Source organism: Rossellomorea yichunensis (assembly GCF_032337515.1).
GTDB lineage: Bacteria > Bacillota > Bacilli > Bacillales > Bacillaceae_B > Rossellomorea > Rossellomorea yichunensis.
The window spans coordinates 219,397-334,739 of the sequence record NZ_JAVYAD010000001.1 but is presented as its reverse complement, the minus strand read 5'-3'; the positions used below and the strand labels follow the sequence as shown (position 1 = coordinate 334,739).

Genomic DNA, 115,343 nt, shown 5'->3' with positions numbered 1-115,343 from the left:
CACGCTTATATACATCAAGGACGGATTTTAAATGCTCCACATCCCCAATTTTCTCTGTCTCTACCACTTCGAATACAAGATCCTCAGGATTTAAACCTAATTCGTTCACGATTTGAAAGGTATGGCGTAAACAAAATTCAGGATTATAAATCGTAGAAGGAAGGAAATTAATGAAACTTTTAAAACCGGGTTTCACCTGACCTACACGGCATTCAATCGCTGATTTCCTTGCTTTCAGGTCTAACATGGAATGAAAGCCTGTTATGGCGGCAATTTCAAATAATTTTCCCGGATTAATCTTTTTTGATTGTTCAGCTGTCCGTAAAAGAGATTCATAACCCAAGAGACTATAGTCGCTTAAATCAATGATCGGCTGAAGGTGACTGATGAATTCCCCATCCTGAATCATCTCTACCATCTCTCTATGTTTCATTAACAATATGAATTTGCCTACTTCCATGAATGAACCCGGATGGTCGATACAATTAATGCTGCACGTCCATCCACCCTCTTCCAAAAATTTCTCTTCTCTAACAAGCTTTTCATATAGTACATTCAGATTTTCATATGGAAAAACATATGTACCATCTTCTAATTGCGAAGAATATCCCTTCAACGGCAAGGTATGATGATGATCATTATGTAAGAAAAAGTACCCTGCATCATGATACTCCATGGTTACTGCACAATTTGCACACGATATGTTCATTCTCCACTATCTCCCTTTATTATTAAAATTTTACCTATATGTATATACTAAGACTTTTCACCTAAACAATGCTACTAATATACATATATTCTAGGAAAAATTCACTTAATAATGGTAAAAAGTTCAATTATATCCAGATGACATCCTCCATTCCGACTACAAAAAAACACCCCTCCAAGTCCAATCCTTGAGGGGTGTTCACGATCTTTACATCAAACTATATAATCGAATATCCGGATTTTTATCATTGAACCATCTCATGGCAAAATCATTTTCAAACAAGAATACCAGGTTATCATGACGGTCTTTCACCAGCATGCTTCGAGAGCTTGACATTGTTTCCTTAACATCTTCTTCATTTTCAATCCATCTGGCTATTTTTGATCCAATCGGTTCCATTTTCACATCAACATTATACTCATTTTTCATTCTGTGCTCGAATACTTCAAACTGTAGCTGTCCGACTGCACCAAGTATAATATCTTCCGTGCGGGTCTTATAGTATTGGATGGCCCCTTCTTGAACCAGTTGAAGAATCCCTTTTTGAAAATGCTTCTGTTTCATTACGTTCTTAGCTGTAACACGAACAAAAAGTTCAGGTGTAAATTGAGGGAGCTTTTCATATTGGAAGCTCTGCTTTCCTTGAACAAGCGTATCACCTATTTGATACGTACCCGTGTCATAAACCCCGATAATATCCCCACTTACTGCTTCGTTTACAGTGCTTCGATCGTCTGCAAGAAATTGTGTGGATTGAGCAAGCTTAATCGATTTACCTGTGCGGGAAAGATTAACCGTCATCCCTCTTTCGAATTGCCCAGAACAAATGCGGAGAAATGCAATCCGGTCACGGTGAGCTGGATTCATATTGGCTTGAATCTTGAACACGAAACCAGAGAACTCCTCTGCCGTCGGCTCAATTTCTCCTGCGTCGGAATTCCTTGGCTGAGGAGATGGTGCAAATTGTAAATACGTTTCAAGAAACGTTTGAACACCGAAATTCGTTAATGCACTACCGAAGAAAACGGGAGAAAGCTCTCCATTCGCTATTCTCTCACGTGAAAACTGGTTTCCCGCTTCGTTCAGAAGCAACACATCTTCAAGGGTCTGATCATATAGGTTACTTTCCTTCAGTGGGTGTTCTCCCTCGATTTCACCTTCATCGTTTAAAGGAATGAAACGATCTTCATCCTCCACGCGGAATTGCTCAATTCGATTATGGAAGCGATCATAGATACCTAAGAATTCTTTCCCCATTCCTATCGGCCAATTCATCGGATAAGATTGAATTCCAAGTACTTCTTCAAGCTCTTCCAATAATTCCAATGGTTCACGGCCTTGACGATCGAGCTTATTAATGAATGTGAAGATCGGTATGCCTCTCATTCGGCAAACTTTGAAAAGCTTTAAGGTTTGTGCTTCAATCCCTTTGGCTGAATCAATGATCATAACCGCACTATCAACAGCCATCAATGTTCTATAAGTATCTTCAGAAAAGTCCTGGTGACCAGGTGTATCCAGGATATTCACCCGATAATCATCATAGTCGAAAGCCATAACAGAAGAAGTGACTGAAATCCCTCTCTGCTTCTCAATTTCCATCCAATCAGATGTAGCGAACTTTCCTGATTTCTTACCTTTTACAGTCCCAGCTGCCCGAATCGCCCCTCCAAAGAGAAGAAGCTGCTCAGTTAATGTTGTTTTCCCGGCATCCGGGTGGGAAATAATAGCGAAAGTCCGTCTTGACTGAACTTCCTGTATAAAGTCAATTTTCATTCATAAAATCCTTTCTCGTCATTCTCACTTTCTCATCATATTCGTTCTAAAGTGACAATGCAACAAAGAATCAATACCTTAGTAAATCAGGGATGTTTCACACATCATTTCCTATTGGTATGAATTTTGCATTTTCACTATCACGCCCATACAGTATTCATCAAAATGGCTTTAAGGACACTTACATTTCACTTGTCCATTGAACAATCCGGGAACTTAATGTTCCTGCTGTTTCTTTTGAAACCCTTCCCTGTAATGATTCCAGTATTTTAGTTTGTATATTATCTTCATCATAGGTGAAAGAATAAGACCATTGAATATCCGGGACTGCAATCAATATGAACTCATCCTTCTTGTTTTCATAGATATATACTTTTTGTTCCATGCCTTCCAAAAAATTTTTTCTGATCTTCAAAATGTGTATCCCCTTTCATGAAAACGCTTTATTGGCGCATACTAATGACGATGTTGTCCGTACAACTTTAAGAAAATCGTGTAATTGTAGGTTGTCAGACGTCTGAAAGAATTGTAAAATAAAAAACCGAAAGCATCAAGTTACAAACTTAAATTTCGAAGAGGTGAAAGAAGTGCAATATTTATGGGGTATCATGGGTATTATTGTCGTTCTGGGAATTGCTTTTGCATTTTCTACGAACAAAAAGCGTATTAATTTCAGAACCGTCCTTGGAGGACTAGCTATACAGTTATTTTTCGCTTTTATCGTGTTAGAAACTTCTTGGGGTCAGAATTCTCTAAAAGGATTGACTCAAGTTGTAAACGCTATTATCAATTATTCAAATGAAGGGATCACCTTCCTTTTTGGAGGACTTTATACGGAAGAATCCAATATAGCGTTTATTTTTGCGTTTAATGTCCTTCCTGTCGTTATTTTCTTTTCAGCTTTAATTTCAGTCCTTTACTATCTTAAAATCATGCAATTTTTCATCAAAATTTTAGGTGGCGGACTGGCAAAGCTGTTAGGAACAAGAAAGGCGGAGTCGCTTTCTGCAGCAGCGAATATTTTCGTCGGCCAAACTGAGGCTCCGTTAGTAGTAAGACCTTATCTATCCAGAATGACTGAATCGGAACTTTTCGCAGTCATGACGGGTGGACTTGCTTCTGTTGCAGGGTCTGTATTAGTCGGATATTCCTTATTAGGGGTTCCTTTGGAATACTTACTGGCAGCAAGCTTCATGGCTGCTCCTGCAGGACTTGTGTTGGCAAAATTATTTGTACCTGAGACAGATAATACACCAGAACCAAAAGAGCTTGATATGGAAGCGGATTCTGATTCTGCAAATGTCATCGATGCAGCGGCTAAAGGGGCCAGCGTCGGGCTTCAATTAGCTTTAAATATCGGTGCAATGCTACTGGCCTTTATCGCACTTGTCGCGATGATCAACGGATTGCTTGGCTTAGTAGGCGGCTTGTTCGGTATGGACAGCCTTTCACTGGAACTTATCCTTGGTTACGCCTTTGCTCCACTTGCTTTTGCTATTGGAGTACCTTGGAGTGAGGCAGTCATCGCCGGAAACTTCATTGGACAAAAGCTTGTCATCAACGAATTCGTTGCTTATTCCGCGTTTGCTCCTGAAATCGGGAACTTATCGGATAAAGCGGTAGCTATCATCTCCTTCGCACTATGCGGATTTGCGAACCTTTCTTCATTAGGTATTTTACTTGGTGGACTTGGTAACCTTGCCCCTGACCGCAGAGGAGATATCGCCCGCTTAGGATTAAAAGCCGTCATTGCCGGTGCACTCGCTTCGTTACTAAGTGCGGCAATTGCTGGTATGTTCGTATAATATATATGATTATAAAAGAAGCTGTCCACATGTGGACAGCTTCTTTTCATCTATAGACTGCTGATGGAATGTAAAGCTCATCATTTGCAAGGCAGGTCCTTCCCTTTCCCGCTTTCTTAGCTACATAAAGCCTTTGATCGGCAAGTGCGATTAGCTTTTCCGGGTCATTGGCTTCCGTTGTTTCAGCCTGGCCAAAACTCATGGAAATCGCAATAGGCGTTAGAGCCTCCAAGCGGTAATACAAGTCCTTTAAAAACTGGTGGATAACATGGTCATCCATTTGAGGCAGTAAGATGACAAATTCTTCCCCTCCATATCGAAATGCCTGTCCCTTATAGGGCTCCGTGATAGTACGAAATACTTCCCCAACCTTTCGAATCACTTCATCCCCGGTTAAATGCCCGTAATCATCATTCACCTTTTTGAAATCATCGATGTCACCAAGGAGTAAGGTGAAAGATTCATTCGCATCCACTTTCCGTTTAAACTTCTCCTGAAACGATAGTTGATTGAACAAGCCAGATAAATAATCTCTATGTGCGAGATGATGATAGGCTTCTTTTTGCGCATAATGAGCTCGCTCACGGAGCATGATCAGAGCACCGAAAAGGCCAATGATCCAAAGGAAAAACAAATTTAAAAAAAGAGTGAAATAATGTTGGAAATCTGTTAAGTTGACGGTCAAGATTCCCATCAAAAGGTATGCAAGACTAAATACTGCAAGAGAAATGAGGGCCCCTTTGGTTCTCCAATAAATGGTTGCATGCATGACAAACAATATGGAAATTGGATAAAGCGGACTATGTATCCCTTCTGATAAATACATCAGCCAGATCAATGCCAGGAAATCGAATATTATCCCGGCTTTTAAGATGAATTGGAGACTTTTTTTATCATCCCTTGCCCGAATAAGTGCAATTTGAGTCACAAGCATATAGATGACCCCGGATACTAATAAATAGGGAAAGAACGTTTTATTGGTAGTGATATTATCAGAAAAGGGCGGTACGTAAAATATGAGAGTAGCTATCACAACAAATAGCCACCTCAAAGTAGAAAACAACTTCTCAGTTTCGTAATCATTCAAGTACAACGAAAATCTCATAAGCTTCATTCTCTCATCATTTAATATATAGTTTAAATTTACCAAAGTTTATGAAAGCCGTCTATGTACATATAAAAAAACAGACCAACATCATTCATATTGGTCTGTTACTCCGTAGAAAATTATTCAGTTACACCGTACTTTAACTTGCTTTCTTCTATCGCAATATTCTTGTCACTATGAGGATATTTCGTATTTTCGATGATTTGATAATCCTCATGACCTTTACCGGCAAAGATGATGATATCCCCCGGTTCACTTACCTCCACTGCATGCTTAACCGCTTCGGCGCGATCCCCGATTAAAGCGTATTGTTCATGCTGCATTCCTTTTTCAAGATCTTTTAGAATGCTATCGTATTCTTCATATCGCGGGTCGTCTGTTGTTAAAATCACATAGTCTGCTAGTGATGCCTTTTCTGCCATCGTAGGACGTTTTGTCTTATCACGATTTCCTCCTGTACCAACGAGGAAAATGATCTTGTTTTCTTTAAACGGCAGGACGGATTGAATGGCATTTTCGATTGCATCAGGCGTATGTGCATAATCGATGTAAACGGATAGAGGTGCTTCCATTTCAACCTTCTCCATTCTCCCACTTACAGGTGGGAGATCGCGTACAATTTCCACTAGTCTGGATACTTCCATCCCCTTCGCATACAAACATGCCATGGCTGTCAGTACATTGTAAACATTGAACTTCCCTAATAACTTCATTTCTACCTCAAAGCTTCCTTGAGGAGATACAAGTGTAAACTTTGTTAGATCATTAAAATATTCTACATTTTCTGCTTTGAAGTCTGCGTGCCCTTCAAGTCCATAGCTGATCACTTCATGAGGAGTCATATAGCTGTAGCGCTCATACCATTCGTCATCTGCATTTAGAACAGCGTATTTTGGTTCTTGAAGGTCCTGACCTAGTTGAGAAAACAATAATCCTTTGGCATAGCCATAGTGTTCCATCGTTCCGTGATAATCCAAATGATCATGACTTAAGTTGGTGAAAGCCACCACATCAAAGTCGATTCCCCAAAGCCTACCCAACGCGAGTCCGTGTGAGGATACTTCAAGGGTGAAATTCTGAATATCGCGATTTATCGCTTTTTGCAGCATCTGCTGGTTCGTTAAGTTGTCACAGGTTGTGTTTTCACTCGGGAGTAACTCTCCATCTAAATTAAAGCCGATTGTACCGGATAATGCAGAACTCCGGCTGTCATTTTTCAGAATGGAGTGGATCAGGTTACTCACTGTAGTCTTTCCATTGGTTCCCGTTACGCCGAAAACCGTTAACTTCTTGGAAGGGTAATCATAATACTTATTGGATAATTGAGATAAGGCTTTGAATGAGTCTTTAACTACGACTAATGCTGCTTTATTTAAATCGATGTCTAATTGTTTTTCTGCTATGATCAGGGTGGCTCCTTTTTCAACGGCCATATGTGCATAATCATGTCCATCCACTGTGTAGCCTCTTGTACATACAAACATGCTTCCTTCTGTCACTTTTCTGGAATCGACATGAATTTCGTTTATTTCTGAAGGCAATTCACCGTAAATGGTTTTTAATTTAATGCTGTCTAATAGATTATATGTAATCATTTGCTTACCTCTTTTGTATTAATATTGTATCTATTTTATCTTATCATCTTCGCTTTGATAAGAGAAATACCTCCTATAATCAAAACAAACTTTTCTCACACAAATGTCACCATACCCCCATTTACGATGGCTAAAACAAAAAAGTCTTTGATCACACCAATAATAAGGGTGACCAAAGACTTCACTTTACTCCACAACCATCTTTGATTGAACATAGTGCCAAAGTAATTTTTCCGTATTGAGGATCGAGGATTCATGCGTTCGCTCATATGCATGAGAAGCATCGATGCCCGCACCGATCAGTCCATGAACGATGTCAAAGCCTGCACGGATCGCGGCTGATGCATCGGAACCATAGTAAGGGTAAATATCTACCTTATATTCGATCCCGTTTTCTTCAGCTAATGAGACTAAGTGTTTACGCAATTCGTAATGATAGGGTCCACTCGAGTCCTTCGCACAAATAGAAACGGTGTATTCATCCGTTGATTGTCCATCACCGATTGCTCCCATATCCACCGCCAGATATTCAATGGTTTCTTCAGGAATATTGGAATTCCCCCCATATCCTATTTCTTCGTTATTGGATATTAAGAAGTGGGTCGTATAAGGAAGTGTGATTCCTTCTGATTTGATTTGGTGAATTAAGCGTAGAAGCATTCCCACACTTGCCTTATCATCTAAATGGCGGGACTTAATAAACCCGCTTTCTGTAATTTCAGCGCGCGGATCAAAGGAAACAAAGTCACCCACCTCTATGCCAAGTTCCCTTACTTCCTTTGCATTTTGGACTTTTTCATCAATGCGGACTTCTATATTTGTTTCGTCCCTTTTCGCCTCACCCGCATTTTTGTATACATGTACGGATGTTTGATGCATGAGAATGGTTCCACTGTAGGTTCTGCCTGAAGAGGTTTCGATCTGACAATACTCCCCTTCGACTGCATTCCATCTGAATCCACCTATCATGGATAAACGCAAACGTCCATCCCCCTTAATTTCCTTGACCATGGCACCAAGGGCATCCACATGGGCCGTCAGCATACGATGCCTTCCTGTATCTTCGCCAGGCAGCGTAATGATCAGTGCACCTTTTCGGTTTCTTTTCATTTCTACATCTAGGTCTGATAGATAATCCTCAACAAAATTCATTATCTTATTAGTGTTTCCTGAAGGACTTGGAATTTCAACAAGCTCCTTAATTATTTCAAGTGTTTTCTTCGTATCTGGATATGTATTCAATTGACTCCCTCCCTTATCGTATTATACCGTCAATTGGAAGCTTACTACAAATGTTGTTTACCGAATATTCCACCTAATACGCTTAGATTTTTTAATCGCTTCTCTTTCAAACTTCTTTCTTTTCTCTTTTTGAAACGGATGAATATACCCACAGTTCTCACAGCAGTAAAAGCCAATATTTCCCCTAACCTTTTGTCCATGAGGCAAAATCGTAAGTCCATCACCATATTCTTCTCTCAAGAATATTTCACTTTCCGTCAAATCCGGGTGACCACAATATAAACAACCATTACCCCCCATATTTTCCACCGCCCCTTTTTGTACATGCCTATGAAGGGAGCGGGAATACTATGAATGGATTCGTAGGAAGTTTACTGTAGCCCCTAGTCATTAATAAAAAAAACATCAAAGAAACAGGAGTGATATAGTGAACTCTTCAACACTGGACAATTTACCTCAAGGTAAGAAACATCCGAAAGGGTTATATCTCTTATTCTTCACAGAATTATGGGAGCGGTACAGTTACTATGGCATGAGGGCTCTTCTAGTCCTCTATCTAACAACTGCATTTGTAAGCGGGGGATTGGGTGTGGACCCTGCCAAGGCATTATCCATTTATGGAATATATACAGGAAGTGTATATTTCACACCAATATTCGGAGGGTGGATGACAGACCGCTATATCGGATTGAGAAGAGCGATTACCATCGGGGGCATCACAATGGCATGCGGGGATTTTTTAATCTTCCTTACTCACTCCCAAACTGGGCTATATGCAGGATTGACCCTCCTGGTGATCGGAAATGGATTCTTCAAACCGAATATCTCAACCCTGGTTGGTGAGCTCTATCCACGACATGATAAACGAAAGGATGCAGCCTTTACGATCTTTTATATGGGAATTAATCTGGGAGCATTATTCGCACCGCTTATTGCAGGGTTCCTCGCAGAGGATTTATTTCTGAAAACACTTGCGGATGGAACGATGCACTATGGATTTAAATGGGCTTTCCTTGCATCCTCCATCGGAATGGTTACTGGACAAATCATCTTTAGCACATTAAATAATAAGTATCTCGGAAACGTTGGATTAAAGCCCAATAAAGCATTGGCAGAAGAAGCGAACGAGAACCAGAATGTTCCTCTGACGAAGAAAGAAAAGCAGCGTACGAGAGCCATTCTAATCCTAGCCTGCTTTGTCGTTTTCTTCTGGGCTGGCTTTGAACAGGCAGGAAGCTCGTTCACTCTGTACACGAAAAACTTCATCGATCGAGAAGTGTTCGGCTACACAATACCTGTCGCCTGGTTCCAATCTGTTAACCCCTTGTTCATTGTAATTCTGGCACCTATTCTATCAAGTGTCTGGTTAAAGCTTTCAAGATCAAATAGAGGGGACCTGAACATGACGACAAAAATGGGAATCGGAATGATTCTCCTCGGACTCGGATTTATGATCCTCATTCCCGCAGTCATGCAAACGGGTTCGGATGAACAGAATATCACCATAAAGGCAAACTTACTGTTTATCGTCTTTACTTACCTTCTCCACACTCTGGGAGAACTCTTCTTATCGCCTGTCGGTTTGTCTCTGGTCAGTAAAGTAGCACCTGTTAAAATCGCATCCTTGCTGATGGGTGTTTGGATGGCTGCCATAGGGGTGGCAAGTCTTCTTGCCGGACAGTTAGCCTCCCTGACAGCCACACTGGGATATTTAGAAATCTTCGCTGTCATCGGTGCCACCGCCATTATCCTTGGCTTCGTCTTACTTGCCATTTCGAAAAAGCTTGTATTAATGATGAGGGAAGAAAACCAAACGTAATAGAAATAGGAAAACCGCTGCTGGGCACTAAGCCAAGCGGTTTTCCTATTTCACCTTCTTCTCAGCTGCACTCCCGTTCAATAATCCACCAATCAATAATATCGTGGAGGAAATGTAAAACCATACAACTAACGTAATGACGCTGCCCAGCTGACCATAAAACTGAGAATAGTCATTCAATTTAACATAGGTACCATATAACCAGGAAACCCCTTGCCAGCCAAAGGTCGCGAATAGTGCACCGGGAATGACATGTAGGAAAGAAATTCGTTTACTTGGAACAACCATATACAGAAACAGGAAGAGTATGAACATAAAAATCGAACTTAAACCCCATTTTCCAATAACCCATGCTTGACTCCATTCTCCGTTAATCTTCCCTTCAGCGAACCTTGCATGACGGATATATTCCTCAACCACTGGTACAATAAGAGAAAATGAAATAAGGAACATAAAACCGACTGTCAATAATAGATCATACAATAACGCAACCAGAAAGGGTTTCTTCCTCTCGATTTTATACGCTTTATTCAATGATCTCACCATTGACTGTACAGCCATGGAAGAAAGCCAGAAGGTAAAGAAGATGGAAATGGACAACACATCCCCCCGTTGGTCATACAAAATACGATCTATATTATTTTGAATGATGGCGTACGACTTATCAGGTGCAAAAGGCTTAATCAGAAGCAACACATTGGTTTCCGAAATGGGCAGATAACTAATCAACGAAAAAACAAAAATTAAAAACGGAAAGATCGATAACAATAAATAATACGCCAACTGTGCAGAATGATCGAAGAATCGTTCCTTAAAAAACCGAACTGTCACATTCTTTGAATGATGTAAGATATTCATGGTTTTAAACTCCTAAATAGGAAAAGATATTCTTATTTTCCCCTTTCATGCACAATTCAATCATTTTTGAACAGCTTTGCATTATCATATTCCCTTTCTTACCCTCATTCTACACTCCTTTTTCTCCACTCATCCTTTAATAAACCAAAAAGCAGGGAGTCTCTCCACCCATTTTTCATTTTCAAAGCATGACGGATTCTTCCTTCTAACGTCATACCGATTTTTGTTAACACTTTCTGAGAGGGAATATTTTGAGGGTCACATGTCGCTGAGATTTTATGCAAATTCAACTCTGAAAACCCCCTCTCCACTAATGCATTTCCTATGAGAGTTCCTATTCCCTTCCCCCAGTAATCAGGATGTAAAACATATCCAATTTCTCCAGACTGGTGAACGAAGCTTTTGATTATAATTTCTCCTGCACCAATCACACGACCGGTTTCCTCATCGACCAAGGCTTGAACATACCTTGTTTGTGGAATCACCTTTTCAGCTTTCAGCACATCTTCCACATATGCTAATGTTTCCACTTCCGAATTCGGGCCCCATGCCTGATACCGAGAAACAATTTCTTGGGACGCATAAGTATGAACGTCCTTCCAATCTTCTTTCTTTAACCTGCGTAAAAATAAATGAGAAGAAAGATTAATCTTTTCCATGTCATTCACCCCACATGCACTATAAATTGTTCTAATATTAACATAATTTCCCGCGTCAGCAATAAATTCATTCTGAAAGACTGCCATTATTGGACAAATAGACAAGATAATTCAAAAACAACATGCAATATTCACGAAACTAATAAAGGATTTCTCCCTCCCATTCAAGAATCAATAATAGAAAGAAAATTTCTTGCATCACTGTATGAAGCAGACGAAAGGAAAGGGAGAATTGAAATGGGAAATAACAAGGAAAAAATGGGGAATGAAGATGTATACACCGACTTTATTAATAAAATGACCTATGGTGAATATCTTGGCCTGGATACACTACTCCATAGTCAGAAACGTTTATCCGGTCATCATGATGAAATGTTATTCATTATCATTCATCAAGTAAGCGAGTTATGGATGAAATTGATTCTGCATGAAATCAAATCCAGTATCACTTCCATCCAAAAAGGTGAGCTTTCTCCTGCATTTAAAATGTTGGCACGTGTTTCAAAGATTCAATCACAAATCATTCATGCCTGGGATGTACTCTCCACACTTACACCATCAGAATACGTTCAATTCAGGGACAGCCTGGGACAAGCCTCAGGATTTCAATCCTACCAATATAGAATGATCGAATTTGCCCTTGGCTACAAAACGAAACATGTATTGGAGATTTACAAGAAGGATCCAGAGTTATTAGTCCAGCTTGAAGAGGCACACGAAGCCCCTTCCCTATATGATGTTTCTATCCTTGCCCTAGCAAATGCAGGGTTACCCATTCATGAAGATGTACTTAATCGGGATTATAAGAAGCCTTACACGGAAGATCAGTCTGTTTTGGATGCATGGACAGAAGTCTATAAGCATCCCGATCAGTATTGGGATTTATACGAATTAGCGGAAAAATTGATCGATATTGAGGATTGGCTTCAGCAATGGCGCTTCAGACATATGAAAACCGTGGAACGGATCATCGGTCATAAAATGGGGACGGGAGGATCAAGCGGCGTTGGCTATTTAAAAAAGGTTCTGGATCATCGGTTCTTTCCTGAATTGTGGAATGTCCGTACGAACCTGTAAACCCTTTGCATTATGTATTTTTTTGTGAGGCTCATATAGTAAAAGTGAAATTCACACATTTTTCTGCCTATTTTTAATTCCTTCATTTATAAGGGTTGCCTTTTAAATGGTTACCTGATATTATGTAAGAGAATTATTTTTGTTCGGAATGGAAGGATAGACAAAGTTTTTAAAGCTTTTCGCCTTGAAGTTACATGAGCAAGAATAGTAATACAATTGTGTGGAGAACACACGAGGAGGTAACATTATGTTAGAAGGTACAGTTAAATGGTTTAACGCAGAAAAAGGTTTCGGATTCATCGAGCGCGAAGGTGGAGACGACGTGTTCGTACACTTCTCAGCTATTCAAGGCGAAGGATTCAAAACTTTAGAAGAAGGTCAAAAAGTTTCTTTCGAAATCGTTCAAGGAAACCGTGGCGACCAAGCTGCTAACGTTACTAAAGCATAATCCATGCTAATTCGAAAGACTCTACTCTGTAGGGTCTTTTTTCTTTGCCATCACATTAAAAAGTGGATACAATAACCTTACCATGCTTGTTAGGAGGTTTATTTGAATGGCTAGACACTCTTTTCATATATCTACTGATTGGCCGGGGTTGCGAAATGATACAGGTACTTTAAGCTCGGAAAATTTTCATACGAAAATATCCATTCCAACTGAAATGGATGGGCCTGGAATAGGAACAAACCCTGATGAAATGCTTCTTGGAGCAGCAGCTACGTGTTACATCATCACCCTGGCAGCGATGCTTGAACGAAGTCATATTGAGAAAACGGATTTATCGATGACATCTGAAGGGATTGTGGAGGTTGAAAAAGGGATCATTACATATAAAGAAATCATTCACCGCCCTGTGCTGACATTGGGTCCCTCCACTACTGAAAAAGACATAACCCTTACGAAGAAATTGTTGGTGAAAGCAGAGCAGTCTTGCATGATCACCCGTGCCATCAAAGGGAATGTGACGGTAAAGGTAGACCCGGAAATACATATGTAAAAAAGGCATAAGCAAAGGGCATCCACTAAAGATGCCCGATTTTTTTAGGATTCAGCGTGAACAAGCTTCACTAACATATGGGCAAGCATATGCTGCTCTTCCTTGTTGCCCGCTTTCCATAATTCATGTAATAACTTTTCTTCCCTATTCTTCGGTTCCTCATGAGCCGCAAGATAATCCCCAACCTTCTGGGCTGCCTTTGCCTGCTGCTCTTCATTCATCCCTAACTTATCAGCCAAGGAAACTTTATTACCTAAGTATTGTTTGAAATGATCAAAGTTAGATAATATATCCTCTTTTTTGTCCTGGGACATATTATCTAACGTTTTGTCCACCTTGGACTCCATTTTTTCTTCTGTAGAATGATTTGCCATGTAAAACCTCTCCTCTCATTCAATCTAGTATGTATATTCCCACCACTGGGAGAGTTAAACATATAATTTCATATTATTGGTAATGGGATCTCAAACTCTCTGCTTCTTGTTTAAGTACTTTCTACAGAGTGTAAACAATAGAGTGAACACTGAATAATGAGGAGGACTAATCATGAATACACAATTTGATAAATTATTTATTAATGGAGAATGGGTAAAAGGAAGCAGTGAGAATATGATTCCTAATAAAAACCCATTCAATAATATAGAACTTGGTTCCATTAAAGCTGCCAGTAAAGAGGATCTCGACTCTGCTTATAAATCAGCACAACAAGCTCAAGAAAGCTGGGCGAAGGAACTTCCTCAAGTAAAAAGAGAAGTGATGGAAAAAGCCGTTCGAGTTGTTGAAAACAATCAGGAATTGATCATTGATTGGCTCATTAAAGAGTCTGGCAGCACTTACATGAAAGCGGCAGGCGAAGTGAAGGTCTCCATTAATAGTATGAAGGAAGCGGCAACCTACCCTTACAGGATGGAAGGGAGAATCCTTCCTTCTCAAGTGCCCGGCAAAGAAAACCGTGTCTATAGAGAACCGCTTGGAGTTGTGGGAGTAATCAGTCCCTGGAACTTCCCCTTCCATTTAGCTGTACGATCAATTGCAACGGCTATAGCTACCGGAAACGGTGTCGTTGTTAAACCAGCTACACACACTCCCGTGACAGGAGGTCTATTATTTGCAAGTATCTTTGAAGAAGCCGGACTGCCGAAGGGATTGTTAAATGTAGTCGTCGGAAAGGGATCAGAAATTGGTGATGATATCGTTGCTCACCCGATTCCCAGGTTGATTTCCTTTACCGGTTCGACTGAAGTGGGACGTGGAATAGGGGCACTCGCAGGAAAGAACCTGAAGAAGACTGCTCTTGAGTTAGGCGGAAACAACGTCTTTATCGTACTTGATGATGCAGATCTAGATCAGGCAGTTGAAGCAGCCCTTTTCGGAAAATTTTATCATCAAGGACAAATTTGCATGTCCATTAATCGAATCATGGTTCATAAAGGGATGTACGATAAATTTGTGGAAGCTTTTGTATCTCGTGTAAAAGAACTAAATACAGGAGACCCTTCAGATAAAACGACCCATATCGGACCCTTAATTGATGAAAATCAAGTAGATCGCATTCTGAAGGATATTGAAGACAGCAAGGAACAAGGCGCGGAAGTTGTATTAGGAGGCAAAGCTGATAAAAATTTATTGCACCCTACCGTAATGACTCATGTCACCAACTCAATGCCAATTGCAAAAAATGAAATCTTCGGACCTGTAGCAGCCATCATCCCGTTTGAAGATGACGATGAGGCGATCCGCTTGGCCAATGAACATCCATACGGCCTAAGTGGAGCTGTACACTCTTCCTCCATAGAGAGAGCGACTAATTTGGCCCACCAAGTAAAGACCGGGATGATTCATATTAATGATGAACCTGTGAATGATGAGCCGCATATGCCATTCGGAGGTGAAAAGGATTCTGGCCTTGGCCGCTTCAATGGCGAATGGGCTCTTGAAGAATTCACAACGGTTAAATGGGTCGCCGTTCAACATAAGAGAAGAGATTATGGTCCTTTTATTGAGAAGAAATAAGTCAAAAAGCGAGTCATGATGACTCGCTTTTCTTATGGGTTGATTTTAATGCAGTTGTATAAATTCTGAAAATAAAAACCGCTTTTAAAGAAAAATGCAGCAGCGTAAAATATTACGACGAACTTGCTTATTACGACTAAAGAGATCTGATCTCTGACCAAAAGGACCACAGCCCTCATTTTTACAGCTCATCAAACCCATTAGCATCCGATGTCTTCGTATATTGCCTTGATTTCTGTTCAAAGAAATCGGTCTTTCCTCTATCCACTTCCTGATAGGCGATGATCCATTTTAATGGGTTGGTCCTAAATCCTTCGAATGGTTCTTCAAACCCCAGCTGTTTGGCTCTTTTATTCGCCATGAATTTAATATAATCTTCAAGGTCGCTCATTAACAACCCTTCAACTTGAGATCCGATGATGTCCCTTCCCCACTCTATTTCAAGGATAGCTGCCTGTTTGAAAGCAGCTTGTCCAAAGTCACGGAGCTCATCCGTTTGATAAGCCGGATTCTCATTAAGGACTTCTTTATATATTTTTTCAAACAAGCCGACATGCAGCTGTTCATCCCGATTGATATAATTAATCATCGTCGATGTCGCCACCATCTTTTGATTTCTGGCCAGATTGTAGAAGAAGGCAAAACCGGAGTAAAAGAACAACCCTTCCAGAATGACATCATAGATGATTGACTTTAAAAGATTCTCAATGGTGGGGGATTCTACAAATCCTTTATATCCATTCGTTATAAATTCGTTCCGTTTCTTCAAGATAGGATCGTTCTTCCAGAAATCAAACACTTCATCCTGCTTCTTTTTTGACACGATACTGGATAATACGTAACTGTACGAGTGGTTATGGACGACCTCCTGCTGTGCCAAAATGATCATCAATGCATTGAGGCTGGAATCCGTCAGGTAGTCAGCCACTTTACCGGCGTAATCTGTCTGCACACTATCAAGGAGAGCCAGTAAGCCGATAATTTTCAAAAAGGACTCCTGCTCACTTGATGAAAGAGTAGGAAACTGCTTGATATCCTTTGCCATATTGATCTCAAAAGGCGTCCAGAAATTCCCCAGCATTCTCTTATACTTTGGATATGCCCAAGAGAACCTGACATCATCCCAGTTTAATATATTCGAACTTTGTCCATTTACAATTCCAGTAGATTTATTTGGTGCCTCAGAATCTATTAAGATTCGCTGCTTTAATCCATTCATGTTATCATCTTCCTCCCAGTCAGCTATGGCAGCTTTCACATTCATCGAAATTTGAAACTGATGTCGATCTCACATAGTAAGTCGTTTTCAATCCTGACTTCCATGCATCTAAATGAAGAGACAGCAACTCTATCGCCTTGATATCATTCCGCACATACAAGTTAAAAGATATTCCTTGATCTATATGTCGCTGTCTTTTCTCATTCTGTTTAATACTCCAGTGTTGATCTACGTTATAAGCCGTTTTGTAATACCAGGTCGTCTTTGGTGATAAATCAGGTGCTGTAACAGGAATCTTATAGTCTTTCTTTTCTTCCGAGTACTCTAATCTGAATAAAGGATCAATACTTGCTGTAGAACCGGCTATGATCGAAGTGGATGAATTGGGCGCAACGGCCATTAAATATCCGTTTCTGATTCCTCCTGAAGAGACATCATCCCTGAGTGAATCCCATCTCGGTCCGGAATATCCTTTCTTTGAAAAATACTCTCCAGTCGACCAGTCTGAGCCGCTGTAATATGGATAGGAGCCCTTTTCTTCCGCTAATTCATGACTGGCTTTGATCGTGTAATAAGCAACATCCTCGTACAGTGAATCACAATAATCAACTGCTTCATCGCTCTCCCATTTCAAACCTTTCAATGCAAGGAGATGATGCCATCCAAAGGTTCCTAATCCAACCCCTCTATAGCGCATGTTTGTCAGTTGGGCTTGCAGGACTGGAAGTTTATTAATATCAATGACATTATCAAGCAATCTCACTCCTATGGACACGACCCTTTCAAGCTCATCATCCATGATCGTTTTGGCTAAAGAAACAGATGCCAGATTACAGACGACATAATCCCCGGGAGATTTATAGGTAATGATTTTCCCGTCCTTTATGACCTCTTCTTCCATGACCGTCGCACTCATATTCTGGGAGATTTCCGTACATAAATTACTACAGTAAATCATTCCCTTATGCCCATTGGCATTTAGCCGATTGACAGTATCGCGGTAAAACATGTAGGGCGTTCCCGTTTCGAGCTGGGAAATCATGATCCTCTTGAAAATTTCAATCGCCGGAACCTCTTCCCTGGAAAGGCCGGGACATTCTACACACTCCCAATACTTATCTCTGAACGAACCTTCTCCTTCACGCTCATCAAAGAAATCTTCCAGGGAATATCCCATGACCATCCTCACTTCATGAGGATCAAATAGATACCAATCCCCTCTCTTTTCCACTTGTTCCATGAATAAATCCGGTAAGCTGACTCCAGTGAAAAGATCATGAGTTCGCTGCCTTTCATCACCATTATTTAAGCGTGTATCAAGAAAAGGAAAAATATCCTTATGCCATACATCCAAATAAACAGCTATCGCTCCTTGACGTTGACCTAATTGATCAACGGATACTGCTGTGTTATTTAATTGCTTCATCCATGGAATAACACCTGAACTTACTCCCTTGAAGCCTTTGATATTACTTCCCCTGCTCCGGACCTTCCCCAGATAAATACCGAGACCGCCACCGTTTTTACTTAGTGTGGAAACATCTGTATTACTGTCATAAATACTTCTTAAATCATCGGCTACCGTATCAATAAAGCAGCTGGATAACTGACCATGGCTTTTGCCGGCGTTAGCAAACGTAGGAGTTGCTACCGTCATATACAAATTAGACAGGGCCCAATAAGCTTCTTCAATAAGCGACAGTCGCTTATCACGGGGTTCGTTCATAAAGAGTGTCATGGCGATGATCAGAAATCGTTCCTGAGGTAATTCAAGGATTTCACCATCATGGGATTTAGTTAAATACCGCTCTGATAATGTGACGATCCCTATGTACGTAAACAGATGGTCTTTAGATGAATCCATGATCCTCCCCAAATAGTCAATTTCATCTTTGCTATATGATTCCAATAGTGCTGGCTTATATAGTTTCCTTTCCGTCAATTCTTGTATTAATTCATAAAGGGAACTGTACAACAGGCTTTCTTCCACTCCCCTTGAATAAGCGATCGTACGATAGAGTTTCATTAAATATAATTCTGCTGCCACATACGTCCAATCAGGTTCATGGGCAGAGATACGTTCAACTGCAGTGAGGATCATGAAATGATAAAGCTTTTCTTTGCTCAATTCAGATTGACCCTCTGTATACTTAAAAGTCTTTTCATCGAATTCTTTAAAATGAAGTTGTGGAAAGCGACTGTGGAGATTTGTAAGAACCGCTTTTGCTTCCATTGTGATCCATTGATCTTTTGATACGATTGACATCATCATTCCTCCCAAATTTATACAGTGTGGGAAGGATTCAAAAAAAGCCCATCCTATTAATCGGATGGGCTTTATGTACGAAAGATATATGAATAGACTAAAGGGCCTATTCCAATCCTCGCTTTATCCTCCCAATTCCCGAAGAAGATAACACGTGATAAACAAGGCAGGTCTCCTGACTCGTGCTTCGCCCTACTCTAAGGCCTTCCCATCGTATATGACAGTGGCAGTTCCTTATTTCGTCAGCACTTACAGTTGCGGGGACAGCTCCGGAGTCACACCGGATTCCCTTTTAAGTCCATTCAGACACCCTATTCACAGGTTATAATCAATATATAGTTTAAATAATTTAACAGAACACAAAATGTTGTGTTCTGTATCATCATAAACGATTAAAAACGAATTTACAAGTGAAACTATTCACTTTGTTTAGAAGGTGAAATCTTCTAATAGTATCACTCTATTCCCCTCTTAAAGTCAAGAGATGTAACATGTTGAACGAAAGGAAGGAAAACCCTTCCTTTGAAATATGCTTATAATTATTATTTTTCATGAAAAGACAAGAAGAATATTGAATACTGCCTTCAAAAGGACACTAGTCAGCCGACACCTCCCTAAATGTTAGTTGAAGAAAATGGAGCCACTCTCTATAATTCAAATAGAAGGTTGTTTGACAGTATTCTTTGGTCCCCAATATTTTTTATAGGCTGTTTAAATGGAGGAAAAGATCTCGATTTAAACAGCCTCTTTTTTTAGAAACCAGTTGAAAGTCTTTTTACATTATCATTTCTGTACGGCAGTTGATAGTCGAATGTAACCGTATACATAATAGTGAAAAAGGGACCATATTGGTAATTCACTGTATTTCAACCTCATTACAATCTATACTTTTTGGTTTAAATACTTTCTTTTTACGGGCTTTTCCTTTAAAATGCGCATTAAGTGATTTTTTTGAAATCACACCTTACTTCTGAAAGGAGTCTATTATGAAAAAAATATTTACGACTTTACTATTAGCTTTATTAACGATTGGACTAGCCGCTTGCGGTTCGAACGAGGAGAGCCAAAAACAAGCTGACGATAAAGCGAAAACAGAAGAAAAAAGCGATGGACAGGCTCAGGAAGAGCAAGCGAAGCAAATGGAAGAAATGCAGAAGAAAATGGATGAGCAAAAGATTGAAAAAGACAAGATCGTTGCCATTGTAAACGACGAAAAAATTAAAGGTGAAGATTTCAATAACGTATTGACTCAATCACAAATGCAATATCAACAAATGGGTCAAGACCCAACAAGTAAAGATGCAGCAAAGAAAATCAAGGAACAAACAATTGATAGCCTGGTTGGACAAACACTTCTTATGCAGCAAGCTGATGAAAAAGGATATAAGGCATCAGAAGATGAAATCAATAAACAACTGGAAGAAGTTAAAAAGCAGTACGGCGATGACAAGAAGTTTGAAGACGCAATGAAAAAAGCCGGATTCACGATGGATGAGTTAAGAACTCAAATCGCTGAAAACATCAAATACACAAACTACGTTGAGAAAGAAATCAAAGTAGAACAAGTCTCTGAAGATGAAATGAAGAAATTTTACGATCAGTACGCAAGTCAGCAAGGTCAGGGCGAATCAAAAGAAGCACCAAAATTTGAAGAAGTTAAACCTCAAATCAAGACTCAGTTAGAACAACAGAAAAAACAAGAAAAACTTGTGCAACATGTAGAAGATTTAAAGAAAAATGCTAAAGTTGATATTAAAATCTAAAGCTCCATCAAAGAAAGCCACCTGCAGATAGGTGGCTTTCTTATGTTCTATTCCCCAGATGTTTTTCTCTGCTCACAAAGGGTATGGTATAACAACGAATTATTAAGGGAGGATGATGGAAAATGACGAAGAGGACCAATGACAACCCTGAACAAATCAATAAAGATCATGACGGCATTCTCGATCAGCATGAAAGTGAACAAAATGTGGATCCAATTCCCCTCGATGACTTAAAAAAAGAGCAGCGGGACGAGAAAAATAAGCATCATACGAAAGATGACTCATCAAGCAAAGAATAATAAGGTAATCGAAAGCCCTGTGGGATTCCCACAGGGCTTTCGTTCTTCTTATTTAGATAACCAATCTGTATGGAATGTTCCTTCTTTATCCACACGCTGATACGTATGAGCACCAAAGTAATCACGTTGGGCTTGAAGGAGGTTGGCAGGAAGTGACTCTGAGCGATAGCTGTCATAATACGCTAAAGCACTCGCAAGACCTGGTACAGGGATACCTAACTTAATGGCTGTAGCCACCACTTCTCTCGCTTCCTCCTGATAGTTTTCAACGATTTCCTTGAAATATGGATCCAGTAGTAAATTCGTCAATCCCGGTTCACGATCATAGGCTTTCTTGATTTCTTCCAGGAAGCCTGCACGGATGATGCACCCACCTCTGAAGATCATGGAAATTTCGCCGGGCTTCAGGTTCCAGTTATATTCATCGGAAGCAGATTGGAGCTGGGCGAAACCCTGTGCATATGAGCAAATTTTGCTTAAATATAACGCCTTGCGAATCATTTCGATAAACTCTTCTTTGTTACCGGAGAACTCCTTATTTCTTGGTCCTCTTAAGATTTTACTTGCCTTCACTCTTTCTTCCTTCATGGCAGAGATGAAACGGGCAAATACAGATTCAGTTATGATCGATAATGGTACACCTAACTCCAGTGCAGAAATACTCGTCCATTTCCCTGTTCCTTTCTGCCCTGCTGTATCCAGGATTACGTCAACAAGGGGTTTTCCTGTTTCTTCATCCACCTTTGTGAAAATATCCGCCGTGATTTCAATCAGGTAGCTGTCTAGCTCCCCGGCGTTCCATTCTTTAAATATCTCATGTAGCTCTGTTGCGCTTAAACCCAATACATTTTTCATAAGATAATACGCTTCACAGATAAGCTGCATATCACTGTACTCAATTCCATTATGGACCATTTTCACATAATGGCCAGATCCGTCCGGACCGATATATGTACTGCATGCATCGCCTTTTACCTTTGCCGCAATTGCTGTCAGGAAAGGCTCGACTAAATCGTATGCTTCCTTCTGACCGCTCGGCATGATAGCAGGACCGTATAAAGCGCCTTCTTCTCCACCTGAGACACCTGCACCGATGAAGTTGATTCCTTTTTCACCAAGTTCCTTATTACGGCGAACCGTATCTTCAAAGTATGTGTTTCCTCCATCAATTAGAATATCTCCCTGATCTAAATGAGGAAGCAATGATTCAATCGCTTTATCGGTAATATTACCGGCTGGAACCATTATCAATATTTTTCGTGGTGTTTCTAATGACTGGACAAACTCTTTTACATCGTGAGTACCGACCATTTTTTTATCTGGATGCTCTTCAAGTACTTCTCTTACCTTCTCATCAGACACATCATAAATGGAAACGGAATAGCCTCTGCTTTCGAAATTCAAAGCCAGACTCTTCCCCATCACTCCGACACCAGCTACTCCTATTTGTTGTTTATTCATATATTTATCATTCCTTTCACTTCGGGTAATAATATTTTCACCGTATATATTATAATACGAAATAATTTTCCGTGGTGGAATTTTATGAAATAATATTTTTTTATTTCATGAAGTAGGTTAAAATTATTTTCATGAAGATTTCGCTTAGAGGAGGTTTCCCCTGCATGAAAGAGGATAAAGTACAGCATTGTTTACCTCGTATCCGTTCCTATTACTCTCAATTCAGTGAAAAAGAAAAGATGATTGCAGATTTTATTATTGCTAATCCAGAAAAAATTATCCACTCCACTATCAGTGGTGTAGCAGAAGAACTGAACGTTGCAGATGCTACAGTCTTCCGTTTCTGTAAACGCCTGGGCTTTAAAGGCTACCAGGCAATGAAGATTTCCCTTGCATCCGACCTGGTGACACCTATAAAAGATATTCATGAAACAATCAATGAAGAGGACTCTGAAGGTGTTATTGCCCAAAAAGTGTTCAGGTCCAATATCAGGACATTAGAGGATTCTTTAAGCATGCTGAACGAGGAAATGTTTACGAAAGCTATTCGAGGGATGATAAGTGCCAGAAGAATAGAATTTTATGGTACGGGTGGATCGGGGTTTGTTGCCATGGATGCGCATCATAAGTTCCTCAGAACAGGCATGACCACTACTGCGTACAACGATTCCCATATGCAGCTGATCTCCGCTTCACAATTGACCGATGCTGATGTAATCGTCTTTATCTCTCATTCAGGATCGAACAAAGATTTATTGGAAGTATTGGACGTAGCGAAGAAAAATCGGGTAACGACCATCGCCATTACTCACTTTGCCAAATCACCTTTAAGCATCGGGGTCGACATTCCTCTATTTACAGTTTCTCAAGAAACCGAATATCGATCTGAAGCACTTGCTTCAAGAATCAGTCAGCTTAGTATTGTCGATGCCCTCTACGTTAACACCATGATGAAGAGAAAAGATCTATCCAAATCTTCCCTGCAAAAAATGCGTGACGCGATTTCCATTAAGAAAATATAATTGTAAAAAGGGACGGACCTTTTCAGGAGATCCGTCCCCAATCATTATTTCGGATACTTCAGTGCATTCTTTTCCAACTTCTCATATACTTCCTTTTCTAAGTCGATATCCATTTTATCAGCCAGCTGGACTAAATAAATCAGGACATCAGCCATTTCTTCTTTAATATTTTGACGTGTCGCTTCCACTGCTTCCCGGCTTGTTTTCCATTGGAAATTTTCCAGGAGTTCATTTGCCTCTAATGAAATGGAAATGGCAAGATCCTTTTCATTATGATTGGCATCCCAATTTCGTTCATCCCTGAACTCAATGACTTTTTCATACATTTGTTTCATCTACTCTCTCCCATTTCCCTTTGATCATTTACCGCTTCTTTACTATATCATGGGTGGAAAAAGGAATGTACGGTGATATTATGATTCCAGTCTTTCAAGGCGGAAATATCTCACCAAGTGTGTGTCTTTCCCTTTCTTACCAAGGATAAAGATGATTCACAGGTTAAGAATAAGAATGTACTGACTACTTACAAATGGGAGGAACAACGTTGACTAATAAAAATGATAATCGTGAACGAAAAAACAAATACCCAAACAATAAAAAAAGCGATACTGAATTCTCGAAAGAACTCAATATCCGCAGTGAAGTGACGAAGAAGGATTTAGGAAAATAAATTTTAGAGAATGTGAAGGCTGCTTTTTATAGCGGCCGATTTAATTGAGACATAATGGAAAGACAACCATTAATTTTTCAATATATCACCGGTTACTTAAATATCTCCATAAAAAAACAGACTCACGAATGAGTCTGTTTTTGGAGTTGTAAAGTTAGATTATGCTTTACGTACGTTAGCTGCTTGTGGTCCACGAGCACCTTGTTCAACGTCGAAAGATACTTCTTGACCTTCGTCAAGAGATTTGAAACCTTCACCTTGGATCGCTGAGAAGTGTACGAATACGTCGTCTCCACCTTCTACTTCGATGAATCCGAAACCTTTTTCTGCGTTAAACCATTTTACTTTACCATTTTCCATGTTTGTTGCCTCCTAAAGTGCTTTACACACAATGTATTACTATTCTTGCGATATCAGGTGAAAAATCAAATCTTGTTCTTCCCTCGTATACCGGACAAAAATAATTCTTCTATAGAATAACAGTAATGAAACAAATAAGCAAGTTCTTCAACGAGAAGTTTTGAAAGTCAGACCTCTGACATAACCTTCCCCCATCAAATGGTCTTTGGATATGACTAACCATTACTACGTTCATGCACGTTAAAGCGCTACCATTATATTTATCAAGATTTATCATTAATGGGACTCTAAAATGAAGGGTAAACTATGGTATAATGAGAGAATATGAAAGGGAGTGCCCAATGAAATCCACAAAAAATCGGTTTAGTAATGGCGCAATGGTTACGATAAAGGAAACTGGCGAAACAGTGACAATATTGAAATGGCAATACGTAAAAAATATGAAACGATACTCATACATCGTAAAGGAACATCCTGGCACGTTTTATTTTGAGGAAGAATTAGAAGTCAACTAAAAGAAGTGATCATATCTTAATATGATTTTGGCAAGGACTCTTACATGATCTCCAACAGAGTCCTTTTTACTTTGAAGGACAAGTCGGCGCAGGCCGTGTAACTTTGAGAATCCGTTATAAAGATTGATTTACATATTAAAGAAGAAGAAAGCCTGCATCTTTTAAATAAGATGCAGGCTTTCTTTATGTATGACCTGTGAGGGATTCGAACCCACGACCCCTTCCCTGTCAAGGAAGTGCTCTCCCACTGAGCTAACAAGTCGCGATGGAAGGTATATATTAAATTATAGTCATGATAAGAAAAATGTCAATCATTTTTTGTTCTATTCATTTATATTCTGGGAATTCATGTATAAAGGAACATTCGTTCGCATATACTGTGAGTACACTTCCTGGAGAGGAGCCCACAAATGAATACGGTATTACAGCGCTCATTCATGGACCAACGCCCCATTGAAATTATCTATATGACTCCTGAATCCATTTGTACGAAAAGAAAAATCATCGTTAAAAAAATTGATGGGGATTTTATTCTGGCCTATTGCTTACTACGAAAAGATTTCCGCAAATTCAGACTACATGATATTTTGGCCGCTTATCCTCTTCTTCCTTATAAGAAACGAACCATATCCTAATTGGAAACTAAAATACGTGAGGCTGACCTGGTAAAGGGTCAGCCTCACGTATTTTTTTTATGCTGTTGCTTTCTTTGGTGTTTTGTCTTCTCTTTTAATGAAGAATTGTAACGCAAGCATAACAGCAAATAATACTAAACCAATGATGTCTGTGCTTCCCTCCGGATAGATCAGCATTAAACCGGCTGCTACACAAAGGAAACGTTCAATCACATACACTCTTCTGTACCAATACCCAATCATTCCTGCCCCTATGGCCATCATTCCGGTTATTGCCGTAAAGACAACCCATAATAATCTCGGAATGGTTGTATCAATCATCAGCAACTCAGGTGACAGGACGAACATATACGGAATAATAAAGGCTGCAATCGCTAATTTAGCAGAATTGACCCCGGTCCGTATTGGCTCTCCCCCTGACACCCCGGCGGCGGCAAATGCTGCAAGGGCCACCGGCGGCGTGATATCTGCAATGATACCAAAATAAAAGACAAATAAGTGAGCCGCTAACTCAGGTGCACCTAACAAGATGATCGCCGGTGCAGCGATTGTGGACGTGATTACGTAGTTGGCCGTTGTCGGTGATCCCATACCTAGTACAATCGATGCAATCATCGTAAATACCAGAGTCAGGATTAGTTTACCTTCTGATGAATTTGTTAGATCAGCAGCAAGATCAACTAACCCATTCGCAAGTGTCAGCCCTAACCCCGTTTTTGTCACTACGCCGACAATCATCCCTGCAGCCGCAGTTGCTACCGCTACAGAAAGCGCAGTACGTGCACCGTCTACGAGTGCGTCAACTGCATCTTTAAAGCCAATCCTTGTCTCTTTTCGAATCGCGCTAATCACGACCGTAGCAACAATTGACCAAAGTGCTGCACGCATAACACTCATACCGCTCACTAATAAAATAATGACTGTAAGAATCGGCATTAATAAGTAGATTTTCTTTAAAACTTCTTTACGATTAGGCATCTCTTCGTCCGAAAGACCGCGAAGACCGATTCGCTTCGCTTCAAAATGAGTCATAATCCAAATTCCTGTAAAATACAAAAGAGCAGGAATGGTGGCAGCCTTTGCGATATCCCAGTATGAGATGCCTCCAATGAATTCAACCATTAAGAATGCTGCAGCTCCCATGATTGGCGGCATTAACTGACCACCCGTTGAGGCCGCTGCCTCTACTCCACCTGCAAACTCTTTACGATAGCCAAGCTTTTTCATCATTGGAATGGTAAAGGAACCAGATGTTACAACGTTTGCAACGGAGCTCCCGCTGATTGTTCCTTGCAGGGCACTCGAGAAGATTGCAACCTTAGCAGGACCACCAGTGCGTTTACCGGCAATGGCAACAGCTAAATCATTAAAATATTGCCCTACGCCTGTTTTAACGAGGAAGGCCCCGAATAATAAGAATAGGAAGATGAAGGTTGCTGAAACATATAGTGGCGTGCCAAGGATCCCTTCACTGGTAAAGAACATCGTCTTCACGATATCGTCCCAATCATATCCCCTGTGCGCAAGGAATCCAGGCATCAATCGACCATAATACATATAGAGAATGAAAGCAGATGCGATAATCGTGATGGGGAAACCGACTGCACGACGGGTTGCCTCCAATACTAAGATCATCGCAGCAAAACCAACATAAAAATCAAGTGATGTCATAATGCCGACCCTGCTGACAATGTCATCTTGCATAATCGGCCAGTATGCACCAATTCCTACAGATATGACAGAGAGAACGACGTCATACCATGCCACTTTATCTTTTCGCAGATTCTTTTTCCTGGCAGGAAAAAGAAGAAAGACAAGTGACAAAGCAAACCCTAAATGAATCGATAATAATAATTGTCTAGGGATGAATTGAAAGATCGATGCGACTAATTGAAATAATGAAAATGCTAATAGACCATAGAAGATCACCCATTTAAACATTCCATGGTGCAGCTTTCTCGTTGATGATTCAGGATCATATTTTTCTAATAATTCTTGTTGTTGTTCAGAGGTTAATGATTCAAATTCTTTATCTTTTCCCAACAACGGTCACTCCTTTCCACTGATCATATAGTGTTTGTTTCTTTAAATGCATTCGAACGACAGACCCTTTATCGAAATAACCAGCTAAAGGATAGACTTTATCACCCAATATGAGTCGATGATTGGCAACCACTTGTCCGATTCGAATATCAATGTATGGAAACACTTTATTCATATTTGAAATTAAGTACTTTCCTTCTTCTGTCCTCTCGAAGGTTTCATTACCTTCTGCATTTGCAGGCATACCAATTGCAGTATCCTCATAAAGCAATTTTGTCTGTTGAATTTGGTTTGTAGATTGGCGGTAAAACTCTTCTACTTCTGAGAGATGAATAGAATGAGTGTAACGAACCGAAAATGTATGATTTTCAGGAAGTCTGAAAAGGACAGGATCACCTTCAGTACTCCTCGGCTCGATTACCAGGTATGTTTGAAAGGGAATAAAGATGATGAATAACAGAACAAGAATAATGAGAATTGTTCCTATGAATGAAATTTTCTTCATAACAAAGTCCCCACCATTCCATTTATTGCTGCTGTACATAACATTTTTTTTGCCTATACCAAAACAAAAGAATAGACCGTTTTACGCGGCCTATCCCTTCGTCCATCTGCTGGTGTGGATCTATTCCATTGAAACGCCTTTTTCATCAAAGTATTTCTTCGCACCAGGATGTAATTCAATTCCCATACCTTTTAGTCCATCTTCAGCCTTGATTAACTCACCTTTAGCATGAGTGATTGCATCTGTATTTTCAAAGATGGCTTTTGTAACATCATAGATTACATCTTCGGAAATATCAGCATTTGTTACTAGCATTGCACGAACCGCAACGGTTGTAACTGCCTCATCGACTTTACTATACGTCCCTGAAGGAATTTCATCCTCAGAGTAGTATGGATATTTCTCGATCAGTTCACTGATTTTACCGGATTCAACCGGAACGATTGTGATATCTTCCGTTGCTGCCAATCCTTCAACCGCTCCGGTTGGAGTACCTGAAGTAATGAAAGCCGCATCGATTGTTCCATCCTGGATACCAGTAGTTGAATCGTCAAATGATAGATTACGTGCTTCTAAATCTTCTAGCGCAATTCCGTGAACCTCCAGGATTTGCTTCGCGTTCAGTAAAGTTCCAGAGCCGGCTTCACCGACAGAAACAACTTTCCCTTTCAGATCTTCAACGGACTTGATACCAGAATCCTTTGTTGTAACGATTTGAATCGTTTCAGGATATAGTGTGGCAATTCCTCTTGCGTTTTCTACTTTATTATCGCTGAACATTTCAGTTCCTTCAGATGCATAAGATGCGATATCGGTTTGTGTAAAAGCGATTTCAGTTTTACCATCTTTAATGGCCGCCATATTTTCAGCCGATGCCCCTGAAGTAGAAGCAGAGGATTTGATTCCTGTTTCGTCTTCAATGATCTTAGCGAATGTTCCGCCTAACGGGTAATATGTACCCCCTGTTCCACCTGTAGCAATCCCAATGAAGTCAACCTCTTTGTTACCTTCACCCTCAGATGATCCTCCACCTGATCCGCCGCCACATGCAGCAAGAATGACAGATAGAACTAGAAGTAGTGCAGTGCTTAGATAAAAACTGCGTTTTTTCATATTCTAATTCCCCCTATTAAATTTCTACTTTACCGAAATAATTGTAACACAGTCTGTAACAATCTTGTCAAATCAAATACATAAAATTTTAACAATTTTTATAAAAAAACCATTCTAGATCCATTACACACTGATTTAAATCTGTTGTACGGCTTGTTCTTGTCATGTCAATTATTTTACAAATGTATACAAAATGTATAAAGCGGTTACATTACCCCAATCATTTTTTCTTCCCCGACGCATGTTTGTCCACAGTAAAAAGACTGAAGAGGAATTATTCATCTTCAGTCCACCTGTTATATATCAGATAATGAGCTATCCAATCAATTCCTCATCCTCAAATTTCATCTTATCTTCCTCTAAAATATTTTCTTCACGGTCCCGTAGGCTATGTGCAATTCTCGAAGAAGCATTTGCCGCAATACTTGCGACGATATCATCTAAAAAGGTGTGAACACCCTTCCCGTTCTTCGTATCCAGGTCACGGATGATACCGATTTTATTTTTATCCAAATGACCAAAAGTGGTAACAGCGATGCTTCCATATCCTAATGCTGCACCTAAAGCAATGGTCTCATCTACTCCAAACAACCCTTCATCTGTTTCTACAATCGATTGAAGTGGTTCGGAAAGCTTCTTCTCTTCAGCAAGTTGATCCAGTTCTACCCCTACAAGAATCGCATGCTGAATCTCTCTTTTTAACAACACTTTCTTCACACTTTCGATACAATCTTCCATATTTAACTCATGATTATATGGATACTGCATTTCATAGACGATTTCAGCAATATCTTCTATAGATACGCATCTATCTTTCAGCCTCTGTAATGCAGCTTTCGTTACATCCCTTGAATGTACAGATTTATTCATTGAGATACCCCTTTCTGGACTGTCCAAAAACTTACATGAATTATATCATTCTTTTGAATTTTCGTATTGCAATCCGCTTTAGGGAATTATCGAGAAGAATATGATACAATCTTTCTGTAAACGTTCACACTGATTATAGGAGGCTATCGTCATGACAACCGCAAGAGGAACTGTAACCGAATTAAACCTCTTTAGTAAAGAACTGAAAAAAGAGATTAAGATGCTTGTATACCTGCCAGCTACTTTTTCTCCCCTCTATAAATATTCTCTACTGATCACCCAGGATGGTAAGGACTACTTCCAGCTAGGAAGAATACCTCGACTGGCTGATGAACTTCTCGAAAATAGGGAAATAGAAAACATGATTATCGTGGGAGTTCCATATAAAGATGTTGAGGACCGGAGAAGAAAATACCATCCACATGGTGAAGAAAATGATGCTTACATTCGCTTTTTAGCACACGAGTTGGTCCCATATCTGGACGAGCATTACCCAACTTATCATATGGGAATGGGACGTGCCCTGGTTGGTGATTCATTAGGAGCCACAGTCTCATTGATGACTGCATTAAAATACCCAAATACATTTGGCAAGGTTCTTCTGCAGTCACCTTTCGTGAACGAGAAAGTGTTGGAAGCCGTAGAAAACTTCTCACAACCTCATTTGTTAAGCATTTACCATATCATCGGTAAACAGGAAACAGAGGTAAAAACGACGGACGGCAAAGTAAAAGACTTCTTAAAGCCAAACCGTAAGCTTCACGAGACATTCGATCAAAAAAGATTCTCTTCCTTTTACGATGAGTTCGACGGAGATCATACATGGAAACATTGGCAACCCGATTTGAGACGTGCTTTGAAGATGATGTTTAACTAAACCCCGAATAGGCAAGGGACCGCCCTTGCCTCTCCTTAAATGAATGCAGGGAGCTATCGAATCACTTTGATAAATGGAGATCCTATCCGTTCGCCCTATATTAAATTTTTGAAAAATTTGCTATACTATACATAATACAAAGATAGTTAAATAGAGGAGGATTGAAGAAAATGAATTATGGTATAGTCATTTTCCCATCGAAAAAGCTGCAAGATATCGCAAACTCTTATAGGAAACGTTATGATCCTCATTATGCATTGGTTCCACCACATTTGACTTTAAAGAATGTATTTAGTGCAGATGATGATCAAATCAAGGATATCGCTAATAAATTAAATGTTATTTCAAAGAAATACGATCCCTTCAATTTAAAAGTGTACAAAGTAAGTTCTTTTCAGCCTGTGAACAATGTAATCTATTTCAAGGTGAACTCCACTCCTGAACTGCAAGGGTTACACGATGACATGCATAGTCAAAACTTCATGGGTGACGAGCCGGAATTCGCTTTCGTTCCTCACATAACTGTCGCACAAAAGCTTTCAAATGATGAACACTCCGATATTTTCGGATCATTGCGTATGCTTGGAATCGATCATGAAGAAACCATCGACCGATTTCACTTGTTGTATCAATTAGAAAACGGCTCTTGGACAGTTTACGAAACCTTCCGTTTAGGAAAGGAAGAGTAAGAGTTGAAAGTCGAAGTTGCAAAAACAGAAGATCAGATCCAAGAGGTATTCAACATAAGAAAGACAGTGTTTGTGGAAGAACAAAAGGTTCCACTTCAAGAAGAAATCGATGAATTCGAAAATGATTCCACTCATTTTGTCCTTTACGACCAAAAACATGCTGTAGGTGCAGGCCGTTTCCGTATTCTTGATGGACTTGGGAAAGTTGAAAGAATATGCGTTTTAGAATCCGTCAGGGGAAAAGGAGCTGGGCGTGAAATCATGCTTGCCATTGAAAAATATGCGAAGCAAGAGAACTTATCCCAATTAAAGTTAAATGCACAGACATATGCAATCCCTTTTTATGAAGGCTTAGGCTACAAAGTTACATCTGATGAATTTCTGGACGCAGGAATCCCTCATAAAACAATGAAGAAGGATATTTAAAAGGAACAAGTAATTAAGCAGAACTGCTTAATTACTTGTTCCTTTTTTGTTTCCTGCAAATCATATTAAGAAGTATATTACAATATCAACTCGTCGATAATGGGAAAGTGTATGGGAAGGGGGATCCTCATGGGAATCACGTCAATTGCCATCGAGTTAATCGTAGGATATTTTGCCTTATTGATTCTTACAAAAATACTCGGTAAAACTCAAATCACTCAAATATCTGCCTTTGATTTCATTTCAGCATTAATTCTTGGTGAACTTGTAGGGAACTCCCTTTATGATGGAAAGATCACTGTACTTCCAATCCTTGCTGCCATTTTTATTTGGGGGAGTTTGATCTTTTTCACAGAGTATTTCACCCAGAAATCCCGAAGGTTTCGACATATGTTGGAAGGTACACCTGCCTTAGTCATCAATAAAGGGAAGATCAACTTCGATGAGCTGAAGAAAAATCATTTAGATCTGAATCAACTGCAGCATCTACTTCGTGCAAAAGATATTTTCTCAGTAAGGGAATGTGAATTTGCCCTTTTGGAGTCTGACGGTACGCTGAGTGTGATTAGAAAACCGCTTTATGAAATCGTACAGCGTCAAGACCTTAATATACCTGCAAAAAATGCTTCCCTTCCACTTTCTTTAATTCTGGATGGAGAAATCGTTTACGATAATTTAAAGCTTGCCGAACAAAGGGAGGATTGGCTTTTAAGCGAAATAAAAAAACAAGGCTTCCTCTCCTCAAAGGACGTTATGTATGCTGAATGGGAAGAAGGAGAAAGCCTGTTAGTACAAGGTTATTAGTGGGGCTTAATGATGAATTCATTGTTACTGATCGTGAACGATAAGAGTTTTTTTCGTTCAAGACTTGTAAGATAAGCTGTTACCGAAGTTCTGAACAAAAGCCATTGCCCTACATTTGATACAGTTATTTTGTGTAGATTCAAATACTCTTTCATGATCTTTTCAAAAGCAAAGCCTTCTTTACTTTCATTTACTAATGTCAGAAGAGAATTCATACGTTCTTCATGAAGATCGATATTCTCCTGAACTGTTTTCACAAAGTTTTCTTCATAATCCCCGTGTCCCGGAATCGCTCCTTTGCATGGTATGTGAAGGAGTTTTTCTAATGAATCCAGTGTTTGATCCGCATCGATGATAAACGGGATGACATGCTTTTCCAACGTATCCCTGCCAAAATAACTGTCCGCCGCATATAAAACATCATCAACAAGCAGACCTACCTGACCATATGAATGACCCGGTAAGTCAATTACTTCAAAAGTGAAAGGACCAATACTATTCTCACCAATCTTCAACACATCATCAATGACCACTGATTGTCCTTCAAGAAACTTATTTCTCATATCATTTATGGGATTAGCTCCATTAAATAGATATATCGGTTCCAGGATCGAATTCTCAATGATCGCTTTTTCAAGTTTTGGAGCAAACAATGAAGTCCCTTGTTTTTTCTTCAGGAAGTGAGCTCCTCCAAAATGATCTGCGTGGGCGTGGGTGATGACACAAAAATCCAAGGGCAGCCCTTCATTGGATAAGATTTTGATCACTTTCTTCATGGAAGAATCATCCAAACCACTGTCAATAAGAAGGCCCTTTCCTTCTTTAATGCAGTATCCAATGGTAACGCTCCCTGTAAATGCATAGCAATGCTCGGAAAGGTTTTGTAATTTCAAGTCATTACCTCCAAATATGTAAGGGACCCGATATCCGCAGTTAATTAAAAGATCCCATAAAGAATGCTCCTTTTGGGATCATCAACCTAAAAAAGCCCCTAAAACTTCTTTATACATATTCGTTAAAGTGCTTTCCTTTTCCTGTTAACCGCGCTAATAATGTTGTTGGGACGGATGGTTTAGAGAGTGCTTCATATGAAGTTTTGCGTTGATTTGATTGAAGTACATGATAGGACGATTCTGCTTCTTCAGTATTTGCTTGATTATTATTTTTCATGGGCTTTACAGCTTGCACGGGGAAAAAGGTAAACGGATGTTTTTCAACTTTTATTTCTCGTTCCTGATACTGTTTATACTGATGGTGAGGAATTGGAGCAATGTATCCCATTTTCTTTACCTCCTTGGTATTAGTTACCCATATGGGGTTGATCCTTAAACTTTATTTAGGCTTTATAGATTCTAAGGGCTGTATCTATTTTGTTGATATATGTACCATTTCTGGATGAAAGTCTAATCACTTTTCCACCCTAAAAAAATAGGAGAATTAACATAAAGTACGTGTTGTAACACACCTTTATGTCCATTCTCCTTTATTTTTTATAACTTTTATTTCTTCCCCTTGTTTAACATATTAGAGATGGTTCCAAAGTCTAATTGCTTTCCATCGTTCACAATCGACTGTACAATCTTATTTTCCATTTCCTTGTTTACTGGTTTATTGGCAATTTTAGATACTCGTTTTATGACGCTTCTAACGGTTGCTTCATCTTTGAAGTTTGCATTTTGTAATGAGTTCGCAAGCTCTAACACTTCGTTCATGTTTACGCCTGTCTTCTTCTCTAAATTCTTAAAAAAGTTATTATTCATTTCCATCACGCCTCCTTTTAACTATAAGCATCATATGTTAAAAACCCAGGAGCGTGATTATGAATTGATTTTTCTGAAGGTTTTACATGTTATTCTGTAATTTAGATTCACTATTAAAAAAATAGCTCTCTTTCGTTAATCTTGTTGCTATCTACACAGAGAAAGTAAGGCAGATGAGCAGCCTCATTGGGGTCTCACCCAATGGCATTGCATATCTTGCAAAAAAAGTAAACTTGAATTAGTGGTAGTGTGAAAACGTGACCGTTCCTTTCCGCGGGGAGGAAGTCGAGCCTCTATTTCCCGCAGGAGTCAATTGCCTTCCGCTACAATCCACTCTGTGCTTCTAATTTTGTCTTCCTAATAACGGATAGACAAATACAAAAAAAGCTCCTATAGTGATTATGTTAGCGTTTGTTCAAAAAACAAACTACCTACAAAGGAGCACAAATTTAACCTTATTATGATAGGTCAAAAATTAGTTAATTAGTAAATGTTTATCGTTATTACCTACCGTGGATTTAGCTTGTTTTATGACACTTTTTAACTCTGTCACAAAAAATCTATGAAAGATGGTGAGGGGAACTGCGCAGACTCCTGCGGAAGTACGGTCGTGCCGAGACCCCGTTCGGCTAAGCTGAGGAGGCTCGGCCGAACGCTAGCTGTAAGCGAAGCAGTTCCCCTCACCATCCAGCACTCTCTGATTGACAGAGCCCGGGCAGACCATATGTAAAATCAACAATCATTGTGAAAAGAGCCTAAAAACAAAAAGACAAAATCTCTCTAATGAGGATTCTGCCTTTTGTACCCCTTTCTAACAGAAGCTTGCTCCAACGATAATCAAGAGAATGAAAAGCACAACGATCAATACAAATGTTGAGCCATAACCGCCGCCGCCATATCCACAGCCACCGTATCCATATCCATACATATAATTTCACCTCTCTTTTACCTTTAGTCTCTTATAACATATGTATAGAGAGATCATTACGTATGGGCTTTTGGAGAATTTATTGTGTGTTTGTCCAATTGTACAGGTCGAATGTCAGGTTTCCTTCACGGTCAAGTTGGGCAAGAAAAATGGATTCAACTTGCAATTGTCTTTTGGCCAGTTCTTTTTGTAACCAGGGCAGGGGAAATCCTACTTCTCGCAGAGCCTCTTCATCTATTTCCCCATCTGAAATGACTGCTTGTGGAGGAGTGGACATTTGTGAGATCTTAAATACATCTTCTCGAACAAGCGGCCTTTTTTCTCTTTTGAGCAGAACACTTAGATCTCCGTTGGTATCCAATGACGCGAATTCCACATCTGCAGCTCTGAAAACGTCTTTCTTTCTCAATTGCTCAAGCAGTTCATCGACGGAATACTGTTCCTTCTTTAAAGCCTTCTCATCAATATTTCCATCCTTTATGAAAACTGTCGGCTTTCCCTCGGCGAATCGTCTAAATCGAACGCTCTTAAGAGAAAGAAAGGAGAAAATGAGTGGAAAGGAAAACCATAAAAAGATGCTCATCAGTCCTTCACTTAAAGGGAGGCCCAGATCCATGGAAAGTGTCCCTGCAATGCTCCCAACCGTGATCCCTGTAATGTATTCAAAAAATGACAATTTAGATAACTGCTTCTTCCCAAGTAACTTGGTTATTGCAAATAAGGAAAGTAAGATAAATATACTGCGTAACGCCACCTCTAAGTATTCAGGCATCGTTCTTCACCTCTATCATCCTTTTGGTTTGAAAAGGAGTGCCCCAATAAAACCGAATATGATCGCCGACGAGATCCCTGAGCTTGTGACTTCAAACATCCCGGTAAGGACTCCCACTATCCCATGTTCCTGTGATTCCTGCATGGCACCATTGACCAGGGCGTTACCGAAACTTGTGATGGGAATGGTCGCTCCTGCACCGGCAAAATCAATGAGAGGCTCGTACAATCCAAACCCTGAAAAGACCGCCCCTGCCACAACCAGTAAGCTTAGTGTATGGGCTGGAGTTAATTTAGCAACATCAAACAGTAATTGACCAATCACACAAATGATCCCGCCTATTGTAAAAGCCCAAAAAAACATCGCTAACACTTCGTTTCCTCCTTTCATTTACATATATTCGATGGATACCGCATGAGCAATACAAGGAATTGTTTCTCCTTGCTGAAATGTCAATGGTGATAACAAGGCTCCCGTCGCCACAACCAAGATGCGTTTATATGTTCCTTTTTTCATTTCATTTAATAGGTGACCGTACAGGACTGTAGCAGAACAGCCTGGGCCGCTCGCTCCGGATTGAACAGGCTGATTTTCACCATAAATCAATAATCCGCAATCTTTAAACTGATGATCCGAGAAGTTGTACCCCTTTTCTTTCAGCATTTCAACAGCTGTATGCCTGCCGATCTTAGCCAGATCACCTGTGATGATCAAATCGTAGTAAGAAGGATCTCTCCCCAGATCTTGAAAATGACCTGCAATCGTATCAGCAGCAGCTGGTGCCATGGCTCCTCCCATGTTAAAAGGATCTTTCAACCCCATATCCATCACCTTGCCGATGGTTGCAGCGGTTACTCTCGGTGTAGGGGTTGTAACAGACTTTCCTTCACCAATTACTGCAAAACCTGCACCTGTTACAGTCCACTGAGCTGTTGGAGGCTTTTGCCCCCCGTATTCAGTCGGGTACCGGAATTGTCTCTCAGTTGCGGAATTATGGCTTGATGCCCCCGTCACCACATGCTGAGCTCCATGATAGTTAACCAAGAATGCAGATAATGCCAAACCCTCCATCGACGTTGAGCATGCTCCGAATAATCCGAAGTATGGGATTCCATTGGTCCTGGCGGCAAAGCTTGATGGGGTGATTTGATTAATCAGATCACCCGTTAAGAAAAACTGTACATCGCTTTTTTGAAGTGACTGTTTTTCCAACGCAATCTGAACCGCATCTTCAATGAGAGTTCGATTGGCTTTTTCATATGTGGCCTGTCCCATCCAAAGGTCATCGTAAAACTGATCAAAGTCGGAAGCTAAGTTCCCTTTTTTTTCAAATGGACCGCCAACGACACCGGTAGACAAGATGGCCGGATGTGTAGGAAATACCCATGACCTTGAACCCTGAAGCATTAAATCACCCCCAATTGAATTAAGATTGTCTTGATTAATGCCACGACAAAGGCTGAAAACACTCCGAATACAATAACCGAACCAGCAAGCTTGAATATATTACCGCCTACCCCCAAGACATACCCTTCCGTTTTATGTTCGATGGCTGCTGATATAACTGAGTTTCCGAACCCGGTCACAGGGACAGCACTCCCCGCTCCTGCGAATTGACCGATATGATCATACACGCCAAAGCCCGTGAGAAGCATTGATATAAATACCATAGTGGCAACAGTAGGATTTCCTGCCGTCTGCTCAGTGAAATTAAAGAAATAAATAAATACATACGTAATGGCCTGACCGATCAAGCAGAAGAATCCCCCCACAAAGAAAGCCTTTAGTACATTTTTAAGTAGTGGCCTCTTTGTTTCATATTGTTTTTCCAACTGTTCGTATTTTTTCTGTTCGGGCGTTTTTGGTGGTTTCCCCACAAAACATTCCTCCTACGTCTTTTCCTTTTGAAGCTTCACAATATCCTGGAACTTCTTTTCCGCATCTTTCTTTGAAATCGAACCCCTCTTTAGCTTTTCCTTTAAACGGATGGTTTCAAGAAATATCTTGTAATCACTGGACAATATAAAGTCTTCATCCGGATATTTATCTTCTAAATAATGATCCATCTTCTTTTCGATCTTCTTCATATGAAACCTTTGCAGATGCTTCACTTTATATACCACCAGCGTTTCTTCTTTTCCTTGTATGACCGCTACATCATAAAGCTCTTTCATTTTGGAGATTTCCCGTTTAATGGCATGACCATAACTGTCTGTTTCTGGGTTATCCACTAATTCAATGGGTGGTGGATCGGTTTTCTTCATTAGCGCAATCTTGCTGTCGTTTCCATCTTCCTTATTCGTGCACCCTATCAAGACGAGTAAAGTTAGTGGAACGATGATCCGTTTTTTGTTCATGACATATCCCTCTTTTATTTGTACTCATGCTTTATTTTTTTCATAAAGTCAGATTTTATGAAAAAAAAAAGACTGCCCATTTTGAGCAGCCTATCCTTTCTTCACTTTTGATCCACAACCGCACCCTTTTTTCTTGATGGGAGAATTTGTTGGTTTCTTGGTATTTACAGAAGAATACTTCATAATGATCGCCCTCCTTTACCATTCCCCTTACGACCATTATATGTGCGATAGTGCAAGCTTGTTTCCACTAATTACCTATTGAGCTACTCTCTTATCCAACTTTGTACAGCCGCCTCTAATATGGAAGCAACCCCAGCAACTGCCAATACTGTGATAAGCGGGATGAAAAATTGTGGAAAAAAAAGATTTCCTGCATATAGGAAAACAGCTACCCAAATACCTGTACACCAATAACATGATAATAGCTCCCCTATAAACCCTTTAATTCCACCTTTTTTCGGTAAAAGGAAGATTTCTTCCACCCCATCTTCTGACATTTCAGGTACTTCATCAAAAAAAGGAGACCTTAAAAATTCCGTTATTTTATCAAACACGATGAGGTGAGTCATTCTAAACACAGCAATTCCCAATATTAATATGTCAAGTATATCCATATTCCCACTCCTTATATAAACTATATCCCGCCCAATTTAGTCAAAAGGGGCATTTGTCCGTTACCCAATTTCCTCTTCTACAATATGTTATTAGTGTAGTGAAAATTATTTAAGGAGGAAAATTCTTATGGGTTGCGGTAATTACAGAAAAGATGACATTGCAGGTGCAAGAGACCGCGGTTGTGTATGCCTTGCTGTTCGAGCTATTAAAGATGTTCAAGATGCAGCAGATCAAGACTGTTTTGATTGTAAAAATGATTGTTTTCTTGAGCCATTAGGATCTTTGGTAAGTCCAGTTGGAAATGCACCAAATACTCGTGTTTTCAAACTTTATAATAAAAAAGGAGACCTATTCAAGGTTCACCCTAAACATTATTGCTGGAAAACACCTTACTTCCGTGTGAAGAATGTATTTGACGACTGCTGTGCTACACTTCAAGTACTGAAGAAAGTTCATGTTACAGGCGAAGACGTAGAATCAGAAGACGAATTAATGGGGTTAAACAATAACTTCATTTACGAATTGACTGGAGATTGTATCACAGTTGATCTGGATTGCTTCTGCGCTATTCAATGTATCGATGATGTAAGAGTAGAAGGAGTTTGTGACTAATCAGCAACGAGTATAAAAAGCCAGTCGGAAATTCCGGCTGGCTTCTTTTATTTTAATCCAATGATTTTGATCGCCTTTATAGAATTTCTTTTTAAAGTGACTTCTTCACCTTGAAACGTTTTTATATCTATGGATGCGCTATCGGCACTGGTTAATACGCCACGATACACCACTTCTTCTGTTTGAAAGGCACATGGAAATGGGGCTCTCCCCATTATACTCTTCTGCATATATTCAATTTTCCCATCCATATCCAGATCTTTAAAAGGAGTAAGTGGTTTAAAGTAACCGTCATGTGAATGTACGAGACCTGATTCACCTTGATTTGCTTCTTCACTATTAGTAGTCTCTTTTATAATGGGCCGAACCTCTTTAGGTTCCCTTTTCACAATCGTATGGTACTCAGGCTGTTTTAACCTCCCTAATGGAGCAGCTTCAATCAACTCAGCGCTGTTCCTTTTCATTTCGATTGACTGCGTGTTTCTTTCTTCTCTTTCTGGTTGAACGATACTTGGCGAACCTCTATAGACTTCCTGCATGCTGCTTTTCACATCATTTAATCTGGGTTGATGTATATATAATAGTGGCTTTTTCTGTCTATTCAAACCTATCCCTCCTTACATTCTACATTTATATGTATGCAGGAACCGCCTATGAGTTTCTTATTAGCATAGATAAATACTATCTCTACATAACAAAAGAACCCTGGCTGCAGAAAGGTTTCTGCAGCCAGGGTTCCGTATGTCTATATTTCAACCTAATACATGATAACCGGAGTCTACATGCAGGTTCTCACCTGTAATCCCTCTTGAATAATCACTAAAAAGGAATACAGCTGTATCACCGACTTCTTCTTGTGTTGTATTGCGGCGGAGCGGAGCACGCTCTTCGATTTCTTTCAGTATGCTGTTGAAGTCACCTACACCTTTAGCAGACAGGGTGCGGATCGGTCCTGCAGAGATCGCGTTCACACGAATGCCGTGCTTTCCAAGATCGCTGGCAAGATATTTCACACTCGCTTCAAGAGATGCTTTTGCTACACCCATAACGTTGTAGTTTTGCATCACTCTCTCACCACCAAGGTATGTCATGGAAACGATGCTTCCACCTTCAGTCATAAGATCCTTCGCTACTTTAGCAACTGCTGTCAAGGAGTATGAGCTGATATTGTGAGCCAGAAGGAACCCGTCTCTTGTTGTGTTCATGTAATCACCAGCAAGCTCCTCTTTATTGGCAAAAGCGATACAGTGGGCAAGTCCGTGAATCACTCCGACTTCTTCCTTAATCGTTGCAAAGCATTTTTCGATGTCTTCATCACTTGTTACATCACAAGGCAACACTAATGAATCTTCCCCACCTTCCAAAGTCCCGGCAAGATCGCTAACCCCTTTTTCAAAACGCTCGCCTGCATATGTAAAGATCAAACGTGCACCTGATTGATGTAAGGAACGGGCAATCCCCCACGCTATACTGCGTTTATTCGCAACTCCCATAACGACATATGTTTTACCTTTTAATGAAAGAGTCATTTTAATCCTCCTATTTTATACATGTTATTAGTACCTGATACTAATTCTACAGTAATACACAATAAAAGAAAAGAAGAATTCCTACAGGATTCGCCTTTTTACTTCTTCGATTTGAACTAAATGCCTTTGTTCATGTTTACCGAGAAGCTCTAACACTTGCCATATGGGCATATCTCCAAATCGATGATGGTTCATGGATCGACTTTTCAAACCTTTTTCTGTGTATGATTCCAGGAAGCGTATAGTGAATGACCGGGATTCATCTAATGCTAGAATTAAATTTTCCTTTTTTTGAAACTCAGAAGTTGGTTCGATTGGTGCCTTCAGTTTTCTAGATGGATCATCGAATACGGATAAATCAGCTCGATTTTCACATGTTCCTGATTGATTTTCCGCTGACTCGAGAGCCAATGTTAAAAATCTTTTTTCAGCTCCTGCCAGGTGAAGAACAATTTGGGCTATGCTCCATTCCTCTGGCGAAGGCTTTTCATTCAGCTTCTCAACTGGTACCTCCATGAAGCTTCCTTTCAGCCTATCTCTGATTTCAATTACCTTTGTTTCCCACATTTTCATGCCTCCCTTTAGTATCTCTCTCTTATTAGATATTAGTGGTAAGAGTGTAAACTCCTCTAAAAAATAGTCTCTTTTCGCAAAGATTGTTGTTTTCTACCATAGAATCTGCCAGGGCTCTGTCAACCAGTGTGTGCTGGATGGTGAGGGGAACCGCTTCGCTTGCAGCTAGCGTACTGCCGAGCCTCCTCAGCTTAGCCGAACGGGGTCTCGGCACGCCAAAATCCGCCGGAGTCTACGCAATTCCCCTCACCATCTTTAACAGAATTTTCATGACAGAGCTTCAAGGTGTGCAAGAAAACAATGCAACAAGAAGAAATATTTCTTCTTCCTTAAAAGGAAAATCAATCTCTACTTACCTTAAATGAGATTGTTTGCTAAAATTCTTGTTGTTATTATTTCCCATTAAGGATACATGCTCAGAAAGTTGATCCTCGCTGCAGGATGCTCGACTCCTGCGGGAATAGCTGGACAGTACGAAAAGCGGAGGGGCTTTGCCCAGGGGCGACAAGCATAAGACGAGTCTGCCGGAAAGGCGCTCTTTGCCTTTTTGGCAGACTCGTCTTATGACCTCGAGCCCCTAAGCCCCATAGCTGGACAGGTGAGACCCCGGAGGCGCAGCCGAGGAGGCTCACCGCCAGCCCCGCGGAAAGCGAGCATCCTGGAGCGGAAATCAACTATTACTTTCCCCTCTACAATAGCAACAAACTATACGAAAAGAGCCAAAAAAACTTCCCAAGAATAATTTCTTGGGAAGTTGATTAGTTCTTAGCAATACTCACAGAATTCAAGTTCGCGTTTTAGTTCATCTACATATTCTTTTGAACCGGTTACGATCAAGCGGTCGTTCATGTGGAGTTCTGTATCTCCGTGAGGAACAATGGAATCTTTCCCTCTAAAGATCCGAACGAAGATAACATCTCCTGTAAACGGAAATTTACGAAGGGTCATGCCTTCAAACTGACTGTTCAGCATACGAATCTCATATAGCGATGTCTCTTGGTTCGTAAGGATATTCATGACAGACGGTGACTCAATGAGCGCACGCAGTAACGCTTTCGTTGACAGGAATACGGAATATACTTCAATGTCCTGTTCTCTAAGTGTCTCATGTAAGTCAGGACTCTCAACCCTTACAATGACACGATTCACACCATATTCTTTAGCGGTAACGGCAAGTGTTGCATTGATTTCTTCATCACCGGTTGAAATCACAATGATGTCAGAATCAAAGATGTTGTTCTCTTCGAGCGTGTCTAACTCGTAATTGTCAATTTCATTGATGGTAAACAGAGAATCAGCAATATTACGATCAGACTTATCTTGTTTTGTATGATACAAGACTGGTTCATAAAGGGATGAATGAAGTTCCCTTGAAACCGGCATCGTAAGTTGATTCGCTCCCAGGAATGTAATCTTGAGCTTTTTCTCCTTTGCGCTTTCCCTTGGGAAAAGCTTTTTGAAGAATATTGGCGTGATGATACACGTGATCACCGCTACTAATATGAGCGTACCACTCATCTGCGCTGTGATGATTTCCATTCTCTCAGCGATTTTCGCAGCTGCAATGACAAGTGATAACGTTGATGTAAGTAAAAATGCTGATGCAATCGTTGTTTTCGTATCATACCAATACTTTAATAAGTAAACCGGGATGATTTTCGAAACTAGGAAAGCAAGCAGAAGTAATGGAATCAACAGAAGCATCTTTTTATCGCTAAGCAGTGATCCCAGATCCAATTCAACTCCTACCATCACGAAGAAGATCGGGATTAAAAATCCATAACCAAAGGAATCCAGCTTATGAACCATTTCCTGATTTGGTGCCAATAATGATACCAGTACACCTGCAAGGAATGCACCTAGAATGTTTTCAGCCCCAACGGTTTCAGATACAGCTACAAGAAGAATGATCAATGTAAAGACTGCTCGTGTCCCGATTTGAACGGTACCTGTCGACAAGCTCTTGATGAAGGAATTGTTCTTTAATCTCTTTGCCAGGAAGTATAAGAGTACTCCAACACCGAACAGGATAAGGAGAAGCCACATATTTCCATGACCTTCACCGTAAAGTGACACGAATACAGCCAGTAAAATCATCGTCACAAGATCTGCAATAACCGCCACAAGCAGGATGATCTGCCCGATTGCGCTTTTCATGATATGTGCTTCCTTAAGTGTAGGAACCACGACACCAAGTGAAATGGTGGAAATAATAAGGGTCATTAAGAATGCATTATCAATGAGCCCGAATAAGACGAACAGATAAGACAGGCCAAGTGAAACAAAAAATATCCCGATAAAAATAAAAGTCGCTACCTTCAGACGGTTCGGTTCTTCTTTTCCATTAGGTAGCAGTTCTTTTTTCTTCTTTCCTCCTGAAAATGCAGTGAAATCAATTTCCAGTCCACTCAAGAACATAAGGAAAATAAATCCAAGTGTAGACAGTGTTTCCAACCACATATCCTGGTGAACGATATCAAATCCGCTCTTACCTATTATTAATCCCATAATGATTTCCGCGATGACTACAGGGATGAAATTTAATTTGAATTTATGCAGCAATATGGGAGTTAAAAAAGCTACAAGAATGACAATAACCAATGATGTAACGGACGCATGCTGTTCCATCTATACCTCCCCCTCTCTCTTCTCTCTATATTAAATAATTCATAAACAATGTCGCTAAACCAAAATAAATTAAAATACTGATAATATCATTTATCGTCGTAATAAAAGGACCGGAAGCGACAGCTGGATCCACTTTTAGTTTGTGCATAAGTAATGGTACTAATGTACCCGCGAGCGTTGCAACAAATAATGACACCAACACGGATATCCCAACGAGCACCCCCAGGAAGAATTCACCTTTCCATACATAGACCACGATGCTGACGACTATCCCGCATGTAGTACCAGTTATAAGTCCGGTTCCCGCTTCACGGATGACAAGGGACATCTTGTTTTCCTTTTCCAGGTCACCGGTTGCAATCCCCCTAACAGCAACAGCAAGGGCCTGAGTTCCAGTATTACCTGCCATTCCGGCGATCAAGGGGATAAACACGGCAAGAATCGCAACTTTATCTAACGTGTCTTCAAATCTCCCGATAAGGCTTGCGGTGAACATTCCTAGAAACAGTAATGCAATCAGCCATGGCAGACGCTTCTTCGCTGCATTAAATGGACTTCGGTCGATGGAATCCAAATCGGCGATACCAGCCAACTTTGAATAGTCATCAGATGCTTCTTCTTCCATAACGTCCATAATGTCATCGACGGTAATGATCCCCAGTAAGTGATGTTGGAAATCAACAACAGGCAAAGCAAGAAAGTCATAATCTTTCATTTGTCTAGCGACTGCCTCCTGATCTTCGCTGACGCCTACAGACATGACACGATCACTCATAATTTCGCCTATCATCACATCATCATGGCTGATGATGAGATCTCTTAGGGAGATTACCCCCACAAGCTTTTTATCATCATCCACTACATAAATGTAGTAAATCGTTTCAGCATTAGGGGCTTCGTTTTTTAATATATACATGGCCGATCGGACGGTCTGATTCTTGGAAATGGCTACAAATTCAGTAGTCATGATACTACCGGCTGTATACTCTTCATAATGCAATAATTCTTTTATTTCTTTAGCTGATTCATCATCCATGATCGTTAAATAACTAACTACCTGGTCCTTATCCAGCTCATTTAAGACATCCACCGCGTCATCGGCATACATATTCGATAGCATTTCAGCGGCATAAGTTGGATTCATCTCAGCTAATATATCCTGATAATCCTCTTCATCTATATCCAGACTTTCAAAAAGCTCCGCCATCTCTTCCGGAGACAGGTAATGATACAGGCGGCTTCGCAGGGCTTCATCTATTTTCGAAAAGAACTTTGCTTGGTCATAAGAGTGTAAATGGACGAATTCTGAGCGAAATAAATCCAGATCTTCTTCTTGAAGGGCTCTAATGAGAAGGTCTTCATCATACATTTCTTTTTCTTGTCTATCTCTATCTTTTGATTGATCCTGGGTTACTTCAGACATCATATACACCCTCCTTCTTAACTTGAATTGTATATAGTCGTAATAATACTAGCAAATCTTATGACGAATGTCTCTTATGAAATGATAACCATCTCTAATATGGTTTTGGTTATGTACGGAAGGTATATTAAAATATGAATAAACATCCGCTCGATATGAAAGACTGAATCATTAATATGGCATAAAATAACCGAAAAGAAAAGAAAAATGCCACAGGAAAGTAGGTATCCTATGAAAATAGATATAATCGGAGACATTCACGGCTGTTATGAAGAGTTCAAAGAATTAACAAAAAAGTTAGGCTACGATTGGACATCCGGTCTCCCCGTCAATCCACATGGAAGACTGCTCGGCTTTGTAGGGGATTTAACTGACCGTGGTCACCACTCGCTTCAGACCATTTCAACGGTCTTTAATCTGTTTGAAAAGGGATGTCTTTACTATGTCCCTGGGAACCATTGTAATAAACTCTATCGCTACTTCCTGGGGAATAATGTGAAGATCCTGCACGGGCTTGAAACGACAGTAGCGGAATTGAGTGCCATTCCCCGGATTGAAAGAGACCGATATCGGGATATGTTTATCACTTTGTATGAACAGTCTCCTTTATATCACGTGTTGGATGACGGAAAGCTAATCATTGCCCATGCAGGTATTAAAGAAGAGCTGATCGGAAAGCAGAGTAATCGGGTGAAAACTTTTGTTCTGTACGGTGACATCACAGGTGAGAAGAATGAAGACGGTACGCCGGTCAGAAAAGATTGGGCTTCGGATTATAAAGGTGACGCGTGGATCGTGTATGGCCACACCCCGGTAAAAGAGGCCCGAATCATTAATAAGACTGCGAATATTGATACAGGAGCTGTGTTTGGCGGGAAGTTGACAGCTTTGCGATACCCTGAGATCGAAGTGGTGAGTGTGGGGTCGAGCATGCCTTTTGTGGAGGAGAAGTTTCGGGAGTTTGAATAAGGTGTGATAGTGCTTGTTCCCGCTCCACAAAAAAATAGAGATTCTTTTCAGGTCAACCGAAAAGAATCTCTTTATCTCATTGTCTTTCAAGCAAAATCTGCATATCACGAGGCATCGCAGCCTCCACGTGCACCCATTCTTTTTTAACAGGATGAAAAAAAGACAGATTCTCACAATGCAGTGCCTGCCTTCCAATCAACGCCACACTGCCCCCATACAAATCATCCCCTGCCAGTGGGTGCCCGATAAATGACATGTGAACCCTGATTTGGTGTGTTCGCCCTGTTTCCAATCTCAATTCAATATGAGCGAAATCCTGGAACTGCTTTTTAACTCTATAGTGTGTCAAGGCATACCGGCCATCCTGCCGCACTTCTCTTTCGATGATACTATCCGGTTTCCGGCCGATAGGCTCTTCTATTGTACCGGTCTCCGAGTCCAGCCGGCCTTCTGCAAAAGCTTCATACGTTCTCTTAATTTCCCTCCCCTTCTGCTGTAGGCTGAATAAATGATGAACGTGGCGGTGTTTTGCTACTAGAACAAGTCCCGATGTATCCTTATCTAATCGAGTAACGATATGAACCGTTGAACAAATACCCACCCTCTCATAATAACCGGCAATGGCATTGGCAAGACTTCCAGTCGGTTCATACTTTGTCGGAATGGATTTCATACCCCATGGCTTATCCACTACGAGAACATCCCCATCCTCATATATGATTGACAATGGAATCTCTTCAGCAACTAATGACTGACTCCCTTTTTCTTCAGGGAACTTCAACTCAAGAATATCCCCTTCTACAAGGTGATATCGGACATTTTCTTCTTTTCCATTAACGGTAATAGTCCCTCCATTAAACTTCACAGCAGTCAGTGTACGCTTTGAAACCTGCTGATCGATTAGAAACTCTCTCATCAGTTTCCCGTCAAAGGAAGAAGGGATAACCCATTTCATTATATAGAATTTCATTGTACACTTCCCAGCCTTAAGTCATTCATCCGCAACAAAGGAATCATGCACCCGCTTCCAGAACGGAAACGGACGAAAGCGGGCAAAACGGATTTTCTCATCAGCGACACGATATTGAATGCTCTTCACATCTTTATGAAGAAGAGAAAGATGGTCGATAGTGACCAGGAAATCCGGTCCATTCACCGGCTTTAGCATGCATGTATGATGTGCAGGTAAAATCAAAGGTGATCCGATGGTACGAAATACACGATTATTGATGGAAGCCATCTCCGCAAATTGAATAGCTGGAAGAGACGGATGAATGATTGCCCCGCCAAGTGCTTTATTGTAAGCCGTACTACCTGATGGAGTCGATAAGCAGAGTCCATCTCCTCTAAATCGTTCAAAGTGCTGGCCTCTGATTTCCACGTCCATAACCAGGGTTCCTTCAACGCTTTTGACCGTCGATTCATTCAACGCTAAGTAACGGGTTTCTTTCCCTCCGTGCTGATAGCGGATGATCGTTTCTAATAATGGGTATTCGATAATTTGATAAGGTGTCTTCGCGATGGCGATCACAAGCTTCTCGATCTCTTCCGGCACCCAATCGGCATAAAAGCCGAGATGTCCTGTATGTACACCAACAAACGCTGTCTTATCTAAGCGGGATCTGTAGCGATGAAATGCATAAAGCAGCGTCCCATCTCCTCCAACCGATATGACGATATCCGGTTGGTCATCATCATAGGTTAAATTAAAATCTTGGAGATAAGTCCTCATTTTGTGCATTAATGTATTGGACTTCGAATCACCTTTTGATGTAATCGCGAACTTCATTCGTGTACCCCCTTCAAGTCACTGCTTATTTGGTTTAGAGCTTTTCCCCCGTTGATCCTTTTCCTTTTTATTAGTAAATATGACTTGGGCTTCCTGAATTTCTTCACGGATCAAGCTCATTTCTTCATCCAGTCTGAATGCTGCTTCAGCAGCGCTTTGAATGCGAAGACGAACTTGCTCGGGAATCTGTCCACTGTACTTATAATTCAAAGAATGCTCGATCGTAGCCCAAAAATTCATCGAAAGTGTCCGGATTTGGATTTCTACCAGAATGTTTTTTTCTCCGTAAATCGTTTGAACCGGATAATCAATGACAATATGATAGGAACGATACCCGCTTTGTTTTTTATGGGTCACGTAATCTCTTTCTTCTATAATAGTAAAGTCATTCCGTCCACGAAGCTTTTCCACTACTACATGAATATCCTCCACGAATTGACACATCATCCTAAGACCGGCGATATCTTGCATTTCTGTTTCAATATTCGATAGCTTGATCCCTTTTTGATTTGCTTTATCAAGAATACTCGCGATCGGCTTCACTCTTCCAGTCACAAATTCAATGGGAGAATGTGTGTTATGAAGTTCATATTCTCCCCTCATCCCTTTAAGCTTAATCTTCAATTCATCAACCGCTTGTTTGTAGGGAGCTAAAAATTGTTCCCAGTGATTCATTCTCCTCACCTCTTTACGTCACGTGACTACTTATCAAGAAAAACTCTCTCTACCTTTTTAACCATTTCGTCACCATAGTTCCCATTTCCTTCTATATTGGACACAAGATAATCGAGCTCTTCAGTGAATTGATCTAACTCCAAAGAATAATCATGGCTTTTCGCAATGACTGCACTCTTTTCTTGAAGTGCTATTTTCAATTCATCCCAGATCGACTCTTCCAGGTATAAGTAAACATATTCCTCTTCATTTTCTGCTAAGTATACAAATGCATAGCGATCGGAGTCTGCAATAATTTGACCAGCTGCCGTTGTCCCTTGCAGGAGCTCTGCTTGGTCGGTATGTAAGTATAATGTACCGTTTTCATATGTGGTGTGTTTAAATTGAACTATTTTCCTCATGCTTTTCTTCATCCTTCCATTAAACAATCAGTATCATTTTAACATAAGACAACCATTTCATCTAAACATTGAAGTTCTCTTTTATTAAAGAGATAATAGAAGAAGTATGCAAGGAAAGGATGCTTGTTATGGCTCAGGAAATTGAAATAGAATTCAAAAATTTAGTAACAGAAGATGAATTTACGCGATTAATCTCACATTTTCATATAAAAGATGAGGATTTCTCATCTCAAGACAATCACTATATTGATACTTCGGACTATCAATTAAAGAGTATACAATCAGCCTTAAGAATCCGGGAGAGGAACGGGACTTATACGCTGACCTTAAAAACCCCTTTAGAAGAGGATCTACTAGAAACGAACCAAAGGTTAACAAAGGAAGAGTCTGAATCACTTTTACATCAAGGGGCATTTCCTGAAGGAGAAGTCAAAGATGTTCTGGATTCCCTTCAAATCCCCACTGGGTCCCTTCATTATTTCGGCACGCTGACGACAAACCGGGCTGAAATCGACTATATAGAAGGGCTCCTGGTCTTCGATAAGAGTTCATATTTACAAATGGTAGATTATGAGCTCGAATATGAAGTGAAAGAGCGTAAATCAGGTGAAGCTATATTCCTGAACTTACTGGAGGAACTAAACATCCCACTTCGGGAAACGGATAATAAAATCAAACGTTTTTACCTGGAAAAATTAAAAAAGGATTGACGATTACCGATATAGTATATGAATAAAGTCTTTCAGAAGAGGAGTTATACTCATGAATGTTCAACAGTTGAGAACGATGATGGAGTTGCAAGCTCTAAACAGCTTGGGTTCAGTATCTTCTGTTCAGCAAAACACTGACGTGTCCAGCGATCTATTTCAACAACTATTAAATCAGGCACTTCACACTAACCAGAACCATTTAAATATGAACCAAACATTAGGGGCAGTTAAAGAGGCATTGGAAACCAAAACACCATTCTCTCTTTCACCACCTCCTCCTGGACTTTCCGCTTTGAACAAACCGAACCTGAATGCTCCCGGGGAGATTGATGAAATCATCTCCAGAGCGGCGGACCACTATGGTATTCCCACAAAACTGATTCAAGCGGTCATTCATATTGAGTCCAACTTCAACCCTAATGCAGTCAGCCATGCGGGTGCATCCGGGTTAATGCAGCTCATGCCCAGTACTGCAAGGGGGCTTGGCGTAAACAACATCTTTGATCCGGAAGAAAACGTATTCGCCGGAACCAAATACTTAAAGCAGATGCTCGATAAGTACAATGGGGACGTTAAACTGGCTCTCGCAGCCTATAACGCAGGTCCCGGAAATGTTGATAAATACAACGGGATCCCACCGTTTAAAGAAACCACTGCTTATGTAAAAAAAGTGACCGACCGCTATTTTGCATGATAAGCAGGCTGACCACTTTTTTCTGGTCAGCCTTTTTTATGTATTTTCCTATTAAAACTCACGACAAAAGCTACAGTCTGATAGACCTACCTCCTCTTAAACCTATCTTCACCATCCCCCATAAGGTTCCTGAAATCGGGATAGACATCAGAAAAAAGGCAACACTAATTTAGGAATAATAAGTTGATGTAAGGCGATTTGTTTGAGATATAAATAAATGCTTGCTAGAATAAACATACAATCTAAGTAAAAAGGAGTCATTCTTATGGTCGAGAAACCACAAATGCCTTATAATCTTATCGGCGAAAAGAAACTCTCCATGCTCGTTGAAGCTTTTTATAATAAAGTAGCGAATCATCCCGAGTTAGCACCAATATTCCCTGATGATTTAACCGAAACAGCTCGCAAACAAAAACAATTTCTAACTCAGTATTTAGGTGGTCCTGCGCTTTACACAGAGGAGCATGGTCACCCCATGCTGCGCGCAAGGCATCTGCCATTTCCCATCACTGAGGAACGGGCAAAGGCTTGGTTAAGCTGTATGCATGAGGCAATGGATGAAGTCAATCTAGAGGGTCCAGTAAGAGATGACTTTTTTCACAGACTCGTATTAACCGCCCATCATATGGTGAATACAGAAACTTCAAAGGGTAATAGCATTGACTAGAACAAATAGCTGGCATCACCTTAAAGGGTGTGGACATGATAAGAAACCTCTGGAAATATATATGTTTGTTGACCCTCTTTGCCCGGAATGCTGGGCTCTTGAACCAATCTTAAAGAAATTGCACATTGAATACGGACAATACTTTCGTATACGTTACATTTTGAGCGGCCAGCTTGCATCTTTAAACATAGCGACCAAACGTAAGAAGGAAGATTTAGCACAGCAATGGGATAAAACAGCCAGCCGTTCGGGAATGTCGTGCGACGGAAGCTTATGGATAGATAATCCAATTGATTCACCTTATCTTGCTTCTTTCGCCATTAAAGCTGCCGAGCTTCAAGGAAAACATTCGGGTATCCGGTTTCTAAGATTTTTACAGGAAAGATTATTCTTACAGAAACAGGACATTTCCAATATCGAGGTACTCATGGAATGTGCTCAAGCAGCCAAGCTTGATTTGAGCGAATTTATGAACGACATCAATTCATCATCTGCGTCCAAAGCATTTCAGTGTGATGTAAAGATCACATCTGAGATGGAAGTAGAAGAAATTCCTACATTGGTCTTCTTTAATGAAAATATTGAAGACGAAGGCTTAAAGATCACGGGATTGTATTCCTACGAGGTGTATGTTCATATTATTGAAGAAATGCTTGGAGAGAAACCTGATAAGCAACCATTGCCTCCGCTGGAAGTATTCATGAAATATTATCGTGTAGTGGCATCGAAGGAAATAGCCGTTGTCTATGATTTATCCATTGAAGAAGTAGAAAAGCAAATGAAGAAATGGACACTTCAGCAAAAAGTAAAGAGGCTTCCTGCAAAACACGGAACTTTTTGGAAATATCTAAGTCATTAATTATTCCGATATATTAAAATAAGCCAATAAACAAGAAAAGCCGATGTTGTTTCCAACATCGGTTTTTCAATACGAACAAAGGGGATGGGAGAAATTTTTCACGGTCAAACAAAGGGGTATATGTTTGCTTGTGATCAACTTCACACTGATAATATATCACGCATCCACTTGTATTGGCAAGTTGTTTGTATGGTATTTCACAATATTGTCAAAAACCATTCATGTTCCCCTCCCCTCCTTCATATACATGTGTATAAGACAATTTATCACCGGAGGGAAATGATATGGCACTAAAAATAAAATACGGAATCCTCCTGCTGTTAATCATGATCAGCTTCTTCATAAACATCCTCGGACTCATGCGCCTTGTTCCGGTCTATATTACATCCCCGATCCTCTTTCTCTCACTCCTGCTCTTCTTCCACTCCCTAGGAAACCGCAACCGCTTCAAAGGATTCAAATCAATGAAATGAGGGAGGGACCTTCTTTCGAAAACTCCCCCCAAATAAAAACCCCCTTAGAATATATTCATCTCTAAGGGGAGTTTATTTTTTAACCAGTAGGCACCTGATCTCTAATTACTGTAATTTTTCAAGCAGTTCTTCCATTTCATTCAACTTTTCTTCAAAGACTTTGCATGCATCTTCCACCGGCTTGGAGGTTGTCACATCCACTCCTGCTTTTTTCAAAACTTCAATCGGATAATCAGAGCTCCCCGCTTTCAGGAAATCGATGTAGCGTTCTACGGCCGGTTCTCCTTCTTCAAGGATTTGCTGACTGAGAGCGGTCGCAGCCGAGAAGCCGGTTGCATATTGATAAACATAGTAATTGTAGTAGAAGTGAGGAATTCGAGCCCATTCCAATCCAATCTCTTCATCTATCGAGATGTCTTCTCCGAAATACTTCTTATTCAATTCATAATACTCTTTAGTCAAGAATTCAGAAGTCAGGGCGTCTCCTTCTTGAGCTTTTTTATGAATGAGGTGTTCAAATTCTGCAAACATGGTTTGACGGAAAACGGTTCCTCTGAATCCTTCCAGGTAATGATTTAATAGGTACAGACGTTTTTTCTCGTCATCAATAGTATTTAATAGATAATCATTCAAGAGAGCTTCATTACATGTAGAAGCCACCTCGGCAACAAAGATGGAGTAATGTCCGTACGTGTACGGCTGAGCACTGCGTGTATAATAGCTGTGAACACTATGTCCGAATTCATGAGCCAGTGTAAATAGATTGTTCACATTATCCTGCCAGTTCATGAGGATATAAGGGTTGGTGCCGTATGCTCCTGAAGAGTATGCACCACTTCTTTTTCCTTTATTCTCGACAACATCCACCCAACGGTTATCAAAGCCTTCTTTAAGGACATTGGCATATTCTTCCCCTAAAGGCTTTAAGCCATCCAGGATCATGTTCTGTGCTTCATCATAGCTGATGTCCATCTTGACTTCCTTCACTAACGGTGTATATAAGTCATACATATGAACTTCATCCAAGCCTAATACTTTCTTACGAAGCTTTACATATCGCTGCAGCAAATGAAGGTTCTTATTGACTGTATCAACCAGGTTATCATACACCTGTTCAGGAATATTGTTATTTGATAATGCCGCATGTCTTGCAGAATCATAATGTCTTACGTTTGCGACGAAGTTATCTTTCTTCACTGCTCCACTTAATGTAGAGGCAAACGTATTTTCAAATTTGCCGTATGTTTCATACACTTTTTTAAACGCTTCTTCCCGTACTCGTCGATCACTGCTCTCCAGGAAACGAATGAAACGGCCATGTGTGATGTCCACTTCTTCCCCGTTTTCATCTTTAATGCTCGGAAACTCCAAGTCTGCATTGTTCAGCATACCAAACGTGTTACTAGCCGCACTGAACACTTCGGAAGCTTGAGCAAGTAATGCTTCTTCCTCCGCTGATAGAACATGTGGACGCTGGAGATTAATTTCTTCTAAAGCATGCTTGTATTTCTTCAACTCTTCCTTTTCGTCAAGAAATCCTTGAAGCTTACTTTCCTCAATCGAGAGAACTTCAGGTACTAAGTAGGCAAATTTACTCCCTAACTGTGTATAAAGACTTTTGGCACGGTCATCGAGTCCTTGATAGTATGAATTGGTTGTGTCCTGGTCATAGCGCATATGAGAATATGTATAAACCCTACCCATACGTTCCATAATTTCATCCTGGAAGGCAAATGCTTTATAAAGCTGATCTGCACTCTCTCCTAAAGTTCCTTTAAACTCGTCTGCCTTACCCGTTAACTCTTTAATTGCTTTGTACTCTTTTTCCCAGGCTTCATCACTTTCAAAAATATCTTCCAATCTCCACGTTAACTTCTCCTCTACCTCTTTCCTGCCAGGCAGACTTTTCGTAGCTGTATCTTTAGACATATACATCCTCCATTCTTAAATCTACAGAAAATTCCTTATAGTTACATTCTCTCTTATCTAAGATTTTCCTGCAACAAAACAATCTTTGTTAGACCTTTTTTAATATATGCTTCCATTTAGGAAAAAAATCATGCTGATGCTTTTCGAAGCCCGAAAAGTTGTCAGGACAATTCCACGGCCGAGAGAGCTGATATTGCCCACCGTCCATCCTTCTGACTACCTGCATATCATTCAAGAGAGACAAATAGCTCTTTACTATTTCCTTTAGCAGCTGGTCCCCACATACAAAAGGAAGCGTACGGAATTCTAAATATCCTCTATCCATCCTTCTTTTTAGAACCTCAACTACTTTTTCCTCTGAAAAAAATGTATCTTTCTTCATACAATCCTTCCACAAATAGTATTGCCACTCGATCGCATGATTCTTAAAATAGATTCCATGAGGAAACACTGGCATTCCAACAAATAAAGGTAAATATAAAAATGTATCCCCTTCTCTATACACTTCCCGTAAAAATAAATCGTCTTTCGCTTTATTGTAATGAAGTTTGTTATAGATCCACTTCATTCGGAATTGATTCCAGTTTTTTAATAAATATGGGTGATTGACTGTAGGATGTGGGATGGACAAAGGAAGAGTGAATTGCTCGATAGGGATCCTGACAGGCGCTGCACTAATAAAAGCTGAGACTGAAACAGGTATGAGATGAGTAAATATTGTAAAGCTTCTATCTTCAGGAGAAAAATGGAGAAGAAAATGGTGCAAATGGGGTGAATACCGGATAAATGATTGCTGAAATGACGGTAATTGCAGTAATCCCTTTTGTTTTTCTGTCACTGGTTGGGTAAGCATCCAGAATGGAGTGATGTTTTGACTTTGATATCCACGAGTTCTGGAAAGGATGTCGGGGATGGGAATGGAAGAGCATTGAATCTCAATGGCAATTTTTTTCGTATCCGTTTTTACATATACATCAGCGATTTGCTGAATCTCTTTTACATAATATTCAACCTTTACCTCCGTAAAATGCTCTCTTAACCTTTCATATAGCAGTTGTTTAGTAAGCAAATGTCGGGGTGACTCATGCTGCTTTCCAAGCTCACAAAGGAACTGGGACTGATGAGCAAAATGTGGGACGTTTTGATTTCCGATGCGAAGGTTCAATTCGGATGAACAATGAGGACAGAGAAATATATTACGCTTACGTCGCAGATTCTTTAATTCCTCTCTTGTGTAATGAATGGTTGAAAATACTTTTTCTCCTAATAAAGCTGTTAACATAGAACACCTCCTTCAATAATTATTCGCCAATATTCGTGAAAATCCTTCAAAAAAAAAACCTCCAAGCAAAAAATCACTTGAAGGCTTATTCTTATAATAGAGGTGACATTAAGCGTGAAGTGGATTCCAATAACCGGTAGCCAAGATGTCTCTTTTGAAACTCTTCCAGCTGCAGTTCCTCTGCATCCTCTAAATCATGTAAATATTCCTTCACTAGAGAGTCGGTACTTTCTGTTTTATATAAGAATGCATTAACTTCAAAGTTTAAATGAAAACTTCTCATATCCATATTAGATGTCCCGATCGATGCCATTTCTTCATCGACTATGACGATCTTACTATGCATAAAGCCCTTTTGATATTCAAAGATTCGGGCTCCTGCTTCGAGAAGATCGGGGAAATAAGATCGTGAAGCGTGAAATACAATTCGTTTATCAGGCTTATGGGGAACCAAAAGCCTTACATCCACACCACTCAATGCAGCAATTTTAAGTGCTGAAAAAATATCTTCATCCGGTATGAAATATGGTGATGCAACCCAAACGCTTTTTCTTGCAGAAGTGATCATCGAGAAGAATATATTCTTCAATACGCTCAACTCATTATCAGGTCCTCCTGCAATCATTTGAACTCCACCATCGTTTGCATTTTCCAATGGATCAGGGCTTAAATACCCTGGAGTCAAGAAATCGTCATTCGTCATATAATACCAATCTTGAAGAAAAATGAGCTGCAAGGTTCGAACCGCTTCCCCCCTTACAAATAAGTGGGTATCCCTCCAGAAACCAAAATGTGGATTTTTCCCTAAGTATTCATCGCCAATATTAAGTCCCCCAACAAATCCAATACTTCCATCAATGACGATGATCTTGCGATGATTTCGGAAGTTAAACTTATTATTGAGAACAGGGATTTTGACTGGACCAAACGGAACCACTTCAATCCCTGCGTCTTTTAATTCAGCAATATAATCCTTAGATAATTGCCATGCCCCAACCGCGTCATAAAGAAAGCGAATTTTCACACCATTATTGGCTCGTTCAATAAGGATATCTTTAATCTGATTGCCAATATCATCATGACGGACAATATAATATTCCATATGAATGTGATGCTTGGCAGTTTTTAACCACCTCAGGATTTCCCCGAATGTCTCGTTACCATTGGTTAAAAGCTTCGTTTCACTGGAAAAGGAAATGGCACTGTTTCCTATTCGCTGAGCAAGCTGAAAGTGTTTTTCCTGAAACAAACCGAACATTTCAGCGTTCATTTCCTTAGGGCCAGGCTCAAATTTATTGTAGGTTTCCTTGTCCAATATGTACTTCTTCTTATACATTTTCTCTTTCCGGTAGTTTCGGCCAAACAATAAATAGAAGATAAAGCCAAGGAATGGAAAAGCACCTAAAACAACTAACCATGTTAATGTTTGAGTGGGATGGCGATTCTCAAAGAAGATAAGAAATCCTATCACAATGACAGAGAATGTAAAAACCAGACTAATATATTTGACCATTCCTGAAAGGTACTGATCAAAATAAAAAATATAACTTAACACGAGGACAGCAATAAATAAGAGGACTCTCACTGTATTTTTCATACCTCTAACACCTTCCACTGGCTTAATGAGCTAAATAAAAAAATACCGATTTCTAAATGAAACCGGTATGATCCTTAAGAAAAGTGTTCACTTAATGTCCCAAACACATGTTCATTAATGACTACTTTTCCATACTCTTCTAGGCGATGAACGGTCATTCGTGACTCATCCGCATATTCAAGTAGTATACTTAACATATTGTCGATATCTTCTTCCGAGAAGTGCTCTTCTGAAAATTTAACGTAAATAAAATATCTATTTTCGAATGCAAGCAGCTTTGTTTCCAAATGATCTAAAGGCATTTCTTTCATCCGATGGGATAAAGAAATCGCATCTTCGAAATCATTGAACTTCAAAGTGAAATCCAGTGCCACTTCTGCTTCCCCATCTTGATCCTGCTTGATTTGGAAATGCTGATCCAGAAGCTCCTCTATCCGTTCATCTACAGGAAGTTCCTTGAGCTTATCCTCTGGGATAGGCAACTCAAATCGCTGACCATCCTTTGAAACCTGAGCTCTTGTAACCAGTACTTCAAGCCCTTTATCTAACGCTTGAACTTGAATCCATAGCGGTCCTTCAATTCCGAAATCTTCTTCTTGATGAACTTCATCCATCATTTCCCAGAAGAGTTCTTCACTTCGTTCACGATTATACCAGATCTCCTCGCGGTCAAAGCCGCGATCTTCTATATCCCCGTAGGATATATAGAACTTGACCGTATTTTCATTAATGCGTTCGATTTCCATTTAACACCTCTCCCTTCTTGCATGATGTTGGTGAAGGGACTACACCCTCTGAGCAATTTTGCTCGATTGCTGGTGAAGATAGAAGATACATTTAGGTTAGTTTGTACCTTGTACTTCTATTTTATGATATAAACACTGAAAATGGAATAAAAATAACACCCATTTTTTTCTTCACAAATCCCACTATTTAACGTGTTTTTGACATTTTAGCGAATATTTGCAGAAAATTCAAGTGTTAATACTTATACTAATATAAAAAGGGTTGACCCGAAAGGATACGCAACGTTCCTTAAAGGGTCAGCCCCTTTTTCCTTATATATTCTCAAACATTGATAATATGATGAGAATGTAAGAATACTTTAGTTTACCATTCTTTGAGCTTCGAGAAGCTGGAACGTACGAACCTTTCTAGGTAAGAAACGTCTGATTTCATCTTCATTGTATCCTACCTGAAGACGTTTCTCATCCAAGATGATTGGACGTCTTAAAAGACCAGGATTTTTCTGAATAAGCTCGAACAGTTCTTGAAGTGGTAAAGTTTCTAAATCTACATTAAGCTTTTGGAATGTCTTAGAACGCGTTGAAATGATTTCATCCGTTCCATCCTCAGTCATACGCAGGATTTCCTTTATTTCATCAATGCTTAATGGCTCAGAAAATACGTTACGCTCTGTATATGGAATCTCATGCTCTTCTAACCAAGCTTTTGCCTTACGACAAGATGTACAACTAGGTGAAGTGAATAATGTAACCACGAATCATTCACACTCCCTTAAGGATTTTTTTATAATATAGAGTATTTCATTTTAAACATAGACTGTTAATTAAAATAAGTTTAAATAAGAAATCTCTATTATGTATTATACATGAATTACTGTCCCTTGAACATAGTTTTAACCAATTTGTCAAATTTCCTATACATAGGTTTAACATACGCTATATGATCTCTTTCTACTATGGCTTTACCCGGTTCAAAAAGAGCTTAAACATGATATAGAACATTTTCATTTTTTCATTTAGAAAACCTTATTGCGAATGGACAATAAGGTTGTTTTGGTTTAGAGGTTTTTCAGTACATCGCCATCACGGTCTTTGTCTTTTTTCAAGACTTCTTCAACCGGCTGGTAAGACGCACCATAAAACTTCTTATCATTATAAGTGTGGATTAATTCATATGTTTTCTTCATTGAATTGAAGATCAGATCTTCTGATTCGTTATTTGGAGCCCAATAAAGGATTTCCATCTCATTGATTTCATTTGTAGCGAGAGACCGACGTGCATATCCGATACTGACAGCATGTTCGAATCCTTCACGCTTGTAGAACTTTAAGCGCTTTTCAGTGTCAGTGTCATCATAATCAACCGGCTCTACTTCTAGAATAATCGCTTTGTTCTTTTCTTTTAACTTCTCGAGCAGTTTATGACCTAATCCTTGTCCGCGAGCATCCTTTGAGACAAAAAGATAATCGATAAAGATAAAATCATCAAGTTCGGCATACATAAGTACGTGGTACTGCCCCTCATCTTTATGATAGATGTCGCTTCTTTCTTTGAGTAATGACTCAAGATGTTCTTTTGATTTCATTTCCTCTACCGGGAAATACTGATTTAACTTTTCATACCAATGCATGGATCTACTCCTTTAAAAGAATTTTGGGTGACATTGACTAACGGGATACAATTATTTTTCTCAGAAAAAAAATGTTTATGTTAGATGTTAGTCTCATCCGTGGGATAATAAATACGGAATCACAGGTTTGATATACCTATGAAGAGGGTAATGTGGTTGAAAGCGGTTAATCTTACCAATACTTTAATGATAACAATCTTTGAGTTTTTTTTCAAATCGAAAAGCGCCATTAAGAAAAGACCGGCCTGGAACTTCCCAGGTCGGTCTTCTCGATCAAGGTGTATAATCCACACCTTCTGTATACGTATTACCAGCATCCCATAAAAGGAATTCTTTAATCCCTTGATCATTCAATGCCTTAATCTGCGCTTCCACTTCTGCTTTTCCGTACGCTTTATAGTTTCCACTTCCTAACCAGGAAGCAGTGAAATCCTGCAGCCATGGCCTTGAAATAGGCGGGTTTTCTAATTCTGCTAACTTAGAATTTTCAAGCTTAGCATATTCAGATACCAATTCATAAGGTTGTAAATCGGGCTTTGCAATTCCAAAGTATGGAGTCCAGTGACTTGGATAAATCATGGAAGAAATCACATCGACGTTTTCAGATATCTTTGAGAAGTTCTGTCCAATCCCAGGTGCCTCTGGAAGCGTTGCTGTATACCCGAAAATGTCCACAGAAACCTTAACTCCATATGGCTCAAGTTTTCCATGTGCGTACTCTACAAAGTCTGTAACGGCCTGCACACGCTTTTGTACATTATTTGAGTCTTGCTCCGCATATTCACCACCGTTATATTGTAGTTCATCATCGCGTTTTTCAAAGCCTTCAGGGAATCGAACATAATCAAACTGGATTTCCTGGAATCCCATTTTGGCGGCTTCGATTGCAATTCCAACATTATAATCCCACACTTCTTTCAGGAATGGGTTCACAAAGGATTCACCTCTGCCATTTTTCCATACCTGATTTCCATCTTTAAAGGAAAGCTCGGGTTTCTCATTCGCTAAAACTGTATCTTTGAATACCACAATTCTTGCGATCGGGTAAATCTGTTTTTCTTCAAGTGTCTTTAAGATCGCTTGAGGATCTTTGATATAAGGCTGACCTACTTTAGCGTATGGAGAAGATTCTTCGGGTTCGTATGTAACATATCCGTGATCATCTTTAATATCAATAACCATGGCATTGAGATCCGTATCGTCCATTAGTTTCGTTAAGCTGTCAAATCTCGCTCCACCAGCAGAGTGACCCGTCACATAAACCCCTCTGACTGCATCAGGGTATTCAAATTCAAAGCCGGAATCATATGCAAATCTTGGGGCGGGACTTGCAATTTCTTTCTTACTTAAAGAAAGACTCCTCTTCTCGTGGGCACCCATCCTTTCTCCTTCAGCACTCGCTTGGAACGGCAATACGCACATTGTGACTAAACATAAGGATGTCGCTACCTTACTCCATTTCAAAATAAACCTCTCCTCTATTAAATAAGCTATCTAGTAAAATATGTAACACCTCATCCTATTCTAACAAGGAAATAACTTGAAAGAAAAGGGGTATTACTCCTAATCTGTCGAAATTTCCAAGGAAATTAAATATCTTCATTATATAGTATGATTTTCTTGTTAAAAAAGAATATAACAAGCTTTATGAGGATCCTTCAATAAAAAAAGCTCCCCTCATTAAAGGGAGCTTTTGTAAGATGTTTAGCTTTTGTACTGAGCTTTATACTGTGCAAACTCTTTCTCTGAGCAAAACACGAAATGGCCAGGTGCCACTTCACGCATTTCAAGATTATCATCCTCTGTATAATTGTGAACAGAAGGATTATATTCTTTTCTTCGGCGTGTGCGCTCATACTCTGGATCCGGTAACGGAATCGCTGATAATAGAGATTGCGTATACGGATGTAGCGGGTTCTTGTAAAGGGCATCACTTGGTGCCAACTCGACTAACTTACCAAAATACATCACCCCGATGCGATCACTGATGTATTTTACCATGGAAAGATCATGGGCGATGAATAAGTACGTTAACCCTTTCTCTTTCTGAAGCTCTTGCATAAGATTCACTACTTGAGCCTGAATCGAAACATCAAGAGCCGAAATTGGCTCATCGGCAATGATGAAGTCCGGATCTACTGCCAAGGCACGGGCAATCCCGATACGCTGTCTTTGACCACCGGAGAATTCATGTGGATAACGTCCGGCATGTTCTTTATTCAAACCAACCGTTTCAAGCAAATCATGAACTCTCTTTAGACGTTCTTCTTTGGAAGAAGCAAGTCCATGAATGTCGATACCTTCAGCAATAATATCCGCAACCTTCATACGAGGATTCAAACTTGCGTATGGATCCTGGAAGATCATTTGCATCTTACGGTTGAATTTCTTTAATTGTGAACGTGACTTTTTACCATGAACGTCCTCACCATTAAAGAGAACCTGGCCATCTGTAGCATCATACAAACGAATGATTGTCCGACCAGTCGTTGATTTACCGCAACCTGATTCACCAACCAGACCAAGAGTTTCCCCTTTATAAATATCAAAGCTGATATCATCGACAGCTTTCACCATATTCGGTTTTCCCGGGTTAAAGTACTGCTTTAAATTCTTAATTTCCAATAATTTTTCTGCCATTATGAACGAACCCCCTCAACAAGTACCGGCTCTTTATAATTAGAAGGCATTTGTCTATGTCTTAATTTAACTATTTCAGGCGGCTCTACTCTTGGAGCACTAGGATGCAATAACCAGGACTTTACATAATGAGTATCGGAAACCTGATAATATGGCGGCTCTTGTTCAAAATCCACTTTCAATGCATACTCACTGCGAAGTGCAAATGCATCTCCTTTAGGTGGATTCAATAAATCCGGTGGAGTCCCAGGTATGGCAACCAGTTCCTGTTCACCTTCAGTATCTGTAGTCGGCATGGAACCGATCAATCCCCACGTATAAGGATGGCGTGGATCGTAGAAAATTTCATCCACTGTACCTGTTTCAACAATTTGTCCTCCATACATAACGGCTACACGATCAGCTACGTTCGCAACAACTCCAAGATCGTGAGTGATGAAAATGATGGAAGTTTCTATCTTCGTTTGTAAATCTTTCATCAGTTCAAGAATCTGAGCCTGGATGGTAACATCCAATGCCGTCGTCGGCTCATCGGCAATCAGAATCTTCGGATTACAAGCAAGAGCGATAGCGATAACCACACGCTGTCGCTGACCACCCGAGAATTGATGAGGATATTGTTTAAAGCGAGTTTCCGGGCTAGGCAGACCAACAAGTTTAAGTAACTCAACGGCACGTTTTTTCGCATCATTTTTGCTCATATTCTGATGCTTTACCAGTGGTTCCATGATTTGTTTACCAATTGTCATTGTAGGGTTCAGGGACGTCATCGGATCCTGGAAAATCATAGAGATATCTTTCCCACGGATTTTCTGCATGTCCTTTTCCGGCAATTTCGCTAAATCTTTACCTTCAAATAACATTTCTCCACCTTTGATGAAGCCTGGCGGGTTCGGGATCAATCTCATGATCGCTTTCGTCGTTACTGATTTACCGGAACCGGATTCACCTACGATGGCTAGTGTTTCACCTTTATCTAAATGGAAATCTACACCTCGGACAGCCTGAACTTCTCCTCCATGCGTATTGAAGGAGACGTGTAGATCTTTCACTTCTAAAATTTTTGACATATTCATAATCTCCCTTCCATTACTTACGCATTTTCGGATCTAGTGCATCACGCAAACCATCGGCCATTAAGTTGAAACTTAGAATGACTAATGAAATGACGGCTGATGGAACCAGCATCATATGTGGAAATGATTGAATCGATCTGTACCCATCATTAACCAATGACCCAAGGGAAGCTCTTGGAGGAGCGATCCCCAATCCGATAAAGCTTAAGAATGCCTCTGTGTAAATCGCAGCAGGAACTGTAAACATTGTAGTGATGATAACAGGTCCCATTACATTTGGAAGCAAGTGTTTAAAGATTAAACGATTGCTGCTTGCTCCTAAAGTACGGGAAGCAAGTACAAATTCCTGATTCTTCAATTGTAATACTTGTCCACGCACTATACGTGCCATTCCGGTCCATCCGGTTATTACCATAGCCATAGTAATCGAGAAGATACCTGGCTCAAAGATCAGGATAAAGAGAATAACCACAATTAAATTTGGAATCCCAACTAGAATTTCAATGATACGTTGCATAATATCGTCGACTCTTCCACCATAATAAGCAGAAATTCCGCCATAAGAGATACCGATTATGAAATCGATGATGGCTGCTAGAATACCAATGTAAAGGGATACACGAGTACCATTCCAAGTTCGAGTCCATAGGTCACGACCTAAGTCATCGGTACCGAACCAGTAACTTTCCTCAATCTTTCTCGCTTCATAAACATCGAAACCATCAGCATCTTTTCCATCAAATGGAAGCCAACTAATTCCTGAAAGCGCTTCAATTTTAGGGGGTAGCTTTGCATGACGAATATTTTGATCGCTAAATTTGTAGTCATTCATACCAGGTCCAAAAATAGCGAAGAATACGATGATGGCAGTTATTATTATTCCTACAATAGCACCTTTATTCTTACGCAAACGAATCCATGAATCCTGCCAAAAATTCAAACTTGGTCTCGATATTTTTTCCGACTCGTCTCCACTAGCCTTTTGAGGTTGGAAGAGTTCTGGACTTAGTTGCTCTAATTTCTTTTTATTTGCTTCCATTATTTCTTCCCTCCAGCTAAACGAATACGCGGATCAATGATACCGTATAGAATATCTACCAAGAAAATAACGCCAATGAATAAAGCACTGAAGAACAGGGTAATACCCATAATAACCGTGTAATCATTTGTGTTAATAGAAAGTACGAATTGTTCCCCAAGACCCGGAACAGCAAAAATCCGTTCGACAACTAAAGAACCAGTCATTACTGCTACTGTCATTGGTCCCAAAATAGTTACAATAGGTATCATAGCGTTTCTTACGGCATGCTTTACAATTGTTCCAGTCTTGGAAATACCTTTGGCCTTTGCTAGTAAAATATAATCAGAGTTTAATATTTCAAGCATTTCTGTACGCATAAAACGAGCAATCGTTGCTACAACGCCAACTGTAAGTGCTAGTGTAGGTAGAATCGTGTGCTTATATTCTCCCCATAATGCTACTGGAAGCCATTCAAGCTTTACACCTACATAATACTGTAACAGGGCCGCGAACACGAAAGAAGGTATGGATATTCCTAATACAGCCACAAATGTGGAACCATAATCTAACCACGTGTTATGTTTAATTGCAGCGATAATACCCACAAGTAGCCCTAAAAATGTACCTAATACCATAGCTTGGAATCCAAGAAGTGCGGAAGGACCAATACGATCTCCAACTATTTGCGTTACAGGACGATTATCGTATTGGAAGGACAACCCTAAATCACCTTTGGCTAGACCCACCATATAGTTCACATATTGTTCTGGCAGTGGGTCATTCAGACCGTATTTATCCAGGATAATTTGTTGTTGTTCCGGAGTCAGTCTCTCTGTATTTTGTAGTGGAGATCCAGGCAGGAGCTTCATCAGAAAGAAAGTGGCGGTTGCAATGATAAGCAAAGTGATGATCATATAGACGATACGTTGAATTGTATATCTGACCATTCTTTAGCCCCCCTTTTTTTAGTCTATTTTCTACATTATTAATTATATCGATTTTCGACAAATTTTCAATGTTTTTTAACTTTTTTGATAATTTCCGACATTCACTGGAAAAGGAGAGCATATGCACATGCATATACTCTCCCTTTGAAGGTTGTTCACTGAGTTTAAGTTCTACTCAATTGAAGCCCATTTGTAAGAATTATCAGCACCAAATGAATGACGTAAGATATTTTTCACATATGGACGCTCTAGATAAGAAACACCAGATTGGTACATAGGGCTGATCGCTTGATCTTCGAAAAGAATCTTTTCTGCGTCAACCATTGCTTGCCAACGTGCATCTAAATCATCAAGAAGCTCACCTTTAGCTTGTTCGATTAACTTGTCATACTCTGGATTAGAATAACCCATTTGGTTATGAGCACCATCAGTTACGAACATATCAACAAATGTCATTGGATCTGGATAGTCAGGACCCCATCCAGCGAATGAGAAGTCGTATTGACCTTTTGATTCTAACTCAAGCTTTTGCTTGAATGGTTGCGCTTTGATAGAAACTGTCAAACCTTCTAGATTTTGTTCTAGTTGCTCTTTTAAGAACTCACCAATTTTCTTAGAGTTGTCAGAGTCATAGTTTAATAATTCTAATTCAATAGAATCTTTTCCTAACTCTTCTTTCGCCTTAGCCCAGTGTTCTTTAGCTTTTTCAGGATCGAATCCACCAAAGTCACCAACTGTTTCACGATATTCAGCACCATCTGGACCAGATACGAAGTCTTTTGGTACTAAATAGTACGCAGGGATAGATCCGTTGTTAAGAAGTACGTCTACCATACCTTGCTTGTCATATGCAGCGTCAATTGCTTTACGCGCATTTACATTTGCCATTATTTCATTTCCTTGATTTAAACGAAGGAAGAATACTGAAGTTTCAGCTCTTGTTTTAAAGTTTTCATCTGATTTGTATTTGTCAACAAATTCAGCAGAAAGACCAGCAACATCAGCTTTGTTTGTTTCATAAAGGTTTACACCTGTAGCAGTATCTTTAACGATGTTAAAGTTAACTTCTTTTAGCTTAACAGTTTCTGCATCCCAGTAACCGTCGTTCTTAGTTAATTTGAAGCTTTGCTCATGCTTCCACTCAGAAAGAGTGAATGGACCATTGTAAATTGCAGTGTCGGCTTCAAGACCGAATTTATCGCCTTGTTCTTCCACGAACTTTTGGTTTTGAGGATAGAAAGTTGCGAAAGAAAGTAAAGCTTTGAAGTATGGAACAGCTGTTTCAAGCTGAACTTCTAATGTTTTTTCATCAACCGCTTTAACACCTAATTCTTCAACTGGAACTTCGCCAGCATTAACTTTAGCAGCGTTTTTGATATCGTACATGATGTACGCATACTCTGCACCAGTGTCAGGGTTTAAAGCTTTTTGCCAAGCGTAAACGAAGTCGTTCGCAGTAACTGCATCTCCGTTTGACCATTTCGCATCACGGATTTTGAACGTGTACGTTTTACCATCTTCACTTACTTGTGGCTCTTCTGCAGCCATACCAAGTACAGGCTCATCTTTTTCACCTAAGCGGTAAAGACCTTCGAATACGTTGTTCATTACGTTGAATGAAACAGCGTCAGTTGCTAGAGTAGAGTCCATTGATGGGATCTCAGAACTCTCAATTAAATTAAGTACCTGTTCTTTCTTTTCAGCAGACTCGCCGCCTTCGCCAGATGCTCCTTCATTGCCCTCAGTTTTCTTGTCGCCGCCACATGCAGCTAAGAAAGTACTTAGAGCCAGAAGAAGAACTAGCAAGAATGAAAACTTTTTCTTCATCTTGAAATTGACCTCCTCGTAAATCTCATATTTATTTATCTTCTAATTTTCAGAAGATTTGTTACTTATTATACATGATAGAGAAATTATTGCAATATGAATTTAACAGTTTTTTTGCAAAATTATCAGATTAGTAGGTATATAGGCGCCAAAACGTTGGTGTTAAAGGGTTTTAGTTGAACATTTTAGAGAGTTTGTCCCATTACAATTGTTACAAATGTAAATTTCTCAGCATTGAAAGTAATGGTGTTATTGGGGTCCGTTTTCAATTATAAGGTTTATATCTGTTATAAATATTAATATACAAGACTAAATATAAAAAATAGAATACATACTTTATTCTATTCGTATTTTAATAATATTGCTGCAGTTTCAAGCGTGTACACTTTACGCGGATTTATGTACTCCCTGCCCATACAACTCATGATTGTTTGAATATATATGAATGATTGAATTCCCTTAAGGGCTTCATGTATACTTTTGATAAAAACATTTTAAGGAGAACTATGAAACGAATAAATTTTTTCTACATACTTACACTGCTGTTTTTCATTATCGCCATCGTCACTGCTATATTTCAGGGGAAAAATCCGCTTCTCTCTACTATAGATAGCTTGTTTATTATCGGAATAACGTATGTTGCCGCAGGCTCCCTCTTGTATATATTTGAAAAGGGATTTTTCAACGGCATCGTGTATGCCCTTAAGAGATTCCGAAACAGCACAAAACTAGGGAAGTACATTTCCCAGTTTGACGATCTGGACGAGACTAAGGGAGCCCATGAAGAATACGGAGTCAAGCGATCTTTTTCCATTACAAGGTCAGTACTGATAGTCGGCTCCATCACCCTGCTTCTTTCTATCGCCTTATCCTATCTGCTGTACACTTGAATTACCCTTTGATTTTTCATATAATAAAAATATATAAATGAGAGTAAAAAGCGTAGATGAAGAGTAGTACTTTTCTTTATGATTTATAGAGAGCTTGTGGATGGTGAAAACAAGTATTCATGGGAAAGGGAATGGACTTCTGAGCTTTATTTGTGAATGAAGTAGCATATAACGGATTTACCTCACGTTAAAGGGGTTCCATGCTCGTCATGGACTAAGCTGACTCATCTGAGTACTTAGGGTGGCACCGCGGAAATCATCCCATTCGTCCCTATCTTCAATAGGACGGGTGGGTTTTTATTTTGTGTAAAACAGGAGGAAATATGATGCAAACAATCTTTAGCGGCATTCAACCGAGCGGTACGATTACGCTTGGGAATTACATCGGGGCCATGAAGCAGTTCACTGAGCTGCAGGAAGAATACAATTGTTATTTCTGTGTAGTGGATCAACATGCAATCACGGTAGCGCAGGATAAAATGACGCTTCGCAAAAACATTCGCAGTCTTGCTGCGCTCTATATTGCATGTGGTATCGACCCTGAAAAATCAACATTATTCATTCAATCGGAGGTTCCGGCTCATGCACAGGCAGGATGGATCTTGCAATGTGTGACGTATATTGGTGAACTTGAAAGAATGACACAATTCAAAGATAAATCACATGGGAAAGAAGCCGTTTCTGCAGGCTTGTTGACTTACCCACCATTAATGGCAGCCGATATTCTTCTATATGGTACAGATTTAGTCCCTGTGGGAGAAGATCAGAAACAGCATTTGGAATTAACGAGAAATCTTGCAGAGCGCTTTAATAATAAATACAACAACATCTTTACGGTTCCTGAAGTCCGGATTCCTAAAGTCGGAGCCCGTGTTATGTCCCTTCAGGATCCTTTGAAGAAAATGAGTAAGTCCGATGTTAACCAGAAATCATTTATTACACTCCTCGACGATCCGAAGCAGATTGAAAAGAAAATCAAAAGTGCTGTTACGGATTCAGAAGGAATCGTTAAATACGATAAAGAAAACAAACCAGGAGTATCAAATCTCCTATCCATCTATTCGATTCTTGAAGGCAGTTCAATAGAAAAACTTGAACAAAGGTATCAAGGTAAGGGCTATGGAGACTTTAAAGGAGACTTAGCTCAAGTGGTCGTCAACGCCTTTAAGCCCGTGCAGGACCGGTACTATGAATTGATTGATTCTGAAGAACTGGATGATATACTCGATCGCGGGGCAGAAAAAGCTAATTTTGCAGCAAACAAAATGCTGAAGAAAATGGAAAAGGCCATGGGACTCGGGCGTAAAGAGAGAAAGAGAAAATAGCAATGTTGCTCAGAGCTTGCAGTATGAGGCTCTGGGCTTTTTTATTGGGACCGATTACCATCGCCTCCCTCCTTTACTCTATACAAAAAACCCCAAGCCCGTCATAGACTTGGGGTTTTCATCCACCCATCAATTTACCTTAGGACGATTCTCCACTTCCCACAGTTTTTCGAAGAAGGGTTGTCCCTTGATTAAGTTCTCGCAGAGGGTCAGGTGCTTATCCGACCAGCCAAACTGCGTTTCTTCGTATAACATTTGCCAAATTTCTTCAAAGTCCAATTCCTGGATGGTACGGTATCGCTGCGGAGCCCATTCTGTGTACCAGTAGCGAATTTCCGCCGTGTTGTTTGAGCTGTGGAGCTGGTCCAGGGCCATAAATAAAAGTTGTTTTAACTGTCTTTCTTTTCTTGTCAGTCCACTCATCATATAAGGACTTGGTGAAAGAATATGATAGGAATCCTCTCTTTTAGCCTCAGGCTGAATGGCATATTGCATTGTTTCATGACTTTCCACCATTTCATAGACGAGCTGTTCCTGTCTTGGGATCAGCCTGCTTTTTCTGATTGGAACGGTATACCCAATCGTATCCACTGCAAGTATTCCTGTCCCATCTGTGACTAAGAAGCAGTAATCCAGTTGAATTCGTTCATGGTTTTTTCGCAAGTAAGCTTTTTGATAGACATTATTAAGCAGTTGTTGAGGTAACTCTGATAAATCATTCTCGATGTAATGAAATAGAACAGTGTCCACTTTAATGAGAGGAACTTGATCCAATAACTCAATAACGTCCTCTTTTCTCCATTCGTGAAAATGACAGACATTGTAGCCATTTTCTTCGCCTTCGAACCAATTTACCCATACATCATGAAGATATAACATGATTGACCCCTCGCTTTGCTACAATCTTATTTGTCAATCAGTATAGGCAAATCGGTGTAAATTTATTCCTATTCAACAAGGGTTTTATAGATAGTGATTATTTTTCCTCCGGGGGATATAGATCGAGAGTGTGATGATGAGAATCCCTAAGAGAAATAAATAGCATTCGACTCGGGTGGATACGAAAAGAATATAGTCTGAAAAAGTCATTCCGGTGGTGAGAAGATTTAAATAAATAATTAAGCTCACTCCTCCTGAAACAGCCAGTCCAAACCCGATAAACATTACAAACATTCGAAACACCATACCTTCCGCCTCTATCCTCGCATTTAGAGATTTAGCTCGTCCATTCTTACTATAGTTTATGAGGGTAAATGGAAGATATGACGAAATCAGTCTCCTATTTTCATCACCTGCCTGCTATTCAGAAAAATACCTGACTGATTTGATCCCCCATCCTCCTATGGTAAGAAGGTTGATGATGCCTTTCCTATTAGGGCAATGGTAGATGCATCATTCTTCTTCAAATAATTTTCAACCAGGTAATAACCAGCAGCATAACCCAGCATGTTAGGATATGATTTCTTACCAAGGAGTAAGTGATCGTGAAGGGGACTGCTTCTTGTTACATCCAAATTAGGCTGAATCCATTTCTCGAAATAACGTGACATTTCTTTTTCTTCATATGCTTTTGTCCAGGAAGCTGAGTATTTATCTCCACAGTACTCTTTAACGGCATGTTCTGCCAGTCCTTCAAAAATGATTGAATCCAATAAGGTATATTGTATGTCTTTTTTGTTTAGTAATTTCATTCTGACACAGTGATGGTATTCATGAACGAAGAGAGCTTCGTACTCTTTCGTATCATCCTGTTCTGTAATAAAAAAGAAAATCTCGTCTTTAAAGCATACACCTGACTTTTTCATTGACGATTGGAACATGCCTCTCTTTTCCTGCACGGGGAATAAGTATATCGGAACATTTGGACCATTCCATTTTCGTTTATACTTTTTTTCATAAAGGGAAAAACGTTCCCATATGTTTTGTTCTTTCATCTTTTCGAAAATATCTTCGGCATGATGTGATGATTTGTACATTCCATGCCTCATAAGGTATTGATAAAATGATTTTTGATCGTCTTTTCCGTTAATTGTATTCTTTAAAAGCTCTAAAGGCTTATGAATGGAGTCTTCAAGCCACCCATCAGTAGGAGCAACGGTCACCTTCATCCCTCTTTCCCGGCTTTTTATCATGTATATGTAAAGGGAGGAGGGTTCACAACAAAAAACGAGCCTGCTAACGCGTGTTAGCAGGCTCGTTCATATATTAGTTGCTATATTTTTTAAAGACGATCGTAGCATTATGGCCACCGAAACCTAATGAGTTACTCATCGCCACATTCACTTCCTGTTTTCTAGCTTCGTTCGCTACATAATCAAGATCACAATCCGGATCCGGTGTTTCTATATTGATTGTCGGAGGCAACACGCTGTCTTTCATCGCGAGTACTGTGAAAATCGCTTCCACTCCTCCTGCTGCTCCCAGAAGATGACCTGTCATGGATTTCGTTGAGCTCATGGCTAATTTATAGGCATGCTCCCCGAATACTTCTTTTACTGCCATCGTTTCGTATTTGTCATTATAAGGGGTGCTTGTTCCGTGAGCATTGATGTAATCCATTTGCTCAGGAAGGACTCCACCGTCTTCCAAAGCCATTTTCATTGCTCTCGCTCCACCTTCTCCAGCCGGTGCAGGAGCTGTGATATGATACGCATCCCCCGTACAACCATAGCCTACGATTTCAGCATAGATCGGCGCCCCGCGTTTCAGTGCATGCTCAAGTTCTTCCAGAACAACGACACCTGCTCCTTCTCCCATGACAAATCCGTCACGGTTTGCATCGAATGGTCTTGAAGCTTTTTCAGGATCTGTATTGGTCGATAAAGCTGTGTTTGCACAGAAGCCCGCTACTGACATCTTTGTAATCGGTGCTTCTGCCCCACCTGAAACCATGACATCCGCATCTCCCCGCTGGATGACTTTAAATGCATCTCCAATCGAATTCGTCCCTGTCGCACATGCAGTGACTGTACAGGAGTTAAAGCCCTTTGCTCCCAGCATGATGGAAACTTGTCCAGCAGCCATATCAGGAATGATCATTGGAACGAAGAACGGACTTACTCTGCGATACCCCCGCTTTTGGAAGGTTTCATACTGCTGTTCGAATGTTTCCATCCCACCGATACCCGAACCGATCCACACACCGACACGGTGAGCATTTTCGTCTGTAATGGCGAGCTTGGAATCTTTGACAGCCATTAACGATGCTGCAATCGCATAATGAGTGAAGCGATCCATCTTTCTCGCTTCCTTTTTCTCGACACCGAAATCCTCGATATTGAAATCTTTCAATTCAGCTGCCACTTTGGCTGGATAATCGTCTGCATTTAAGCGCGTTAACGGACCTACACCCGTTTTCCCTGCTAAAATATTTGCCCACGTTGATTCAACATCATTACCTAACGGGGTAACACTTCCCAATCCTGTTACAACTACACGTTTCTTGTTCATTTATTCCATCTCCTTTGTCTGCAAGTTATAGAAGAGAGTTCTATTTATTTGCCCCAGCGCATGATAATGGCGCCCCAGGTTAAACCGCCGCCGAATCCTACCATGACAACTACATCGTTTTCTTTCACTCTTCCTGCTTCTAAATCTTCCACTAAAGAAACAGGGATAGAAGCTGCTGAGGTATTACCGTATTTATTTACAGTTTTAGACATCTTTTCAATCGGCAATTCCAATCGTTGCCTTGCCGCTTCCATAATACGGATATTGGCTTGGTGCGGAATTAAGAAATCAACATCTTCTTTCTTTAATCCTGCTTTTTCAATCACGTTCACACTCGATTCACCCATTTGACGAACGGCAAATTTAAAAACTTCGCGTCCATTCATGATGATGTTTTCTTCCTGGTACAAGTGCTTTGCACCCGATCCGTCTGCACCTAATTCAAAGGCAAGTATTCCTTTGCCATCCGGAACTGGCCCAAGTACGGCAGCACCTGCTGCGTCCCCGAACAGTACAGCTGTATTCCGGTCATCCCAATCCGTGACTTTGGATAACTTTTCAACTCCTACAACGAGTACATGCTTATACGCACCATTGTCGATAAACTGCTTTGCCGTAATCATACCATACATAAATCCGGCACATGCCGCACTTACATCCATCGCCGCCGCTCTTTTTGCTCCTAATCTTTCTTGAAGTAAGCAAGCTACAGATGGGAATGGTCTATCAGGGGTGACCGTAGCCACAAGGATCAGATCAATTTCCTCTGCTGTAATATCTGCATCAGCAATGGCCGATTTTGCTGCTTCAAACGCCATGTCTGATGTGTCTGTTTCATTATCTGCTATTCTTCGTTCTTCAATGCCCGTTCTCGTACGAATCCATTCGTCAGATGTATCCACCATTTTCTCAAGATCCGCATTGGTTACGATTTTCTCAGGAAGGTAACGCCCAATTCCAATAATTCCTGTATTCATACCGGCATTCCCTACTTTCTTATTTTATATTTTTTTCTTTTATACTTAAGTTTATTATCAATTGTTATGACTTGGTACTAATTTTATCGAAGATTTCTACTTTCTGCAATTATTTTTTCTTTTCCCTTTCTTCTACGCGTTTGACTATACTCGTACAACCCTCCTTTTCATAGGTTACATAGTAGGTAGAGGGGGTGAGAATATGTCTGAAGAAAAGAAGCTGCATCCATTTGATAGGATGATGTACGGAGGAAGGACCCGTAAAAAAGAAGAGGCTCCTTCTCAGGAGAAGCGTGAAGGCAGCAATGAAGAAGGATCATTACTCGATGGCATTCATTCCATGATGAATTCCATCGATGACTTAAAACCACTCTATAAGAAAATCAGTCCATTATTAAAGCAATGGAATATAAAATAAAAAAAACGGTTCATTGAAAAATTCAATGAACCGTTTTACTGTACACTTACTCTTTATGTAAGGCATCTTGTTTGCCTAATTCATAGGCTTCACTCATGACTTGTGTAAAGAGCGTCATGAATGGTTGCAGCATTTCGGGAGTGAACTCAACACCCGCTTGATCCAGTTGCTCTTTTGCTTGTGGGAAGTACTTCATGGCAATCTGTATGAATTCCATCGTTTTGTCTTGATTCATTGCTTCGATTCCTTTCCGTTCGGCAATTTGCCTGTTTCGATGTAGGTTTGAACATGTTGCTTCATCTCAGATTGAAAATCTTCTGGAATGACGGGACTATATTTACCCATGGAAATGACTCCGTCTTCAAAATCAAATTCGAGGTTTCCAGAATCGAGTTCGTCATTCGCGAATCTTTCCGCAACGACGCTATACAGCTTATCTGCATGCTGCACAGTACTCGTTAAAACCGTGGATTCCCCTAAATCAGATTGATCCGAGACATAGCCAATGGCATAGAGACCCTTTTCCTTCAGCTTTTCAATTACAGCTACATTATAGCCGTCACCTGCAGGATATACAACATCGACCCGTTGATTCATTAATCCCTCCAACTTTTCGAAGGCGATATCTTGATCATTCCAGTGATTGGTGTACTCGACAATGAGCTCCGTTTCACTATGTTGGTATTTGACTCCATCTATAAACCCTTGAACCTCGGGTTGCCATTCAAAAGCAGCAATCACCCCGACTATATTCGTATTGGATTGATAAGCTGCTGTCATGCCTCCGAAGAAGCCCATTGCATAGCCCTTAAATTGTAGACTTGTTGTATTCTCCTCTGTGGCATTCCCATTGAAGCTTACAAAATGCATGTTGGGATAATCACCGGAAAGGGTATTAAATATCCCGGAATATTCACTACCGTGGCCAAACACTAAGGTAACATTATCATCACTATACTCTTTTACCGCTTGTTTAATTGATGTATCATTCTTTATGCTCTCTTTATAGAAAACGTCTGCATTGTAATCGGATTGAATTTTCAATAATCCTTTGTAACCTTTCGTTCCCCATACTCCATCGTTTACGGTTTCCGGAACCAGTAAACCAACTTTTTCTATTTCAGCGCTGTCTCCTGTTGAACAACCACTTATTCCAATAAGTAATACAATCATGAAAATGGTGTAAAATTTCTTACTCATGTGCAGCAACTCCTTTAAAGCCCGTGCAGCATCTATAAAAAAGAATCAATAGCAAATTATTACATCATATTTATTTTACCCTCATCCCTATCCACAAGGAAAGAGAAAGTTTTCTTATTCCTGAATTTCATGCAAATGAATGCCTCTTAATTGTTCTTTTATGACCGATTCATGAGACTTGGTCGGCTTGACAATAAGCTCTTTTCCATTTGGTTCAGCATCCATTCTGACGGGAGTAAAAGACTTCTTCGTTACATACGATAAGGCTTCATTCCAGCTTTGATTTGAGAGTGCTTTCACCTTATATATTTCTTCTGTATTGGATGAATGCTTGATTATAGAACGGGCAGCGTCCTTTACATAGATCGCTCCACTTGGATCATCAATGTATGGAGAGTCACCATCTTCTCCATTTAATAGTTGAGCGAACAGAAATTCTGCCGGCTGGTGAATTCCGTACAGAGTCGGAAGGTAGAATACGGTTCCTTCTTTGCATTTTTGATCTCTGTCCAGATTGGAATAAATTCGAATGATCGATAGGGGTTGTTCAATTTTTGACAACAGCCCTTCTACTTCTGACAAATAACTTACTTTATCTTCTCTTACCTGATCATAGAATGGAAGGAACACGCTGCATCCTGATTGTACTTCCTTATCCCAGTCTTCATAAGGAACATATTGAATGTTTGAGTTCCTTCCAATTCCTAACCACTTATCCTCTGTTTCTTTGGCTTCATCCACTGCCGTTACGGTCCATCCATTCTCAAGAAGGGCATCACAAAGCTCAAATCCCAAAAACTGTTGAGCGGCAAAAACGAATGCATGATTCAAGTCAATCACTCCAATGTGTTTGTTATAACTCTTTCTCATGTAAAGAAAAGTATGAAGCAAACTTCCTTCCCAGAGAAGCACGTTTTTCTGGGAGTACAAAGAACAAATCCGTTGATGTACCTTTTTCTAAACGCTCCGTATATATATCTTTTATGAGAGTGAATTGATTTTTATAACGATTAAGAGTCGTTGATTGAACAATGTAAAGGGGAATCGAGATGTTTTTAAATACTTCGTAGTCCTTCGATTGTTGACTGATGAAGGATTCGCACTCCTCCTCTTTCAATCGAAACGTGTGTGAGAGTTCTTTTATTACCTTTTTATAAAAGAATTTCTGTTCCTTCTCTTGTTCCAGATGGTCATATAAAGACACGCAAGGCGCAAGCATAACTGCACTTCTAATGTCCTGCTCCATTTTAGGATAGAGGTTTTTCAATACTAAAGCCCCCATTCCTTCAGCCAATATATGAATCTTTCCATTAATGATCTCATTTCGTTTCACATGCTGATAAAGTCGTTTGGCTAACTGCACGGCTTGATTGCTACCCCAATTCGCTCCGTAAAGATTACTATAATACACAATGTATCCTTTGGCGGTCAGTTCTTGAATCCATCTGTAGCGTGCCTCATGTTGAACCCAAAAGCTGCTCTTATCGTCTACATAATGATGGGAATCTCCTATTACCATTACAGCGAATCCATTTGGGCGTTCAGGATAATGAATCATGCACCACTCTTGCTCTAATTGAAACAATCGCTGATACATTAGAATTTCTCCTTTTACATAGTAAGTCATTATAGTTTATGTAAGGAGACAACATTGGTAAGGGAGATAGCCCAAAGAACCTTTGATATTTGCAAATTTAGTTAAAAAACAGAGTATCCCTAAAGATTTTTACCGGTATATGATAAGGTTTACATTTCACAGATTAGTCATTTATTAATTTATGAACCTGTGGTAAGATAAAAAAGATTGAAATTGGTTAGAACACTCTAATAATCTATTAGTTGATTACATAGGAATGAGGTGACTTGACGTGAGATTTTTCTGGATGTTTTTCTGGGCATTTGCTCTGACTGAAATGTTAACTTACGTTGTAAGTTCAATGAATGGAACTGCTTTTCACTTTGAAACAGGATTGATTATATCGGTTTGTGTAACGGTATTAGTATTCCTTATCACGCTTGTTATTCCAAACGAGCCAGTTGAAAAGCACTAAAAGAAGCAGCCTAATCCGGCTGCTTTTTTTATTTATCCTTCATGATCGATAAACCATTTTCCCCTATGTCGATGATGATGGTTTCGTTTGATCTGATATTTCCTGCTATCAGTTCTCTTGCCAGTTTGGTCTCGACTTCTCTCTGCAAGTACCTTTTTAAAGGGCGTGCACCATAAACCGGATCATAAGCGGACTGTGCTATAAATTCTTTTGCATTATCCGTTAATGACAATGAGATATGCTGTTCTTCCACTCGTTTTTGCAAATCTTCCACCAGCTTATCGATGATCCCTTTTATATTCTCAATGCTCAATGGCTTAAAGAGAATAATGTCGTCGACCCTGTTTAGGAACTCCGGTCTGAAAGAGGAACGAAGCTGGCTCATGACCAGGTTCTTCGTTTCTATATCAATTTCCTCTTCCCCCTTACTTCGTTCGAGAAGATGCGATGATCCGATGTTAGAGGTCATAATGATCACCGTGTTCTTACAATCAACCGTCCTTCCTTGAGAATCGGTTATCCTCCCATCATCGAGCATTTGCAGAAGAATATTGAATACTTCCGGATGAGCTTTTTCAATTTCATCAAGCAGGATAACCGAATATGGTTTTCGTCTAATGGCTTCTGTAAGCTGACCGCCTTCTTCATATCCTACATATCCCGGAGGTGCACCGATCAAACGTGAAACGGCATGCTTCTCCATATATTCCGACATATCAATTCGGATTATCTGCTCCTCACTATCAAACAACGTATGAGCAAGTGTCTTCCCAAGCTCTGTCTTTCCTACTCCCGTAGGACCTAGGAAAATGAATGAACCTATCGGACGATTAGGATCTTTAATCCCTGCTCTCGCCCGTATAACGGCGTCACTCACTAATTGAACAGCCTCATCCTGCCCGATCACCCTTTCATGCAGTGTGCGATCAAGTTTCAACAGCTTCTCTCGTTCACCTTCTACAAGCTTAGTGACCGGAATCCCTGTCCATCTTGCTACAATATTTGCCACTTCTTCCTCCGTCACTTCTTCACGCAGCAAGCGTCCTTCCTGCTCTTTCATCATCTCCTGCTCAACTGAAACAAGTTCTTTTTCCATAGCGGGAATCCTGCCGTGACGAAGTTCAGCAGCTTTATTCAGATCATAATCACTTTCTGCTTCTTCAAGTAAGCGCCTGAGCTTCTCCAGTTCTTCCCGCTTCTCCTGTACGACCCCGATGCTTTCTTTCTCCTGTTGCCATTTTAACTTCATCCTATTCGCTTTTTCCTTCAGATTACTTAAATCTTCACGGATTCGATCCAAGCGTTCAAGACTGGCAGGATCCTTTTCCTTATTTAAAGCTGCTTCTTCAATTTCCAGCTGCATCACTTTACGCGTCACTTCATCCAATTCTGATGGCATTGAGTCAATTTCAGTCCGGATCATCGCACATGCCTCATCGATTAAGTCTATTGCTTTGTCCGGCAAGAAACGGTCGGATATATAGCGATCGGAAAGTCTTGAAGCTGCTACAATGGCGCGGTCATGAATATTTACTCCATGATGAATTTCGAATCGTTCCTTTAAGCCTCTTAGAATAGATATCGTATCTTCCACATTGGGTTCCTGAACGAGTACCTGCTGAAAACGTCTTTCCAGAGCCGGATCCTTTTCAATGTACTTGCGGTATTCATTGAGAGTGGTAGCACCTATGCAATGAAGTTCTCCCCTCGCAAGCATAGGCTTTAGGATATTTCCCGCATCCATGGCTCCTTCCGTTTTCCCTGCTCCCACAATCGTATGGAGCTCATCAATGAACAGAAGAATGCGTCCCTCACTCTTTTTCACTTCCTGCAATACAGCCTTCAAGCGTTCCTCAAATTCACCCCTGAACTTGGCACCTGCAACTAAAGAGCTCATATCTAATTCGAAAATGGTTTTATCCTTCAAGCCTTCCGGGACATCTTTTCTGACTATCCGCTGTGCAAGTCCTTCAACGATGGCTGTTTTTCCGACTCCAGGCTCTCCTATAAGGACAGGATTATTTTTCGTTTTACGGGAAAGGATCCGAATCACGTGGCGGATTTCACTGTCCCTGCCTATGACTGGATCTATTCTTCCCGATTTCACCTCCGCAACAAGATCCCTTCCATACCTCTTCAACGCTTCATATTTCACTTCAGGATTCTGTGTCGTCACCTTGCTCCCTCCTCTGATCTTTACAATGATCTCCTTTAATGCCTTTTCTGTTACATTATGGTTTGTTAAGTATGTCGTAATCGGGTGGTTCTTTTGCTGGAATAATCCAAGGGCCAGATGTTCGATCGAGATATAGTCATCTTCCCATTTAGTCTTTAATGAATCACTATCTTGCATGAGCTGATGGATATCCCTTGCGAAAAATCGGCCATACTGCAGCCCATCTCCCTCTACAGAAGGGATATTGTTTAACTTGGTATCAACCCACTTCTTTAAGTCCTCTGCTTCTACTCCTGCACGTTCATAGATCGTACGGAGAAAACTGTCTTCTGAACCGAGGAGTGATTTCCATAAATGAAAAAGGCTGATATCTGTATGTAGCTTTTCTTTTGCGGTCTCTCCCGCCAAAACCAAACCTTCTTGAATGCTTTGAGTCATATTATCAAAATTCATCGTGTTTCACCTCGTATTTTGACCTTTATTGACCTTTTCTTCTATTATATATCTTCCGGTGGAAAAAGGAAAAGAAAAGGAACAAGGAGTACCTCTGAGAGTCACCATCATTGATAAGGTGAGCTGTCGACACGGCATCCTTGTTCCTTTATGGGGTTAAGGTTTTCTCATATACGTCCATAGACGATTATGGTTGGAGTTTTCAGGAAATCGATCCCCCGCATTTAACCGTAGTTTCTGCGGATTTTTCACCATACTTCCTGTTTCACCAATTTCGATATATTCTCCATTATTAGGTGCTTTTTCCCCAGCTTTGAACTGTCGTGACTGGCCCATTCTTACCCCTCCTTTTCGAAGCGATGCTTCCTTACTATTTTTCTACAAGGACGAGCATTCATGCATGCCAGATGAAGGATATCAGAATGCTTTATATGATAAACAAGTTACGGTTCGGTTAACATTTGGAAAAAGGCTTTACAGTCTTTCCCTTTATGGTGTTAAATTAAAAACTGTGGAGAAAAAAAGGTTGGAGGAAACACAATGGATTTTTATCTGATTATGAAATACTTATTTTTAGGGATTTTTCAAGGATTTACTGAACCAATCCCGATTTCATCGAGTGGACATTTACTATTAGCCCAGCATTTCCTTGGAATCAATGATGCTACCCTAACATTTGAAATGCTGGTTAATACGGCTTCATTAGTGGCTGTACTCATTATTTACCGTGAAGATATCATGCGCCTGATCGTCAATGGCTTAGGCTATTTCAAACATAAAACACCTGAAACGAAACGTGATTTTCATTTCATTGTTTACTTATTGATTGGTACGATCCCTGCCGGTGTGATCGGTGTATTATTCGGTGACGTGATAGAGGACCATTTAACATCTGTAATCACAGTAGGAATTACGCTTATTATTACAGGTATTGCTCTATGGTTGATCCGTAACCTTCGAGGAAGAAAAAATGATGGCGACTTAAATGTGAAAGACGCTATCATTATCGGACTTGCACAGGCAGTAGCCCTTATTCCTGGAATCAGTCGTTCAGGTGCAACCATTGTTGCGGCAATGGCAAGCGGGATGAAAGCTGAAACGGCTTTACGTTTCTCTTTCCTGCTCTATATTCCAGTAAGTGTCGGGGTTATGGTATTCGGCATAAGTGATTTGATTAAGGATCCAAACCTTGCTTCAATGGCCATTCCTTACTTAGTCGCGTTCATTGCGTCACTTATTGCTTCATACTTCTCATTAAAGTGGTTCATGAATATTATGGCTAAAGGAAACCTGAAATATTTTGCCATTTACTGTGCCGTTGTCGGAGCTGCTGTATTAATTTTCTCTTAAATTCCTTCTATCTGTCTGTTTCCTTTGGTAAGCTTTAAGTATAAGACATCACGATGGAAATGATGTGATCCCATGAGTGAAAATCTAGGAGTTCCTTCCGGGATTAAACAATTATTTTTCGAGAAAAATAAGGTAAAAACCGTAAAGAAAGGAACTTTCCTGTTTCAAGAAGGGAAACCTGCTCACGAGTTATACTTAATCAAAAGCGGTCGGATTCAGATCAGCAAGGTGATTCCTGATGGCAGGGAGTTGTCATTACGCATATGTTCAAGTGACGATGTGATCGGGGAGTTAACGTTATTTACGAAAGAAGCTTACTATATGCTCAGTGCAAAGATCCTTGAAAATACAGAGACCTATGTACTCCCCAAAGAAGTCTTTGAAGAAAAGCTTTCGGGTGATAACAGCCTCACCATCCAATGGTTAAAATGGATTCAAATACAAAATCAGCAAAATCAAACGAAGTTTCGTGACCTCGTTCTTCATGGAAAAAAAGGTGCACTCTATTCTACACTGATCCGTATGTCCAACAGCTATGGAAAACCCGTTGAAAATGGCATACTGATTGATTTTCCGTTAACCAATCAGGAGTTGGCCAATTTCTGTGGTTCCTCCAGGGAAGTCGTGAATCGGTTACTGAGTGAATTGAAGAAAGAAAATGTCCTGGTATGGGAAAAAGGATATATCACGATACTTGATTTGAATTTTCTCAAAGATGAAATCGATTGTGAGAACTGTCCGGTTTCGATATGTAGGATTGATTGATGAAAAAGCTGGGAATGCAGTATTGGATACTGTGTTTTCGGCTTTTTTTGTTTTGAGGGGTTTTGTGGGTCGGTGGTTTGGAGTTTGGGTTTATTTTATCGACCGTCATTAGGATTTATCGACTTTTATTTGATTTTATCGGCCGTTATTCAAATTTATCAACCGATATTTCATTTTATCAACCGTATTTTCAATATATCGACCGTTCTCCAAAAAACGACAAATTTCACCTTCGAATTTCTACTTTCCTATACGAACGGAAATCCCCACTCTCACAAAAAAATCCCATAAGGCAAAGAACGCCTTATGGGGTTTTCCTATTGTGCATGTCGGGTCTGACCAAGCCGCCTCCGCTTTTCTTCTTGTCCAGCTCCGGCGGCTAGACCCTCGAGGTCATAAGTCAAGCCTGCCAAAAAGGCAAAAAACGCCTTTCCGGCAGGCTCGCCTTATGCTTGTCGGGTCTGACCAAGCCGCCTCCGCTTTTCGTGTTACCTAATCCCCAATGCAATTTTAGCATAGCGGGACATGTTGTCTTTGCTCCATGGCGGGTTCCAGACGATGTCTACTTCTGTTTCCTTGACTTCAGGGATGTCACTTAGGGCTGTTTTCACTTGATCGACGATGGTACCAGCCAGCGGGCATCCCATTGAGGTAAGTGTCATAGTAACCGTTGCTTTACCTTCTTCATCCAGATCTACATCATATACCAGACCTAAATTGACAATGTCTATTCCTAATTCAGGGTCAACCACTTGTTCCAGTGCACCCATCAAATTATCTTTAAGATCCTGATCCATGTTAACACTCCTTTACAATATGTGCTTGTTTCATATCTATATTCAGTACTCATCTTAACAAATAAACAGGCGTAAGACAAAAGGTTAGGCTGATAAATGCTTCTCGAACCACTCAACAAGCTTTAACACGCCTTCTCTCGTTACTTTATGATCGGCTTTATCATCTTCTATAAATAACAGGTTATCTTCCTGGGATTCATAGTATGGCAGGATGCTTTGGTAGAATTCGTGTGTCAGGTTGAATGGAACGACTTTGTCCCTTTTTCCGTGCCAGAACATCAATGGTCTGCCGCTGAGTTTTTCAGGCTGAAGACTTAAGTCATAATGAGCCAGTTCACTTAACATGTTTTCTATTTCTTCTTCGCTGAATGGAAGTTCATATCCTAATGATTCAACTTGGGACAACTGGGCTTGAGCAAACTTCACATATGTAGGATTCCCCATAAGCGAGACGGCAGAAGAGATCCAATCATATTGAGTCAACGCTCCAAGTGTGACGATACCACCCATTGAGGTCCCTGCAACTCCGACACCATTACGGGCGAGCAATCCTTTTTCTTCAAAATGACTTTTCATAATTGATAATTCATGAATCGTATTTAAGACGATTTTCCAGAATACTTGTCCTAATTGATGTTCTGATTTGCCTGTCGACCGTTCTCCATGCTCTAAACAATCGGGAAGAATCACTCTAAATCCTTTTTCAGCAAGATAATAGGCGTAATGTAAATTATGCTCCTTGGCACTTGTAAACCCGTGGATAAAAAAGCATACCGGGGCTTGCTTATCTATATACTCTTCTTTTACAAGGTGAAGAAATGGAATGTTTTGAATGGTTGATTTGTCAACTAATATCATGTGTGGTCTCTCCCTCCTGAATGCATTTCACTTTACTATGATATCCTAGATTTGGTAGTATGTATAATATTTAATTCGTAAGCGTTTGTAAACATTTTTTAAATGATATGAAGCTGCGGTAGACAAAATTCAATGTCTGGCGCTACAATTGCCTTAATACCAATAAGATTGGGGATTTGTATTCATGAACGCACAAGAAAAACATTTGATTGTTCTGGATTTAGACGGAACACTATTAACGGATGAGAAGAAAATCTCATCTAAAACTCACGATATTATAAAAAAAGCACGCATGAAAGGACACGAGGTGATGATTGCCACAGGCAGGCCTTATCGTGCAAGTGAATTGTATTATCAACAATTAAAGCTAACTACTCCGATAGTGAATTTCAACGGTGCATTCGTGCATCATCCTAATGACGATTCATGGGGATTGTATCACGAGCCAATGGATTTAAAGGTGGCGAAACAAATCATCGATGCATGTGACGATTTTAAATACCGCAACATTGTTGCCGAAGTGATGGATGATGTGTATCTGCACTACCATGATGAAAAGATCATAGATGTATTCATGATGGGTAATCCAGCGATCTCAACTGGAGACATCCGAAATGTACTTTCTGATCATCCAACTTCCATGCTCATTCACGCTGAAGAAGAAGATGTTCCGGAAATTCGCGCACACCTGGATGATGTTCATGCAGAATTGATTGACCACCGCCGCTGGGCTGCACCATGGCACATCATCGAAATCGTTAAGTCAGGATTGAATAAAGCTGTCGGAATTGAACGAGTTGCTTCATCTTTAAATATTCCGCAGGAACGGATCATTGCATTCGGAGATGAAGATAACGATCTTGAAATGCTTGAATATGCAGGCACTGGAGTTGCCATGGGGAATGCCATTGATCCCCTTAAAGATATTGCCAATGAAGTGACATTTTCGAATGAAGACGACGGGATCGGACGCTACCTGCAAAAACGTTTTAATCTTTAATCCAAAAACGTTTTTGGAAGCTGTGGATATATCTTCTTACTGTAATCCACCACCGCTTTAGCCATACTAAAAAGGAGCGCATCATGCGTTCCAACTTGCAAAAGGGGTGGTAGTGATGGGTAGAAATAAATCGAAACGATTTGTACAACAAGGTAAAATCGCTGTAACAAAACATGATGAACGTATTCCGTACCATCTGACGTATGCTGAAGCAGAAGCTAAAAAGCTTGCTTCACATGGCGAAGGGCTAGGGGGAATGGAGTAATGAGTAATCCATTATTCCAACAGGCCCGTAACGCGGTTCATTCTGCCCAACAAGCATGCAGTACGGGAGAAAACGCTCAAATGTCCATTCATAAAGCGAAAAACGCGTTGTCATCTGCTTACGCTAACTCAAATGTCGAAGAACAAAAGCAGCTTCATGCTCTTCAAGATGAGTTAAACCGCCTGTCATAATGAAAAAACGAGGGTTGTCCAAAATGGACAACCCTCGTTTTTTCATGGAATGGTGATGACATATCTGTGAAGAATCTTCCCATCCCCTTTATCCCTTTCATAAAGACTTATAAAGACCTTCTCAGCACTGCCTGATAGCTCAGGGAGAATGATGGAAAAATCAGTCCAGTTTGGTGCTTCTTTATTAACCTTGAATAATGTTTCTTTTAGAAGCACTCTATGTCCGTCCTCCACAGAATAATAAAAACTGCCATCTGATACCCGGGCTTGTCCATTGATGGAAACACGCCCTTTCACCTCAAGTACCTTTACACCTCTAAAGGACGGGTTTTCATCCGGAACCGTGAATGAATCCTCAGCCCGCAAAGGATGATCAAATCCACTCATGTCCTCTCCCATCAGCAGTGCCTCAATCGTATATTGCCCTTTTGCGACACGCTTTCCTTCATGCTTGTAATCCCATGTTTCTTTCCAAATCTTCGTTTCACCCTTTTTCAACGTAAGGGTTTGAAACGCCTGAAGAAACGATTTCCCCTGACTGTACCGATAGACTACTTTGCCCTCTTTGTTTTTAATTGTAAAGTCAAACATCTGACTAGTAGGGAAAGTGATCTTTTTATCCCCTTCACTATTATTATAAAGAACGAGCCTGATCTGAGATCCTTCTTCCCCCGGATAAGATTGTACAGAAAAGATCAGAGGTGCCTTCTCTGCTTTCATTGGAGAAGGTACACTAATGAGCATGAAAGAACTAATAAGTATATAAACAAATGCCTTCAAGGTGATACCCCTTTCTATTCAAGTTCACCTATAGTATTTGTTAATATTAAGAATCTAATCTTTTCTAAAAAATCCGAATATCCCAGTCGTTTGCACGATATTGGTAAATGCGTTGGGATCTACATCTTTAATGGTATGTTCAAGTTCGTAAAGTTCATAGCGCGAAATGACAATGATCAGCATTTCCTTATCTTCACCGGAAAAAGCTCCTTTTGCAGGCAGAGTGGTGATACCCCTGACAAGCTTTGAATGTATGGCTTCTCTTAATTCACTGGATTTCTTTGTCACAATCATTGCTGTGAGTTTTTCATGGCGTGTATGGATGGAATCAATGACACGTGTTGAAGCATACAACGTTACTAACGTATACAATGCTTTTTCCCACCCGTAAAGAAATCCTGCAGAAGTAATGATGACCGCATTCATCAGGAAGAAATAGGACCCGACAGGCTTATCTTTCATTCTGGAAAGAATCATGGCGATAATGTCCATCCCACCCGTAGATGCACCCCATTTTAACGTGATTCCAACTCCCACCGCCGCAATGACCCCGCCAAAGACGGCGTTTAGAAGAATATCAGGTGATAATTTAATCACAGGGATCACTTCCAGGAATAAGGACGTCAGAAATACAGAAATGAAGCTATACACAGTAAAGGAACGGCCAACTTTAAGCCACCCGAGGATGGTCACAGGAATATTTAAAATAAATAATAAAATACCTGTAGATATGTTGAATGGTGCAAATTCTTTTAACACACTGGACAATAACTGAGCCAATCCTGTAAAACCACTTGCATAAACATTTGCCGGTATCAGGAAAAAATTCATCGCAATGGCACCCAGTACTGCCCCTATTAACACTACGAAAAACTTCTTCGCTTCTAACTGAACATGATCTCTCGACATTGACAGACCTCCCACATCTAGTTGTTATTTTCTATGTTCCACAATACATCTTAACTAAACTCATCTCGATATTCATCCTTTAAGAAGATAATGATACTTTTTACCTTAAAATCATACTCTATGGATTGTTATTTGAATGAAATATAGCTAGACTAAAGCTATATAGAATAACCAAAGGATGATTAGGATGACAGTAAAATTATTTGCTGATAGTGCAAGCGATCTTCCTGCTGCATATTTCAACGAACACAACATAGAACTGCTGCCACTGAAAGTACATATTGATGGTCGGGATTACGAGGACCTGGTAACCATCGAGCCGAAAACCGTATTCAACAAAATAAGGGAAGGACATATGCCAAAAACGTCTCAAGTATCACCGGACTTTTTCATGAAGAAGTTCACAGAGCTTGCAGAATCGAATCAATCCGGTATCTACATTGCCTTTTCCTCACAATTGTCAGGGACGTACCAAACGGCTGTGATGATTCGCGATCAGGTGAAAGAGGAGCACCCCGCTCTTGATTTGACCATTATCGATTCAAAGGGCGCTTCACTTGGCTACGGATTAGTTGTAATGAAGGCTGCTGAACTGCTTCAGAATGGTGGGAGTAAAGAAGAAATTATCGAAGCCTCTCATTTCCACTCAGAGCATATGGAACACCTATTCACTGTAGAAGACCTTGAATACCTGGCAAAAGGCGGAAGAGTATCAAAAGCATCAGCTTTTCTTGGAGGATTGCTAAACATCAAGCCTCTCCTGCATGTAGAAGATGGAAAGCTTGTCCCGATTGAAAAATTGCGTGGGAAAAAGAAGCTTCTCAAACGAATTCTCGACTTGATGGAAGAACGGGGTGAAGACCTCTCCAATCAAGTGATCGCCATCAGCCACGGAGACGACGAAGAACTTGCTCTTGAAATGAAGAAGCTCATTCAAGAAAAGTTCTCACCGAAAGATGTATATATCAGTATTATTGGATGTGCCATAGGTTCTCATACAGGCACAGGCACCTTAGCCATATTTTTCTTAAACGATCATTCATAAACTCCCCTCTTCTTCCTCATACTATGAGAGAAGAATATACTCGAAGGGAGAATCACTATGCCACATACATCTGATAACGAAAAAAAGGCCAGAGACAACAATGCCCTGCGCCAGGAAAAAAATAAGATCAAAGAAGTAAATCGTAAAGCAGGGAAGAATCAGTTTTCTAAGAAGACGGATCATTTGTAAGGATTGCCTTGGGCAGTTTCCGGCTCTTGGATACGAAAAAGTGCCAGTTCTTTATAGAGCTGGTGCTTTTTATTTTTTCTAAAAATCCCCCCGATGCATTCATAGAAGTTGTATGCACCATCAAAGGTTGTCTATAATGAAGAGAAAGAAAACTATGGAGGGGTTACATATGGCAAAAGAGAGTTCATTTGATATTGTTTCGAAAGTGGATATGTCTGAAGTGAGTAATGCGATTCAAATTGCGTTGAAGGAAGTTCAAACACGTTACGACTTTAAAGGAAGTAAGAGTGACATTAAATTAGATGGAGAGGAAATCGTTCTCGTATCTGATGATGAATTTAAAATGAATCAGTTAAAGGATGTTCTTCTAAGCAAACTCATCAAGCGTAATGTTCCTGTTAAGAACCTTGACTACAGCAAGCTTGAAGGGGCATCCGGCGGAACCGTTCGTCAGCGTGCGAAGCTCGTTCAGGGAATCGATAAAGAAAATGCAAAAAAAATCAATACCATCATCAAAAACTCCGGTGTAAAAGTGAAGAGTCAGGTGCAGGATGATCAAGTACGGGTCACTGGAAAAAGCAAGGATGATCTTCAAAAAATCATCGCTGCGATCCGTGAGGCGGATCTTTCAATCGATGTACAGTACGTAAACTTCCGATAATCCGGTTTTTCAAAGAAGTCTAATGGGTACAATATATCCATTAGACTTCTTTCAATTAGGAGGAAAAACATGAAGAAAAAAGTCATCATTATTGGGGCAGTCGGCGGCGGTGCCACCACTGCATCACAAATTAGAAAACTGGATAGTGAAATAGAGATTATTCTTCTTGAAAAGACATCCTATCTTTCATACGGGGCATGCGGAATGCCTTATTACCTGGGTGAAGTCATTAAAGACCGTGAAAGTCTTTTTGCAGCCACACCTGAAAAATTACATACGAAAAAAAACATCGATGTCCGCATGCATCATGAGGCGCTAAAAATTGATCGTGTTAAAAAATCTTTACTTGTAAGGGATCATGACAAAAACCAGGATTACGAAGAAACATATGATTACCTCGTGCTCGCAACAGGGGCTTCCCCCTTTATCCCTGACATCCCGGGTCTTGATATAATTCCGGCTTTCCATCTCAGAACCGTTGAAGATATGGACAGGATCAAGCAGTTCGTTGAAACCTCAAAGCCAAAAGTCTGTACCATTATCGGCGGGGGGTACATAGGAGTCGAAATGTCCGAGAACTTCACTCATTTAGGGATGAAAGTCAACCTCGTTGAAAGATCGGAACATGTGATCAGTGTAATCGATGAGGAGACTGCCCTCAAACTGCAAGAGCATATAACAGAGCAAGGTGTTAAGTTGTACACGAATGATGGACTGAAAGAGGTACTGTCAGAAAATACCCTGAAACTGGAGAGCGGAGAAACGTTTCAGTCAGACTTTATTCTTCTTTCGGTAGGTGTAAAGCCCAATAATCTTCTTGCTAAGGAAGCCGATTTATCAATAGGAGAGTCTGGTGGTGTCGTCAGTAATAAGTTTATGCAAACAGACGACCCCTCCATTTATGCAGTCGGAGATGTGGTAGAGTCCATCGACCTTATTGACGGGACCCCAAAACAGGTTCCCCTTGCATGGCCTGCACATCGACAAGCTTACATTATTGCAAGACACCTATCAGGAAGCCCAGTACCTTTTAAGGGGATGCTTGGTACTGCAATTGCGAAGGTTTTTGACCTTTCCATTGCATCTACCGGATTAGGTGAGAAGGAATTAAATGAAAAGGGGTATTCGTATAGAACCTCCGTGCACGAAGGAAAGTCACATGCCGGCTACTATCCCGGTGCTCATGATGTGTATGTGAGAGTCCATTTTTGTCCCGAAACTGGAAAGATCTTTGGAGGAAATGTTGTGGGCGGAGAAGGAGTCGATAAGCAAATCGACGTTCTTGCAACAGCCATTTACGGCGGCCTGACCATTATCGATCTCCAGGAACTTGAAACATGCTATGCACCTCCCTTCTCTTCTCCAAAAGGTTTGTTGAATATGATTGGATATAAAGGTGCCGGATTAATGGATTAGAAATATATGCAGGCAGGCTTCTCTTAGAGGAGCCTGTATTTTGTATGAGTATGCACTTCAATATTGGATAAATATGTTAATCGGCTGGTTTTTTACTAATTCAATCAAAGCTCTATTAAACATCAAATGCCTTCGTCCCAAATTGAAATAATTGCTGCATCACACGACAAATCGAAAAGATAATCTTGCTAAATCTCCCAAAACAAACACGTTAATAATTATTTTTTTCGGGTAAACACTATCCTAAGATAACCTAAATCATCAAAGGAGTGTTTTCATTGTCACAACAACAAAATCAGAAGCAAACGTTCCCCCCTCAGCACCAGGATCATCAGCCCGGCACAGTGGATGAGATGAACCCCCAACCGATTCATACGGATCAAAATTATAAGGGTAGTGGAAAGCTGGACGGGAAGGTCGCACTCATTACCGGAGGGGATAGCGGGATTGGACGATCGGTCGCATGGTATTATGCCAGGGAAGGCGCCCATGTCGCGATATCTTATTTAGAAGAACATGAAGATGCGAATAAAACGAAGGAATTAGTAGAAGCTGAAGGTGTACGATGCATCCTGCTGTCAGGTGATATTGGAAGCTCGACGTTTTGTAAAGACATCGTGAACAAAACGATTTCTGAATTCGGCAAGCTTGATATCCTGGTGAATAACGCTGCCGAACAGCATCCTCAGGCAGGGCTTGCGGACATAAGTGACGAGCAGTTGGAGCGTACATTCAAAACGAATGTATTCTCTATGTTCTACTTAACAAGAGCAGCTTTGCCTCATCTTAAAAAAGGAGCTTCCATTATCAATACGGCTTCTATTACAGCTTATAAAGGTAATAAGGATTTGATTGATTACTCTTCTACTAAAGGGGCCATTGTCAGTTTCATCCGATCCCTTGCAGAAAACATTGCATCCGATGGAATCAGGGTTAACGGCGTGGCACCTGGCCCGATATGGACCCCGTTGATTCCTTCCACTTTCAGCTCTCAAAAGGTATCTCAGTTTGGAGCGAATACTCCACTTGGACGTGCTGGTCAACCATATGAATTAGGACCTGCTTACGTATACCTGGCAAGCGAAGATTCAAGCTACGTATCAGGACAGATGATTCATATTAATGGCGGAACGGTTATTAACGGATAAAACGAAAGCGACTGAAGCATTTGATTCTCCAATAAGTAGAGTTTCCAATGTTTCAGTCGCTTTTTATTATGATGTCTCTTTTCGTTCACTGCAAGAGCATCTTGTAACGAGCTGATGAGGCACGATGATTCTCTTGATCGGTTCTTTCGGGTTCTCAATCTTTTGGATCAGGCTTTTGGCTGCCTCATTTCCCAGATTGAATATGTTGATATCCACAGACGTGAGCGGAGGACGGGACATTTCAGCCAGCAATACATTGTTGAAGCTCACAATGGATATGTCTTCAGGAACACGGATGCCCATTTCATCCAGTGTGTTCAGTACCCCTAATGCCATTAAATCATCGGCCACTACCAGAGCCGTTGGAGGAGCGTCTAATTGCATCAGTTCATTAATGGCTTCACGACCTCCTTCACGAAGAAATTCTTCATGAATGATGTATTCATCCTTCATATCTATACCGGCATTACGCAAAGCCTTTTCATAACCTAATAAACGCTCAACGGTTACCACGAGGTTGAGGTCTCCACCTATAAAGCCGATGCATTCATGACCAAGCTCCAGGAGATAATCGGTTACTTCCTTCGTAGCCCGGTAGTTGTCATTATCCACATGAGTGATCTCTTCACAATATTTATAAGGCTTCCCTACGACGACAAATGGAAAACCACGATCTTTTAAGTAGTTCATCACTTTATCTTCCACTTTTGAGTAAAGAAGGATGATACCGTCCACTCTTCCCCCTTGCACCATTTGGACGACGCCTTCATAGATTTCTTCTTCAGATTGACCTGTAGACATTTGAAGGGCATATTGTTTCTCCTGAGCACCTTCACTTAGTCCTCTTAAAACTGTCGGAAAGAAAGGGTTTTGTGAGAAAGTACTAGCTGAACCTGGTAATACAAGCCCCAACACTTGAGTAGATTGATTTGCCAAGCTCCTTGCTATGAAGTTAGGATGATATCCTAATTGTTCCATCGCTTCTCTAACTTTTTGCTTTGTTTTCTCGCTGATTCTTGGATTGTTTGCAATAACACGTGAGACCGTAGATGGAGCTACGTTTGCAAGCTTTGCAACATCCTTGATGGTGACCGCCATTCATTCCACCCCCTCTTTAAAATCGTACCCTCTTAGGTGTAGAGGGCTGCTTTATTCTATTTCACAATCATTAAAACGCTTCCATTTCATTATTCTTAAAAATCAGGAATTGCAGGGCTCATAGACTGAGCCCCGCATCAAATCATGACTGTTTTTTCTTCCTTCCACGCTTCCATACAAGATAAATAAAGAGTAAGAAGAGGACATACACAGTGCCGAGTGCCAGTAGGTAAGGATAATTCAATCCGCTCTTCTGTTTAAGGGAATAAACCTCTGATTCTTCACGATCGACTATGATCGTATAATTTCCATCCTTATCAATACGTACCAGGTCTGCGGTTAATAATCCTTTCAGCTCACTATTTTCTGCTAATTCATCTTCACTCAATTGAACCTTTTGAGATTCACTTGTGTTATTTATGGCGATCACGAGCGTTTGATCCCCGTACGTACGCTTAAATATTCCCATACCGTCTTTTTCATAGATGGGTTCTATCGTCCCTCTAGTAAGGGCGGGGTAATCTTGACGAAGCTTCCCTAATTGAGTGATGTAATCAATCAATTCTTCATCAGCCCTAAAGTTCATAAAACGTCGATTATCCGGGTCATTCCCACCATCTACGGCTATTTCTGAACCATAATAAACGATCGGTATCCCTGGAGTCGTATACATATACGTTAGAGCGAGCTTCCACCTGGTACCCGGGAAGAGCTTCTCTTGAACAAGCAGTCTCGTAAAACGCTCCATATCATGGTTATCGATAAAAGTCCCCATTAAGTAAGGATCGTCATAGTACGTTTCGTTGTATTTCCAGAAGTTAAATAGGCGATCCATCGATGTATCCGGTTTTTGGAATACAGAACGCATCTCTTCTGCTTGAGGAAAGTTAACAAATCCATCAATTCCTACATCATTATACTTCGCTATCTTCTGGGGGTCGCGATCGAACACCTCACCAAGTAGATAAAAGTCTTCTTTGACTGACTTAACTTCTTCGCTAAATTCACTCCAGAATTCTTGTGGTACGTGACGAACAGTATCCAGTCGGTATCCGTCAACATCTGTTTCTTCAATCCACCATTTCGCGGCGTCAAATAAGTAGTTTTTCACTTCGGGATTTTCTGTATTTAAATCGGGAAGATCATATAACCACGCATTTTGTAGACTTTCTTCATTATCGAAGTTCATCGGCTGATTTTCATGAAACCAGTCCGATTTTTCAGGATCATTCACCCAAGGGTGCTCGGGTCCGACATGGTTTACAACGAAGTCCAGCATCACTTTCATATCTCGTTTGTGTGCCTCATCTACAAGCTTTTTAAACGTATCGATTGATCCGAAATGTTCTTCTGTCTTATAGAAATCTGTAATCCAATACCCGTGATAGCCAAGTGGTTGGTTATCAAAGACCGGGGTCAGCCAGATGGCGGTAAATCCCATATCCTTAATATAATCCAGCTTATCAATCACACCTTGAAAGTCCCCGCCTTGATAGGCTTTAGGGTCTTTGGCATCCACATTCTTATCATTGCTCGTATCCCCGTTATTAAAGCGATCGACCATTAGAAAATAAATGGTCTCATCCTGCCATTTTCGTTCTTCTTTTTCAACTGCACCTACCGGAAGGGCGTAAAAAAGAAGAAACGGGACTAAAATGAGAGATAATACTCTTCTTTTCATCTCCGCTCCTCCTAAAACTGTTAGTAACGCCTATAAGATTATCCTTTTGTACCCCCTGCCGTCAATCCTGAAACGAAGTATTTCTGGAAGAACAGGAATAATAGGGCGATTGGTACTGCAATCAGGACAGAACCTGCAGCGAATGTTGTAAATTCTGCTCCGAATTGTTTCGCTACCATATCATAAAGGGCAACCGGCAATGTGTACATTTTTTCTGAACGCAGTAGGATACTGGCAATGATAAAGTCTGCGAATGGTGCAATGAACGAAAACAGTGCTACAACCGCAATGATCGGTTTCGCAAGGGGCATGACGATCTGGAAGAAAATACGCAAATGTCCAGCTCCATCCATTTTGGCTGATTCATCAAGCTCTTTAGGAATCGTATCCAGATACCCTTTCATTAACCATGTATTCATTGGGATTTGTCCACCAACGTATACAAGGATCAATCCAATATGAGTATCCAATAAATCTGTTAACAAAGCCAAAACGAAAATCGCGATTAAGGCAGCAAAGTTAGGAATCATTTGCAGTATCAGGAATGTCATCAATCCATTTTTGCGACCTGCGAAACGGTAACGCGAGAAAGAGTAAGCCGTTAAACTGACCAGTAATACCGTAAGTGCCATGGTAGATAAACTTACTTTTAACGAGTTCCAGTACCAAAGCATATAATTACTTTGTTCCAGATCGAATAGTTCTTTATAATGTGCCAATGTTGCATTCTTTGGGATGATGGATGAACCGGATAAACTTTGACCTGGGTTAAATGAAGATCCGATGATCCATGCAACCGGGTAAAGAATGATGGCAAACATGATTCCGATGGCTGCGTATGAAAGTGTTAAACGTATGAGTTTCTGTCTCTTCATATTCATATTACATCATATCCTCTTCTTGGAATGATTTCGTTCTCTTGAACTGCCAGATCGCTACTGTAATGACGATAATGGATAATAATAATGTGATGGCAGCTGCTTTCGAATACTGTGCGGATGTCATAGTCAGACTGTAGATCCATGAAATCAGAATGTCAGTTCCACCTGCATTTTGTCCTGTCAGGGCAGGTCCTCCGCCATTGAACAAGTAAATAACGTTAAAGTTATTAAAGTTAAATGTGTATTGCGTAATGATGATTGGTGCCGTCGCAAAAAGAACGAGTGGCAACGTAATGTTCTTGAATTTCTGGAAAGCTGATGCCCCGTCCACCGTTGCTGCTTCATAAAGCTCGTCAGGAATCGATTGAAGTACCCCTGTCGTCATGGCAAAGATGAATGGGAAGCCTAACCAGGCTTGAATACCAATCAGGGCAATTCGTGTATACATCGGCTCCGTCATCCATGGTAAACCTTCAATGCCGAAGAATCCTAGGATATCCCGGTTAATCGTTCCGAAAGATTCATTGAACATACCTGCGAAAACCAGGATGGAAACAAAAGCCGGGATTGCCCAAGGTAAGATGAACACGGTACGGATGATTGCTTTTCCTTTTAAATCTTTTTGATTGACCAGGATGGCAAGGAATACACCCAGGGCAACTTGAAGCGTTGTGGCACCGAATGTCCAAACAAGTGTCCAGGCTAATACGGTAATGAATGTTTCTCTCCATATATCAATCTTGAAAATATCAACAAAGTTTTGAATCCCTATCCAGTCGACTAATTTAGCCGGCGGTGAGTGATACAAATCATAGTTTGTAAACGCCAGTAAGATAACAAATATGATCGGGAAGATGACTACGAATACGAGTAATAAGAATCCAGGAGACATTATGAGATAAGGAAAGCCATTGTCTATTAAATTTCGGTATTGTTCCCGAATCGTACTTAGCTTCTCTCCTCTGTCTCTCTTTTCTCCGTTTTTATATGCGTCCCGAAGATTAAACAAGTAGAATCCGATTCCGAAGATTGATACGATGATTGCCAGGATTCCGTATACCATTAAGAAAATGGAATGATCTCCGTATGAGATGTCTGTCCCAAGCGTTGTAATCCCCCATAATCCGTAACCGATCAAATCTCTAAAGACAAGGATAAAAGCGGCAGTCATGATCAGGAAGAATCCGCCCTTTAGAAACTGTCTATGATACATCTGACCTAATCCAGGGATTAGGGAAAGGGACAGTGCTGTTTTTCTATGTTTTGCTTGATAGGATTGTTGCTCCATCCTATATTCCCCTTTCTACGTTCACAATTTTGATAAGCTTCAAGAGCTTTTTAAGAAAAGAATTCATTATTTCCTTAAAAAGCCCTTGAATTGGTCTTTAAAAGGATAGCAGTACCTCTCAAGAAGAGAAGGTACCGCTATGTTTATTCATTAGTTTGAGTGATTGGCATCAATGTTTTCTTGAATTTGCTTTACAGCTGCATCAAGAGCCGCTTTAGGATCTTGCTTGCCTGTCACGACGGTTTGGAGTGAGTCAGCCATTGGTCCCCAAACTTCTCCCATTTCAGGAATGTTTGGCATTGGAACCGCATATTGAGATTGCTCAGCAACCGCTTTAGCTCCTGGGTTTTCTGCTATTGCAGGATCGTCGATCAACCCTTGGTTTGTTGGAACTTCTTGAGTTTGTTCAAAACGTAATTTCGCATATTCATCTTGAGTGATGAATTCGATGAATTTTTGAGCCCACTCTTTATTTTCAGAGTAGCCTGATACGTGCCATCCTTTAACACCCATGAATGTTTTCATTGGCTCTCCGTTTGGAAGTTTAGGCATAGCAGATACACCAATATCGATTCCAGCATCTTTGTATCCTTGGAAAGACCATGGTCCATTCATGACAGAAGCAACTTTCCCTTCACCAAACAGACCGTCCATTGCAGATCCACCATTTTCACCAACGATACCTTTAGGGAATAAACCTTCTGTGTACCATTTTTGAATATATTCCGTACCTTCTACAGCGCCTTCATTGTTTAAACCAAGATCTTTCGCATCTAATGCGCCATCATTTTCAGCAAATACATATCCGCCGAATCCACCGATCGGTGCATGAGCGAAGTAGAAGTTATCCCAAAGAGCTAAGAAACCGTAGTTTCCATCTTTTGTGAAGTCTTTAGAGAATGTGTACACTTCATCCATTGTTTTTGGAGCTTCTTCCATTAACGCTTTGTTATATACGAATACCGGCGTTTCAGAGGACTTTGGAAGACCATATAGTTTTCCATCATAGCTCTCCGCTGTCATGGAAGACTCAGTGAAACGCTCTTCAATGTCCCCTTCAACTTCTAAAGCAGCGATATGACCAGCAAGAGCAAGCTCACCGATTTGGTCATGTGGTAATGTTAAAACGTCTGGACCAGTTCCAGCAGGACCGTCTAAACGTAATTGTTCTTTCATCTTAGTAGCCATTTCGACTTCTTTCACTTCAACTTTGATGCCAGTTTCTTCTTCGAACTTAGCACCTACTTCATCCAGCCATCCAGTTTTCTCTTGATCTTCCCAGACAACCAGTTTTTCAGGTTTGTTTGCATCGTCAGCTTTTTTCTCTCCGCTGTCTTTGTTTCCTGATCCTTCTTCACGATTAGGACCACAAGCAGCCAACGCCCCTAGTACAAGCATGATTACCATCAATAATGATAACGCTTTTTTCATATCGACCCCTCCTAAGTATGGTAAAAAATGAGCTTTCAGTTAGACTGAACAAACGTTTGCACATACTATGACTTAATCTTTAAAGATATCGCTTACATTCTTTGTGAAAACGATTGCACAACCTATCTCTTATTATACAAAGTAAATCTACTTTGACAATACTTTTTTGAAAATTTTTTATGTTTGCCAGAGAGAAAAGAAAACGCTTCACTAGATTGAAGTCCCCTTATTGACAACATTGTTGCTTTAGAATACTCTTTAAATGAAATGAAAATGAGGAGGACCTACGATGCTACTGGAAGCCATTTATCATAGACCAAAAGATAACTATGCATACGCTTGCACTGAAAACGAGTTACACATACGGATTCGAACGAAGAAGAATGATGTAGAAAACGTCACACTCCTGCACGGAGATCCTTATCAATGGGAAGAAGGAAAATGGATATACGATCGTGAGGAGATGGTATTAACCGGAACCGATCACCTGTTCGATCATTGGTTTGCTCCCATCTCCCCTCCTTTCAGACGCCTTCGTTACGGTTTTCTTCTCCATGACGGAACGGAAGAAGTCTTTTATGGAGAAAAAGGATTTAATGACACTCCTTCAACTGATATCGGGGATTACTTCTGCTTCCCGTTCTTGAATACTATCGATGTATTTCAGGCACCGGCTTGGGTGAAGGATACAGTATGGTATCAAATCTTCCCGGAGCGATTTGCAAATGGAAATACGGAGAATGATCCTGAAGGAACACTGGCTTGGAATAGTACAGACCCCACTCCAATCAATTTCTTCGGAGGGGATTTAGAAGGTGTGATCCAGAACGTTCCTTATCTAAAAGAGCTTGGGATCTCCGGGATCTATTTTACCCCCATCTTTAAAGCGCATTCCAATCATAAATACGACACGATTGATTATTTCGAGATCGACCCTCAGTTTGGGACGAAAGAAACATTGATGGAATTAATCAAGGTCTGTCATGATAATGAAATGAAAGTCATGCTGGATGCTGTCTTTAATCATAGCGGCTTCTATTTTGACCAGTTTCAAGATGTACTTAAGAACGGTGAGGACTCCCCTTATAAAGAATGGTTCCATGTAAACGAATTTCCTTTGGATATAGAAAGTAAGCCGCCTAATTATGACACTTTTGCATTCGAACCTTCCATGCCGAAATTAAATACTGAAAATGAAGATGTCCGCAATTATCTATTAGAGGTTGGCCGATACTGGATAGAGGAATTTGATATCGATGGATGGCGTCTGGATGTTGCAAATGAGGTCGATCATCACTTCTGGCGTGAATTCCGCAAAGAAGTGAAGAATATAAAGCCGGATCTATATATTTTAGGAGAAATTTGGCACGATTCAATGCCCTGGTTACGGGGAGATCAATTCGATGCGGTTATGAACTACCCTTTCACGACAAATCTATTGAATCTATTTGCCAAGCAAACGATATCCGCATCACAATTTGCAGAAAATATGACCTCTGTCGTTCATATGTATCCTAAGAACGTAAATGAAGTGAATTTCAACCTTGTCGGAAGTCACGATACACCGCGTGTATTAACAGAGTGCGGCGAAGATATCCGACGCGCTAAACAAATTTACACGTTCATGCTCACTTTCACAGGCACACCTTGTATTTACTATGGAGATGAAATCGGCCTGACTGGTGAACAGGACCCAGGGTGCCGTAAGTGCTTCCCTTGGGAAAAAGAACAACATAACGAAGAACTGTTCAGTCATATTCAGAAGCATATCTCCCTTCGCAAGGAGTATCCACTGTTAAGCAATGAAGGTAATTTGACATTCTTACCAGGAGACCTTCATGAACAATGCCTTTCCTTCACTAAATCAGATGGAGAAGAAACCATTTTTGTCCTCTTGAACTGTAGTGAAGAATCGACCACCTACTCCCTTCCTTTTGAATTAAAAGGAAAGAAAATCACGAATCTGTGGAGTGGTGAAGATTTTGCCGCTGAAGCAGATTCCATTGAAGTGGCACTTGAAGGGTATGGATTTGCCATCCTGAAATTTTAATAAAGATTAGTTCGTGAAAAGTGGGACTACACCTTAACGGTTAGTCCCCTTATCTATTTAAATCGATCAGAATGACCAGGTGCCTTTCCCTGGCCAGCTAAAGGAGAAAATCTATGAGCAAGAATCAAAAAAACATGACCCTCTTCGCCTTGACTTGGCCGATTTTCATTGAAATCTTTCTTCATATGCTAATGGGAAATGCCGATACATTAATGCTCAGTCAGTACTCAGATGACTCTGTCGCAGCCGTCGGGGTTTCCAATCAAATTCTCTCTCTCATTATTGTCATGTTTGGATTTGTCGCAACAGGTACTGCGATTCTTGTTGCTCAGCATCTGGGAGCCCGGGAGGACCGATTGGCCGGAGAAGTATCCATCGTTTCCATTGCCGTTAACTTAGGGTTCGGACTCTTCCTGAGTCTCGCCCTTGTGTTTTTCAGTGAACCGATCCTGCTTTCAATGGATCTTCCCCGATCGCTGATGAATGAAGCATCTTCTTATTTAAAGATCGTTGGAGGATTCGCCTTCATCCAGGCATTGATCATGACAGCCGGTTCCATCATGAGGAGCTACGGCTACACGAAAGACGCCATGTACATTACGATCGGAATGAATATCATCAATGTGATCGGAAACTATTTATTTATCTTTGGCCCATTTGGCGTTCCTGTTTTAGGGGTGGAAGGGGTAGCGATTTCCACGATTGCTTCGAGGCTTATCGGATTTATCGTGAGCATCATCGTGATTAGTAAACGAATTCCCAATGCCCTTCCAATTAAGAGGTTATTTCATTTACCTATTTCTCATGTGAAAAATTTATTGCGCATCGGAATTCCTTCTGCAGGAGAACATTTATCATATAATGGTTCACAAATGGTCATTACGTATTTCATTGCAAGTATCGGAACGAACGCATTGACCACCAAGGTGTATGCACAAAACCTGATGATGTTTATCTTTTTATTCAGTGTAGCGATCAGTCAGGGAACTCAAATTATCATTGGTCATATGATCGGAGCGAAACAATTTGACAGTGCATATGAACGGTGTTTGAAAAGTTTAAAGATTGCTATCTTCATCTCTCTTATTATGGCCGGAATTTTTTCTATAGCAGCGGAGCCTTTGCTGCGAATATTTACAAATAACGAAGAAATCATTTCTCTTGGAAAAACATTAATCTACTTGACCATCATTTTAGAACCGGGCAGAAGCTTCAACCTTGTCGTCATAAACGCACTAAGGGCAACAGGCGATGTGCGCTTCCCAGTTTATATGGGGATCTTATCCATGTGGGGAGTAAGCGTTACGCTCTCCTATATACTCGGAATCTGGTTCGGGCTCGGACTTATCGGGATCTGGATCTCCTTCATTGCCGACGAATGGCTCCGTGGTGTCATCATGCTCAAGCGCTGGCAATCCAAAATATGGATCCACAAACGATTTGTTCAAAGTAATAAAAGTACAATTTAGAGGGACGGACCTTCTTTTAGATGGTTCTGAACCTCGATGCAAGTCAATATGATCGCAGCAACCATCCCTCCTTTTAAAAAGAGTCAGCTCACCAATTGAGCTGACTCTTTTTCACTCCAAATGAAAACGCCTCCACCTTCGCATGTTAAGTTTTTTTACATAAAAACGCTTACATGATAAATTAATACTTGAACTTTTGTTATTTTCTGAATATGATAAATAATATAACTTATTCATGTCATAAAACCTAACATCATAGAATCGATTTATCCAAGATTGAAAGAACAAAAAACAAAAGGAGGAAAAAACAATGAAAAAAGTAGAAGCGATTATTCGTGCAGAAGCATTCTTGTCACTGCGAGAAGCGTTATGCCTTCGTGGATTCAGCGGGCTAACCGTATCAGAAGCAGCTGGCTGTGGAAAACAGAAAGGAAAGCAAGGGATTTTCAGAGGGAATAAATTCGAACTGCAGTTAGTCCCCCGTGTAAAAGTGGAAATGATCGTCGACGATGGTCAGGTTGAAGACATCATTGACCTCATTGTTGAGCACTGCAGTACCGATACCGTAGGAGACGGAAAGATTTTCATCTATCCGGTCGAAGATGTCATTCGCATCCGCACTGGTGAACGAGGAAAAAAAGCCGTTTTATAGATCACTTCATTCTTAACTCAATCACTAAGCCGCTTTACCAAACCAATTTTGGAGGGATACCATTGATTAAAAAAATTTCTGTTCTGTTGCTTCTGTCACTGTTTGTGAGCACTACTGCTTTCGCTGCTGCCCCTACCGCAGAATCTGTTCAGGCATCCGTTGACTCCCTATGGGTCATGATCGCTGCAGTCCTTGTGTTTTTCATGCACGCTGGATTCGCCATGGTCGAGACCGGATTTACCCGGGCCAAGAACTCTCTTAATATCCTGATGAAAAACTTCTTAACTGTTGCCATCGCTTCTGTTCTGTTTTTCATTGTTGGGTTTGGTTTTATGTTTGGAGGAACGTCAGGTGGCATCATCGGTACCGATAGCTTTTTCCTTTCAGGGCGTGAAGATATCGGCTTCTTCCTATTCCAATCCGTGTTCGCCGCCACTTGTGCAACGATCATTTCAGGTGCTGTAGCTGAACGAATGAAGCTTAAAAGTTATATTATGTTAACCATTGCAATGACTGGAATCATTTATCCGATTGTCGGACATTGGATTTGGGGAGGCGGATGGCTTTCTGAGCTTGGATTCGTTGATTTCGCCGGATCTACTGTCGTTCATTTAACAGGTGCTGTCGGAGCCTTCATTACGGTACTCTTCCTTGGAGCACGTATCGGCAAATACAATAAAGGTAAAGTGAATGTCATTCCTGGTCATAATATCCCGATCGGTGCCCTTGGGGTATTCATCCTTTGGTTCGGCTGGTTTGGATTCAATGGAGGCAGCAGCTTGGCCGCTGATCCCACGCTTGTACCTCACGTCATTACAACAACTTTATTCTCAGCATCTGCTGCCATTCTATCATCAGCTTTCTATACACTAGTAAGATTTAAACGAATCGATCCTTCCCTGACGTTAAACGGAGCTTTGGGCGGACTTGTCGGTATCACCGCCGGCTGTGCCAATGTATCTCTCGCGGGCTCACTCATTATCGGACTTATTGCAGGAGTGATCCTTGTCGAAGCCGTAACCGTAATTGACTCTAAACTTAAAGTCGATGATCCTGTGGGTGCCATTGCAGTACATGGAATTTGCGGGGTCTGGGGTACGGTAGCTGTTGGATTGTTTGATGTTTCGAACGGTTTGTTCTATGGCGGGGGCGTTTCTTTAGTAGCCACCCAAGCCCTGGGCGTGTTAGCCGTTATTGCCTGGACCTCCGTCACTGTCGGTGGGTTCCTGTTCATCGTAACGAGAGTGGCAAGTATTCGCGTCTCACGTGAAGAAGAACTTTCAGGACTGGACTTTACAGAGCATGGGTCGAATGCTTATGAATTAAAGGATACTGTATTAGAATCAAATGTTTCTTCCTCTTCTCCTTTTGGATCTGATTTAGTTGATCGATTAAATTCGATTGGTACAGGTGAAGTGAGTGAAACCATGAATCAGCGAAACACAATATAATCAGATTGGGAGCTGCCAAGAGCGGCTCTTTTTTCTGCCTTCAACAAAAATAAGCTCATATGGAAAGCTTTCAACTAAAGCTTCCATACGGGCTTATTTACGAAATGGTTGAAATGATTCTTTCTTTTATATCATTTGATACGAAATGTTTCTTGGAAAAAACATTATAGTGATTACTTCTTACCTCACCCAGGATGGCTTGATATAATAATGCCGCACCCTTTACCGGAGTCCTTGAATACAAAGGATAAAGATTCATTGTACGGAAAGCTTTCTCATAATAGTCTTCTGCAATCCTGGCCATTTCTTCCCATATGGACTGGAATGCAGCATTATTTCTATGATCCATGAATTCTGCTACGGTATATTCATATTTAACTAATAAATCCTGCGGGATATATAGTCTCCCTCTTTCCAGGTCTTCGCCGATATCTCTTAATATATTGGTAAGCTGCATGGCATAACCTAAGTAGATACCATCTTCCCTTAATTGATGTTCTTTCCCGGGAGCAAGAATAGGAAGAAGCATTAACCCTACAGTACTCGCAACGTGATAAGAATAGTCCAGTACATCATCCATCGTCACATAAATTCTCCCGTTCAAATCCATTCGTTGCCCTTTAATCATATCCCGAAAAGCTCCGATGTCCATATTGAAATGATTAAATACATCGTCCAAGGCTACCCATATAAGGTCTTCTTCATTAAAAGAACCTGTTAAAAACGATTCGAATTCCATTTCGAATTGCAGTAATTGCTCAGAAGGTTTCGTCCCCTCGTCTACGATATCATCCACTCTGCGACAGAATGCGTATACTGCCCATACAGCTTTCTTTTGGTCCTTTGGTAACAGGGAGAATGCTCTGTAAAATGTCTTTGAGTGAAGTTTAATGATATTCTCACAATGATCGTATGCTTCCAAGATCTTGTTCATGTAAGGTCACATCCTTCCTTTCCAACTCCGTTTTATAATGTTCTTTGAAGGTTTCAGCTACGAGTTTTGCCCCCTGCATGACGATCGGTACTCCCCCACCAGGATGGATGGATGCTCCCACAGCAAAGATATTCTTTTCTGCAAACGGTTGTACCTGTGGCCTAAACGGGCCTGATTGACCTAAACTGGGTGCAATACCGAAGCTTCCCCCTGAATATAACCCCTCTTGTTTTGCCTCTTCTGGTGTCCTGACTTTCATCCACTTAATTCGGTTTCTTAACTCTTCGAAGCCCCTTTTCTCCATTGTATCCAATACGTAAGTGGAAAGAAATTCTGAAGCTTCCTTCCAGTCCAATTTCTCGGAAACCGGAACAGGGATTAGGACGTATAGGACACTGTCCCCTTCAGGTGCTAAGGATGAATCAACCTTAGACGGATTAAATACGTAAAATGAAGGTTCCTTAGGAATTCTCTTATTTTTGAAAATATCCTCCATATTGTCAGAGAAATATTCATTTAAATAAAATTGGTGCATTTCCTTTTCATCAAACTTCCCATCCACACCCATATACATTAGCACGCAACCAGATGAAGGTTTGTAAGGTTTAGCCTCATTCTTCTTTACTAGTTTGGTTGCCGTAGGAAAATCACCATTGATGATCACTGCATCTATTTCTTCTCTACGATTTCCGAGGACGATGTGAGTCGCTTTATCCCCTGTAGTCTCGATTTCTGTGACAGGTGAAGATGTCTTGATGTTTACACCATTCCGTTCACATGCCAGCTGCACATGATCCAAAAGACTGGCATAACCACCTTTTATATAGTAGATCCCATGTTTATGCTCGCTATAAGATACTAAACTATAAATCGCAGGAGTCGTATAGGGATTCCCGCCAATATATAAGGTCTGAAGCCCGTAAGCGGTTTGGAGTTTTTCATGTTTAAAATAATGCCTTAAATTCCCCATCACATTTCGATATGCTTTTAACTTAATCAGTGAGGCAATCGTTTCCCGGTTCAGATAGTCTTTTGTTTTTAAAAATGATGATTCAAGAAATTGAGGCTTACCGATCTTAAATCGTTCATCCATATCTTCCATGAATTTCAGAAACCCATCTTCATCCCCAGGAAACTGCTGCTTGATTTCTTCGTATTGCTTATCCATATCAGCATATTTTTTATACGTTTGACCGTCTGCAAAATGAACATTATACAAAGGATCACAACGGACGAATTCAATTTCGTCTGTATTTATTCCTGCTTCTGAGAGAATAGAAAGCAGCATTTCAGGCAGGAGCACGATGGTCGGTCCTTTATCAATTTTGTATTCACCTTCTTGAACAAAGGCAAGCCGCCCACCAATGGTTGACTCCTTTTCATAAACGGTAACTTCATGACCATCTTTTGAAAGTAACAGTCCCGATATCAACCCACCGATACCAGATCCAACAACCGCCGTTTTCATAATGCTTCCCCCATTGTTTGGTCTTTAGTGAAGGAATAGGACGGATCTTCGTTCAGTAGCATATTCGTTGTAATCCGTGCTGATTCTAATATTGTAGGCAACCCGCTTCCCGGATGGGTTCCTCCCCCGACCAGCCAGCAGTTTTCAAGCTCTTCAAATTTATTATGAGGTCTGAGTGCCATCATTTGAGTTAATTGGTGACCGAGATTAAAGGTCGCACCTTGATAAATATTGAAGTCTACCTCCCAATGATGAGGCGAGATGATTTTTTCAACCTGGATATGTTCCCGAATGTTCTTTAAGTTCGTTTTGCTTTCAACTGCATCCAGAACGAGATTACGGAACATTTGTTCATTCTCTGTCCAATCGATCCCGCTTACATTATTCGGAACGGGAGCAAGGATATATAAAGTGGAATGTCCTGGAGGAGCAAGCGTCTTATCTGTCACAGAAGCATTCTGAATATAAATGGAGGGATCTTCGGGAAGTGTAAACGACTCCGTTATTTCCTCCACATTTTTCTTATAGTCCTCTGCAAACAGGATGCTGTGATGAGGAAGGTCAAATTGTTTATCGATTCCAAGATAGATCATGAAGGTCGAGCAGGAATACTTCTTCTTCTTCAGTTTTTCTTTACTGTATTTCTTGAGAACCCCATCTTCCACAAGGTTACTCATCACATGAGCGAAATCTCCATTAATGATGACTTCATCTGCGGAAACCTGCTCTCCATCTTCTGTAATGATTCCCTTCACCACATTTCGATCCTCAATCCACAATTTTTTGACCCCGCGACCCAAATGGATGGAACCACCATGCTCCGTCACTACTTTGGCCATGGCTTTCGATAGCTGATTTACCCCGCCGATCGGGTGAAATATGCCATATTCATGCTCCATGAAGGACAGAATCGAGAATGCTCCCGGACACTCCCATGGTGACATTCCTAAATATTTCGATTGAAAGGTAAAGGCTAACCGCAATTCATGATCGGTGAAATAATCACTTAACACACTATAAAGTGATTTTCCCAATGATAATTGGGGAAGGGCTCTCAATACCTTCCAGCTGATATATTGATAATATCGATCCATCGGACTTTGAAGAATTGGTTTTAACCGTTCCATTTTTTTACGTGTATCATTCATAAAACGTGTATATCCTTCTGCATTCCCTGGATAATGACGCTCGATTTCTTCAGAAAGCAACTCCGGGTCTTTGAACATCTGGACCCTTTTATCTTTAAATATAAGTTCGTACATCATGGAGAGCTCTTGTAAATCCACATAGTCATGAAGATTCCTTCCTGCCGCCTCGAATAATTCCTCAGCAATTTCCGGCATACTCAAGAACGTGGGGCCAATATCGAACGTATACCCGTCCATGGTGACAGCACCGTTCCGTCCGCCAACAAATGTTTGCTTCTCATATACTTCCACATCATATCCCTTGCCGGCCAGCAGCATTGCCGCTGCTAAGCCACCTGGACCAGCGCCTATGACGATCATTTTCTTGGCCATTGTTATAGCCTCCAATGTATTTTTATTTGTACAATCATTATACAATAGTTATACATATGATTATACAACTCTTTCCCAGTAGAAACAAAGTTTAAACACTATTTTTTCAGATTTAATTTTTTCATCATTAATAAGGGGCTTGTCTCCCATAAAATGAACACCCAAAATAGGCTTTCAGTTTTTCAACTCTCATGTTAGGATTTGGACCTTTTACCAATAGAAAAGAGGCATGCAAAAGGTTCCTTTCCTTCTACTATGCCTCCCTTTCTCTTCATTATTACTTTAAATCTATGTTTGTACCTGTCTCTTAATTCTTCGTAATTACCAGGATAGATTACCGACGGAAGATCACAACAAAAAGGTGAGCTCCTTTCATATAAGGAGCTCACCTTTTTCGTACGCCTACTATTCCACAATCTCTACATTATAATCCTTAAACCAAACATGAATCTGGGCCAGGTGGGCAAGTAGCTGGGGGCCGGTCATGAGTTGGCCGTACCACGGTACCTGAAAGGCCGATCCGCCTGTTGAAACGATTTCTTTCAATTTTTCTTCATCGAATAATTCATAAAGAACACTTGATTTGTCTTCGAGTATTTCTTTCAACCATTCACTGACAAGCTTCGTGTACTCGGGGTGGTGGGTCTTGGGATACGGACTTTTTTTACGATAAAGGACTTCGTCAGGCAATACTCCTTCAAGAGCCTTTCGAAGAATGCCTTTTTCTCTTCCATCGTGCATTTTCATCTCCCATGGAATATTCCAGACGTATTCTACGAGTCTATGATCAGCAAATGGCACACGGACCTCCAAGCTTGCACCCATACTCATCCGATCTTTACGATCTAACAATGTCGTCATGAACCAAAGTAAATTCAGATAGAATAATTGCCTTCTTTTCGATTCAACTTCACTTTCCCCTTCTAATAATGGGGTTTCTGCCACTGTGCGATCATATTGCTCCAGCACATATTCTTCCAGGTTTAATTTCTTACTCCATTCTTCTTTCAGAAGGCCTTGACGCTCAGCCGTGGATCGCATCCAAGGAAATCCTCTGCGATCGAAATCTTCAGGTCGGTGAAACCAAGGGTAACCCCCGAATATTTCATCCGCACATTCTCCCGATAACCCCACTGTGAAGTCCTGTTTAATTTCGCGACAGAACCATAGTAGGGATGAATCAACGTCCGCCATTCCCGGTAAGTCTCTTACATGAACTGCTTCTGTCAAATAGTCCTTCAATTGCTGCTGGCTGATGACACAGCGATGGTGCTCAGTATCGAATTCCGAAGTCATCTTTTCTATCCATGGCGCATCGGAATTAGGCTGAAAATCATTCGCTTTAAAGTATTGTTCGTTTTCTTCATAATCAATGGAATAGGTGTGGAGTTTCCCTTTTCCTTCTTTTTTATAGCTGTTCGCAGCCACCGCTGTAATCGCACTGGAATCGAGTCCGCCTGATAAGAACGTACAAAGCGGCACATCGGAAACTAGCTGCCTCTCGATGGCATCAGTCAAAAGGAAGCGCACCTTTGACACTGTTTCACTAAAAGAGTCTGTATGCTCCTCGCTCTTCACATTCCAGTATCTCCATATTTTCAAGCCATCTTTGGAGAATATCAAAGCATGAGCAGGACGGAGCTCTTTCACTCCTTTAAACACTCCATTACCAGGCGTACGGGATGGTCCCAGTCCCAATACTTCCGCCAATCCCTGATGATCCACCTGGGGTAAAACATCAGGGTGGGACAGTAACGCTTTGAGTTCGGAACCGAAGAGGATTCCTTCTTCCTTTTCAAAATAAAATAAAGGCTTTACGCCCATTCGGTCCCTGCCTATAAATACATGCTCCTTTTCACTGTCCCATACAGCAAAGGCAAAAATCCCATTTAGGTGATGGACACAATCTTCACGCCACTCTATATAAGACGTTAACAGGACCTCCGTATCAGAATGTCCTCTGAAGGTATAACCCTTTGAAATAAGTACTTTTCTCAAATCTTCTGTATTGTAAAGTTCTCCATTGTAGCAGATGGTGAAAAGGCGCCCGTTATGCTGAATGCTCATAGGCTGCCTTCCTCCTGCAGGATCTACTACTATCAATCGTTTATGACCAAACGCAACATGGTGATCAATCCATACATTCGTTTCATCTGGCCCTCTTTTAGAAAGGGTTTCTGCCATTTTTTCCACTACTTCTTTTTGATCAGACAAATCTCGTTTATAATGAATCCAACCTGTAATTCCGCACATGGTGATCATCCTCACTTTCTAATCAAACAAACTGGGCTCACGGACACATAAATTATTCTATGCTCCGGGCAGGAAATGGTTAATTGTCTCAATCAATTTTCACATGAATGAAATATGATAATTATGACAAGAAATGTAGTTAAGGAGGGATATTCACTTGAGCAACACATTCCGATCAAACATTTTAAGATCCCAAAAAAGGTCCTATTCCGAAGGCACTGCTCTTTTCGAAGATGATACATGGTACTTTTTCGAAATTGATGCCGAGGAAGAGTCTGAGCTCGAATTTTACCTCAATCATGAATTGAAAGTATATAGAGATGGCGACTGGCTTGCAGGTATTTTGTTGGAAGATGGAATCATTGTCACACCGTATGAACGATTAAGAATCGAGAATGGCGATCGAATTCAAATAAAGAAGAATATATTGTATTCGTTGGAGAATTTATTGGAAGAGATTTCTGATGATGCTTTTCATCAGTTTACAACGGCCTTAAACAATCTGGGTTATTCTATTTATGATAGTATCTTTTGCCATAACCACCTGGTTTTCCTTGGAAATCAAAAGATTAAAGAAGGAGTTAACTTCATCACCTTCGATAACGGTGTAGAAGTATGTGCTGTCCAGCACCACTTCACCTATTACAAAAAGAAGCGGGACCGCTTTGAATTCACATTAAGTACGGGGAGACGAATTGTGATTGAAAGTTTTAATATTTAATCCATTCATGAACCTAAATAGAAAAAAGCAAATGCCTGTCGGTTATCCGACATACATTTGCTTTTTTTTCTATTACTCTCTATCCAAGGAAATTAAAGCCCAGAGGCAAACGTAATCCCAAATAAAGAACAATGATTAAAGCGATGAGCAATTGAATCCAGAACACCTTCGTACTCTTGCCTTTATTCATGCGAACCAAGACCATCTCGAACATCCCGATGACCCAGATCCCAACCAATCCTTTAATGCCATATAGGGCAGGATTAATCCCTTGATGCTTCCAGAATAATAGGGCACCCGTTAAAATGATGAGCAGGTAGAATAACCTTAAGATCATATGTACAACTTTCATGCCTTTTTTCTTTCCTGCATTATGTAAGCCAACCGCTACAAAGAAAAGAATAATCGCAATCACCCAAGTTGTAATATGGGCATGTGTATTATCAAACATAATGAACCTCCTACATGTAGATAGTTTACGTTCATAATATTACCATAGTCTTAACTCCAACAGAAATTTTAACTAGGCCTGTAACTGATTTGTCAAAATTCCGAGAGATTCAATTTCGATTTCCACTCTGTCACCCTTCTTCAGGAAAAGCGGGGGCTTGAAGCCTTTTCCAACTCCAGCAGGGGTCCCGGTAGCAATGATATCACCAGGCTCAAGAGTCATACCCTTTGATAATGTAGAAATGATGGTGGGAATGTTGAATATCATTTCACTTGTGTTCGAAGACTGACGGGTTTCACCATTTACCCTCGTCTTGATTTCCAGATTCTGCGGGTCGGCTATATCATCCCTCGTGACAAGATACGGACCGATCGGACATGTTGTATCAAGGCTCTTACCGATAAAAAATTGGCCATGCTTCTTCTGCAGATCCCTGGCAGTTATATCATTGAGTATCGTGTATCCAAATACGTAATCCAAGGCGTCTTCCGGGGAAACCCCTTTCCCTCTCTTGCCAATCACGACAGCAAGCTCTCCTTCATAATCAAGCTCCTCGGTCACTTCACCATGGTGCAGCACCGTTTCACCATGACCGATTACGGTATTGGTGGCTTTAGTGAAGATCATGATGTCTTTCGGGATATCCTGTTCGCTGCCCATTTCGATGGCATGATCACGATAATTTTTACCCACACACATAATATTCCTCTTCACTTTTGGAAGAGGTGAAAGCCACTTTATCTCATCATGCGAATAAGTGGGGGGTTCAACCGAATCGTCCTGAAGAACATTTTTCACCTTTTGAAAAAAGCCTTCCCCCTGTTCTATCCCACCAAGTAAATCCTGAGGCAAGCCGTGCAAACCTGCTAACTCTATAATTCTGGCATCTCGTTCGACACCATACGTCTGTCTATCTCCAACCTGATAGCTAACAAATTTCATCCCTTACACATCCCCTTCGTTTGATTGATAAACTATAACTCTCCTTTTTTCACCACAGTGCTTCTTCCATAGCTTAATACACGCCACAGCTTCTCAACAGGACCGTATTTAAACTTAGATAACCAAATCTCTGATAGGATGACTTGAATGACATAAATCCCAACTGCCAGCATAGTCCCCGTCGTTAACGTCACTTCTCCATAGAGTCCAAATCCATACGAATAGAATATCAGTGTGCCGACGATCGATTGCAGAAGGTAGTTCGTCAAGGACATTTTCCCTACTGAGGCTAAAGGCTTGCTCCCTTTCATGATTTTTTCATTCAACAATAATAATGAAAGGATTATTGCATAAGATACTGATAAGAACGGACCTCCCAAAAAGTCTTGAATGTATGCATATGCAAAATTGGACTGGATGAATAATGGCATTGTTTTAATGAAAATCCCAATCGCCAAAGTACAGCTTCCTATTATAATCCATGTCTTCTTATAATCTCTTACCTTTTCCAAGAGTTGCAGTTTACTAGCCCCTGCCCCAATCATCATCATTGGTAAGATAGAAAGTAATAAGAATATGAGGTTGCCTGGTGAATTCACCGCATACCAGTCCTGAAAACGCTGCTCCATAATACTGCTGAAACTTCCGGATGCATAAGCCGCAACAGAATTTTGCAGCGACTGGATATCAGTGAACTGCGTTACGCCAGTCGGATCTGCGAATGTCATTAATACCAGCAGTATACTGAAAAATAATTGAGGCAGCAGAAATAATAATCCCCCTAACCACAATAATCCCTTTCCAGACAGCCTCATAAATACGAGCAGCAGCAGCCCGAATGCGGCATAGTTAATTAAGATATCTCCCGACCAAATAAGGAAAGCATGAATGGAGCCAATCACTAATAAGATAAGAAGCCTTCTGACTCCAAATAGATAGAAAGACGTTCCTTTAGCAGTGGCTCTTTGCTGCTGAATGCCCAAACCATATCCAAACATCATGGCAAATAGAGGATAGAAGCTTGCTTGGACCAATACATCGATCCATGGATACAAGGCGACATCTTCAGGTGTTTTCCACCAGGAATACGGATCAAGATACAGAAATGGGGAATGAAAGGAAATCATGTTGATGATAAAGATCCCGAGCAATGAAAAACCCCGGATCACATCAAGGCTTACAATACGTTCTGAATGCTCAGTTGGCGATAACGTGTTCATGTACAGTTCCTCCGATAAAGTATTCTCTGTTTCATTTTAACTCTAAATATGAAATTAGGCGATTATCACCTATTCATTTCTCTCACATAGAATAACAATAATTAACTTTGTCTTAAAGGTGTGAGTTGATATGCCCGCAATCGTAGGAATTGCTCAAGTCGTTAGCGTCGGTTCAAGTGCCGTCTTCCATATAGGAGATGTATTTAACATTAGTCCGATTTCCACAGCCAAGACTTTCGCAGGGGCAGGTTCGTTCATAACTGGAAAGGGGATTTCAGTCTACAATGAAAGCTCCTTGACCTATACCGTGGACGATGATGGAATGGACCAAGGAATAAACTTTAACCTATGAGTGTGATGCCGAATGACGAATTATTATGTTCAACAATCCATACAGATTCAATTTATTAAAATCGGGGGAATGTCCAATTCCTCCATCTTTCAGATCGGAACATGCGGTCAAATCACAACAAATGACTTCTTATATAATACAGGGGGCTACACGGAGCCTGCTCCAGAGGCGGAAAAAAACGGAAATGGGAAACCGCCTCCTTCTATAACTCCCCTCGTTCCACTGCAATCGCCAAGGTAAACTAAATCGCGACAAAAGAAAGAGGTGGCAGTATGAACAATTACTATATGACCCCCCAACAACTCTATCAGTATATCGAGATGTTGAACACGAAAATTGTCGCGTTGGAAAATAAAGTAAATGAGCTGTCACAAGAAGTAATAACTCTAAGGGATGCACCTAAAATCAATGTTGAAAGAATCGAATACAAATTTGATCAGCTTAAAGTGGAATCTCTTGATGGCACCCTGAATATTGGATTGAACCCAAATAACTTAAAAGAAACGATAGAGGATCTGGCCGTCGACCAAAATGTCGATGTCAAATCAATAAAGGACATCAAGCCCTATAAAGAAAGAATCACTGCAGAAATCAAGGCGTATATCGATTCAGAATTACCAAGTCTTATTCAGGATAATGAAATGCAATTTCAGCGGTCTCTGGATCCATCTTATTACGAGATGATTCAGCAGGATCTCTTAAACCAGATGCCACAAAGAATCGATTTCTATTTACAGAACATCCCCTATATTGACTCAAAACAACAAGAAGGTGAATGGGAACGGAAAATCATCAGCAAAATCAAAAAGGATATTGAAACGGCCCTTTTCTCCTTTAT

General features: G+C 40.5%; 120 protein-coding genes, 1 tRNA gene, 1 riboswitch and 1 other annotated feature (2 of these 123 only partly in view). Of the genes, 45 read left to right on the top strand and 76 right to left on the bottom strand.

The features are described from left to right. The 3 genes from RSX31_RS01710 to RSX31_RS01700 form a co-directional block, all read right to left on the bottom strand. Positions 1–709: the 5' portion of an EAL domain-containing protein gene (locus tag RSX31_RS01710; RefSeq protein ID WP_315632986.1), read on the bottom strand. Its footprint begins 320 nt before the window's first position; only the first 709 of its 1,029 coding nucleotides appear in the window; the start codon lies at positions 707–709; its stop codon lies off the left edge, out of view. A gap of 207 nt (positions 710–916) precedes the next feature. Next, complete coding sequence (locus tag RSX31_RS01705) at positions 917–2,485, bottom strand: peptide chain release factor 3 (RefSeq protein WP_148968519.1); 1,569 nt, start codon at positions 2,483–2,485, stop codon at positions 917–919. 181 nt (positions 2,486–2,666) lie between these two features. Beyond that, positions 2,667–2,900 (bottom strand): YueH family protein, encoded by a 234-nt coding sequence (locus RSX31_RS01700; protein WP_148993435.1) that lies wholly within the window; start codon positions 2,898–2,900, stop codon positions 2,667–2,669. Positions 2,901–3,072: 172 nt separating this feature from the next. Between RSX31_RS01700 and RSX31_RS01695 the strand changes: the two genes are divergently transcribed. Beyond that, positions 3,073–4,290, top strand: a complete 1,218-nt coding sequence (locus RSX31_RS01695) for a NupC/NupG family nucleoside CNT transporter (RefSeq protein WP_148968517.1) — start codon at positions 3,073–3,075, stop codon at positions 4,288–4,290. A 46-nt stretch (positions 4,291–4,336) separates the two neighbouring features. On the opposite strand, the gene RSX31_RS01690 is transcribed toward RSX31_RS01695, so the two are convergent. The 3 genes from RSX31_RS01690 to RSX31_RS01680 form a co-directional block, all read right to left on the bottom strand. Next, positions 4,337–5,323, bottom strand: a complete 987-nt coding sequence (locus RSX31_RS01690) for a GGDEF domain-containing protein (protein ID WP_315632983.1) — start codon at positions 5,321–5,323, stop codon at positions 4,337–4,339. A gap of 194 nt (positions 5,324–5,517) precedes the next feature. Beyond that, a complete protein-coding gene (locus RSX31_RS01685) occupies positions 5,518–6,993 on the bottom strand; it encodes a UDP-N-acetylmuramoyl-L-alanyl-D-glutamate--2,6-diaminopimelate ligase (RefSeq protein ID WP_315632981.1) in 1,476 nt (491 codons plus the stop codon). A gap of 186 nt (positions 6,994–7,179) precedes the next feature. After that, the gene (locus tag RSX31_RS01680) at positions 7,180–8,235 is read right to left on the bottom strand and encodes a M42 family metallopeptidase (RefSeq protein WP_315632979.1); all 1,056 of its coding nucleotides are present in this window, start codon (positions 8,233–8,235) and stop codon (positions 7,180–7,182) included. 424 nt (positions 8,236–8,659) lie between these two features. Between RSX31_RS01680 and RSX31_RS01675 the strand changes: the two genes are divergently transcribed. After that, positions 8,660–10,054 carry an oligopeptide:H+ symporter gene (locus RSX31_RS01675; protein WP_397548072.1) on the top strand — a complete coding sequence of 465 codons (1,395 nt, stop codon included), beginning with the start codon at positions 8,660–8,662 and terminating at the stop codon, positions 10,052–10,054. Between the two features lie 45 nt (positions 10,055–10,099). On the opposite strand, the gene RSX31_RS01670 is transcribed toward RSX31_RS01675, so the two are convergent. Next, the gene (locus tag RSX31_RS01670) at positions 10,100–10,912 is read right to left on the bottom strand and encodes a YihY/virulence factor BrkB family protein (protein WP_148968511.1); all 813 of its coding nucleotides are present in this window, start codon (positions 10,910–10,912) and stop codon (positions 10,100–10,102) included. Between the two features lie 104 nt (positions 10,913–11,016). Further along, entirely contained in the window at positions 11,017–11,571 is a 555-nt protein-coding gene (locus RSX31_RS01665; protein WP_315632975.1) for a GNAT family N-acetyltransferase, read from the bottom strand. A 237-nt stretch (positions 11,572–11,808) separates the two neighbouring features. On the opposite strand from RSX31_RS01665, the gene kynA reads away from it, so the two are divergent. From kynA to RSX31_RS01650, 3 genes are all read left to right on the top strand, one after another. Further along, positions 11,809–12,648 carry a tryptophan 2,3-dioxygenase gene (gene kynA / locus RSX31_RS01660; RefSeq protein ID WP_315632974.1) on the top strand — a complete coding sequence of 280 codons (840 nt, stop codon included), beginning with the start codon at positions 11,809–11,811 and terminating at the stop codon, positions 12,646–12,648. A gap of 247 nt (positions 12,649–12,895) precedes the next feature. Beyond that, positions 12,896–13,096: a cold-shock protein gene (locus RSX31_RS01655; protein WP_034763568.1), complete on the top strand. Its 201-nt coding sequence runs from the start codon at positions 12,896–12,898 to the stop codon at positions 13,094–13,096. 106 nt (positions 13,097–13,202) lie between these two features. Further along, positions 13,203–13,646 (top strand): SACOL1771 family peroxiredoxin, encoded by a 444-nt coding sequence (locus RSX31_RS01650; RefSeq protein WP_148968508.1) that lies wholly within the window; start codon positions 13,203–13,205, stop codon positions 13,644–13,646. A gap of 44 nt (positions 13,647–13,690) precedes the next feature. Here RSX31_RS01650 and RSX31_RS01645 read toward each other — a convergent pair whose 3' ends face one another. After that, positions 13,691–14,020 carry a DUF3243 domain-containing protein gene (locus tag RSX31_RS01645; protein ID WP_148968507.1) on the bottom strand — a complete coding sequence of 110 codons (330 nt, stop codon included), beginning with the start codon at positions 14,018–14,020 and terminating at the stop codon, positions 13,691–13,693. A 172-nt stretch (positions 14,021–14,192) separates the two neighbouring features. On the opposite strand from RSX31_RS01645, the gene RSX31_RS01640 reads away from it, so the two are divergent. Further along, positions 14,193–15,659, top strand: a complete 1,467-nt coding sequence (locus RSX31_RS01640; protein WP_315632969.1) for an aldehyde dehydrogenase family protein — start codon at positions 14,193–14,195, stop codon at positions 15,657–15,659. Positions 15,660–15,840: 181 nt separating this feature from the next. On the opposite strand, the gene RSX31_RS01635 is transcribed toward RSX31_RS01640, so the two are convergent. Continuing rightward, positions 15,841–16,878: a ribonucleotide-diphosphate reductase subunit beta gene (locus tag RSX31_RS01635; protein ID WP_148993427.1), complete on the bottom strand. Its 1,038-nt coding sequence runs from the start codon at positions 16,876–16,878 to the stop codon at positions 15,841–15,843. Between the two features lie 19 nt (positions 16,879–16,897). Next, complete coding sequence (locus RSX31_RS01630; RefSeq protein WP_397548071.1) at positions 16,898–19,111, bottom strand: ribonucleoside-diphosphate reductase subunit alpha; 2,214 nt, start codon at positions 19,109–19,111, stop codon at positions 16,898–16,900. Positions 19,112–19,292: 181 nt separating this feature from the next. After that, positions 19,293–19,473, bottom strand: a riboswitch (cobalamin riboswitch). A gap of 657 nt (positions 19,474–20,130) precedes the next feature. Here RSX31_RS01630 and RSX31_RS01625 point away from each other — a divergent pair. Together RSX31_RS01625 and RSX31_RS01620 are read left to right on the top strand one after the other, a co-directional pair. Further along, entirely contained in the window at positions 20,131–20,907 is a 777-nt protein-coding gene (locus RSX31_RS01625) for a SurA N-terminal domain-containing protein (protein WP_315632966.1), read from the top strand. Between the two features lie 122 nt (positions 20,908–21,029). Then, positions 21,030–21,206, top strand: coding sequence for a hypothetical protein (locus RSX31_RS01620; RefSeq protein WP_187443482.1), 177 nt, complete (start codon positions 21,030–21,032; stop codon positions 21,204–21,206). A gap of 48 nt (positions 21,207–21,254) precedes the next feature. Here the strand turns inward: RSX31_RS01620 and gndA are convergent, their stop codons facing one another. After that, a complete protein-coding gene (gndA, locus tag RSX31_RS01615; protein WP_148968502.1) occupies positions 21,255–22,667 on the bottom strand; it encodes an NADP-dependent phosphogluconate dehydrogenase in 1,413 nt (470 codons plus the stop codon). 164 nt (positions 22,668–22,831) lie between these two features. Here gndA and RSX31_RS01610 point away from each other — a divergent pair, with 164 nt between their 5' ends. Then, complete coding sequence (locus RSX31_RS01610) at positions 22,832–23,689, top strand: MurR/RpiR family transcriptional regulator (RefSeq protein WP_315632963.1); 858 nt, start codon at positions 22,832–22,834, stop codon at positions 23,687–23,689. Between the two features lie 44 nt (positions 23,690–23,733). Here the strand turns inward: RSX31_RS01610 and RSX31_RS01605 are convergent, their stop codons facing one another. Beyond that, complete coding sequence (locus RSX31_RS01605) at positions 23,734–24,024, bottom strand: nucleotide pyrophosphohydrolase (protein ID WP_148993423.1); 291 nt, start codon at positions 24,022–24,024, stop codon at positions 23,734–23,736. A gap of 209 nt (positions 24,025–24,233) precedes the next feature. Between RSX31_RS01605 and RSX31_RS01600 the strand changes: the two genes are divergently transcribed. Next, the gene (locus RSX31_RS01600) at positions 24,234–24,359 is read left to right on the top strand and encodes a hypothetical protein (protein ID WP_258549658.1); all 126 of its coding nucleotides are present in this window, start codon (positions 24,234–24,236) and stop codon (positions 24,357–24,359) included. A 159-nt stretch (positions 24,360–24,518) separates the two neighbouring features. On the opposite strand, the gene RSX31_RS01595 is transcribed toward RSX31_RS01600, so the two are convergent. Further along, complete coding sequence (locus RSX31_RS01595; protein ID WP_034763533.1) at positions 24,519–24,719, bottom strand: cold-shock protein; 201 nt, start codon at positions 24,717–24,719, stop codon at positions 24,519–24,521. Positions 24,720–25,060: 341 nt separating this feature from the next. On the opposite strand from RSX31_RS01595, the gene RSX31_RS01590 reads away from it, so the two are divergent. Continuing rightward, complete coding sequence (locus tag RSX31_RS01590) at positions 25,061–25,234, top strand: hypothetical protein (RefSeq protein ID WP_187443334.1); 174 nt, start codon at positions 25,061–25,063, stop codon at positions 25,232–25,234. A gap of 190 nt (positions 25,235–25,424) precedes the next feature. Here RSX31_RS01590 and RSX31_RS01585 read toward each other — a convergent pair. After that, positions 25,425–25,496: transfer RNA gene (locus RSX31_RS01585), tRNA-Val, on the bottom strand. 148 nt (positions 25,497–25,644) lie between these two features. On the opposite strand from RSX31_RS01585, the gene RSX31_RS01580 reads away from it, so the two are divergent. After that, positions 25,645–25,869: a WYL domain-containing protein gene (locus tag RSX31_RS01580; RefSeq protein ID WP_315632957.1), complete on the top strand. Its 225-nt coding sequence runs from the start codon at positions 25,645–25,647 to the stop codon at positions 25,867–25,869. Positions 25,870–25,926: 57 nt separating this feature from the next. On the opposite strand, the gene RSX31_RS01575 is transcribed toward RSX31_RS01580, so the two are convergent. The 4 genes from RSX31_RS01575 to RSX31_RS01560 form a co-directional block, all read right to left on the bottom strand. Next, positions 25,927–27,912 carry a TRAP transporter permease gene (locus RSX31_RS01575; RefSeq protein ID WP_148993421.1) on the bottom strand — a complete coding sequence of 662 codons (1,986 nt, stop codon included), beginning with the start codon at positions 27,910–27,912 and terminating at the stop codon, positions 25,927–25,929. Beyond that, positions 27,899–28,417 carry a DUF1850 domain-containing protein gene (locus RSX31_RS01570; protein WP_315632955.1) on the bottom strand — a complete coding sequence of 173 codons (519 nt, stop codon included), beginning with the start codon at positions 28,415–28,417 and terminating at the stop codon, positions 27,899–27,901. The genes RSX31_RS01575 and RSX31_RS01570 overlap by 14 nt, the downstream gene beginning before the upstream one ends. Positions 28,418–28,537: 120 nt before the next feature. Next, positions 28,538–29,530 (bottom strand): TAXI family TRAP transporter solute-binding subunit, encoded by a 993-nt coding sequence (locus tag RSX31_RS01565; protein ID WP_148968497.1) that lies wholly within the window; start codon positions 29,528–29,530, stop codon positions 28,538–28,540. 315 nt (positions 29,531–29,845) lie between these two features. Further along, complete coding sequence (locus RSX31_RS01560) at positions 29,846–30,400, bottom strand: phosphatidylglycerophosphatase A family protein (RefSeq protein WP_315632954.1); 555 nt, start codon at positions 30,398–30,400, stop codon at positions 29,846–29,848. Between the two features lie 151 nt (positions 30,401–30,551). Here RSX31_RS01560 and RSX31_RS01555 point away from each other — a divergent pair, with 151 nt between their 5' ends. The 4 genes from RSX31_RS01555 to RSX31_RS01540 all read left to right on the top strand — a co-directional run bounded on the left by RSX31_RS01555 (position 30,552) and on the right by RSX31_RS01540 (position 33,196). Next, on the top strand, positions 30,552–31,277 hold the full coding sequence (locus RSX31_RS01555) for an alpha/beta hydrolase (protein ID WP_315632952.1): 726 nt from the start codon (positions 30,552–30,554) through the stop codon (positions 31,275–31,277). A gap of 170 nt (positions 31,278–31,447) precedes the next feature. Next, positions 31,448–31,966 carry a YjcG family protein gene (locus tag RSX31_RS01550; RefSeq protein WP_148968494.1) on the top strand — a complete coding sequence of 173 codons (519 nt, stop codon included), beginning with the start codon at positions 31,448–31,450 and terminating at the stop codon, positions 31,964–31,966. Positions 31,967–31,969: 3 nt separating this feature from the next. Then, positions 31,970–32,392 (top strand): GNAT family N-acetyltransferase, encoded by a 423-nt coding sequence (locus tag RSX31_RS01545; RefSeq protein ID WP_148968493.1) that lies wholly within the window; start codon positions 31,970–31,972, stop codon positions 32,390–32,392. 129 nt (positions 32,393–32,521) lie between these two features. After that, entirely contained in the window at positions 32,522–33,196 is a 675-nt protein-coding gene (locus RSX31_RS01540; protein ID WP_315632951.1) for a DUF421 domain-containing protein, read from the top strand. On the opposite strand, the gene RSX31_RS01535 is transcribed toward RSX31_RS01540, so the two are convergent. The 10 genes from RSX31_RS01535 to RSX31_RS01490 all read right to left on the bottom strand — a co-directional run bounded on the left by RSX31_RS01535 (position 33,193) and on the right by RSX31_RS01490 (position 39,630). Beyond that, the gene (locus RSX31_RS01535) at positions 33,193–34,089 is read right to left on the bottom strand and encodes an MBL fold metallo-hydrolase (RefSeq protein WP_315632949.1); all 897 of its coding nucleotides are present in this window, start codon (positions 34,087–34,089) and stop codon (positions 33,193–33,195) included. The genes RSX31_RS01540 and RSX31_RS01535 overlap by 4 nt on opposite strands. Before the next feature lie 109 nt (positions 34,090–34,198). Next, the gene (locus RSX31_RS01530; protein ID WP_315632947.1) at positions 34,199–34,477 is read right to left on the bottom strand and encodes a hypothetical protein; all 279 of its coding nucleotides are present in this window, start codon (positions 34,475–34,477) and stop codon (positions 34,199–34,201) included. 218 nt (positions 34,478–34,695) lie between these two features. Then, positions 34,696–34,956 carry a stage VI sporulation protein F gene (locus RSX31_RS01525; RefSeq protein ID WP_113970022.1) on the bottom strand — a complete coding sequence of 87 codons (261 nt, stop codon included), beginning with the start codon at positions 34,954–34,956 and terminating at the stop codon, positions 34,696–34,698. A gap of 811 nt (positions 34,957–35,767) precedes the next feature. Further along, positions 35,768–35,884, bottom strand: a complete 117-nt coding sequence (locus RSX31_RS01520; RefSeq protein WP_082051146.1) for a YjcZ family sporulation protein — start codon at positions 35,882–35,884, stop codon at positions 35,768–35,770. 79 nt (positions 35,885–35,963) lie between these two features. Then, positions 35,964–36,656, bottom strand: a complete 693-nt coding sequence (locus tag RSX31_RS01515) for a DUF421 domain-containing protein (RefSeq protein ID WP_148993415.1) — start codon at positions 36,654–36,656, stop codon at positions 35,964–35,966. 15 nt (positions 36,657–36,671) lie between these two features. Then, positions 36,672–37,028: a stage V sporulation protein AE gene (gene spoVAE / locus RSX31_RS01510; RefSeq protein WP_044337663.1), complete on the bottom strand. Its 357-nt coding sequence runs from the start codon at positions 37,026–37,028 to the stop codon at positions 36,672–36,674. Between the two features lie 18 nt (positions 37,029–37,046). Further along, positions 37,047–38,063, bottom strand: a complete 1,017-nt coding sequence (gene spoVAD, locus RSX31_RS01505; protein ID WP_315632941.1) for a stage V sporulation protein AD — start codon at positions 38,061–38,063, stop codon at positions 37,047–37,049. Further along, entirely contained in the window at positions 38,063–38,533 is a 471-nt protein-coding gene (gene spoVAC, locus RSX31_RS01500) for a stage V sporulation protein AC (RefSeq protein WP_315632939.1), read from the bottom strand. The genes spoVAD and spoVAC overlap by 1 nt, the downstream gene beginning before the upstream one ends. Positions 38,534–38,545: 12 nt before the next feature. After that, complete coding sequence (locus tag RSX31_RS01495) at positions 38,546–39,013, bottom strand: sporulation protein (RefSeq protein ID WP_315632937.1); 468 nt, start codon at positions 39,011–39,013, stop codon at positions 38,546–38,548. Between the two features lie 266 nt (positions 39,014–39,279). Further along, positions 39,280–39,630: a DUF1360 domain-containing protein gene (locus RSX31_RS01490; protein WP_315632935.1), complete on the bottom strand. Its 351-nt coding sequence runs from the start codon at positions 39,628–39,630 to the stop codon at positions 39,280–39,282. A 127-nt stretch (positions 39,631–39,757) separates the two neighbouring features. Between RSX31_RS01490 and RSX31_RS01485 the strand changes: the two genes are divergently transcribed. Further along, positions 39,758–40,243 carry a CotY/CotZ family spore coat protein gene (locus RSX31_RS01485; RefSeq protein ID WP_148968484.1) on the top strand — a complete coding sequence of 162 codons (486 nt, stop codon included), beginning with the start codon at positions 39,758–39,760 and terminating at the stop codon, positions 40,241–40,243. A gap of 47 nt (positions 40,244–40,290) precedes the next feature. On the opposite strand, the gene RSX31_RS01480 is transcribed toward RSX31_RS01485, so the two are convergent. The 5 genes from RSX31_RS01480 to mgtE all read right to left on the bottom strand — a co-directional run bounded on the left by RSX31_RS01480 (position 40,291) and on the right by mgtE (position 46,342). Continuing rightward, positions 40,291–40,848, bottom strand: coding sequence for a CotO family spore coat protein (locus tag RSX31_RS01480; protein ID WP_315632933.1), 558 nt, complete (start codon positions 40,846–40,848; stop codon positions 40,291–40,293). 147 nt (positions 40,849–40,995) lie between these two features. Then, the gene (gene fabI / locus RSX31_RS01475) at positions 40,996–41,772 is read right to left on the bottom strand and encodes an enoyl-ACP reductase FabI (RefSeq protein WP_148968482.1); all 777 of its coding nucleotides are present in this window, start codon (positions 41,770–41,772) and stop codon (positions 40,996–40,998) included. A gap of 81 nt (positions 41,773–41,853) precedes the next feature. Further along, positions 41,854–42,339 carry a DinB family protein gene (locus RSX31_RS01470; RefSeq protein WP_315632931.1) on the bottom strand — a complete coding sequence of 162 codons (486 nt, stop codon included), beginning with the start codon at positions 42,337–42,339 and terminating at the stop codon, positions 41,854–41,856. A 771-nt stretch (positions 42,340–43,110) separates the two neighbouring features. Beyond that, entirely contained in the window at positions 43,111–44,973 is a 1,863-nt protein-coding gene (locus RSX31_RS01465; protein WP_148993408.1) for a monovalent cation:proton antiporter family protein, read from the bottom strand. Positions 44,974–44,998: 25 nt separating this feature from the next. Next, the gene (mgtE, locus tag RSX31_RS01460; protein WP_148994255.1) at positions 44,999–46,342 is read right to left on the bottom strand and encodes a magnesium transporter; all 1,344 of its coding nucleotides are present in this window, start codon (positions 46,340–46,342) and stop codon (positions 44,999–45,001) included. 285 nt (positions 46,343–46,627) lie between these two features. On the opposite strand from mgtE, the gene prpE reads away from it, so the two are divergent. Continuing rightward, complete coding sequence (gene prpE, locus RSX31_RS01455; RefSeq protein ID WP_315632929.1) at positions 46,628–47,365, top strand: bis(5'-nucleosyl)-tetraphosphatase PrpE; 738 nt, start codon at positions 46,628–46,630, stop codon at positions 47,363–47,365. A 76-nt stretch (positions 47,366–47,441) separates the two neighbouring features. Here the strand turns inward: prpE and RSX31_RS01450 are convergent, their stop codons facing one another. From RSX31_RS01450 to RSX31_RS01435, 4 genes are read right to left on the bottom strand one after another with little or no spacing between them, the layout of a single operon-like run. Beyond that, positions 47,442–48,335 (bottom strand): RluA family pseudouridine synthase, encoded by an 894-nt coding sequence (locus tag RSX31_RS01450; protein ID WP_315632928.1) that lies wholly within the window; start codon positions 48,333–48,335, stop codon positions 47,442–47,444. 21 nt (positions 48,336–48,356) lie between these two features. After that, positions 48,357–49,154, bottom strand: a complete 798-nt coding sequence (locus tag RSX31_RS01445) for an NAD kinase (protein ID WP_034763479.1) — start codon at positions 49,152–49,154, stop codon at positions 48,357–48,359. 18 nt (positions 49,155–49,172) lie between these two features. Then, positions 49,173–49,829 carry a GTP pyrophosphokinase gene (locus RSX31_RS01440; protein WP_315632925.1) on the bottom strand — a complete coding sequence of 219 codons (657 nt, stop codon included), beginning with the start codon at positions 49,827–49,829 and terminating at the stop codon, positions 49,173–49,175. 26 nt (positions 49,830–49,855) lie between these two features. Continuing rightward, positions 49,856–50,230, bottom strand: a complete 375-nt coding sequence (locus tag RSX31_RS01435) for a UPF0738 family protein (protein ID WP_315632923.1) — start codon at positions 50,228–50,230, stop codon at positions 49,856–49,858. A 128-nt stretch (positions 50,231–50,358) separates the two neighbouring features. Between RSX31_RS01435 and RSX31_RS01430 the strand changes: the two genes are divergently transcribed. The 5 genes from RSX31_RS01430 to RSX31_RS01410 all read left to right on the top strand — a co-directional run bounded on the left by RSX31_RS01430 (position 50,359) and on the right by RSX31_RS01410 (position 53,633). Beyond that, a complete protein-coding gene (locus RSX31_RS01430; protein ID WP_315632921.1) occupies positions 50,359–50,940 on the top strand; it encodes a CYTH domain-containing protein in 582 nt (193 codons plus the stop codon). Between the two features lie 52 nt (positions 50,941–50,992). Continuing rightward, a complete protein-coding gene (locus tag RSX31_RS01425; RefSeq protein WP_315632919.1) occupies positions 50,993–51,634 on the top strand; it encodes a lytic transglycosylase domain-containing protein in 642 nt (213 codons plus the stop codon). A gap of 265 nt (positions 51,635–51,899) precedes the next feature. Further along, the gene (locus RSX31_RS01420) at positions 51,900–52,301 is read left to right on the top strand and encodes a globin domain-containing protein (protein WP_148968473.1); all 402 of its coding nucleotides are present in this window, start codon (positions 51,900–51,902) and stop codon (positions 52,299–52,301) included. After that, complete coding sequence (locus RSX31_RS01415; protein WP_315632918.1) at positions 52,294–53,160, top strand: ClpXP adapter SpxH family protein; 867 nt, start codon at positions 52,294–52,296, stop codon at positions 53,158–53,160. Before RSX31_RS01420 ends, RSX31_RS01415 begins: the two co-directional genes overlap by 8 nt. 284 nt (positions 53,161–53,444) lie before the next feature. After that, the gene (locus RSX31_RS01410) at positions 53,445–53,633 is read left to right on the top strand and encodes a hypothetical protein (protein WP_148968472.1); all 189 of its coding nucleotides are present in this window, start codon (positions 53,445–53,447) and stop codon (positions 53,631–53,633) included. Between the two features lie 105 nt (positions 53,634–53,738). Here RSX31_RS01410 and pepF read toward each other — a convergent pair whose 3' ends face one another. The 12 genes from pepF to RSX31_RS01350 all read right to left on the bottom strand — a co-directional run bounded on the left by pepF (position 53,739) and on the right by RSX31_RS01350 (position 68,329). Beyond that, complete coding sequence (pepF, locus tag RSX31_RS01405) at positions 53,739–55,562, bottom strand: oligoendopeptidase F (RefSeq protein WP_148993401.1); 1,824 nt, start codon at positions 55,560–55,562, stop codon at positions 53,739–53,741. A gap of 88 nt (positions 55,563–55,650) precedes the next feature. Beyond that, complete coding sequence (locus RSX31_RS01400) at positions 55,651–56,844, bottom strand: competence protein CoiA (RefSeq protein WP_315632916.1); 1,194 nt, start codon at positions 56,842–56,844, stop codon at positions 55,651–55,653. Between the two features lie 91 nt (positions 56,845–56,935). Next, positions 56,936–58,441, bottom strand: coding sequence for a cardiolipin synthase (gene cls, locus RSX31_RS01395; RefSeq protein ID WP_148993399.1), 1,506 nt, complete (start codon positions 58,439–58,441; stop codon positions 56,936–56,938). Positions 58,442–58,515: 74 nt separating this feature from the next. Then, complete coding sequence (gene mecA, locus RSX31_RS01390; protein ID WP_148993398.1) at positions 58,516–59,187, bottom strand: adaptor protein MecA; 672 nt, start codon at positions 59,185–59,187, stop codon at positions 58,516–58,518. A 359-nt stretch (positions 59,188–59,546) separates the two neighbouring features. Further along, a complete protein-coding gene (gene spxA / locus RSX31_RS01385) occupies positions 59,547–59,942 on the bottom strand; it encodes a transcriptional regulator SpxA (protein WP_032089161.1) in 396 nt (131 codons plus the stop codon). A gap of 303 nt (positions 59,943–60,245) precedes the next feature. Then, on the bottom strand, positions 60,246–60,818 hold the full coding sequence (locus RSX31_RS01380) for a GNAT family N-acetyltransferase (RefSeq protein ID WP_113969958.1): 573 nt from the start codon (positions 60,816–60,818) through the stop codon (positions 60,246–60,248). A gap of 273 nt (positions 60,819–61,091) precedes the next feature. Next, positions 61,092–62,240 carry a putative glycoside hydrolase gene (locus RSX31_RS01375; protein WP_148968809.1) on the bottom strand — a complete coding sequence of 383 codons (1,149 nt, stop codon included), beginning with the start codon at positions 62,238–62,240 and terminating at the stop codon, positions 61,092–61,094. 282 nt (positions 62,241–62,522) lie between these two features. Beyond that, entirely contained in the window at positions 62,523–63,458 is a 936-nt protein-coding gene (locus RSX31_RS01370; RefSeq protein WP_148968467.1) for an ABC transporter ATP-binding protein, read from the bottom strand. After that, positions 63,458–64,528 carry an ABC transporter ATP-binding protein gene (locus tag RSX31_RS01365; RefSeq protein ID WP_397540999.1) on the bottom strand — a complete coding sequence of 357 codons (1,071 nt, stop codon included), beginning with the start codon at positions 64,526–64,528 and terminating at the stop codon, positions 63,458–63,460. Before RSX31_RS01365 ends, RSX31_RS01370 begins: the two co-directional genes overlap by 1 nt. A gap of 19 nt (positions 64,529–64,547) precedes the next feature. Further along, positions 64,548–65,573, bottom strand: a complete 1,026-nt coding sequence (opp3C, locus tag RSX31_RS01360) for an oligopeptide ABC transporter permease (protein WP_315632904.1) — start codon at positions 65,571–65,573, stop codon at positions 64,548–64,550. Beyond that, positions 65,573–66,502, bottom strand: coding sequence for an oligopeptide ABC transporter permease (gene opp3b, locus RSX31_RS01355; RefSeq protein WP_148993396.1), 930 nt, complete (start codon positions 66,500–66,502; stop codon positions 65,573–65,575). The genes opp3C and opp3b overlap by 1 nt, the downstream gene beginning before the upstream one ends. A 171-nt stretch (positions 66,503–66,673) precedes the next feature. After that, a complete protein-coding gene (locus RSX31_RS01350; RefSeq protein ID WP_148993395.1) occupies positions 66,674–68,329 on the bottom strand; it encodes a peptide ABC transporter substrate-binding protein in 1,656 nt (551 codons plus the stop codon). A gap of 506 nt (positions 68,330–68,835) precedes the next feature. Here RSX31_RS01350 and RSX31_RS01345 point away from each other — a divergent pair. Beyond that, positions 68,836–69,219, top strand: coding sequence for a DUF3899 domain-containing protein (locus RSX31_RS01345; RefSeq protein WP_187443477.1), 384 nt, complete (start codon positions 68,836–68,838; stop codon positions 69,217–69,219). A gap of 44 nt (positions 69,220–69,263) precedes the next feature. After that, positions 69,264–69,495 (top strand) — a binding site (T-box leader). 47 nt (positions 69,496–69,542) lie between these two features. Next, positions 69,543–70,544, top strand: a complete 1,002-nt coding sequence (gene trpS, locus RSX31_RS01340) for a tryptophan--tRNA ligase (RefSeq protein ID WP_148993393.1) — start codon at positions 69,543–69,545, stop codon at positions 70,542–70,544. 129 nt (positions 70,545–70,673) lie between these two features. Here the strand turns inward: trpS and RSX31_RS01335 are convergent, their stop codons facing one another. The 4 genes from RSX31_RS01335 to RSX31_RS01320 all read right to left on the bottom strand — a co-directional run bounded on the left by RSX31_RS01335 (position 70,674) and on the right by RSX31_RS01320 (position 74,971). Then, positions 70,674–71,423, bottom strand: coding sequence for a YjbA family protein (locus tag RSX31_RS01335; RefSeq protein WP_315632901.1), 750 nt, complete (start codon positions 71,421–71,423; stop codon positions 70,674–70,676). 461 nt (positions 71,424–71,884) lie between these two features. Next, the gene (locus tag RSX31_RS01330) at positions 71,885–72,646 is read right to left on the bottom strand and encodes a DUF2268 domain-containing protein (RefSeq protein ID WP_315632899.1); all 762 of its coding nucleotides are present in this window, start codon (positions 72,644–72,646) and stop codon (positions 71,885–71,887) included. A gap of 103 nt (positions 72,647–72,749) precedes the next feature. Continuing rightward, positions 72,750–73,994 carry a beta-ketoacyl-ACP synthase II gene (gene fabF, locus RSX31_RS01325; RefSeq protein ID WP_315632897.1) on the bottom strand — a complete coding sequence of 415 codons (1,245 nt, stop codon included), beginning with the start codon at positions 73,992–73,994 and terminating at the stop codon, positions 72,750–72,752. A 44-nt stretch (positions 73,995–74,038) separates the two neighbouring features. Next, entirely contained in the window at positions 74,039–74,971 is a 933-nt protein-coding gene (locus RSX31_RS01320; RefSeq protein WP_148993389.1) for a beta-ketoacyl-ACP synthase III, read from the bottom strand. Between the two features lie 202 nt (positions 74,972–75,173). Between RSX31_RS01320 and RSX31_RS01315 the strand changes: the two genes are divergently transcribed. Then, positions 75,174–75,389, top strand: a complete 216-nt coding sequence (locus RSX31_RS01315; protein WP_148993388.1) for a hypothetical protein — start codon at positions 75,174–75,176, stop codon at positions 75,387–75,389. Positions 75,390–75,435: 46 nt separating this feature from the next. Here the strand turns inward: RSX31_RS01315 and RSX31_RS01310 are convergent, their stop codons facing one another. From RSX31_RS01310 to RSX31_RS01295, 4 genes are all read right to left on the bottom strand, one after another. Continuing rightward, the gene (locus RSX31_RS01310) at positions 75,436–75,624 is read right to left on the bottom strand and encodes a ComZ family protein (RefSeq protein WP_315632895.1); all 189 of its coding nucleotides are present in this window, start codon (positions 75,622–75,624) and stop codon (positions 75,436–75,438) included. Next, positions 75,621–76,589, bottom strand: a complete 969-nt coding sequence (locus RSX31_RS01305; RefSeq protein WP_148993387.1) for a BMP family ABC transporter substrate-binding protein — start codon at positions 76,587–76,589, stop codon at positions 75,621–75,623. Before RSX31_RS01305 ends, RSX31_RS01310 begins: the two co-directional genes overlap by 4 nt. 114 nt (positions 76,590–76,703) lie before the next feature. Next, positions 76,704–77,420: a hypothetical protein gene (locus RSX31_RS01300; RefSeq protein ID WP_315632894.1), complete on the bottom strand. Its 717-nt coding sequence runs from the start codon at positions 77,418–77,420 to the stop codon at positions 76,704–76,706. A 22-nt stretch (positions 77,421–77,442) separates the two neighbouring features. After that, on the bottom strand, positions 77,443–78,186 hold the full coding sequence (locus tag RSX31_RS01295) for a hydrolase (RefSeq protein ID WP_148993385.1): 744 nt from the start codon (positions 78,184–78,186) through the stop codon (positions 77,443–77,445). A gap of 271 nt (positions 78,187–78,457) precedes the next feature. On the opposite strand from RSX31_RS01295, the gene RSX31_RS01290 reads away from it, so the two are divergent. Further along, positions 78,458–78,640, top strand: coding sequence for a DUF2929 family protein (locus RSX31_RS01290; RefSeq protein ID WP_148968450.1), 183 nt, complete (start codon positions 78,458–78,460; stop codon positions 78,638–78,640). Between the two features lie 28 nt (positions 78,641–78,668). Here RSX31_RS01290 and clpB read toward each other — a convergent pair whose 3' ends face one another. Together clpB and RSX31_RS01280 are read right to left on the bottom strand one after the other, a co-directional pair. After that, positions 78,669–81,269, bottom strand: a complete 2,601-nt coding sequence (gene clpB, locus RSX31_RS01285; protein WP_315632892.1) for an ATP-dependent chaperone ClpB — start codon at positions 81,267–81,269, stop codon at positions 78,669–78,671. 156 nt (positions 81,270–81,425) lie between these two features. Next, complete coding sequence (locus RSX31_RS01280; RefSeq protein WP_113969938.1) at positions 81,426–81,605, bottom strand: YjzC family protein; 180 nt, start codon at positions 81,603–81,605, stop codon at positions 81,426–81,428. Positions 81,606–81,809: 204 nt separating this feature from the next. Between RSX31_RS01280 and RSX31_RS01275 the strand changes: the two genes are divergently transcribed. Together RSX31_RS01275 and RSX31_RS01270 are read left to right on the top strand one after the other, a co-directional pair. Next, positions 81,810–82,619: an undecaprenyl-diphosphate phosphatase gene (locus RSX31_RS01275; RefSeq protein ID WP_315632891.1), complete on the top strand. Its 810-nt coding sequence runs from the start codon at positions 81,810–81,812 to the stop codon at positions 82,617–82,619. Positions 82,620–82,691: 72 nt separating this feature from the next. Next, positions 82,692–83,384: a Crp/Fnr family transcriptional regulator gene (locus RSX31_RS01270; RefSeq protein ID WP_148993382.1), complete on the top strand. Its 693-nt coding sequence runs from the start codon at positions 82,692–82,694 to the stop codon at positions 83,382–83,384. Positions 83,385–83,872: 488 nt separating this feature from the next. Here the strand turns inward: RSX31_RS01270 and RSX31_RS01265 are convergent, their stop codons facing one another. Together RSX31_RS01265 and RSX31_RS01260 are read right to left on the bottom strand one after the other, a co-directional pair. Then, positions 83,873–84,181, bottom strand: coding sequence for a metal-sulfur cluster assembly factor (locus RSX31_RS01265; protein ID WP_044337705.1), 309 nt, complete (start codon positions 84,179–84,181; stop codon positions 83,873–83,875). Positions 84,182–84,265: 84 nt separating this feature from the next. Continuing rightward, positions 84,266–85,039, bottom strand: a complete 774-nt coding sequence (locus RSX31_RS01260; protein ID WP_315632890.1) for a prolyl oligopeptidase family serine peptidase — start codon at positions 85,037–85,039, stop codon at positions 84,266–84,268. 184 nt (positions 85,040–85,223) lie between these two features. Here RSX31_RS01260 and RSX31_RS01255 point away from each other — a divergent pair, with 184 nt between their 5' ends. The 3 genes from RSX31_RS01255 (at position 85,224) to RSX31_RS01245 (ending at position 86,495) form a co-directional block, all read left to right on the top strand. Further along, entirely contained in the window at positions 85,224–86,039 is an 816-nt protein-coding gene (locus RSX31_RS01255; protein ID WP_148968445.1) for a Cof-type HAD-IIB family hydrolase, read from the top strand. A gap of 115 nt (positions 86,040–86,154) precedes the next feature. Then, entirely contained in the window at positions 86,155–86,304 is a 150-nt protein-coding gene (locus RSX31_RS01250) for a hypothetical protein (protein WP_187443328.1), read from the top strand. Beyond that, entirely contained in the window at positions 86,304–86,495 is a 192-nt protein-coding gene (locus RSX31_RS01245; RefSeq protein WP_315632888.1) for a DUF3813 domain-containing protein, read from the top strand. The genes RSX31_RS01250 and RSX31_RS01245 overlap by 1 nt, the downstream gene beginning before the upstream one ends. A 42-nt stretch (positions 86,496–86,537) precedes the next feature. Here RSX31_RS01245 and RSX31_RS01240 read toward each other — a convergent pair whose 3' ends face one another. Continuing rightward, positions 86,538–87,275: a BsuPI-related putative proteinase inhibitor gene (locus RSX31_RS01240; protein ID WP_315632887.1), complete on the bottom strand. Its 738-nt coding sequence runs from the start codon at positions 87,273–87,275 to the stop codon at positions 86,538–86,540. A gap of 54 nt (positions 87,276–87,329) precedes the next feature. After that, a complete protein-coding gene (locus RSX31_RS01235) occupies positions 87,330–88,184 on the bottom strand; it encodes a YitT family protein (protein WP_148993377.1) in 855 nt (284 codons plus the stop codon). A 187-nt stretch (positions 88,185–88,371) separates the two neighbouring features. Here RSX31_RS01235 and RSX31_RS01230 point away from each other — a divergent pair, with 187 nt between their 5' ends. The 5 genes from RSX31_RS01230 to RSX31_RS01210 all read left to right on the top strand — a co-directional run bounded on the left by RSX31_RS01230 (position 88,372) and on the right by RSX31_RS01210 (position 92,643). Then, positions 88,372–89,229, top strand: coding sequence for a DegV family protein (locus RSX31_RS01230; RefSeq protein ID WP_315632885.1), 858 nt, complete (start codon positions 88,372–88,374; stop codon positions 89,227–89,229). A gap of 57 nt (positions 89,230–89,286) precedes the next feature. Further along, on the top strand, positions 89,287–89,418 hold the full coding sequence (locus tag RSX31_RS01225) for a DUF3941 domain-containing protein (RefSeq protein ID WP_148968441.1): 132 nt from the start codon (positions 89,287–89,289) through the stop codon (positions 89,416–89,418). A gap of 169 nt (positions 89,419–89,587) precedes the next feature. Continuing rightward, entirely contained in the window at positions 89,588–90,079 is a 492-nt protein-coding gene (locus RSX31_RS01220) for a YajQ family cyclic di-GMP-binding protein (protein ID WP_044337711.1), read from the top strand. Between the two features lie 69 nt (positions 90,080–90,148). Continuing rightward, the gene (locus RSX31_RS01215) at positions 90,149–91,495 is read left to right on the top strand and encodes a CoA-disulfide reductase (RefSeq protein ID WP_315632882.1); all 1,347 of its coding nucleotides are present in this window, start codon (positions 90,149–90,151) and stop codon (positions 91,493–91,495) included. Positions 91,496–91,773: 278 nt separating this feature from the next. Next, on the top strand, positions 91,774–92,643 hold the full coding sequence (locus RSX31_RS01210) for an SDR family oxidoreductase (protein WP_315632881.1): 870 nt from the start codon (positions 91,774–91,776) through the stop codon (positions 92,641–92,643). 66 nt (positions 92,644–92,709) lie between these two features. Here the strand turns inward: RSX31_RS01210 and RSX31_RS01205 are convergent, their stop codons facing one another. From RSX31_RS01205 to RSX31_RS01185, 5 genes are all read right to left on the bottom strand, one after another. Then, complete coding sequence (locus RSX31_RS01205) at positions 92,710–93,741, bottom strand: LacI family DNA-binding transcriptional regulator (RefSeq protein WP_148993373.1); 1,032 nt, start codon at positions 93,739–93,741, stop codon at positions 92,710–92,712. A 142-nt stretch (positions 93,742–93,883) separates the two neighbouring features. After that, positions 93,884–95,422, bottom strand: coding sequence for an alpha-amylase family glycosyl hydrolase (locus RSX31_RS01200; protein WP_315632879.1), 1,539 nt, complete (start codon positions 95,420–95,422; stop codon positions 93,884–93,886). A gap of 38 nt (positions 95,423–95,460) precedes the next feature. Further along, positions 95,461–96,303, bottom strand: coding sequence for a sugar ABC transporter permease (locus tag RSX31_RS01195; protein ID WP_148993371.1), 843 nt, complete (start codon positions 96,301–96,303; stop codon positions 95,461–95,463). 1 nt (position 96,304) lies between these two features. Then, positions 96,305–97,591: a carbohydrate ABC transporter permease gene (locus tag RSX31_RS01190; RefSeq protein ID WP_315632877.1), complete on the bottom strand. Its 1,287-nt coding sequence runs from the start codon at positions 97,589–97,591 to the stop codon at positions 96,305–96,307. A gap of 150 nt (positions 97,592–97,741) precedes the next feature. Next, positions 97,742–99,022 carry an extracellular solute-binding protein gene (locus RSX31_RS01185; RefSeq protein ID WP_148993369.1) on the bottom strand — a complete coding sequence of 427 codons (1,281 nt, stop codon included), beginning with the start codon at positions 99,020–99,022 and terminating at the stop codon, positions 97,742–97,744. Positions 99,023–99,311: 289 nt separating this feature from the next. Here RSX31_RS01185 and RSX31_RS01180 point away from each other — a divergent pair, with 289 nt between their 5' ends. From RSX31_RS01180 to RSX31_RS01165, 4 genes are all read left to right on the top strand, one after another. Continuing rightward, complete coding sequence (locus RSX31_RS01180; RefSeq protein ID WP_315632875.1) at positions 99,312–101,072, top strand: alpha-glycosidase; 1,761 nt, start codon at positions 99,312–99,314, stop codon at positions 101,070–101,072. A gap of 113 nt (positions 101,073–101,185) precedes the next feature. Next, on the top strand, positions 101,186–102,541 hold the full coding sequence (locus RSX31_RS01175; RefSeq protein WP_148993367.1) for an MATE family efflux transporter: 1,356 nt from the start codon (positions 101,186–101,188) through the stop codon (positions 102,539–102,541). Positions 102,542–102,851: 310 nt separating this feature from the next. Beyond that, positions 102,852–103,193, top strand: coding sequence for a P-II family nitrogen regulator (locus RSX31_RS01170; protein WP_060670328.1), 342 nt, complete (start codon positions 102,852–102,854; stop codon positions 103,191–103,193). 62 nt (positions 103,194–103,255) lie between these two features. Continuing rightward, entirely contained in the window at positions 103,256–104,644 is a 1,389-nt protein-coding gene (locus tag RSX31_RS01165) for an ammonium transporter (RefSeq protein WP_148968431.1), read from the top strand. Between the two features lie 97 nt (positions 104,645–104,741). Here RSX31_RS01165 and RSX31_RS01160 read toward each other — a convergent pair whose 3' ends face one another. The 4 genes from RSX31_RS01160 to asnB form a co-directional block, all read right to left on the bottom strand. Next, complete coding sequence (locus tag RSX31_RS01160; RefSeq protein ID WP_148968430.1) at positions 104,742–105,578, bottom strand: phytoene/squalene synthase family protein; 837 nt, start codon at positions 105,576–105,578, stop codon at positions 104,742–104,744. Next, complete coding sequence (locus tag RSX31_RS01155; protein ID WP_315632870.1) at positions 105,544–107,046, bottom strand: phytoene desaturase family protein; 1,503 nt, start codon at positions 107,044–107,046, stop codon at positions 105,544–105,546. Before RSX31_RS01155 ends, RSX31_RS01160 begins: the two co-directional genes overlap by 35 nt. Next, entirely contained in the window at positions 107,043–108,566 is a 1,524-nt protein-coding gene (locus RSX31_RS01150; RefSeq protein WP_315632869.1) for a phytoene desaturase family protein, read from the bottom strand. The genes RSX31_RS01155 and RSX31_RS01150 overlap by 4 nt, the downstream gene beginning before the upstream one ends. Positions 108,567–108,971: 405 nt before the next feature. After that, on the bottom strand, positions 108,972–110,828 hold the full coding sequence (gene asnB / locus RSX31_RS01145) for an asparagine synthase (glutamine-hydrolyzing) (protein ID WP_282138223.1): 1,857 nt from the start codon (positions 110,826–110,828) through the stop codon (positions 108,972–108,974). A 148-nt stretch (positions 110,829–110,976) separates the two neighbouring features. Here asnB and RSX31_RS01140 point away from each other — a divergent pair, with 148 nt between their 5' ends. Beyond that, positions 110,977–111,540 carry a DUF2777 family protein gene (locus RSX31_RS01140; protein ID WP_148968426.1) on the top strand — a complete coding sequence of 188 codons (564 nt, stop codon included), beginning with the start codon at positions 110,977–110,979 and terminating at the stop codon, positions 111,538–111,540. A gap of 79 nt (positions 111,541–111,619) precedes the next feature. Here the strand turns inward: RSX31_RS01140 and RSX31_RS01135 are convergent, their stop codons facing one another. The 3 genes from RSX31_RS01135 to RSX31_RS01125 form a co-directional block, all read right to left on the bottom strand. Continuing rightward, positions 111,620–111,991, bottom strand: a complete 372-nt coding sequence (locus RSX31_RS01135; RefSeq protein WP_315632867.1) for a YisL family protein — start codon at positions 111,989–111,991, stop codon at positions 111,620–111,622. A gap of 72 nt (positions 111,992–112,063) precedes the next feature. Next, positions 112,064–112,933, bottom strand: a complete 870-nt coding sequence (locus RSX31_RS01130; RefSeq protein WP_282138121.1) for a fumarylacetoacetate hydrolase family protein — start codon at positions 112,931–112,933, stop codon at positions 112,064–112,066. Between the two features lie 32 nt (positions 112,934–112,965). Further along, on the bottom strand, positions 112,966–114,153 hold the full coding sequence (locus RSX31_RS01125; RefSeq protein ID WP_148993359.1) for a DUF418 domain-containing protein: 1,188 nt from the start codon (positions 114,151–114,153) through the stop codon (positions 112,966–112,968). Between the two features lie 130 nt (positions 114,154–114,283). On the opposite strand from RSX31_RS01125, the gene RSX31_RS01120 reads away from it, so the two are divergent. The 3 genes in view from RSX31_RS01120 to gerPC are tightly spaced (at most 32 nt apart) and all read left to right on the top strand, a layout consistent with a single transcriptional unit that may run on beyond the window. Continuing rightward, positions 114,284–114,505: a spore germination protein gene (locus RSX31_RS01120; RefSeq protein ID WP_138777268.1), complete on the top strand. Its 222-nt coding sequence runs from the start codon at positions 114,284–114,286 to the stop codon at positions 114,503–114,505. A 12-nt stretch (positions 114,506–114,517) separates the two neighbouring features. Then, positions 114,518–114,745, top strand: coding sequence for a spore germination protein GerPB (locus RSX31_RS01115; RefSeq protein WP_148993358.1), 228 nt, complete (start codon positions 114,518–114,520; stop codon positions 114,743–114,745). 32 nt (positions 114,746–114,777) lie between these two features. Continuing rightward, a protein-coding gene (gene gerPC / locus RSX31_RS01110; RefSeq protein WP_148993357.1) for a spore germination protein GerPC crosses the window boundary here: on the top strand, positions 114,778–115,343 show its 5' portion. Its footprint extends 64 nt past the window's final position; 566 of the gene's 630 nt are visible here — the first part of the coding sequence; the start codon lies at positions 114,778–114,780; its stop codon lies beyond the right edge, outside the window.

Excerpts from the sequence above, each read along its gene's own strand:
- RSX31_RS01620 (WP_187443482.1), top strand. The coding sequence starts at position 21,030 with ATGACGAAGAGGACCAATGACAACCCTGAACAAATCAATAAAGATCAT.
- RSX31_RS01170 (WP_060670328.1), top strand. The coding sequence starts at position 102,852 with ATGAAAAAAGTAGAAGCGATTATTCGTGCAGAAGCATTCTTGTCACTG.
- RSX31_RS01185 (WP_148993369.1), bottom strand. The coding sequence starts at position 99,022 with ATGAAAAAAGCGTTATCATTATTGATGGTAATCATGCTTGTACTAGGG.
- RSX31_RS01655 (WP_034763568.1), top strand. The coding sequence starts at position 12,896 with ATGTTAGAAGGTACAGTTAAATGGTTTAACGCAGAAAAAGGTTTCGGA.
- RSX31_RS01555 (WP_315632952.1), top strand. The coding sequence starts at position 30,552 with ATGACAACCGCAAGAGGAACTGTAACCGAATTAAACCTCTTTAGTAAA.
- RSX31_RS01250 (WP_187443328.1), top strand. The coding sequence starts at position 86,155 with ATGGGTAGAAATAAATCGAAACGATTTGTACAACAAGGTAAAATCGCT.
- RSX31_RS01565 (WP_148968497.1), bottom strand. The coding sequence starts at position 29,530 with ATGAAAAAACGCAGTTTTTATCTAAGCACTGCACTACTTCTAGTTCTA.
- pepF (WP_148993401.1), bottom strand. The coding sequence starts at position 55,562 with ATGTCTAAAGATACAGCTACGAAAAGTCTGCCTGGCAGGAAAGAGGTA.
- RSX31_RS01435 (WP_315632923.1), bottom strand. The coding sequence starts at position 50,230 with ATGAGGAAAATAGTTCAATTTAAACACACCACATATGAAAACGGTACA.
- RSX31_RS01410 (WP_148968472.1), top strand. The coding sequence starts at position 53,445 with ATGGCACTAAAAATAAAATACGGAATCCTCCTGCTGTTAATCATGATC.
- RSX31_RS01520 (WP_082051146.1), bottom strand. The coding sequence starts at position 35,884 with ATGTATGGATATGGATACGGTGGCTGTGGATATGGCGGCGGCGGTTAT.
- RSX31_RS01205 (WP_148993373.1), bottom strand. The coding sequence starts at position 93,741 with ATGGCGGTCACCATCAAGGATGTTGCAAAGCTTGCAAACGTAGCTCCA.
- RSX31_RS01380 (WP_113969958.1), bottom strand. The coding sequence starts at position 60,818 with ATGCATTGGTATGAAAAGTTAAATCAGTATTTCCCGGTAGAGGAAATG.
- RSX31_RS01265 (WP_044337705.1), bottom strand. The coding sequence starts at position 84,181 with ATGGATCAGGATCTTAAAGATAATTTGATGGGTGCACTGGAACAAGTG.
- RSX31_RS01630 (WP_397548071.1), bottom strand. The coding sequence starts at position 19,111 with ATGGAAGCAAAAGCGGTTCTTACAAATCTCCACAGTCGCTTTCCACAA.
- asnB (WP_282138223.1), bottom strand. The coding sequence starts at position 110,828 with ATGATCACCATGTGCGGAATTACAGGTTGGATTCATTATAAACGAGAT.
- RSX31_RS01400 (WP_315632916.1), bottom strand. The coding sequence starts at position 56,844 with ATGTTAACAGCTTTATTAGGAGAAAAAGTATTTTCAACCATTCATTAC.
- RSX31_RS01175 (WP_148993367.1), top strand. The coding sequence starts at position 101,186 with ATGAGCAAGAATCAAAAAAACATGACCCTCTTCGCCTTGACTTGGCCG.
- RSX31_RS01570 (WP_315632955.1), bottom strand. The coding sequence starts at position 28,417 with ATGAAGAAAATTTCATTCATAGGAACAATTCTCATTATTCTTGTTCTG.
- RSX31_RS01645 (WP_148968507.1), bottom strand. The coding sequence starts at position 14,020 with ATGGCAAATCATTCTACAGAAGAAAAAATGGAGTCCAAGGTGGACAAA.
- RSX31_RS01150 (WP_315632869.1), bottom strand. The coding sequence starts at position 108,566 with ATGGCCAAGAAAATGATCGTCATAGGCGCTGGTCCAGGTGGCTTAGCA.
- gndA (WP_148968502.1), bottom strand. The coding sequence starts at position 22,667 with ATGAATAAACAACAAATAGGAGTAGCTGGTGTCGGAGTGATGGGGAAG.
- RSX31_RS01450 (WP_315632928.1), bottom strand. The coding sequence starts at position 48,335 with ATGAAATTCTATATAATGAAATGGGTTATCCCTTCTTCCTTTGACGGG.
- RSX31_RS01345 (WP_187443477.1), top strand. The coding sequence starts at position 68,836 with ATGAAACGAATAAATTTTTTCTACATACTTACACTGCTGTTTTTCATT.
- RSX31_RS01495 (WP_315632937.1), bottom strand. The coding sequence starts at position 39,013 with ATGAACAAAAAACGGATCATCGTTCCACTAACTTTACTCGTCTTGATA.
- RSX31_RS01705 (WP_148968519.1), bottom strand. The coding sequence starts at position 2,485 with ATGAAAATTGACTTTATACAGGAAGTTCAGTCAAGACGGACTTTCGCT.
- RSX31_RS01350 (WP_148993395.1), bottom strand. The coding sequence starts at position 68,329 with ATGAAGAAAAAGTTTTCATTCTTGCTAGTTCTTCTTCTGGCTCTAAGT.
- RSX31_RS01560 (WP_315632954.1), bottom strand. The coding sequence starts at position 30,400 with ATGAATAAATCTGTACATTCAAGGGATGTAACGAAAGCTGCATTACAG.
- spoVAD (WP_315632941.1), bottom strand. The coding sequence starts at position 38,063 with ATGCTTCAGGGTTCAAGGTCATGGGTATTTCCTACACATCCGGCCATC.
- RSX31_RS01470 (WP_315632931.1), bottom strand. The coding sequence starts at position 42,339 with ATGTGGGAAACAAAGGTAATTGAAATCAGAGATAGGCTGAAAGGAAGC.
- RSX31_RS01440 (WP_315632925.1), bottom strand. The coding sequence starts at position 49,829 with ATGAATCACTGGGAACAATTTTTAGCTCCCTACAAACAAGCGGTTGAT.
- RSX31_RS01525 (WP_113970022.1), bottom strand. The coding sequence starts at position 34,956 with ATGAATAATAACTTTTTTAAGAATTTAGAGAAGAAGACAGGCGTAAAC.
- RSX31_RS01580 (WP_315632957.1), top strand. The coding sequence starts at position 25,645 with ATGAATACGGTATTACAGCGCTCATTCATGGACCAACGCCCCATTGAA.
- clpB (WP_315632892.1), bottom strand. The coding sequence starts at position 81,269 with ATGAATTTTGATAATATGACTCAAAGCATTCAAGAAGGTTTGGTTTTG.
- RSX31_RS01120 (WP_138777268.1), top strand. The coding sequence starts at position 114,284 with ATGCCCGCAATCGTAGGAATTGCTCAAGTCGTTAGCGTCGGTTCAAGT.
- RSX31_RS01605 (WP_148993423.1), bottom strand. The coding sequence starts at position 24,024 with ATGAAACAAATGTATGAAAAAGTCATTGAGTTCAGGGATGAACGAAAT.
- RSX31_RS01190 (WP_315632877.1), bottom strand. The coding sequence starts at position 97,591 with ATGGAGCAACAATCCTATCAAGCAAAACATAGAAAAACAGCACTGTCC.
- RSX31_RS01590 (WP_187443334.1), top strand. The coding sequence starts at position 25,061 with ATGAAATCCACAAAAAATCGGTTTAGTAATGGCGCAATGGTTACGATA.
- RSX31_RS01315 (WP_148993388.1), top strand. The coding sequence starts at position 75,174 with ATGTCTGAAGAAAAGAAGCTGCATCCATTTGATAGGATGATGTACGGA.
- RSX31_RS01135 (WP_315632867.1), bottom strand. The coding sequence starts at position 111,991 with ATGTTTGATAATACACATGCCCATATTACAACTTGGGTGATTGCGATT.
- RSX31_RS01595 (WP_034763533.1), bottom strand. The coding sequence starts at position 24,719 with ATGGAAAATGGTAAAGTAAAATGGTTTAACGCAGAAAAAGGTTTCGGA.
- RSX31_RS01485 (WP_148968484.1), top strand. The coding sequence starts at position 39,758 with ATGGGTTGCGGTAATTACAGAAAAGATGACATTGCAGGTGCAAGAGAC.
- RSX31_RS01610 (WP_315632963.1), top strand. The coding sequence starts at position 22,832 with ATGAAAGAGGATAAAGTACAGCATTGTTTACCTCGTATCCGTTCCTAT.
- RSX31_RS01370 (WP_148968467.1), bottom strand. The coding sequence starts at position 63,458 with ATGGCAGAAAAATTATTGGAAATTAAGAATTTAAAGCAGTACTTTAAC.
- RSX31_RS01490 (WP_315632935.1), bottom strand. The coding sequence starts at position 39,630 with ATGGATATACTTGACATATTAATATTGGGAATTGCTGTGTTTAGAATG.
- RSX31_RS01365 (WP_397540999.1), bottom strand. The coding sequence starts at position 64,528 with ATGTCAAAAATTTTAGAAGTGAAAGATCTACACGTCTCCTTCAATACG.
- mecA (WP_148993398.1), bottom strand. The coding sequence starts at position 59,187 with ATGGAAATCGAACGCATTAATGAAAATACGGTCAAGTTCTATATATCC.
- RSX31_RS01305 (WP_148993387.1), bottom strand. The coding sequence starts at position 76,589 with ATGAGTAAGAAATTTTACACCATTTTCATGATTGTATTACTTATTGGA.
- RSX31_RS01335 (WP_315632901.1), bottom strand. The coding sequence starts at position 71,423 with ATGTTATATCTTCATGATGTATGGGTAAATTGGTTCGAAGGCGAAGAA.
- RSX31_RS01540 (WP_315632951.1), top strand. The coding sequence starts at position 32,522 with ATGGGAATCACGTCAATTGCCATCGAGTTAATCGTAGGATATTTTGCC.
- RSX31_RS01295 (WP_148993385.1), bottom strand. The coding sequence starts at position 78,186 with ATGTATCAGCGATTGTTTCAATTAGAGCAAGAGTGGTGCATGATTCAT.
- RSX31_RS01635 (WP_148993427.1), bottom strand. The coding sequence starts at position 16,878 with ATGAATGGATTAAAGCAGCGAATCTTAATAGATTCTGAGGCACCAAAT.
- kynA (WP_315632974.1), top strand. The coding sequence starts at position 11,809 with ATGGGAAATAACAAGGAAAAAATGGGGAATGAAGATGTATACACCGAC.
- RSX31_RS01225 (WP_148968441.1), top strand. The coding sequence starts at position 89,287 with ATGCCACATACATCTGATAACGAAAAAAAGGCCAGAGACAACAATGCC.
- RSX31_RS01180 (WP_315632875.1), top strand. The coding sequence starts at position 99,312 with ATGCTACTGGAAGCCATTTATCATAGACCAAAAGATAACTATGCATAC.
- RSX31_RS01425 (WP_315632919.1), top strand. The coding sequence starts at position 50,993 with ATGAATGTTCAACAGTTGAGAACGATGATGGAGTTGCAAGCTCTAAAC.
- RSX31_RS01195 (WP_148993371.1), bottom strand. The coding sequence starts at position 96,303 with ATGAATATGAAGAGACAGAAACTCATACGTTTAACACTTTCATACGCA.
- RSX31_RS01550 (WP_148968494.1), top strand. The coding sequence starts at position 31,448 with ATGAATTATGGTATAGTCATTTTCCCATCGAAAAAGCTGCAAGATATC.
- RSX31_RS01125 (WP_148993359.1), bottom strand. The coding sequence starts at position 114,153 with ATGAACACGTTATCGCCAACTGAGCATTCAGAACGTATTGTAAGCCTT.
- RSX31_RS01245 (WP_315632888.1), top strand. The coding sequence starts at position 86,304 with ATGAGTAATCCATTATTCCAACAGGCCCGTAACGCGGTTCATTCTGCC.
- RSX31_RS01255 (WP_148968445.1), top strand. The coding sequence starts at position 85,224 with ATGAACGCACAAGAAAAACATTTGATTGTTCTGGATTTAGACGGAACA.
- RSX31_RS01230 (WP_315632885.1), top strand. The coding sequence starts at position 88,372 with ATGACAGTAAAATTATTTGCTGATAGTGCAAGCGATCTTCCTGCTGCA.
- RSX31_RS01115 (WP_148993358.1), top strand. The coding sequence starts at position 114,518 with ATGACGAATTATTATGTTCAACAATCCATACAGATTCAATTTATTAAA.
- RSX31_RS01280 (WP_113969938.1), bottom strand. The coding sequence starts at position 81,605 with ATGGGCCAGTCACGACAGTTCAAAGCTGGGGAAAAAGCACCTAATAAT.
- RSX31_RS01685 (WP_315632981.1), bottom strand. The coding sequence starts at position 6,993 with ATGATTACATATAATCTATTAGACAGCATTAAATTAAAAACCATTTAC.
- fabF (WP_315632897.1), bottom strand. The coding sequence starts at position 73,994 with ATGAACAAGAAACGTGTAGTTGTAACAGGATTGGGAAGTGTTACCCCG.
- RSX31_RS01625 (WP_315632966.1), top strand. The coding sequence starts at position 20,131 with ATGAAAAAAATATTTACGACTTTACTATTAGCTTTATTAACGATTGGA.
- trpS (WP_148993393.1), top strand. The coding sequence starts at position 69,543 with ATGATGCAAACAATCTTTAGCGGCATTCAACCGAGCGGTACGATTACG.
- RSX31_RS01275 (WP_315632891.1), top strand. The coding sequence starts at position 81,810 with ATGGATTTTTATCTGATTATGAAATACTTATTTTTAGGGATTTTTCAA.
- mgtE (WP_148994255.1), bottom strand. The coding sequence starts at position 46,342 with ATGTATGATGAAGACCTTCTCATTAGAGCCCTTCAAGAAGAAGATCTG.
- RSX31_RS01155 (WP_315632870.1), bottom strand. The coding sequence starts at position 107,046 with ATGAAAACGGCGGTTGTTGGATCTGGTATCGGTGGGTTGATATCGGGA.
- RSX31_RS01130 (WP_282138121.1), bottom strand. The coding sequence starts at position 112,933 with ATGAAATTTGTTAGCTATCAGGTTGGAGATAGACAGACGTATGGTGTC.
- RSX31_RS01200 (WP_315632879.1), bottom strand. The coding sequence starts at position 95,422 with ATGAAAAGAAGAGTATTATCTCTCATTTTAGTCCCGTTTCTTCTTTTT.
- RSX31_RS01430 (WP_315632921.1), top strand. The coding sequence starts at position 50,359 with ATGGCTCAGGAAATTGAAATAGAATTCAAAAATTTAGTAACAGAAGAT.
- RSX31_RS01670 (WP_148968511.1), bottom strand. The coding sequence starts at position 10,912 with ATGAATATCTTACATCATTCAAAGAATGTGACAGTTCGGTTTTTTAAG.
- fabI (WP_148968482.1), bottom strand. The coding sequence starts at position 41,772 with ATGACTCTTTCATTAAAAGGTAAAACATATGTCGTTATGGGAGTTGCG.
- RSX31_RS01665 (WP_315632975.1), bottom strand. The coding sequence starts at position 11,571 with ATGGAAAAGATTAATCTTTCTTCTCATTTATTTTTACGCAGGTTAAAG.
- RSX31_RS01235 (WP_148993377.1), bottom strand. The coding sequence starts at position 88,184 with ATGTCGAGAGATCATGTTCAGTTAGAAGCGAAGAAGTTTTTCGTAGTG.
- prpE (WP_315632929.1), top strand. The coding sequence starts at position 46,628 with ATGAAAATAGATATAATCGGAGACATTCACGGCTGTTATGAAGAGTTC.
- RSX31_RS01310 (WP_315632895.1), bottom strand. The coding sequence starts at position 75,624 with ATGAATCAAGACAAAACGATGGAATTCATACAGATTGCCATGAAGTAC.
- RSX31_RS01515 (WP_148993415.1), bottom strand. The coding sequence starts at position 36,656 with ATGCCTGAATACTTAGAGGTGGCGTTACGCAGTATATTTATCTTACTT.
- RSX31_RS01445 (WP_034763479.1), bottom strand. The coding sequence starts at position 49,154 with ATGAAGTTCGCGATTACATCAAAAGGTGATTCGAAGTCCAATACATTA.
- RSX31_RS01215 (WP_315632882.1), top strand. The coding sequence starts at position 90,149 with ATGAAGAAAAAAGTCATCATTATTGGGGCAGTCGGCGGCGGTGCCACC.
- RSX31_RS01375 (WP_148968809.1), bottom strand. The coding sequence starts at position 62,240 with ATGTGCGTATTGCCGTTCCAAGCGAGTGCTGAAGGAGAAAGGATGGGT.
- RSX31_RS01650 (WP_148968508.1), top strand. The coding sequence starts at position 13,203 with ATGGCTAGACACTCTTTTCATATATCTACTGATTGGCCGGGGTTGCGA.
- RSX31_RS01270 (WP_148993382.1), top strand. The coding sequence starts at position 82,692 with ATGAGTGAAAATCTAGGAGTTCCTTCCGGGATTAAACAATTATTTTTC.
- RSX31_RS01260 (WP_315632890.1), bottom strand. The coding sequence starts at position 85,039 with ATGATATTAGTTGACAAATCAACCATTCAAAACATTCCATTTCTTCAC.
- RSX31_RS01160 (WP_148968430.1), bottom strand. The coding sequence starts at position 105,578 with ATGAACAAGATCTTGGAAGCATACGATCATTGTGAGAATATCATTAAA.
- RSX31_RS01465 (WP_148993408.1), bottom strand. The coding sequence starts at position 44,973 with ATGGAACAGCATGCGTCCGTTACATCATTGGTTATTGTCATTCTTGTA.
- opp3b (WP_148993396.1), bottom strand. The coding sequence starts at position 66,502 with ATGGTCAGATATACAATTCAACGTATCGTCTATATGATCATCACTTTG.
- RSX31_RS01640 (WP_315632969.1), top strand. The coding sequence starts at position 14,193 with ATGAATACACAATTTGATAAATTATTTATTAATGGAGAATGGGTAAAA.
- opp3C (WP_315632904.1), bottom strand. The coding sequence starts at position 65,573 with ATGGAAGCAAATAAAAAGAAATTAGAGCAACTAAGTCCAGAACTCTTC.
- RSX31_RS01530 (WP_315632947.1), bottom strand. The coding sequence starts at position 34,477 with ATGGGATACATTGCTCCAATTCCTCACCATCAGTATAAACAGTATCAG.
- cls (WP_148993399.1), bottom strand. The coding sequence starts at position 58,441 with ATGAAAAATACAGTGAGAGTCCTCTTATTTATTGCTGTCCTCGTGTTA.
- RSX31_RS01320 (WP_148993389.1), bottom strand. The coding sequence starts at position 74,971 with ATGAATACAGGAATTATTGGAATTGGGCGTTACCTTCCTGAGAAAATC.
- RSX31_RS01220 (WP_044337711.1), top strand. The coding sequence starts at position 89,588 with ATGGCAAAAGAGAGTTCATTTGATATTGTTTCGAAAGTGGATATGTCT.
- RSX31_RS01420 (WP_148968473.1), top strand. The coding sequence starts at position 51,900 with ATGGTCGAGAAACCACAAATGCCTTATAATCTTATCGGCGAAAAGAAA.